81 protein-coding genes and 2 tRNA genes (2 of these 83 running past the window's edge) are annotated in these 115,343 nt (G+C 32.0%); 33 read left to right on the forward strand and 50 right to left on the reverse strand.

The annotated features are described in order from the left end of the window. Both OXU93_RS05425 and OXU93_RS05430 read left to right on the forward strand, forming a co-directional pair. A protein-coding gene (locus OXU93_RS05425) for a metallophosphoesterase family protein (protein ID WP_267384813.1) crosses the window boundary here: on the forward strand, positions 1–841 show its 3' portion. The gene continues 254 nt to the left of window position 1, outside the view; 841 of the gene's 1,095 nt are visible here — the last part of the coding sequence; its start codon lies off the left edge, out of view; its stop codon occupies positions 839–841. 666 nt (positions 842–1,507) lie between these two features. Beyond that, entirely contained in the window at positions 1,508–1,924 is a 417-nt protein-coding gene (locus OXU93_RS05430; RefSeq protein ID WP_416378793.1) for a J domain-containing protein, read from the forward strand. Between the two features lie 281 nt (positions 1,925–2,205). Here the strand turns inward: OXU93_RS05430 and OXU93_RS05435 are convergent, their stop codons facing one another. After that, the gene (locus tag OXU93_RS05435; RefSeq protein ID WP_267383074.1) at positions 2,206–2,340 is read right to left on the reverse strand and encodes a hypothetical protein; all 135 of its coding nucleotides are present in this window, start codon (positions 2,338–2,340) and stop codon (positions 2,206–2,208) included. Between the two features lie 167 nt (positions 2,341–2,507). After that, positions 2,508–2,891, reverse strand: coding sequence for an AbrB family transcriptional regulator (locus OXU93_RS05440; protein WP_267383076.1), 384 nt, complete (start codon positions 2,889–2,891; stop codon positions 2,508–2,510). Between the two features lie 314 nt (positions 2,892–3,205). On the opposite strand from OXU93_RS05440, the gene OXU93_RS05445 reads away from it, so the two are divergent. Beyond that, a complete protein-coding gene (locus OXU93_RS05445) occupies positions 3,206–3,649 on the forward strand; it encodes an Rrf2 family transcriptional regulator (protein WP_267383079.1) in 444 nt (147 codons plus the stop codon). Positions 3,650–3,881: 232 nt separating this feature from the next. Beyond that, positions 3,882–4,913, forward strand: a complete 1,032-nt coding sequence (gene cbiB / locus OXU93_RS05450; RefSeq protein ID WP_267383082.1) for an adenosylcobinamide-phosphate synthase CbiB — start codon at positions 3,882–3,884, stop codon at positions 4,911–4,913. 24 nt (positions 4,914–4,937) lie between these two features. Here cbiB and cobD read toward each other — a convergent pair whose 3' ends face one another. Both cobD and OXU93_RS05460 read right to left on the reverse strand, forming a co-directional pair. Next, the gene (cobD, locus tag OXU93_RS05455; protein WP_267383084.1) at positions 4,938–6,008 is read right to left on the reverse strand and encodes a threonine-phosphate decarboxylase CobD; all 1,071 of its coding nucleotides are present in this window, start codon (positions 6,006–6,008) and stop codon (positions 4,938–4,940) included. Positions 6,009–6,025: 17 nt separating this feature from the next. Then, positions 6,026–6,307 (reverse strand): HU family DNA-binding protein, encoded by a 282-nt coding sequence (locus tag OXU93_RS05460; RefSeq protein ID WP_267383087.1) that lies wholly within the window; start codon positions 6,305–6,307, stop codon positions 6,026–6,028. Positions 6,308–6,891: 584 nt separating this feature from the next. On the opposite strand from OXU93_RS05460, the gene cobO reads away from it, so the two are divergent. Beyond that, positions 6,892–7,509 carry a cob(I)yrinic acid a,c-diamide adenosyltransferase gene (cobO, locus tag OXU93_RS05465; RefSeq protein WP_267383090.1) on the forward strand — a complete coding sequence of 206 codons (618 nt, stop codon included), beginning with the start codon at positions 6,892–6,894 and terminating at the stop codon, positions 7,507–7,509. Here the strand turns inward: cobO and OXU93_RS05470 are convergent, their stop codons facing one another. Further along, entirely contained in the window at positions 7,510–8,043 is a 534-nt protein-coding gene (locus OXU93_RS05470) for a hypothetical protein (protein ID WP_267383092.1), read from the reverse strand. 90 nt (positions 8,044–8,133) lie between these two features. Here OXU93_RS05470 and OXU93_RS05475 point away from each other — a divergent pair, with 90 nt between their 5' ends. Next, positions 8,134–8,265 (forward strand): hypothetical protein, encoded by a 132-nt coding sequence (locus OXU93_RS05475; protein ID WP_267383094.1) that lies wholly within the window; start codon positions 8,134–8,136, stop codon positions 8,263–8,265. Positions 8,266–8,458: 193 nt separating this feature from the next. On the opposite strand, the gene OXU93_RS05480 is transcribed toward OXU93_RS05475, so the two are convergent. Next, complete coding sequence (locus tag OXU93_RS05480) at positions 8,459–9,445, reverse strand: RNA polymerase sigma factor, RpoD/SigA family (RefSeq protein ID WP_267383097.1); 987 nt, start codon at positions 9,443–9,445, stop codon at positions 8,459–8,461. A 1,405-nt stretch (positions 9,446–10,850) separates the two neighbouring features. On the opposite strand from OXU93_RS05480, the gene OXU93_RS05485 reads away from it, so the two are divergent. Together OXU93_RS05485 and gltX are read left to right on the forward strand one after the other, a co-directional pair. Next, positions 10,851–11,447, forward strand: a complete 597-nt coding sequence (locus OXU93_RS05485; protein ID WP_267383099.1) for a YdcF family protein — start codon at positions 10,851–10,853, stop codon at positions 11,445–11,447. Positions 11,448–11,552: 105 nt separating this feature from the next. Beyond that, positions 11,553–13,004: a glutamate--tRNA ligase gene (gene gltX, locus OXU93_RS05490; protein ID WP_267383100.1), complete on the forward strand. Its 1,452-nt coding sequence runs from the start codon at positions 11,553–11,555 to the stop codon at positions 13,002–13,004. Positions 13,005–14,196: 1,192 nt separating this feature from the next. Here the strand turns inward: gltX and OXU93_RS05495 are convergent. The 6 genes from OXU93_RS05495 to OXU93_RS05520 all read right to left on the reverse strand — a co-directional run bounded on the left by OXU93_RS05495 (position 14,197) and on the right by OXU93_RS05520 (position 19,826). After that, positions 14,197–15,291: a glycosyltransferase family 4 protein gene (locus tag OXU93_RS05495; RefSeq protein ID WP_267383102.1), complete on the reverse strand. Its 1,095-nt coding sequence runs from the start codon at positions 15,289–15,291 to the stop codon at positions 14,197–14,199. A 12-nt stretch (positions 15,292–15,303) separates the two neighbouring features. Continuing rightward, complete coding sequence (locus OXU93_RS05500) at positions 15,304–16,461, reverse strand: glycosyltransferase family 4 protein (RefSeq protein ID WP_267383104.1); 1,158 nt, start codon at positions 16,459–16,461, stop codon at positions 15,304–15,306. Beyond that, a complete protein-coding gene (locus tag OXU93_RS05505) occupies positions 16,461–17,630 on the reverse strand; it encodes a glycosyltransferase family 1 protein (protein WP_267383106.1) in 1,170 nt (389 codons plus the stop codon). Before OXU93_RS05505 ends, OXU93_RS05500 begins: the two co-directional genes overlap by 1 nt. Positions 17,631–17,699: 69 nt before the next feature. Further along, positions 17,700–18,275, reverse strand: a complete 576-nt coding sequence (locus tag OXU93_RS05510) for a D-glycero-alpha-D-manno-heptose-1,7-bisphosphate 7-phosphatase (RefSeq protein WP_267383109.1) — start codon at positions 18,273–18,275, stop codon at positions 17,700–17,702. 8 nt (positions 18,276–18,283) lie between these two features. Beyond that, positions 18,284–18,877, reverse strand: coding sequence for a D-sedoheptulose 7-phosphate isomerase (gmhA, locus tag OXU93_RS05515; protein ID WP_267383111.1), 594 nt, complete (start codon positions 18,875–18,877; stop codon positions 18,284–18,286). Between the two features lie 22 nt (positions 18,878–18,899). Continuing rightward, positions 18,900–19,826: an NAD-dependent epimerase/dehydratase family protein gene (locus tag OXU93_RS05520; RefSeq protein WP_267383114.1), complete on the reverse strand. Its 927-nt coding sequence runs from the start codon at positions 19,824–19,826 to the stop codon at positions 18,900–18,902. Between the two features lie 724 nt (positions 19,827–20,550). Between OXU93_RS05520 and OXU93_RS05525 the strand changes: the two genes are divergently transcribed. Then, the gene (locus OXU93_RS05525; protein WP_267383117.1) at positions 20,551–21,444 is read left to right on the forward strand and encodes a S66 peptidase family protein; all 894 of its coding nucleotides are present in this window, start codon (positions 20,551–20,553) and stop codon (positions 21,442–21,444) included. Positions 21,445–22,111: 667 nt separating this feature from the next. Here OXU93_RS05525 and OXU93_RS05530 read toward each other — a convergent pair. The 3 genes from OXU93_RS05530 to smpB form a co-directional block, all read right to left on the reverse strand. Then, the gene (locus tag OXU93_RS05530) at positions 22,112–23,077 is read right to left on the reverse strand and encodes a glycosyltransferase family 2 protein (RefSeq protein ID WP_267383119.1); all 966 of its coding nucleotides are present in this window, start codon (positions 23,075–23,077) and stop codon (positions 22,112–22,114) included. A 280-nt stretch (positions 23,078–23,357) separates the two neighbouring features. Then, entirely contained in the window at positions 23,358–24,560 is a 1,203-nt protein-coding gene (locus tag OXU93_RS05535; RefSeq protein ID WP_267383122.1) for an argininosuccinate synthase, read from the reverse strand. A gap of 524 nt (positions 24,561–25,084) precedes the next feature. After that, positions 25,085–25,552: an SsrA-binding protein SmpB gene (gene smpB, locus OXU93_RS05540; protein WP_267383125.1), complete on the reverse strand. Its 468-nt coding sequence runs from the start codon at positions 25,550–25,552 to the stop codon at positions 25,085–25,087. Positions 25,553–26,605: 1,053 nt separating this feature from the next. Here smpB and OXU93_RS05545 point away from each other — a divergent pair. After that, entirely contained in the window at positions 26,606–27,802 is a 1,197-nt protein-coding gene (locus OXU93_RS05545; RefSeq protein WP_267383127.1) for a DNA double-strand break repair nuclease NurA, read from the forward strand. 305 nt (positions 27,803–28,107) lie between these two features. Here OXU93_RS05545 and OXU93_RS05550 read toward each other — a convergent pair whose 3' ends face one another. The 3 genes from OXU93_RS05550 to OXU93_RS05560 form a co-directional block, all read right to left on the reverse strand. Continuing rightward, complete coding sequence (locus tag OXU93_RS05550) at positions 28,108–28,671, reverse strand: TIGR04376 family protein (RefSeq protein WP_267383129.1); 564 nt, start codon at positions 28,669–28,671, stop codon at positions 28,108–28,110. Between the two features lie 957 nt (positions 28,672–29,628). After that, entirely contained in the window at positions 29,629–30,276 is a 648-nt protein-coding gene (locus OXU93_RS05555; protein ID WP_267383131.1) for a M23 family metallopeptidase, read from the reverse strand. 962 nt (positions 30,277–31,238) lie between these two features. Beyond that, entirely contained in the window at positions 31,239–31,721 is a 483-nt protein-coding gene (locus OXU93_RS05560) for a low molecular weight protein-tyrosine-phosphatase (RefSeq protein WP_267383133.1), read from the reverse strand. 149 nt (positions 31,722–31,870) lie between these two features. Between OXU93_RS05560 and OXU93_RS05565 the strand changes: the two genes are divergently transcribed. Both OXU93_RS05565 and OXU93_RS05570 read left to right on the forward strand, forming a co-directional pair. Then, entirely contained in the window at positions 31,871–33,280 is a 1,410-nt protein-coding gene (locus OXU93_RS05565) for an SGNH/GDSL hydrolase family protein (RefSeq protein WP_267383136.1), read from the forward strand. A gap of 1,165 nt (positions 33,281–34,445) precedes the next feature. Next, entirely contained in the window at positions 34,446–34,757 is a 312-nt protein-coding gene (locus tag OXU93_RS05570) for a DUF3067 family protein (protein WP_267383139.1), read from the forward strand. A gap of 210 nt (positions 34,758–34,967) precedes the next feature. Here the strand turns inward: OXU93_RS05570 and tatC are convergent, their stop codons facing one another. Next, positions 34,968–35,732: a twin-arginine translocase subunit TatC gene (tatC, locus tag OXU93_RS05575; RefSeq protein ID WP_267383141.1), complete on the reverse strand. Its 765-nt coding sequence runs from the start codon at positions 35,730–35,732 to the stop codon at positions 34,968–34,970. A gap of 489 nt (positions 35,733–36,221) precedes the next feature. Further along, positions 36,222–37,553, reverse strand: coding sequence for a phthiocerol/phthiodiolone dimycocerosyl transferase family protein (locus OXU93_RS05580; RefSeq protein WP_267383144.1), 1,332 nt, complete (start codon positions 37,551–37,553; stop codon positions 36,222–36,224). Between the two features lie 79 nt (positions 37,554–37,632). Here OXU93_RS05580 and ispD point away from each other — a divergent pair, with 79 nt between their 5' ends. Beyond that, positions 37,633–38,322, forward strand: coding sequence for a 2-C-methyl-D-erythritol 4-phosphate cytidylyltransferase (gene ispD / locus OXU93_RS05585; RefSeq protein ID WP_267383146.1), 690 nt, complete (start codon positions 37,633–37,635; stop codon positions 38,320–38,322). Positions 38,323–39,757: 1,435 nt separating this feature from the next. On the opposite strand, the gene OXU93_RS05590 is transcribed toward ispD, so the two are convergent. From OXU93_RS05590 to OXU93_RS05605, 4 genes are all read right to left on the reverse strand, one after another. Beyond that, the gene (locus tag OXU93_RS05590) at positions 39,758–41,029 is read right to left on the reverse strand and encodes a hypothetical protein (RefSeq protein WP_267383149.1); all 1,272 of its coding nucleotides are present in this window, start codon (positions 41,027–41,029) and stop codon (positions 39,758–39,760) included. Positions 41,030–42,062: 1,033 nt separating this feature from the next. Then, positions 42,063–43,415 (reverse strand): OB-fold nucleic acid binding domain-containing protein, encoded by a 1,353-nt coding sequence (locus tag OXU93_RS05595; RefSeq protein ID WP_267383150.1) that lies wholly within the window; start codon positions 43,413–43,415, stop codon positions 42,063–42,065. A gap of 1,071 nt (positions 43,416–44,486) precedes the next feature. Beyond that, positions 44,487–44,825 carry a hypothetical protein gene (locus OXU93_RS05600; protein ID WP_267383152.1) on the reverse strand — a complete coding sequence of 113 codons (339 nt, stop codon included), beginning with the start codon at positions 44,823–44,825 and terminating at the stop codon, positions 44,487–44,489. 1,857 nt (positions 44,826–46,682) lie between these two features. Then, positions 46,683–48,005: an ABC transporter substrate-binding protein gene (locus tag OXU93_RS05605; RefSeq protein ID WP_267383153.1), complete on the reverse strand. Its 1,323-nt coding sequence runs from the start codon at positions 48,003–48,005 to the stop codon at positions 46,683–46,685. 1,440 nt (positions 48,006–49,445) lie between these two features. On the opposite strand from OXU93_RS05605, the gene OXU93_RS05610 reads away from it, so the two are divergent. Further along, positions 49,446–50,012: a hypothetical protein gene (locus OXU93_RS05610; RefSeq protein ID WP_416378762.1), complete on the forward strand. Its 567-nt coding sequence runs from the start codon at positions 49,446–49,448 to the stop codon at positions 50,010–50,012. A gap of 606 nt (positions 50,013–50,618) precedes the next feature. On the opposite strand, the gene OXU93_RS05615 is transcribed toward OXU93_RS05610, so the two are convergent. From OXU93_RS05615 to OXU93_RS05640, 6 genes are all read right to left on the reverse strand, one after another. After that, positions 50,619–51,959, reverse strand: a complete 1,341-nt coding sequence (locus OXU93_RS05615; protein WP_267383156.1) for a GTP-binding protein — start codon at positions 51,957–51,959, stop codon at positions 50,619–50,621. Between the two features lie 1,178 nt (positions 51,960–53,137). Next, a complete protein-coding gene (locus tag OXU93_RS05620; protein WP_267383157.1) occupies positions 53,138–54,031 on the reverse strand; it encodes a DALR anticodon-binding domain-containing protein in 894 nt (297 codons plus the stop codon). Between the two features lie 1,481 nt (positions 54,032–55,512). Continuing rightward, complete coding sequence (gene lpxB / locus OXU93_RS05625) at positions 55,513–56,673, reverse strand: lipid-A-disaccharide synthase (protein ID WP_267383158.1); 1,161 nt, start codon at positions 56,671–56,673, stop codon at positions 55,513–55,515. A 48-nt stretch (positions 56,674–56,721) separates the two neighbouring features. Further along, a complete protein-coding gene (gene lpxA, locus OXU93_RS05630; protein WP_267383159.1) occupies positions 56,722–57,552 on the reverse strand; it encodes an acyl-ACP--UDP-N-acetylglucosamine O-acyltransferase in 831 nt (276 codons plus the stop codon). Positions 57,553–59,050: 1,498 nt separating this feature from the next. Continuing rightward, complete coding sequence (locus OXU93_RS05635; RefSeq protein ID WP_267383161.1) at positions 59,051–59,773, reverse strand: ABC transporter ATP-binding protein; 723 nt, start codon at positions 59,771–59,773, stop codon at positions 59,051–59,053. A gap of 110 nt (positions 59,774–59,883) precedes the next feature. Beyond that, on the reverse strand, positions 59,884–60,111 hold the full coding sequence (locus OXU93_RS05640; RefSeq protein WP_267383162.1) for an indolepyruvate ferredoxin oxidoreductase subunit alpha: 228 nt from the start codon (positions 60,109–60,111) through the stop codon (positions 59,884–59,886). Between the two features lie 1,239 nt (positions 60,112–61,350). Between OXU93_RS05640 and dapB the strand changes: the two genes are divergently transcribed. Beyond that, positions 61,351–62,178, forward strand: a complete 828-nt coding sequence (gene dapB, locus OXU93_RS05645) for a 4-hydroxy-tetrahydrodipicolinate reductase (protein WP_267383163.1) — start codon at positions 61,351–61,353, stop codon at positions 62,176–62,178. Between the two features lie 142 nt (positions 62,179–62,320). Here the strand turns inward: dapB and OXU93_RS05650 are convergent, their stop codons facing one another. Further along, positions 62,321–62,608, reverse strand: a complete 288-nt coding sequence (locus OXU93_RS05650) for a DUF2288 domain-containing protein (protein WP_267383164.1) — start codon at positions 62,606–62,608, stop codon at positions 62,321–62,323. A 71-nt stretch (positions 62,609–62,679) separates the two neighbouring features. On the opposite strand from OXU93_RS05650, the gene queC reads away from it, so the two are divergent. Continuing rightward, on the forward strand, positions 62,680–63,363 hold the full coding sequence (queC, locus tag OXU93_RS05655; protein WP_267383165.1) for a 7-cyano-7-deazaguanine synthase QueC: 684 nt from the start codon (positions 62,680–62,682) through the stop codon (positions 63,361–63,363). Positions 63,364–63,992: 629 nt separating this feature from the next. On the opposite strand, the gene OXU93_RS05660 is transcribed toward queC, so the two are convergent. The 6 genes from OXU93_RS05660 to OXU93_RS05685 all read right to left on the reverse strand — a co-directional run bounded on the left by OXU93_RS05660 (position 63,993) and on the right by OXU93_RS05685 (position 71,703). After that, positions 63,993–64,430, reverse strand: a complete 438-nt coding sequence (locus tag OXU93_RS05660; protein WP_267383166.1) for a tetratricopeptide repeat protein — start codon at positions 64,428–64,430, stop codon at positions 63,993–63,995. 175 nt (positions 64,431–64,605) lie between these two features. Next, the gene (locus OXU93_RS05665; protein ID WP_267383167.1) at positions 64,606–65,103 is read right to left on the reverse strand and encodes a hypothetical protein; all 498 of its coding nucleotides are present in this window, start codon (positions 65,101–65,103) and stop codon (positions 64,606–64,608) included. A gap of 47 nt (positions 65,104–65,150) precedes the next feature. Then, a complete protein-coding gene (gene lipA / locus OXU93_RS05670) occupies positions 65,151–66,080 on the reverse strand; it encodes a lipoyl synthase (protein ID WP_267383169.1) in 930 nt (309 codons plus the stop codon). Positions 66,081–66,374: 294 nt separating this feature from the next. Further along, on the reverse strand, positions 66,375–67,568 hold the full coding sequence (locus tag OXU93_RS05675) for a hybrid sensor histidine kinase/response regulator (protein WP_267383170.1): 1,194 nt from the start codon (positions 67,566–67,568) through the stop codon (positions 66,375–66,377). A 6-nt stretch (positions 67,569–67,574) separates the two neighbouring features. Continuing rightward, positions 67,575–70,796 carry a PAS domain S-box protein gene (locus OXU93_RS05680; RefSeq protein ID WP_267383172.1) on the reverse strand — a complete coding sequence of 1,074 codons (3,222 nt, stop codon included), beginning with the start codon at positions 70,794–70,796 and terminating at the stop codon, positions 67,575–67,577. Positions 70,797–71,094: 298 nt separating this feature from the next. Beyond that, entirely contained in the window at positions 71,095–71,703 is a 609-nt protein-coding gene (locus OXU93_RS05685) for a GNAT family N-acetyltransferase (protein ID WP_267383173.1), read from the reverse strand. A 1,457-nt stretch (positions 71,704–73,160) separates the two neighbouring features. Between OXU93_RS05685 and OXU93_RS05690 the strand changes: the two genes are divergently transcribed. Further along, the gene (locus OXU93_RS05690; RefSeq protein ID WP_267383175.1) at positions 73,161–74,288 is read left to right on the forward strand and encodes a THUMP domain-containing class I SAM-dependent RNA methyltransferase; all 1,128 of its coding nucleotides are present in this window, start codon (positions 73,161–73,163) and stop codon (positions 74,286–74,288) included. Positions 74,289–74,459: 171 nt separating this feature from the next. Here the strand turns inward: OXU93_RS05690 and OXU93_RS05695 are convergent, their stop codons facing one another. Beyond that, positions 74,460–75,494 (reverse strand): ribonucleotide-diphosphate reductase subunit beta, encoded by a 1,035-nt coding sequence (locus OXU93_RS05695; protein ID WP_416378794.1) that lies wholly within the window; start codon positions 75,492–75,494, stop codon positions 74,460–74,462. A 518-nt stretch (positions 75,495–76,012) separates the two neighbouring features. Then, the gene (locus tag OXU93_RS05700; RefSeq protein ID WP_267383177.1) at positions 76,013–78,325 is read right to left on the reverse strand and encodes a ribonucleoside-diphosphate reductase subunit alpha; all 2,313 of its coding nucleotides are present in this window, start codon (positions 78,323–78,325) and stop codon (positions 76,013–76,015) included. A 1,641-nt stretch (positions 78,326–79,966) separates the two neighbouring features. Here OXU93_RS05700 and OXU93_RS05705 point away from each other — a divergent pair. The 6 genes from OXU93_RS05705 (at position 79,967) to OXU93_RS05730 (ending at position 84,509) form a co-directional block, all read left to right on the forward strand. Beyond that, entirely contained in the window at positions 79,967–80,917 is a 951-nt protein-coding gene (locus tag OXU93_RS05705; protein ID WP_267384816.1) for a PRC-barrel domain-containing protein, read from the forward strand. Positions 80,918–81,084: 167 nt separating this feature from the next. Further along, entirely contained in the window at positions 81,085–82,155 is a 1,071-nt protein-coding gene (locus tag OXU93_RS05710; protein ID WP_267383179.1) for a Gfo/Idh/MocA family protein, read from the forward strand. A gap of 673 nt (positions 82,156–82,828) precedes the next feature. Then, positions 82,829–82,966: a hypothetical protein gene (locus OXU93_RS05715; protein WP_267383180.1), complete on the forward strand. Its 138-nt coding sequence runs from the start codon at positions 82,829–82,831 to the stop codon at positions 82,964–82,966. Positions 82,967–83,117: 151 nt separating this feature from the next. Continuing rightward, positions 83,118–84,212 carry a hemolysin family protein gene (locus tag OXU93_RS05720; protein ID WP_267384818.1) on the forward strand — a complete coding sequence of 365 codons (1,095 nt, stop codon included), beginning with the start codon at positions 83,118–83,120 and terminating at the stop codon, positions 84,210–84,212. A 68-nt stretch (positions 84,213–84,280) separates the two neighbouring features. After that, positions 84,281–84,365: transfer RNA gene (locus tag OXU93_RS05725), tRNA-Tyr, on the forward strand. Positions 84,366–84,437: 72 nt separating this feature from the next. Continuing rightward, positions 84,438–84,509, forward strand: a tRNA-Thr gene (locus tag OXU93_RS05730). Positions 84,510–85,581: 1,072 nt separating this feature from the next. On the opposite strand, the gene OXU93_RS05735 is transcribed toward OXU93_RS05730, so the two are convergent. Then, positions 85,582–85,806: a DUF6737 family protein gene (locus tag OXU93_RS05735; RefSeq protein ID WP_267383181.1), complete on the reverse strand. Its 225-nt coding sequence runs from the start codon at positions 85,804–85,806 to the stop codon at positions 85,582–85,584. Between the two features lie 561 nt (positions 85,807–86,367). Here OXU93_RS05735 and OXU93_RS05740 point away from each other — a divergent pair. Continuing rightward, positions 86,368–86,880: a hypothetical protein gene (locus OXU93_RS05740; RefSeq protein ID WP_267383183.1), complete on the forward strand. Its 513-nt coding sequence runs from the start codon at positions 86,368–86,370 to the stop codon at positions 86,878–86,880. Positions 86,881–87,038: 158 nt separating this feature from the next. Here OXU93_RS05740 and hpnJ read toward each other — a convergent pair whose 3' ends face one another. After that, positions 87,039–88,478, reverse strand: coding sequence for a hopanoid biosynthesis associated radical SAM protein HpnJ (hpnJ, locus tag OXU93_RS05745; protein WP_267383184.1), 1,440 nt, complete (start codon positions 88,476–88,478; stop codon positions 87,039–87,041). A 1,484-nt stretch (positions 88,479–89,962) separates the two neighbouring features. On the opposite strand from hpnJ, the gene OXU93_RS05750 reads away from it, so the two are divergent. Further along, positions 89,963–90,658: an aldehyde oxygenase (deformylating) gene (locus OXU93_RS05750; protein WP_267383185.1), complete on the forward strand. Its 696-nt coding sequence runs from the start codon at positions 89,963–89,965 to the stop codon at positions 90,656–90,658. Between the two features lie 1,434 nt (positions 90,659–92,092). Here OXU93_RS05750 and uvrA read toward each other — a convergent pair. From uvrA to rpsN, 3 genes are all read right to left on the reverse strand, one after another. After that, complete coding sequence (gene uvrA / locus OXU93_RS05755; RefSeq protein ID WP_267383186.1) at positions 92,093–94,954, reverse strand: excinuclease ABC subunit UvrA; 2,862 nt, start codon at positions 94,952–94,954, stop codon at positions 92,093–92,095. 1,101 nt (positions 94,955–96,055) lie between these two features. After that, entirely contained in the window at positions 96,056–96,646 is a 591-nt protein-coding gene (gene aat / locus OXU93_RS05760) for a leucyl/phenylalanyl-tRNA--protein transferase (protein WP_267383187.1), read from the reverse strand. Between the two features lie 360 nt (positions 96,647–97,006). Beyond that, entirely contained in the window at positions 97,007–97,309 is a 303-nt protein-coding gene (gene rpsN / locus OXU93_RS05765; RefSeq protein WP_267383189.1) for a 30S ribosomal protein S14, read from the reverse strand. A 633-nt stretch (positions 97,310–97,942) separates the two neighbouring features. Between rpsN and OXU93_RS05770 the strand changes: the two genes are divergently transcribed. Together OXU93_RS05770 and dxr are read left to right on the forward strand one after the other, a co-directional pair. Continuing rightward, positions 97,943–99,448, forward strand: a complete 1,506-nt coding sequence (locus OXU93_RS05770; protein WP_267383191.1) for an LCP family protein — start codon at positions 97,943–97,945, stop codon at positions 99,446–99,448. A gap of 585 nt (positions 99,449–100,033) precedes the next feature. Next, entirely contained in the window at positions 100,034–101,224 is a 1,191-nt protein-coding gene (dxr, locus tag OXU93_RS05775) for a 1-deoxy-D-xylulose-5-phosphate reductoisomerase (protein ID WP_267383193.1), read from the forward strand. Positions 101,225–101,655: 431 nt separating this feature from the next. Here the strand turns inward: dxr and mutT are convergent, their stop codons facing one another. The 3 genes from mutT to OXU93_RS05790 form a co-directional block, all read right to left on the reverse strand. Next, the gene (gene mutT, locus OXU93_RS05780; protein ID WP_267383195.1) at positions 101,656–102,069 is read right to left on the reverse strand and encodes an 8-oxo-dGTP diphosphatase MutT; all 414 of its coding nucleotides are present in this window, start codon (positions 102,067–102,069) and stop codon (positions 101,656–101,658) included. 644 nt (positions 102,070–102,713) lie between these two features. Next, a complete protein-coding gene (locus tag OXU93_RS05785) occupies positions 102,714–103,052 on the reverse strand; it encodes a DUF760 domain-containing protein (RefSeq protein WP_267383196.1) in 339 nt (112 codons plus the stop codon). Positions 103,053–103,219: 167 nt separating this feature from the next. Then, positions 103,220–104,176 (reverse strand): RNA polymerase sigma factor, RpoD/SigA family, encoded by a 957-nt coding sequence (locus OXU93_RS05790; RefSeq protein ID WP_267383197.1) that lies wholly within the window; start codon positions 104,174–104,176, stop codon positions 103,220–103,222. Positions 104,177–104,720: 544 nt separating this feature from the next. On the opposite strand from OXU93_RS05790, the gene trpD reads away from it, so the two are divergent. The 3 genes from trpD (at position 104,721) to asnS (ending at position 108,295) form a co-directional block, all read left to right on the forward strand. Beyond that, complete coding sequence (gene trpD, locus OXU93_RS05795) at positions 104,721–105,770, forward strand: anthranilate phosphoribosyltransferase (RefSeq protein WP_267383198.1); 1,050 nt, start codon at positions 104,721–104,723, stop codon at positions 105,768–105,770. Between the two features lie 514 nt (positions 105,771–106,284). After that, on the forward strand, positions 106,285–106,767 hold the full coding sequence (gene ispF / locus OXU93_RS05800; protein ID WP_267383199.1) for a 2-C-methyl-D-erythritol 2,4-cyclodiphosphate synthase: 483 nt from the start codon (positions 106,285–106,287) through the stop codon (positions 106,765–106,767). Between the two features lie 136 nt (positions 106,768–106,903). Next, complete coding sequence (gene asnS, locus OXU93_RS05805; RefSeq protein WP_267383201.1) at positions 106,904–108,295, forward strand: asparagine--tRNA ligase; 1,392 nt, start codon at positions 106,904–106,906, stop codon at positions 108,293–108,295. Positions 108,296–108,332: 37 nt separating this feature from the next. On the opposite strand, the gene OXU93_RS05810 is transcribed toward asnS, so the two are convergent. The 3 genes from OXU93_RS05810 to glyS all read right to left on the reverse strand — a co-directional run bounded on the left by OXU93_RS05810 (position 108,333) and on the right by glyS (position 112,157). Then, positions 108,333–108,548: a hypothetical protein gene (locus tag OXU93_RS05810; protein ID WP_267383202.1), complete on the reverse strand. Its 216-nt coding sequence runs from the start codon at positions 108,546–108,548 to the stop codon at positions 108,333–108,335. Positions 108,549–108,648: 100 nt separating this feature from the next. After that, positions 108,649–109,065: a peptide-methionine (R)-S-oxide reductase MsrB gene (gene msrB, locus OXU93_RS05815; protein WP_267383203.1), complete on the reverse strand. Its 417-nt coding sequence runs from the start codon at positions 109,063–109,065 to the stop codon at positions 108,649–108,651. A gap of 947 nt (positions 109,066–110,012) precedes the next feature. Beyond that, the gene (gene glyS / locus OXU93_RS05820) at positions 110,013–112,157 is read right to left on the reverse strand and encodes a glycine--tRNA ligase subunit beta (protein ID WP_267384819.1); all 2,145 of its coding nucleotides are present in this window, start codon (positions 112,155–112,157) and stop codon (positions 110,013–110,015) included. Positions 112,158–113,631: 1,474 nt separating this feature from the next. Between glyS and OXU93_RS05825 the strand changes: the two genes are divergently transcribed. The 3 genes in view from OXU93_RS05825 to OXU93_RS05835 are tightly spaced (at most 54 nt apart) and all read left to right on the forward strand, a layout consistent with a single transcriptional unit that may run on beyond the window. Further along, positions 113,632–114,423, forward strand: coding sequence for an HAD family hydrolase (locus OXU93_RS05825; RefSeq protein WP_267383204.1), 792 nt, complete (start codon positions 113,632–113,634; stop codon positions 114,421–114,423). A gap of 53 nt (positions 114,424–114,476) precedes the next feature. Beyond that, positions 114,477–115,169, forward strand: a complete 693-nt coding sequence (locus OXU93_RS05830; RefSeq protein WP_267383206.1) for a RibD family protein — start codon at positions 114,477–114,479, stop codon at positions 115,167–115,169. Between the two features lie 54 nt (positions 115,170–115,223). After that, positions 115,224–115,343, forward strand: the 5' end (the start) of a protein-coding gene (locus OXU93_RS05835; RefSeq protein WP_267383208.1) for a GNAT family N-acetyltransferase. The gene runs 1,053 nt beyond the window's last position; the window shows 120 of its 1,173 coding nt (coding positions 1–120); it begins with the start codon at positions 115,224–115,226; its stop codon lies beyond the right edge, outside the window.

A 115,343-nucleotide genomic window follows, 5' to 3' on the forward strand; every position in this document is an offset into this window, starting at 1 on the left:
TTATGAATCAGAGGTTAAACAAGCAATCACTCTTATTCCAGGATGGGAACCTGACTTAGTATTGTGTGGAGGGGATATGATTGCTGGACAAAAAAAATCTCTTACAAAAACCCAAATTCAAGCTATGTGGTCAGCTTTTGATATTAATATTAGTAACCCTTTACGTCATGTTAATATTCCATTTGGATTTACCATAGGTAACCATGATGGATCAGGAATAGTTTATCAAGGACAATATACTTTTGCATCTGAAAGAAAATTAGCCTCAGACTATTGGAATAAGCAAACTAATAATCCAAAATTAAACTTTATTGATCAGGTTAACTTTCCTTTCTATTATAGTTTTATTCAAAAAAATATTTTCTATCTAGTTTTAGATGCCTCTACCCATATTATCTCCTCTAAACAATTAACTTGGATTAAAAACAGTTTAGCAAGTGATACAGCACAGAAAGCCAGATTAAGAATAGTTATTGGACATCTACCCCTTTACCCTATAGCCGTAGGACGAAATAACTTAGGAGATTTTTTAAGTAATGGGGAAACATTACAATTAGTGTTAGAAAACTATAAAGTTCATACTTATATTAGTGGACATCATCATGCCTATTATCCAGGAAAAAAAGGCCGATTAGAATTACTTTATAGTGGCACTTTAGGGGCAGGTCCAAGGAAGTTACTAAACGACAATATTTCTCCTAGTAAAACTTTAACAGTGGTTGATATTGATCTACATTCTCAAACTACTGCTTATACAACCTACAGTATGAAGACTATGAAAGTGATTGATATTAAAACTTTACCTAAATTTATTGGCAAGGTACGACGTAAAGATATTTAACTTGATTAAAATTTTTAACAGAAAATGAACAATAGACCTTTGCTATACAAAGTATATTGCCAGACTAATTTATTAAATGTCTACTATTATAAGTTTTTAACCCAGAACGAGGTGACAAATAAAAACCATTTTGTAAGATATTGTTAACAATTTAACTTGTAATCTTTTCTTCATCACTAAAAATGTTCTATTTGTATTTGTCAAATAAAGTAGCTTTGACAATTATTTATAATAATAAAACTTTATTTATTTACGACAAAAGTAATATTTAAAAATATATAATCAATATTGATAGTTAAAATATCTAACTTGACCATGTTAGGAACATAACAATAGCACGTCACTCACAACTTTAACTTTCGTTCAAAATAAAGAATTAGAATTGTAGGTATTTACTATCTGAAATTTTAGATTAAGCATAATCTTCTTGATTCAAGAAGATTATCTTTGATATTTACCAAACTGTAGTCATGACGAAAATAGAACGGGTTTTGATATATTATTTTACCAAAAATTTTCTATTAGCATTTATAAACGCTATAGGGATTGAGAAACTTCATCTTTAAGTTTAGTTAAAATAAAATTACGAAAAATATTCTAAAGAATCTTGTGACTCAGCGTCGAACTAAAGCACAATCAGCCCAGAGTAAAGTTTCTATACGAATAATGTTTACTCATAGCTACTATGCTATTCTGGGGCTTTATCCATCAGCTTCTGCTATTGAAATTCGGAAGGCTTATCGCAAGCTGAGTAAACGCTACCATCCGGATACTACAGACTTATCTCCAGAAGTAGCCACACAGCAATTCCAACAGCTAAATGAAGCCTATGGAACTCTAAGCAATCCTAATAAGCGATTACTCTATGACATTAAAATTGGTTATTCTCATCATAATACAATTGAAATTCCTAAAAATCCCCCTCAGCAAAAGGGTTCCAGAACTTCTCAGTGGACGAAATCAGTTGATTCCAATTCAAGTAATCGCCCTTTGTCAGCCGGAGAAATTTTTGTTTTGTTTATGTTTGGATTAACCTTTGTAGGATGTGTGATACTAATTCTCGCCATGAGTCTCTTTAGATGAAATAAAATCTCTCCCTCCACTACAGTTTTCCTTAACGACCTACTTTTTAAGTAAAGGATAATACGATTGTCCGACCGCTGATAGATTGATTTATGAACTTGTGGAGTTTCCAACTGGGTGAATTCATTATGATATTGTCTTTTTTTGGAACCTTACTTTATAATCATCTTCTTACTGAAAATTTGATAATAGCCTATGAACAACAGAACATCCGACCTGAAACACTAAAATTAGTCTAAACTGTTGAATAAATAATAGTTTACTACCTTAAAGAGTAAAAATTATAAACTAGAAGCCCACACTAGCTGTTGAATACCCTTTAAAATTTGCCAATAGCTTAGATTTCCTATTTGTTCAGATTCTTCGAATACCCTCGATGGTGATCTTTTTTTCTGAAACGAGACGAAGTGACTCATTTGCTAATAAAATAGAAATAAGAGGCCTGCTGTCCTCCGGGACCTGCAAGCCGTGGTTCAATGTTGTTACCTTGATTGAAGCAGTAAGCGTTGTTTAGTTTAGCCTCTAAACGACGCTATTTTTTATTTGGTTAAGTCTAGAAAAACTGAATAGATTAACCATAAATTTATTCCTCGTAATCACCAAGTTCACCCAATTGTCTGAGATGAATGTGCTTCCGCCCTAGAGTAATTTCAAATTCATCTCCTGGTTGTAACCCCATTTTCTTGGTATAAGCTGAACCAATTAAAAGGTTTCCATTAGATTGCACACTAATTCTATAACTAGCTGAACGGCCGCCTCTTCCCTGCCCTTCCGAAGAGCTATCTAACTCAATTCCTTCTGCGTCAATTAAGGCGTTGAGAAACTTCATCATGTTGACTCGTTCTATCCCATTTTTAGTTTGGGTATAATAGCCACAAGCTCTAGCTTTTTCTTCTTTACCTAGGTTACCTAGCTCTTTAACTTTTTCGACTAATGCTGTACCGGTCAGGGGTGTATCTTGACTCATCAACTTAAACAGTAACTAAATGAATAATATGGTCGACAGATTAGAAATCTAAGATGACATCGAGCGACTTAAAAAGCACTACGATTGCTAACTATCTCCCCTCTATTTTACACATAACAAGTAAACTTTATCCACCATCTGACCAAATAAATAATAATCTATTGTTTTCGATCTTTAAACAAGAATCATTTGCAGAATTTACAAATATTTAGGTCTCAGGGTTTTTGTTGAGAAGAACGTGTTATAAAGTCAACAACACATTTTTTATACAGTGTCTTATAGTCTACTCAAAACTAAAGAGACAAACTGAGCAAATGAAATTAACAACTCGCAGTCATTATAGCGTTAAAGCCTTACTGGATCTTAGCTTACAGCCTAACTATGGTCCAACTTCAGTAAAATCGATAGCAAAACGACAAGATTTACCTGCTCCTTACTTAGAAAAATTGCTGATTGAAATGCGTCATTCTGGGTTAGTTAAGTCAGTACGTGGTTCTCAGGGAGGTTATCAATTAGCCTGTCAGCCTAATCAAATTTCCTTAGGACAAATTCTAGACGCAGTTGAAGAAAAAATACAACCTTTATCAGGTTATCAGCCTGATCTTACTCAAGGCTCAGATTGGGTTACATTTAGTTTATGGAAACGGCTTCATGAGAAACTTAAAGAAGCGCTTTACAAGATTACTCTTGCTGATCTTTATTATGATGCTCGCAGTTGGCAGGCCTCTCAAGGAGAAGCTACAAGTTTCGTTGTATAAGAGATTAATGTTTAGTACCTAAGAATCAATTAGATTATATTTGAACTTGCTGTAACTTTTGTTAGCTAAGCCTTGACATCGTCATAAAATAATATTTAACATTCAATTTAATATTATTAAAGCTTTAACAAAAAAAAATACCAACTAACTAAAAATTAAAAAAAAATATGTACAATTGAAAATATTAATAACTTAGTACAATAAATAACTTGAACTAAAAAATAATCAGAAAATGAAGACAAATATAGAAGCAATTATTTTAGGAATAGCTGCTGTAATTGATTATAGAATAGGTGATCCCAGAGAATGGTGGCATCCTGTACAAGGGATGGGGTGGATTATATCAAGGTTAAGTAAATTTACAATCATCACTTGTCAAAGAAAATGGCAACGTCGCTGGTGTGGAATTATCCTAGGATTAGGAGTAATTCTTGGTAGTGGAACTGCTGGTTGGATAATCGTTTATTTAGCTAAAAATATTCATTCCCTATTAGGAATTGTAGTCCAAAGTATTCTCTTAGCAAGTTGTTTTGCCGCTCGAAGTTTATCGTTTGCAGCCAAAGCAGTTCTTTCGTCTTTAGTCAAAGGAAATATCGTAATTGCGCGGAGTCAACTTAGTCAATATGTGGGAAGGGATACGGATAATCTCTCGGAAGAAGAAATCTTACGCGCTGTCCTAGAAACGGTCTCAGAAAATGCTATTGACGGAGTAACAAGCCCTTTATTTTATGCAATTGTTGGGGCATTTTTTCCAGAGATTGGAGTAGTCCCCTTGGCCTTGGGTTATAAAGCGGTAAGTACTCTTGATTCAATGATTGGTTATCAAGAAGACCCCTTTAAAGATTTAGGTTGGTTTAGTGCAAAATTAGAAGATTATTTAACTTGGCTTCCCTGCCGTTTGACTGTATTAACCTTAGCCTTAATATCAGGAAAACCTCTAACTGTTCTATCAATTTGTTGCCGAGATGCCTCCCATGATCCTAGCCCCAATTCTGGTTGGAGTGAATGTATTTACGCAGCCATTTTAGGAGTTCAACTAGGAGGGACAAATACTTACCAAAGTCAATTAAAGTACAAGCCATTGTTGGGAGATTGCTTGCACCCAATTACCCCAACGATTATCTATCAAGCTTTACAATTAACTCGGATTTGTTTTCTATTGTGGTTGGTATTGGGTATGGTCGGTCTATTTTGTCTAGCAAAATATTATCTTAACTCTGCTGCAAGCCCCCATTTCCACATTGTTAGTTTTCTGCTTACTTAAATTTACTTAACTACCCCCGCCGTACTATATTTGATTTGATTCAAATTTAGCCAAAGCTTTTAATAATTGTTGGTTTTCAGCCTCGCTTCTTACCGCTACTCGAAAATAACCGTTGCCTAGTTCAGGAAAATTCAGACAATCACGGATTAAAATATGATGTTTTTCTAACAATTCTTGTTGTAGCTGAGAACTAGGAATTTGAGTTTTCACTAATAAAAAATTAGCAGCACTGGGAAACGGTTTTAATCCCTTAAGAGCTGATAGTCCTCTCAATAAGCTTTTTCTGCTAGCAACTAACCAAGACCAAGTTTTTTGTTGAAACTCATGATCATTGAGTACTGCTTCTCCTACAGCTACTGCCAAGCTGTTAACCGACCAAGGATCTCGCCATAATTGCCATTGCTGAAGACGACTAGGATGAGCGATGGCATATCCTAGTCGAAGCCCAGGAATACTATAAAATTTAGTAAGTGATCGTATAATCACTAAATTGGGATAGTCGCCCACCATCGGAATTAAACTTTGTTGCTTATGGGGAGTTAAAAAGTCCATAAAAGCTTCATCAACTACCACTAAAGCGAATTTTTCAAGCAAGGATAGTAAAATATCCCTATGAAATAACTTTCCAGTGGGATTATGAGGATTGTTAATGATGACTCCACTTGATTGGGGATCAACAAAGGGAAAGTCCAAAAGACAAGTTTTACTTTCCCAAGAGAATGGGTAACATTTTATTTTGGCACCAAATCCTTGTAGAGCTCGCCAATAGTCCTGAAAACAAGGAACTATTAAATAAGTAAACTTTAGATTAGCTAATTCCCGACCCGCCCAAGTTAATAGTTCGGCTGCTCCATTACCAGGAAAAATCCAATCAGGTGATATGTTATGCATTTTTCCTAGGGCTAATCGCAATTGAAGATAATGGGGATCAGGATAATGAGCAATAGCGGTTACTCCCTGCTGAAAGGCAGTTATCGCAGTGTTGGGGGGTCCTAAAGGATTAATACTTGCAGAAAAATCTATAATAGAAGTAACTGGGCAACCTGCTTGGTTAGCTGCCCAGATTAAATTTCCTCCATGAATAGGCCGTTTCATCCCAATGGAATAATAGTTTATGACTTGGGTGCCACTTTTTCCTTAAATAGTTTACCAGCAGAAAATGCCGGAACTCTTGTCGCTGGAATTAACATTTTTTCATTTGTTTTTGGATTACGTCCCTCACGAGCTTTACGATCACGCGCCTCAAACGAACCAAAACCAACAAGGGTGACTTTGTCGTCTCCGGAGACTGCTTCCATAATGGTATCAATGGTAGCTGAAATAACTGCCTCGGCCTGTTTTTTGGTGACATCGGCTCTATCTGCTACTGCGTCAATTAATTCGCCTTTATTCATACGGAAATCTCCCTTTGTTCTTAATTTGATGGTTTTTAGGATTAACTCCTCCACTGACATCTTGCCATGGAAAATTTTCTAAGTGGCCAATTTAGAGAAATGTTGGTTTGGAGAAATTTCCCAAATCCTCATAGGCTAGATGTTTTACTGCATTATTCTAAGCCCTATTTGCCTTCTTTGGGATCGCTCAAACCTTTAATTTATGTAGATTTTGTCGACTTTTTTGTAAATTTGTTCCCTAAACTCACCTGTTGTATATTGAAGTATTCGAAGAAACACTGGCGATAATGGAATGATAGTTTGAATAGTTAAAACATAAATGAATATGAATTATAAAAACTAAAACTAACTGAGTACAGTGATGCATGTATAGAAAACAAAAAAGGAATAAATAACTTGTTTGTTCAACCTTTTGTCCCTTAGAACAAATATTCTCTTAGAGAATATAATGGTGACAGATTAATCAGGGGGCAAAAGTATACAGAAAAATTTAACAACCAAAGCCATAATATAGTTAAATGATTGTAGCGTGAGCACTGACGATAGAAGTGTCAAAAGCTCAGATTTCAGTTATAATCATTTCCATGGTTAATAAAACGTCTCTTTCTCCAAAACAATATCAGCAGAAGATGCAGCAGCGTAAGGAGGTACAAACACGACGTTTAGCTCAAGCGTCCAAAGAAAAAGGACTTATTATTGTTAACACTGGTGATGGGAAAGGTAAGACCACAGCTGCTTTAGGAATGGTTATAAGAGCTCTTGGTCACGGTTTTCGAGTGGCGATTGTTCAATTTATCAAAGGGTCCTGGGAACCTGCAGAAAAAGTTGCATTGAGTCGTTGGGGAGAGCAATTAGAATTTTATGCTATGGGAGAAGGATTTACATGGGAAACCCAAGATAAGGAACGAGATATCGAAAATGTTCAAGTTGCTTGGGAAAAAGGGCTGTCTTTTATTCGTAATAAAAACTATCAGTTAGTATTACTTGATGAAATTAATTTTGCTCTTAAACTAGGTTATCTGGATGTCGATACAGTCTTAGAAGGACTGTCTAAAAAATCGATTACTACTCATGTGATATTAACGGGACGAGGTGCGCTTCCTCCTTTAATAGAAAAAGCTGACTTAGTGACAGAAATGAGTTTAATTAAGCACCCTTTTAGAGAACAAGGAGTTAGGGCTCAACCAGGAATTGAATTTTAGCTAACCTGAAGGTAAACAAGCATTGAGAATGCGTTGGTCATTGTTACTGAGACTACCAAGACGATAGTATCCCTCCAAAGTAACTTCTGAAGCCTGTTGATCATGGTTAGCTACCGGAGAGACAACCCGTAAACTTATGGAGTAATCATACTCTATACCATCATATGGGTCGACAATGGAAAGATTAATTTGACGACTGTCAAAACTACCTGAAAAACAATTAAACTCTGACCTAGGCATATAGAATGCTCCTATAACTTCCCCTTTTTGGACTTTAAAAACTAAATATTCTTGTCCCATAATTTCTGGTTCAGGAGATCTCCCATATAAATAGACCCCGTTAGCTAAGCTATTAGTTCGCTTAAAGGAAACCTCTTCAGATAAATTTTCTCTACTATGAGATAAACTTTCTTCTGTTGCCTGTGCAAACTTAGCACTAATCGTCCCTGAACTAATAAGTAGACTCAAAAGTATTGTTGTTGGTAACAATTGAAGATGTGTAAGTGAAAATAAGAGTGTTGGAACAAAAGACATTGGATTTCCCTAAACATATGAACTGATATCAATTGCAAAAAATATGCTTGTTTAAGCCAACAAGGAAGTTCTAATTGGGGACGACCATTTATGCCATTAGACAGTAATGTTGAACTATTCGTCTCTAAACATGCCCAACCGAAACTATTTCTCCCTAAAAGAATAAAATCGATAGAAACACTACATCTGCTAGGTTCAACTTTTCTTAGAGCAATTACCTAACCCTTCTGCAAAATACTGCCGAGAGCGGACGCTAATTAACTAAAAAAGGTTTCTCCATGGTTGTCTTCATTGTGCAGTAGTTTTCTAGAACGGAGAAACTTTTTTCGTAAGTTTTAATAAATGATTAACAAGTAGACAAGATTTTGACTAACTAAGCCAATGTTTGTAGAATAGCTGACGACCAAATATTGATTTAACTAGCAGCTAAATAGTCCTTTACATTTACTTTACGTCTACGTAAGTGAGCTAAGGCTTGATGCTCCAACTGGCGAACTCTCTCACGGCTAATATTGAGCTCTTTACCAATTTTGGCTAGGGATAATTCTTTTCCATCTTCTAACCCGAAGCGCAAGGTAAGGATAGCCTGTTGCTGTGGAGTTAATTCCTTCATTAATTTGTTTAAATCTTGGCGTAATAATTCTTGAGTAATATAGTTGTCAGGAGAAACACTCTGATCTTCTAACAGTTCTAAAAGTTCTGTGTCTTGATTATCTCCGACTTTGATATCTAGAGAAATAGGCTTACGCGCTAAATTTAAATACTCCCGCACTTGAGACGCTTCAAAATCCAAGACTTCACTAATTTCAGTTGAAGTAGCACTGCGACCTAACTTTTGAGATAGTTCTCGTTGTATTCTCTTAATTTTGTTGAGCTTTTCAGTAATATGAATTGGTAATCGAATAGTACGTGCTTGTTGGGCGATTGCTCGAGTAATTGCTTGACGAATCCACCAATAAGCGTAAGTAGAAAACTTATAGCCTTTAGTTGGATCAAATTTCTCTACTCCTCGCTCTAATCCTAAACTTCCTTCTTGAATAAGATCGAGGAATTCCATATTACGCTTCTGATATTTTTTAGCAATAGCAACTACTAGACGCAAGTTAGCCTCAATCATTTTACGCTTTACACTCTTTCCTTTCTCAATAGCTTTTTCAAGATTTGCTTGGCTAAGGTTGACAGCTTTCGCCCATTCTTTAAGACTTGGTTCTTGTCCTAAGTCTTGAGTAAGTTGCTCTTTTATTTCCAATAAATGCATCATTCTTTGTACTTGTTTCCCATATATAATCTCTTGCTCATAGGTTAACAGCGGTACTCGCCCAATTTCATGCAGATAAGTACGCACCATATCTACTGAGTAAGTGGACTGTTTTGTTGTTGAGTTGACATTAGCAGTGGGCATTGGTACGTTATGACTCCTTTAAACCTGCTTCAAAATCCTTCACTATACTTAGTATCTTCCCAGAAATCTAGTAAATACACACAAATGCACTGGGAGACAAAACAAAAGCGTAGTCGGTATGACTTTTGCTTTATTCTATATTAGCTTATTTATCTAAATAATGGCAATTATCAAAGGAGTTATCGTTAATTTATACAAGCAGATTAACGATAACTCCTTTCAGCGTGAAGATGACGTAACAACAAATTATGATAAAAGATTAAAGTTTAGATGTATTTTAGAATATTAGGATAACTATATTTCTTCGTAAACCATTTTACTAAACGATTGATTAATATGACTGACAAAAAATAAAGCTTAGCCATGAGTTTATACAACTTAAAATAAATACATCAATTCTAATAGTTATTTTTCAAGAACTATCTCAAAGGCATTATTAATAAATAATAGTAATTCTTAAATCTTAGAAAGAATTACAATAAAAGTTAACAAAAATATCTCTCAGATTGAGTGTAATAAAAACTGAAGTGTTTGAAACCGTTATGTTTACTTGGTCAACTAAATTATTCATATCCATTTACTAATAGGCGAGGCTACCTTAAAAATAAAAATTGTAGTCTCAATTGTTTAGAGATTATCATATCAAAGCAGAATAACTATCAAATTTATCTTGGATAGACTTGTACATTAAGAATAATAGAAGTATTTTTCAAACTTGTCGAACTCATAATGCTCAATCAAATGATATGATTTACAAGGGGTTAATCCCTTGGGGCTGTGGCTCAGCAGGATAGAGCAAGCGCCTCCTGAGGTTCGGGCATCATGGATGGAAACACCATGGATGAATGTGGTCAAATTCAAGGAAGCCTAAGTCTTCTTAATGATAAGGTAATCTTGAGCCAAGCTCTACGTCCCTGGTAGAGAAGGTGCAGAGACTGGTTGTAGATCGCCAAAGGGAAATAAAAACAGTAAGGCGAATCATATCTACAACATAACGGCCACCACCTAAGGGCATCAAGTCTAAGGCGAAGGAATAGTCCAGAGAGTGGGGAAACTCACACCAATCTGAAGCGCTAGGTCGCCGGTTCGAATCCGGCCAGTCCCGTCAGTCCGTAAGCAGGTCTTTATCAAGAAATAACTAGAGGGAGCATAATATTAATCCTCAGTGTCATCTATAACCGGATGCTCGCTCTAGTCACTTCTTCGTTTAGGTCAGGATAGTTTATAGTTGACCTCGCTGTGATTAATTTTGAATGTCTAATGACTTTCAAATAATGTTCCTCACAAGAGATGGAGTTAAAGTGTATACTGATCTACTTCCCATTACCTAACATTAAAAAACTTTATATCTCAGCAGTATGCTTTACGGCTATCCAATTAACTCGATAGTTCCATTGTTGTATTCATGTTGTTAAAAATCAATAAAAAAAAACATTGTGTAACAGTTCTTTTATCAATGATTCATCCGAGGTATAAATTATGGACTCTAATTTTGTTTATGGGCATTAGTCTGTGGGCGGGGTATAAAGAATTACAGAGTTATATAGTACAACCTGAAGCAATTTTTGTTTTGGGAGGACATGAAGAACGCGAACACTTTGCCGCTCAATTGGCTACTCAACACCGCGATCTCCCAATTTGGGTGTCTTCTGGAAGTCCTCAAAGCTATGCCAAAAAGATTTTCAGAGAAGCAGGTATTTCGAGTACTCGCCTTTATCTAGACTATCGAGCAAGGGATACAGTAACTAACTTTACAACTCTAGTAGATACCTTAAAAATACAGGGCATTAATAGTGTTTATTTGGTAACTTCCGCTAATCACATGAACCGTGCTCGCATCATTGGGGAAATTATTTTTGGTACTCGGGGAATTATACTTAAACCTATAGCCGTTGAGTGTGATCGTCCTCCAGAACCCTTCAAAAAAATTCTCAGAGATGTAGCCAGATCACTGCTGTGGTTGGGAACAGGAAAGACAGGGGAAACTTTAATTGTTCCTTAAATTAAACTCTTAGGTGGCATCTGGTTAAGGTCCGTTATTCAATACAATAGAATTGAAACCCTACTTTAAGTTTAAAGTAGCAAACACAGACCTAGGAGAAATGTCGTGACCCCCAGAGTTCGTATTGCACCAAGTCCTACTGGAAATCTACACATTGGAACTGCGAGAACAGCTGTTTTTAATTGGTTATTTGCCCGTCATCATTCGGGACAATTTATTTTACGCATCGAAGATACAGATCTTGAACGATCACGAACAGAATACACTGAAAATATTAAATCAGGGCTCACTTGGCTAGGGTTAGATTGGGATGAAGGTCCATTTTTGCAAACCCAACGTATTGAGCTCTATCGTCAAGGAATTCAAACCTTACTTGATAAGGGACTTGCTTATCGTTGCTACTGTACCCCTGAAGAATTAGAACAGATGAGGGAGAAACAAAAAGCAAAAAATCAAGCTCCCCGCTATGATAACCGTCATCGTTATCTTACTGAAGTAGAATGTCAAAAGTTTGAATCTGAAGGCAGGAAACCTGTTATTCGCTTCATCATTGATGATGATCGTGAAATCGTATGGAATGACTTAATTCGAAATCGAGTAGTCTGGAAAGGGAGTGATCTCGGTGGAGATATGGCAATTGCTCGCATTTCTCAAATTGAAGAAGGGGCTTTCGGACAACCTCTATATAATTTAGCGGTAGTAGTTGATGACCTAGATATGAAAATTACTCATGTCATTCGGGGTGAGGATCATATCGCTAATACAGCAAAACAGATTCTACTTTACGAAGCCTTGGGAGAGAAAGTTCCATACTTTGCTCATACCCCTCTTATTTTAAATCAGGATGGACGAAAACTATCTAAACGAGATGGAGCATCATCTATTGATGACTTCCGTAAAATGGGCTTTTTACCTGGTGCTCTTGCTAATTATATGACGCTTTTAGGCTGGACTGCTTGCGACTCCACGAAGGAAATTTTTAGCCTAGGTGAGGCAGCAAAAGAATTTAGTTTAGAAAGAGTAAATAAAGCGGGGGCAAAATTTGATTGGGATAAACTAGATTGGATTAATAGTCAATATCTCCATAAAGTTCCGGCCCCAGAATTAGTTGAGCTAGTTCTCCCTTATTGGCAGGAAGCGGGATATGAAGTTAATTTGGAAAGTGATCGCACTTGGCTAGAACAGTTAGCCTCTCTAATAAGTCCTAGTTTAATTAGATTAACTGATGCTATTAAAGAAAGTCGTTCATTGTTTGGAGCAAAACTTATCTATAGTACAGAAGCTATAGAGCAATTGCGAAAAGAGGGAGTCAAAGACATCATACAAGCTGTAATGAATAATCTAGTCAATTATTCTCAGTTAACTGAAGACAGTGCTAAAGATATTATTAAAAAAGTTACCAAAGATTTTAAGGTAAAAAAAGGTTTGACCATGCGTTCTCTCAGAGCAGGTTTAATGGGTGAATTACACGGTCCTGATTTAATTCAATCTTGGCTTTTATTACACAAAAAAGGGTGGGATGTAACTCGTTTACAAGATATTTTAAGTAAAATTTAGAATAAACAAATACCTGATTTGGAGTAAATATTTATTAATAATACTGTTTCAGTTTAGAAAGTTAATGTCTAATTTTTTATTGATATTATCATTTTTTGATTTAATAACAAATAGACTAATGTGAGAGGATTTTAAAACTATCTTAATCCTCTATATACATTTCTTTTTCAGAAAATGATTCTTAGACTAGAAAACTATTAGTTCTTTTTTAAACTTGTTTAAATATTTTCAATAAAAAAATAAGGTTAATCATTGATTATATTTCTTATTTAATTAGTATATTTTTTGTAAGCAGTGTAGTCTTTCCGAAAACTATTAAGTAGTTAAATAATAACATTCTTAAATATTATCTATATACAAATATATATTGTTCTCTTGTAAAAGAGATATCTTTAAGAGGATTAATAGTAAAATACTGTAAATTATTTTTTAATTAGAGGTTTTAAATTTCCTTAAAAGTAATCAATAATAAAAGTTTCTTCTTGTTTTTAATAAACTAAAAGATTTAACTAAAAAATTATCATTGTCTCTTTAAGTTATTAAATATAATTCTTGCAAAGAATAAATATAATTCATGGTATTATTTTCTGTAGATTTAAGTTATTTCTTAGTAAGTGACCACAAAAAATATCATTATAAGTTTATTATACGATTTAACTAGTTAGATATTAAGTTAATTACAAGTTTAATAATTAAAGCAATTATTAAACTTGTAATTAACAGTTTAAAATATTAGTTTAAAGCCATATCTATATTAGATAGTAGTAAACATTTCTTGGTAAAAATCAATAAAATAAAAGTAAAACAAGGATTAAATCAACTTAAATATATAAAATATTGTACGGATAATTATAATATTATTTACTATAATAATTTATTTTAACTTTTTATTGCTAAACTTAAAATAAATAGAATATATACAGTTAGTATAGACTTATTGAGTTAGCATTATCAATATAGTTAATAGAGGAGTAGATGAATAGTAAAATTTGTAGCTTAACTGTATAATTATACAGTTATCAGTTGCTGTAATACTGATTTATAAATTAGTAAAATTACATTTAAATAAATTAAATAAAAACGAACAGTATACTGAATTATTGAAAGTATCTTATTTTTTAGTTTCTAAACTTAATATCAGCCTTGTAATTAAATTACAATAAATCTATCCTTTAATTAATTAGCTTAGTATCTAAAGAAATCTCTTCAAAATCTCTAAAGTAGAATGACCAGTTTTTTGCCAACTGAATTGACTAGACTGTTTTAAACTCAAAGTTTTTAACTTTGAGCGTAATTTATTATCGTTGATAATTTGTTCCATTGCATCCGTAATTTCTGATATTTGATAAGGATCAATTAATAACCCAGCATCTCCTGTAATTTCAGGCAAAGAAGATAAGTTAGAAGTAATAACAGGTGTTCCACATCCCATCGCTTCTAAAACTGGAAAACCAAACCCTTCCCATAAAGAAGGAAATACCAATGCTAATGCCTGATTTAATAGTATAGGCAATTGATCATAAGAAACGTAATTAAGAAATTTAATCTGATTTATTACTCCCCATTCTGTTGCTTGTTGTTTCAATTTTGGAGTGTAACGTTGATCTATTTGCCCCGCTAGCCAAAGTTCATAATTTTGATAATTCTTAATTCCTGCAAATGCTTTAATTAAACGAGATAAATTTTTATGGAGATCATGACGACCTAAATACAGAAAATAAGGTAGTTTAGTGCGGCACTCTATTTTTTTTGTTAACTTTATTGGACGAAAATGATTTGAATTATAAGCAAGAAGAATAGGAGTTATCTTATTAGCAGAAATCCCAAAAAAATTAATTATATCTGTCGCTGTTGCTTGAGAATTACAAAGAATGTGTTTGGCTTGTTTTAGCACCTGTGGAATATATGTCTTAAAATAAGGTGTTAAAGGAGAATTTTTTTTAGGAAAACGTAAGGGAATTAAATCATGCACCATTACGATAGATCGACAATTAGTATATAATGGGGCTTCTGGCACTGGTGAAAATAATAATGAGCCCTCTAACTTTTGATAAATTTTAGGTAACTTAAACTGTGTCCATAATAATCTACGAAAATGACCAGCAGTTCCTTGTTCTGGAGTTAAGTTGTTCGGAACTAAATAGTAATTAAAGTTGCAATCATTGTTAGATCTTAATAAGATAGGATTAAGTTTTTTCAAATAAGGAAAAATACTATCAGCATAAATAGAAATACCTGTCGGTTTAGACATCAACATAGAAAGATTAATAAGTAATTCTTTTGTCATTTAAACAAACCATTAATCAATAAATTTATAAGCTTTAAAAGTTTCTTGTGCTGTTTTCTCCCAAGAAAATAGGTTTGCTCTTTCTTTTCCTTTTTCAATCAATTCTTTTCTTAACTGAGAATTACCAATTATTTTTAAAATAGACTCCGCTAACTCTAAGAAATCGTTAGGATTGATCAACAATGCTGCATCTCCCGCGATTTCAGGAAGAGATGAAGTGTTAGAGGTAATTACAGGAGAACCTAACGTCATTGCTTCTAGAATAGGTAAGCCAAATCCTTCATAAAAAGAAGGATAAATAAAAGCATCAGTTTTAGTATAAAATAAAGCCAGTAGTTCATCAGATAAATAATTTAAATGATAAATATTTTTTTTGTATTTGGATTTATTTATCGCCTTAAAACTAGATTCATACTTCCATCCTTTTTGTCCAATTAAAATCAAGTTATGAGGGATTTTATGTTGTTCTTTTAAATGGTCAAATGCTTTGATTAAAGTAATCACATTTTTCCGTGGTTCAATAGTACTTACAAAAAGAAGATAGGGAACAGAAAAATCATAATTTATAGAATCTTTAAGTAGCTCAATTTTATCAAGCATGACTTTATTAGAAGAGTAACGACTTGCTTGATGGGTTATCTTAATTCTATCGGGATTAATTTTGAAATGTTCAATGATATCCTGTTTAGTATTTTCAGAAAAAGTTATAATTAAATCCGTCCATGATAAACAGCGTTTAATTCTTTCTAAATATCCTTGAACAATGGTAGTAGAATATTGAGGATACTTAAGAAAAGTAAGATCATGAATAGTCATAATTTTCTTACTTTTACAATGAGGATAAACGTAATGATCCGTTCCATGAAGAATATTTGGTTTATTTAGATATCCTTCTAAATATGATAGGATAGGATTAGGATATTTTGCTAAAAAATTAGCAATAGTAACGGGAATAGGTAAAACAGAAACCTGAGGATAGTAAGTCAAAAAATGTGGTACAGAAAAATTCCTTAGCAGCCAATTTTTAATAGAGGGATGAAAATAAACTGTTAACTCAAAGTGTTCGGACTCTTGTAACTTAGCTAATGCTGCTATTGTATTTAAAGTATAGAATCCTATTCCGCTAAGTCTTCCCCTCAGTGGTGTTCCGTCAAGACAAACTTTAAACATTATTTCTGGTTGATTATTTTCTGCATAGCTTCAGCATAACCGTTCAAACAATGATAATTGAGGTAGCTGTTTTGCATGACTTTTATTTTATTCTTTATATTTCCATATTTAATTATTCTAAATATGGAAATAAACACTTGTTCAGAAATTTCCCAATTAATGATTAATTCGCCTAAATCGTACTTAAGTAATTCGTGAGCCATCCAAGTCCTATCAGTTACCAAAGGTATTTTACCAGCGATAATTGACTCAGTGAAAATCCCTGATGTTCTTTCTTCATAAGCCTGGCAATCATATGGTAGTAAAATAATATCACTAACACTCAGCCAGTAATTATATTCTTCTCTTGTCAATTTATTTTGAATTAATTTAAGTCTAATACCTCCTTTAGATACTACTAAATTAGATTTTTGGGCTGCAACTAGACAAATTTTATCATTGTTATTCAAGTTAATATCAACTAATTTTTTGATAATATTCCACCCTTTTTCCTTTCGAGGAAGTCCTGGCCACCAACATAAAATTTCAGAGGATTTACTTTTTATTTTACAATTATCTACTTTAATATCAGTATGAGGAATAGGCATTACTGTAACAGGTTCTTGAAAATAATTAGATAAAGACTTACCTAATAAATCACTATCTGTTAATAACTTTAAGTTTCCTGTTGGTAGACTTTTTTTAATTAAAAAATTAAGAAATTTATAAATATATCTGGTTTTATCTTTATGAGTATTCCTACGATATAGTAACCAAACTGATAAATTCTTTGTAGGAACTAGCCATAAGGCAATCGTTAAGGCAAGTAATTGTAAATGGATAAACCTTTCGAGAAAAATGATGGATGATTCTGTTTGATAAATAACGCTATTTCGTAAATATTTAGCTGTTGTTGTTCCTAGAGAAAAAACTCCAATTAACTTAAAAATTTTTCTAAAAAAATTATCTCCTCTTTCAAGATCAAAGTTACTCAAACAGTCATCCCATTCTGTAAATAAATAATCAACTTTTGACTGAGAAGGAATAGCGGCTAAATGTCTCCAACCTAACTTAGAAACTGCTTTACCAACTGCCTGATGGTAGGGAATAATGTGTCCTTCCCCGTCCATCAAGTTAGGAATTAGTGAAACCAATATAGGTGTTGAAGACTTTTTTTGATTTTCAATCATTAATGAATCTTGTCTAATTAAGTTGACCGTTCATATTTTTTTGTTTACTTGTCAACAGAACTTATAATTCTATCCTAAACCTATTAGTTTAACTGTCTCCAATAGTTCTTTAAAAACTTTAACTTCTATCGGATATTTTTCTAGTTTTGCCATGGTCTCTCGTCCTCGTCCTGTTAAAATCAAAATGGGCTTGCAGTCAGCTCTAATAGCAGCTTCTAAATCACTAAATGCATCACCAATAAAGAAAGATTGAGACAGCATTATATGATGTTTTTTAGAGGCATTAATTAACATTTCAGGGGAAGGTTTACGGCAAAAACATTTGTCATCGGGATGATGCGGACAAATAAAAATATCAGAGAATGATACTCCAAAATGGCTATATTGTTGTCGGATATAATAGTGAACTTTCTCAACATCCTGTAGGCTATAATATCCCCTACCAACTCCGGACTGGTTAGTGATTATTATCAGTAAATAACCTGCATCTTGCCATTGTTTTAAAGCTTCCCCTGCACCATCGGGAAGCTTAACTTGTTCAGGTTGACTCAAATAGGGGACGTAGTCAACAATCACCCCATCTCGATCCAGAAACAGGGCTTTATTGAAACGTGTATGAGAAGTATTGGTTGGATAGTCCACCATTCCAGATATTAAACCGCAATTTGTCCTTCTAAGCCAACATTAGCGAATAATTGTGCTTCCACTTGTTCACAAATCCGATGATAGGTCATTAAGTGAATTTCTTGAATATAGGGGGTGTGGTGTTGTTTTACAAAAAGGGGATAATCTGACATTTCCTTAAGCATGCCGCCATTATTTCCTGCCATTCCGATAGTAATTAATCCCATGTCTTTAGCCATCTCAAAAGCACGCATTACATTAGCAGATTTTCCAGAAGTAGAAAGCCCCCAAAGAATATCTCCTGGTTGCCCGAAAGCTTCCACCTGGCGAGCAAAGATTGTTTCATATTCGTAGTCATTGGCCCAAGCGGTCAAAGTTGCAGGATTAGTTCCTAGGGCAATTGCTGGCAAACCCTTACGATGAATTTGGAACCGACCCACAAATTCAGCCGCAATGTGTTGAGCATCAGCGGCAGAGCCACCGTTACCACAAATAAGTAATTTATGCCCATTTTGGAACCGTCTAGCAATTAAACTGATTGTTTGTTCAACTGAACGACAATATTTGGGGTTAAACGCTTCTTCTAGACTCTTTAGCCTGTGTTGAATCCAATAATAGTTCACCGTTACTCCTCACTTAACTCACTTACCTAGCTGGAACAAGTTTTTCTTGTTCGAGCCAGAACCACTCTATAGTTTTAGCTAACCCTAATTCTAATGGAGTTAACTTGAAATTGGGTAAAGATTCCTTAAGTTTGTCAACAACTAAACACTTAGACCTAGCTCCTACATAGCAAGATGTATCAAATCTGATTTGACTGAAGTTGTAGTCAACTTCTTCACAGATTAGCTTGGCAAAATGTCGGATAGTGTACTCCTCCCCTGCACCAATGTTAATTGAATTATTATCAATGGTAGCAGCCAGTTGGGTGGCAATCTTAGCAAAATCTTCAACAAAGACCAACTCCCGTGATTGATTTCCATCTCCCCATAAGACCACAGGTTCGCCATAAAGTTTCCCCCGAATTATCTTACGGATGAGATCGAAAATAAAGTGCATCTGTCGACCATCGGTATGATACCCGGACCCATAAAGGGTAGAAGGAATTAGATAAAGGTATTTTAGACCATATTGTTTATTTAAAGCTAATAAACCTGCATAGAGCATTCGTTTAGTCATTGCATAAGTAAATAAACTGTTTATAGGTATCCCTGTAAGGTAATATTTCTCCAACAAGGGTAGATTTGGGTCATATGCACAACTTGTCCCCATACAAATTAATTTCGCCTGGGCTTGGTATTTCTGCCACCATGTTAGAACATTAGTGTTTATTTGCTGGTTAATAATCCATTGTTCTCCCGGATGAGATAAACAAAAATCACCTGCTTGAGTCCAGGCAGCTAAATGGTAAATCTGATCATAGTTGCAATCGTTAAAATTAAGCAAAGACTCAGGTTGAGTGAGATCACAGTTGTTCGAGTTGAGACGGACTATTTCATCTCCTTGTGCTTGAAGTTGAGAACAAAGATTAGTTCCGAGAAACCCCGTTGCACCAGTAAGTAAAATTTTCATTATTAAGGACTCGTTTTATTAGTATTTTTTGATTGCCATAAAAGGAGAGTAGCGTAGAGACACTATAACGATGACATAGAGTTTTGTAAAGAGTGCCAAAGGATGAAGAGTATAAAGTCTTGGATTTTTATTTAACGTCAAAACTTAAACACGGAAAAATGATGAGTCACAGTATTATTGATGAATACAATTTAATTTAAAAAACAAACATGGTTACTTGATATAAAAATATTTATAAATATTTAAAATACTGCAATCAAGCTCAACAATATTAAAGTCAAATGCTGTAGAAACAAAAATATTAAAGCACATCAATAATAGTGGCTAAAATCAGCCTGTATAACTAATAAAACAACAAATGATAAGATAGTAATTCTTGTTTGTCTGTACAAATATTGAAACCAATCAATAAAAGATGTAAGATTTTTACTGATTTATTTTTTATTTTTTATAAATACTTAAAAATATTGTCATATAAACAAAATAAATAAAGTATTTTTAAATATTTTTGTTTCTTATTGAAAATTTTTAAAAATAATTCGATTTGATCGAATCAACATGTACTATTGTCTAGGATAAGCTTAATTGACTTCAAGTTATACAAATCTATTTATCTCATTTTTTGAAAACTCATTATCGATCCAATTGGATTAAGTTTTTAAGATTACCATTAAGCTATCAAACAAATAGATAATTATCAATTATTCTTTATTAGTTATTACTCATGAAACTACCTTCTTTCTTAAAATCAGGAGATTCAGTACAAGTTATCGCTCCCAGTGGTCGGTTAAAAGAATTATCTACATTTAAAAAAGGATTAGAAATCTGGCGAGCACGAGGCTATCAAGTTCACTTGGCAAGTCACTGGAACGCCCATACAGGATATTTAGCCGGAACCGACATTCAACGACGACAAGCATTATTAGAGGCTTGGGAAAACCCTTACTGTAAAGCCATTATTTGCGCTAGGGGAGGCTATGGAAGTACCAGATTGTTAGAAGACTGGCAATGGAACTCTGTTTTGGCTTCACCACCAAAATGGATAATCGGTTTTTCTGATATCACAGGATTATTGTGGAGTTTAGCCAAAGAAGGGATTGCTAGTCTTCATGCTCCTGTTTTAACCACCTTAGGATCAGAACCTTATTGGTCAGTTCAACGATTATTTAATTACCTTGAAAGAGGACTACTATCTCCTCTCAAAGGTTTAGGATGGGGAGGTGGAAAAACCATAGGAACCCTACTCCCGGCAAATTTATCCGTCGCTACCCACTTACTAGGAACTTCCTTGCAGCCCTCCCTAAACGGGGTGATATTAGCGCTGGAAGACGTGGGAGAAGCTCCATATCGTGTGGACCGTTATGTAACTCAATGGCGATTAATGAAAGCATTTAAAGGAATTAAAGGGATTGCTCTAGGGCGGTTTAGTCAATGTGAATTATCACCATCAGATTCGAGCTGGACGGTGGAGGAAGTATTACGTGATCGTCTTGGGGATCTCAATATTCCTATAGTGTCAAATCTTCCTTTTGGCCATGATGGAGAAAATGCCGCCTTACCCGTAGGGACTCAAGCCAGTTTGGACGGAGATCTCGGTATTCTTAGTTTCATTAATTAAAATTGATCTGAGAGAATAATATAATTGACGATAAATTGAGATCTAAAATTTCTTAGAGAAACAATTTTTCTCTGTGTTTATTGTACCAATAGAAAGGAATAATGCTTGAATTACTCTTAAATTAATTAACATCCTAATTGTTTATTAGCTTGATTGATGGGATAATAATCAGACTGTTGAGATAAAAAATGCTAATGTACATTCCTTTTTGCTATAACAACCTTCTAGAGTGATTTTAGATTTTTAAATAAATTAATCTTAAGTTTTATTAACACTTTAAAATTTTATTTTTCATATTTATCTCCTATGAATATAAATTGTTAAACTATAGTATTTTATTAGTTGTTGACAATAGGTAAAAATTAGAAAATTTGTGGTAATTGCTTATATTGTAATTTATAAGTTTAAAGAATAACCAACTTGAGTCAAACTAGCTGATACTAGTAGCTTAGAAGATGGATAGTCAGACTGTTACCGTTAGTTAAGCGGGAGAATTAATGAAATAGAAGTTTGATTTTTGTCAGATACTTTTGTAAAACACTGTACATACTTATTTATATGAGCATAATGGAGACATTTGTGGATTATCTTTTAGATTTAATAAAATTAATCTCTTAAGTTCTTCTAATATACATTTTGTGTGGGATTTACTTATAGCGTATTAACTTTATGACTTAGTCACTTCGTTATCATTAATAGTTAGACCATAACAATCTCGCACAAGATAGAGAGGACGTTCCTTGACTTCTTCGTAAACTCGGCCTAGATATTCCCCAATTACCCCTAGGCTGATTAATTGTATGCCGCCCAAAAACAAAACGGTTACCATTAAAGATGGATAGCCAGGAACGTCGATTCCTGAAGCTAATGTCCAGATAATTAAAAATAATCCATAAAAAAAAGCAAACAAAGATAGTACTACCCCGATATAACTCCAAACCTTTAACGGAACCATACTAAAAGAGGTAATTCCATCAATAGCAAAATTCCAGAGTTTCCAATAATTCCATTTAGTTTGTCCTTGATAACGAGGAAGACGATCATAGAAAATCGCCGTTTCCTTGTATCCTACCCAGGCAAATAGCCCTTTCATAAAACGGGTTCGTTCTGGAATTTTTTTAAAGGCTATGACCACCCGTCGATCTAAGAGTCGAAAATCTCCCGTGTTTCTAGGAATGGGCACACGACTCATCTTACTGATGACCCGGTAAAACATGTCAGCTGTAAAGCGTTTAAACCAACTTTCTCCCTGGCGTGAACGCCGTTTAGCATAAACAACATCATAGCCTTCGCGCCACTTGGAAATTAATTCTCCAATTAATTCTGGGGGATCTTGTAAATCTCCATCGATGGGAATAACAGCTTTTCCCTGAGCATAATCTAAACCAGCGGTCAATGCGATTTCTTTTCCAAAATTTCGAGATAATCCAATCACTTTAATTTCGGGATAATGTTGATGATAATCAACTAAGTTCGTAAGGGTATTATCTCGACTTCCATCGTCAACACAGATAATTTCATAGGTCATATTTAATTGGTCTAAGATTAAAAATAGTCGCTTAAAAAGCTGGTCTATATTTGGTGCTTCGTTATATAAAGGAACGACAATCGATATTTCCGGTGAATCTATCATATAGAATAGCTATAATAAAATAACAATAAATAAAAGTTAAAAATCTTATTTTACAATTATCACAAAATTCCAAAAACTCGATTTATATAAACATCAAGTTTCTGGAATTTTATGATACAGTCGGAACAAAAGTTGTTGTGGCAGTTATTAGCTATCAATGTATCATAACTTAGTTTGAAAGAACTAGATTATTCAACATAAGACCATGATAAGAGCCTGATATCATCATTCCCTACTAACGAAAATAAATTCTACGACAATTATGATTTTCTAAACGCAACTATCTTTTATTCTTTTGCGCCCAAACTCTGGTAGGAAGTCCCCAGATATAAATAAACCCTTCAGCCGCCTTATGATCAAAGTTATCATCTGCTCCATAGGTAGATAAGTTGGGACTGTAAATAGAATTATCTGAACAGCGACCTACAATGACAGCATTCCCCTTAAATAATTTAATCCGGACTGTTCCCGTAACACGGTCTTGGGTTTGGGAGATAAAAGCATCGAGAGCCTCTTTTAATGGACTGTACCATAATCCTTCGTAAATTAGTTTACTGTAAGTATCTCCCACTCCCTGTTTATATTGAGTTACGTCAGCAGTAAGAGTCAAACTTTCTAAGTCGCGGTGAGCATCAATTAACATTAATAATGCAGGAACTTCATAGATTTCCCTCGATTTAATACCTACAACGCGGTTTTCAATCATATCTAGACGTCCAATCCCATGATTACCTGCTATTTTATTTAACTGACTAATCAGAGTTACAGAATCAAGGTTTTGACAATTAAGACTAACCGGAACTCCTTTTTCAAACCCAATCTCTATATACTCAGGTTTGTCAGGAGTATTGGCAATTGCTTTAGTCATTAAATAGATTTCTTCAGGAGGTTCAAACATTGGATCTTCTAACGGACCTGCTTCAATACTACGTCCAAGAATATTACGATCAATACTGAAGGGAGAAGATTTTTTTACGGAAAATTCAATACCAAATTTCTCCCCATAGGCAATAGCTTCCTCCCTACTCATATTCCACTCCCGTGCTGGAGCGAGAATTTTTAAGTCAGGATTAAGAGCGAGAATCCCTAAGTCAAAGCGGACCTGATCATTTCCTTTAGCAGTACAACCGTGAGCAACTGCATCCGCTCCATATTTTTCTGCCACTTCTACTAAGAGCTTAGAAATTAAAGGGCGAGCTAATGCGGTGGACAGAGGATAACGGTTTTCGTAAAGAGCATTTGCTTGAATAGCCCGAAATCCATAGTTTGTTATAAATGTTTCTTGAGCGTCAACTATTAAAGATTCTAAAGCCCCACATTCTAGAGCTTTAGCTTGAATAGGACCTAATTCGTCTTCTTGCCCCAAATCAACAGATAAGGTGATTATATCTTTTATCCCCCATTCTTGCTTAAGATAGGGAATACAAACGGATGTATCAACTCCTCCAGAATAAGCGAGAACAACTCTATCAGCACAACCCATAAAAATTTATCTCTAACAAATAACTATTGAGGTTATTTTACTGGAGTCAAGAGTTTTTAGTTATGAGTCCTTATCAAGAATACATAACAATTAATAAATTTGGGAATTGCGTAATTGATAGATAAACATAATTATAGTTTCTGTAAAGATATGAAATGATGACTACAAATAGAGAACAAAATAATTACACAAACTATAAAATATGTTTTTATGGACAACACCTTTTATATTACTAGCAGTTGGGTTTACTTAAACAAAAATTCACTATTTATATTTCAAATATAAATAGTGAATTTTCTATACTTATGCCGGATTAAATGGTAGCTGCTAACTTCTAAAGTTTTTGATCTAAAATATATATTCATACATTAAATAATATCAATATATAAATTCTTTACCGTAAGAAAATAAATATACAATTTTAAGAAATCAATTAGAATTAGCTTTGAGTTTTACAACAAAAAGTTGAGGTATATATGGGTAAAAGATCCTAAATCAACATACCTCTATTCTTCTATTAATATTTAATGTTGTTTCATTGCTCGTGACATCTCTCTCTCATCCTGACGGCGTTTAATAGTTTCCCGTTTGTCATGAAGTTTTTTCCCTCGTCCTAAACCCAAACTGACTTTAACTAAACTTCCTTTGAGATATATTTTCAGAGGGATTAAAGTAAGACCTTTTTGTTCAATTTTGCCAATCAACTGATTAATTTCTTTTCGGTGCAACAATAATTTTCTACTCCGGCGGGGATCATGATTAAAGTATTGACTACTAGCCTGATAAGGAGAGATATTAACATTAAGCAACCAGACTTCTCCATTTTTAATTAATGCATAGCCATCACTTAGGTTAACTTTACCAGCCCGAATAGACTTAACCTCTGTTCCATTCAATACAATACCTGCTTCGTAAGTTTCTAAAATTTCATAAAGAAAACGAGCTTTACGATTGTTACTAATGATTTTGATTGGTTGTTTTTGATTACCCATAGGCCTTCAAGTATAATATGATTTTTCTTTAAAGTTATAGCTGTAAGTCATCCAGACAAAAGATGTTCAAGTGGGAGTTAATAACTTTTATAGCTCTTATTATAAGAGTATAATATAATGCTAAGATTTAATGTTGTTCAATGTGAGATTTTTAGTGTTTTAAAAACTTTGTAAAATAAGTGTCAAAGAGTCATTACTTTTATCTTGTATAAGGTAAAGATAGTCCATAACTGTATAATTATTATTTTTTGTAAAGATTGTGACTTCTCAACTGTTATATAATTTATCTAAATAAGGTTTAAATAACTATTATTAATATTGCTGTTTAAAATATATAAAAACATAAGTACCTTTATAAAAATAAATGTTGTCTACTAACAATATTTTAATATTGTACTAAAAACAATAATATAATTATGTACATCAATATATAACACTTAAAAATTAGACAAATGTTTTTTTATTTGCATCCTAAATAAAATATTGGCATTTATTATCTTTAATCAGAATAATTAAAGATAAATAGAATTGAATAACAGCTATGTTAATATAGCAAAAATATAGAATTTATTATCTATTTTTTAGAGTTAGTATCCTGTCTTGATTGATTATATATTAAATCAAATATTGATCTATTTTTAAATAAATCAACTTAATCTAATTATTTTAGTAATGAGTTCATTGTGACTTATTTTAGAAAAACTATTTATACTATAAAACTCAAATATTGTGACTATATAAATTATAGATAGAATACTATCCACAATATAACGTTTTTAAAAAACTATCCATTAATCTTTAAGGTTGTATGATGTAAATAATATTTTAGATAAAATAGCATATTTTATTGAGAGTCATATTGCTGGTATTATTAAACAACATAGTTTTGTGATTCTAACAAATCACAAAAAATAAATAAATCTTATTGTCATGAAATATTAATTAAAATTATGTTACCCAAACTTAATATAAATATATCTATAATTTTTTGATTTGTTTAAAACGAAATATTAATCAATTTATTTGATTTTCATTTAAACTTTAACTATTGAGATGCTTGATATTATCAAACTCACAAAAAAAATACCTGAAATCAATCAACATTTTCAAGAAGAATTAAATGCTAATTGTGAACGATTGCAAAAAGCACAAAAAATCCTACCAAGAATATATGATCTAGAAGTAGAATTAATTAAAAAATATGAGAAATGGCATAATTACCTGACTTTTTCACCAGCTATTCCTATAGAACCTCTAAATACACGAATTAATTTGATTTCACCTCCCCATAAACATAGTGTTTTTGCCACTGATGGTTCTCAAATTGCTCCTTCTCACCATGAAATAGCGTATTGTTATTTAATCAATGTGGGGCGGGTAATGCTTCATTATGGACAAAACTTATATCCTTTACTTGACAGTTTACCTGAAGTTTACTATCGTCCAGAAGATCTTTATATTTCCAAACAATGGGGAATTAGGACAGAAGAATGGATAGGTTATCGCCGTAGCGTTTTAGAAATAGAAACTCTTTCTGATATGGCTTGTAGTTGGGTAAATCCCCCAGGTGCACATTATGAAGCAAATTTGGCAATGGTTGATGGCTCATTGATTTACTGGTTTTTAGACGGATTACCCAAAGAAGTACGGAAGAACATCTTACCACCAATCCTAACAGCCTGGGCCAAATTACAAAAATCACAGATCCCTATAATGGGTTATTTAAGTGCATCTCGTAGTGTGGAAAGTATAACCTTTTTACGGTTATACTCTTGTCCTTTCAGTACTCCAAATTGTCTTGCTAATTGTGGAGGCTCAGAAGAAAAAAATTTACCTTGTAAAATAATAGAACCTTTGCGAGATATAACCCTTTGGGGACAGTTTTTAGAACCTGGCCAGCGAGGTCCCTTATGGCGCAGTTCTCAACGAATTTTAAAGTTATATGAGAAAGCACAACAGATTTATTTTTGTTACATTAATTTTGGATCAGAAATCGCTAGAGTGGAAATTCCCGCGTGGGTTGTAGAAGATAAACCCTTATTAGAACAAGCTTTAGGTATTTTGTTGGGCCAAGTTAGTAAAGGGTATGGTTACCCTATTGCTTTATCTGAGTCCCATAATCAAGCTGTTATTAGAGGAGGTGATCGCGTCAGATTCTTTGCTCTACTGGAACAACAAATGATCCGTACTGGGTTGCAAAACGTTGGTACGTCTTATAAAGAAACTAGAAAACGAAATGGTATTGCTTAATTAATGATTTTTGAAAGTTTTAGTTTTTATCTTTATAAAAACGTTGAAGATAAGTTACCTTTCTCTATCTTTTAGAAAAAAGTGATTTTGACCACCCTAGATTAGGAATCATATATTCAGTAACTAATAACTTATGATTTTTATAAAAAATTCTATGGTATAAAAAAACATATCTCGATGAAAACTAAGTATTTGAAGTCTAAAAAGACCTATGAAATAAGATTATCAGTTTTTTACTTTTAACATATAAAAACTATTTTGAATAATCCGTAATTATTTATTATTTAAATAGTTATTATCTAAGTCTAAAGCTCTTTTTTTAGTCTATTTAACTCATCATCAAGTTCCCACTTTTGAAATTCAGCTTCTAGAGGATCAATTGCCTTATTGTAAGAATAGTAATTAATTCCTTTATTCCAACCAATATTATTGTAATTTTCTTTAGCGTAAATTGTCTTAGCTTGTGTAATTTGGTTTTGAACTACTTGTTTACGTTTTTCAATTTGACTAAGTAATTCTTTAGTTTGAAGAATTTGTTGTTTTGTCCCCTGCATTTGTCCCCAAAGTTGATTTCCTTGACGTAATAAAGCCGCCTCTCTTTGTTGTGCTGGTTCTGCTAAATCTAAGCGTCCAACTGCTTTAGCTTTAGCAATTCTTTGATGCCACCGCTGAATATCTTTAGCCAAGGTCAAAATATCATTTTCTAAGCGTTTTTCTTGTCCTTCTAATTCAATAACCAATTTAAGCGTTTTTTTTTCCTGTTCTCGTAATTGTTCTAGAAGAGCTTGTAACTCTAAATGAGGATTGTTTTCGAGGAATTCTTCAAGTTGTGTTTCGAGAAATTGACTAAAATTTTTAAAAATTTTCATATGACTATTAGCTAATTTAGGATTTATATTCTACTCCAAAATAACGTGTTTGCACTTTATCTTGAAGTATTACTTTCAGATTTTATACTCTTATCAATGCTCAACCACTTATCTTAATAGATTATCCAAGAAAAAAATGTTAACTAATTAATTTTTTAACAAAGACAACAGTTCATATCTCATATATATAGTGAGATATAAATCTAAGTAAGATAAGTCAGTGATTAATTTAAATAAAAAAAGAGGTAATCATCAAATCATATCGCTTCTGAGTAAAATTTCTGTGTTAGATAGACTAACATACAAACCAGTTCAATAACTTTCAATAAACTGGTGCAGCACTTGACTAGAAAAATTACGAATAAGTAATTCATTATTAGATTTAACTAGAGTTTAAAAATTATATTTTGTGTCAACAACTTTTAGTCACTGCTCTAGATACATAAGACACTAAGTCTCAGCTAGGAGTAAAAGAAGATTTTAAATTTTTTATTTTTGACAATTATAAAATAAGTAACTGTAACTAAACCGAATACAGCACTACTGGTGTAAGACCAATTGTATCTGTCCCAACAAGAATTTAATCCAAATGTTCTAGTATAGAATAAGCAAACAGTCTTAATTAGATACACCAATTGTCTTTACATACTTACTAAACTAAGCCAGTTTTTTATTAAGTGATAAAATATAAATGAACAATACCATATTAGGAACTATTGAGGAAAGAAAGAAAATTTTAATCAAAAAACACTAATTCATAAGCTCTAACAATTATCTATGATTTTAAAAAACTTAAATCAAATTATAAAAAATTCGCAAATTTTAAAGAAGCTAAAAATAATAACAAAAAATGATAAAAAGGACTCATCTATGTCCCAATTTTTATTTAGGACTACCGATTCATTTTCAAACGATAATTAATCAATTCTATCCCTGCGCAATTATTTATTTACAGTTCTAATCCTCAGCTCGCCATTCTCTATTGCCCATCCTAGGTAATATAGTATCGTTGGGAACTTCTGAGCGTGAAGAACGAGTTCGAGTATTTCTACGAACATTAGTAACTCCATCAGGTTCAGGCAAAAAAGCAATAGGATCAACTGCTGTTCTTCCTTGAGGGTGAATCTCGAAATGTAAATGGGGCCCAGTACTGTTGCCGGTGCTTCCCATCTCAGCAATTTGTTGTCCTTGTTCAACTTGTTGCCCACGGCGAACTAAAAGCCGACGATTATGTCCATAAAAACTTACACTACCATCAGGATGGCGTAATTTTACCAGAATTCCATAGCCTTGAGAGTTCCATCCTGCTGAAATAACTACTCCAGTGGCTGCCGCAAAAATAGGGGTACCCATTGGTCCTGCAATATCAATTCCTTCATGCATATTGCCGTAGCGTATTCCAAAACCGGAAGTCATTCTCCCTTGAGTTGGCCAAATATAACCTGTAGATATTTGAGGGGTTTTTAATTTATATCGATTAGAGGTATTGGGAGAAAACTTTATCCTGCCGTTTGACTCCCCCGATGCTTCAACTATATTATTACAAAACACGGATAGGAGTAAACTAACACTTGTTAAGGCTAATCCAGAAGATAATCTTTTCATCTGTTCTAAAGGCAATTAAAGTATATGAGTAAGCAGATTTTGTTAAAAACTTTAAAATGTTGTGGAATTACTTTACTTGATATATGTCAGAACGTAAAGGCCGTAATAATAGCTATCCTGTTTTATAAAAAATACATGATTTTTTATAAAAGCATTCGTATTCAATTTCTGTTATAACCTAGAAAGTTAAATTCTTTTTGCCATTGATGGAGTGCACTTGAAAAGATTAACTTTACCTCTAAAGAGAGTATTTAATTTTTTCCTCTTCACTTATTCATAAGTGAAGAGGAAAAAATAATTTGTCTGAAGAAACTCGACAATTAACGCTTTGGAATATTCTCCTTTAACAGTACAAAAAATTTTTTAAAACTAAAATATTATCAAGTAAATTTTTGTAACTAATGACACTCAAGGTTAGTCTTGAGTTAGACTATATCTAGGTCTTAACATAAATAGCTTTTAATTGAAGGCATTAATCCAAACTTATAAACTGAAATAAATATTCTTTCGATAGTTAAAGCTGAGTTCTATCTCGATCAATAGGATAGTGATTACTAATAGTCATTATTATTGATTATGATATTATTTACATTAATAATTGATACCTATGGCTAATGAGGAAACAATCTTGCCTCATTGACCATAGTATGTCTGGCATTAGAGCCAAGTTGAGTCTACATTGATATCTTGTGCAATATAATCATCCCCAAACTCAGTCTACTCTTCTACTCCATATTAATTCTATGGCTACTTTAAGCTTGCCTATCTTTTGATTTTTTAAAAATCATATTACAAATATAAATATTAGTCCGCTTTCCGACCTACCAAGTCATTTTTTAGCTAATTAACCTAGTTTCTAGAAACTAGGTTAAGACATCATTTGTAAATTAATCCCATATTTAAACCAGGGACATGGAAACTGATCTAAAATTAGGCTGGGTAAAACTTATTTGTAATAATCATTACGAATATAGATAATTTTGACAAATTTTCTCTAATAATCCCTCACAAGCATCCAACAACAAGTCAATGACCTTATCAAACTCTGCCTGACCTCCATAATAAGGATCGAGAACTTGTCTTTCTGGATGTCGTGTTACAAACTCACATATCAAATGTACTTTATCTTTATATTTTTCTTGAGAATCAAGCGCTAAAATATTTTGATAATTTTCTTCATCCATTGCTAAAATCAGGTCAAATTGTTTAAAGTCAAACTGCTCGAATTGTCTGGCCCTGCCTCTAAACTCAATTCCCCGGCTCAGTGCAGCAGATTTCATTCTACGATCTGGGGCAGCACCGATGTGGTAACTTGATGTTCCTGCTGAATCACAAACAATTTGTTCTTCTAAATTTGCCTCTTGAATTAAGTGGTTCATAATATTTTCCGCTGCCGGAGAACGACAAATATTACCAAGACAGACAAACAGTAATTTGTATACCATGAAGTTTATTAAAATATCTTAGAGCGATTATTGTAACTGAATTTTATACTGTAATACATTCTAGATGATATTCTGTATTCCGACTCTAAAACAATGCTAAGGTTCAACAATCAAACTTGTAACTCTGTTTATTAAAGGTAAATCTTGAAATGTTAAATTTACTAAAGAAAACTCGCTCTTATAGTTCTTATTACAACAATTTCTACAATAAAAAACCTAATCGGGTTTCTAAAATTTCCTTCTTTTGGCTGCTCTTTGCTTGTCCTGTCTTAATTATCCTTTCGGAGTTTTTAGCTCAAGCTTACTTAGGAGTGACAGGTAAAGATAACAATATAGATGGTGAGTCTTCTTTAGTGAAAGCTTACCAGCTTAATTTCTTGACTGCTAATAAACAGCCAATAGAAGGATTAACTAACGGAGGAGGCTTAGTAGTTAAACGCAGTTCCACCTTAGGCTATGAACTAATAAGTCCTCAAAAAAGTAAATTTTGGCAAATAAATGAACAAGGAGTACGTGATAGTAAATCTCTGCCTTTAGCAAAACCAAAAAGTGAAATTCGTATTTTTATCTTAGGCGGGTCTACCGCTTTTGGACAGTTAAATCCTAATAATCAAACTACCATTAGCTATCATCTTGAAGCTCGTCTTCAACAACGAGTTAAACAACAAAAAAATTCTCCTGATCAATATCGTCCTGATATTTTCCCTTTCTTTATACCCACTAGACGACAATTAATAAAATTACCCCCCAAGATTCGTGAGGGTAATTATCGGGTTATTAATGCCGCAGTTCCAGGATATACTTCAGGAAATCAACTAGCTAAATTAGCCTTGAAAATCCTACCTTATCAACCGGATTTGATTGTGGTCTTAGACGGATATGAAGACTTGATGTTACAAAGTAATTATCCCGAGACTGATATTCCTCATATTGACGAATTTTTAGCTGATGCAAAAGGTTATTTTCGTGATTATTTGGATTTTTCTATTGATAAATGGTTAAAAAGTACAGCATTAGTGAAAACCTTTAAGTCTTTTACCCCTCAATCTTCTGTTTCTCCAGACCAAACCAGTTTAGTTATTAATAATAATGGTAAATCTCTTAAGTCCTATTTGCCTAGCGATATCAAAGAATTGAAACGTCGGGTTGACCGTTATAAAGAAAATCATCAGCAGTTAATTAAGTTATCTGCACAATGGGGAATTCCCGTTGTGTTAGCTATTCAACCGGAAATTACTTCTCGTAGTATTGATAAACTTTCAGTTAGAGAAAAGGCTATCCGTAATCATTTGGGAAAGGATTATCTTGATAACTTTCCACAAGCTTATAATGAATTAGCAAAAACAAGTCAGTACTTAGCTAAAGTGTTCCCAAAAAATGTAAAATTTATTAGTTTTTATCAAAATAACTCTTCTTTTCATACTCCAATGTTCTCTGATACTATCCACCTAACAGAGCAATCTAATAAAACCATAGCAGAAAAGCTTTATCATGTAATTACTGCTTGGGAAAAAATACAGATTATTCCTCAATATTTTTATCTCAAAACGAATAATTAACTAGAACAATTTATGAGTTATATAGAAATAACGATTTTTTAAGTAGTTACTGCTATACTATAATTTAACCCTATTCTCACTCTTAATATACAAGGCGTGGTCTAATTAGCTAGAGTTAAATGGCAATCCATGAACAGCCGCAACATTAAGTATCTATAATTGTATTATTTGTGATATTTATTTGCATTACGTTAGTTTTCATTTTATATAACTTATTATTTTTCTGGATCACCATTATTTTTTTACAGATATTATAATTTTCTGTTGTAGATTGTTTAGCAATGAAAGGAATCATTTTCTGCAAAGTTTTTCGATAAACTTCGTTTTGATTTGATTCTATATCTTCCCTGTTTTATCACATGACAACGGTAATATCCTTATCAGCTCCTAGTTTTTGCTAAAAATAAGCTTATCCTGACTCGTGTATATGAATAGTAATAGCTTTTTGATATAATCTTTAAAATTAAGAAAATTTACTAAGTTTTAATTGACCAATCGTAATATAGACGTACTTATATTATAGAAAATTGATAGATTATTTTGACATAGTTAAATTACAGAATAAATATTAGTTGAGTTGGACGAAACATTTAACTGACTAGGTCAATATTTTTCGTCTATAGTAAGAAAATTTATTTTTACTATTTTATACTGATTATCTCAATTAATAATCATACTAAATATAATATTCAAAGTTATTTTTATTTATAATTTCTTTGAAAGTATTTACTGTTTAAAATTACAATGTTCTTGAATTTACTTAGTAAAGGTTAAATTTTTGCCAGTATCTTTCCTGGAAAAATAGCTATCTTTTTTTATGAGCTCAGCTAAATTTATTTTTAAAATTTTTAGATCAACTAATTCTTTAGCTACGATAAACTCTCCTAATTCAATTAATTTATTTATACTTTACCCCGAGTTATATTTCTTTAATGCACATAAGTATCATAAACAGTTCAAATAACATTATTAATATAGTATACTAGAACTAATTATATGTTTTTTTACTAAAAAAGCATAAGACTATCGACTAATCAGCTTAGTTATTACCGTCGTAGTTTTGAACTATAAATGAAATCTTAATAATTTTCGAGCTTTCACGATTAAGACTGTAAATTTAACTTACAATAAAAAAGATGGTTAAGTTTGTCAACAATAGGAAATAATGACTGGACAAGAATTACATACACTTTTATTTAGTAAATGGGGCAAATCTTATGATGTTCAGATAAAGAAAATCAAGGGTAAGTTTTTTTTTCAAGTGATGTGGAAATACCTTGAACAAACTTCTTTTCCCATGTCTCAAACTTGGTATTTCAACCATTTAGATACCGTAGCAAATTATTTAACAGCTTGGGGAAGCACAGATCAGATTATTACTTATTTAGAACAAACTCATAATCGCCCCCGTATGGGGAAAGCAATCAGTATTGCGCTGGATTTAGGAGAAAAAACTTCTGAGTGGATTTTAGATTAATAAAATATAAAAAATAAATCAATAAATTTATTCTTTATATTTACTCTTGACTTACAAAACAAAAACTATAAATAGTTTTGTATTTTATAGTAAAAATTAATTTTTTATAAATTAGATTCGATATCAGGATTAATAGATATTTTTAAAGAAAGAATCAATTCTATTTGATAGGTTTTATTACTCATATCTTATTGCATAAACTGTGAACTATTAATTTCCTGTTAATTTTAATATTCCGATTCCAGCAAAATATAGTCCTAATACGGCGGTAGCTAATAAAGATTGGGTTAATGGATCAGTAGAAGGAGTTAAGACAGCACCTAAAATAACAGAACCTAGAACAATTACACGCCATCTTTTAAGCATTGCTTTTGAAGAAATAATTCCTAAGAAACCTAATGTTAGTTGAATAATAGGAATTTGAAAAGCAAGTCCAGTGCTAAACATTAATAGTAAAATAAACTCAAAATATCGATCAATTGACCAGGACTGTGCAACGATACCAGCTCCATAACTGATAAAAAACTGTAAAGCAGCAGGAATTAATGCCCAATAAGCAAAGGACAATCCCAGTAAAAATAAAATACTTGATCCCAAAACAACAGGACCTAACAAACGACGCTCTCGACGAGTTAGACCAGGTAAAATAAATTGAAGAATTTGGTAGAGAATGAAAGGACTCGATATCAAGAATCCACTATACCCGGCAACTTTGATCGACACAAAGAAGAATTCTCCTGGAGCTAATTGTAAGAATTCAACGTCTTGAGCAGGAAACTGTAACCATTTTACTAAGGGTTTCACAAAGATAAAACAGCCAATTATTCCAATAAAAACTGCGATTAATCCATAAAAAATACGTTTACGCAATTCTTCAAGATGATCGAACAATGACATTTCTATATCATTGGGTATTTCATTTAAATAAGTCTGCTGATCGGTTGATGATGAAGTTTTAATGTCTGTCGTAGCCATAATCTAGATATAATCATAATTACTGCTTTACTATTCTAGTCCGTCATGACTTGAGTACAAATTTTTATCTAAAAAAATATTTTTCAACAACCCTTTATAAAATAAATCAAATTATATTTGAGAATAAAGAAGAATATTATAATTATTTATTAACGGGTTGTTTTCATATTTTGCTTTGATTAAGCTGAAAGCATAGATTTATGACCCAAAGTTTCACGCTCTTGGTAAACAATAATATCAACAATAGTTAATATTCACTATAAAAATAAATTACTATAAATAAGTTATACGATTATTCCTTAAGTAGATTTTAACTTACTTGTGATACATATTTATATATGGTAGAACCAGTTGTATGACTGCTAAAGCGTAAATAGAGTACATCTTACTAGATGTCTTAATTTTATGAAAGTTGTTAGTGGTTTGGCTATTTAGATAACTACTGGCTGCATCGTGTTGAAAAAAAGTTATCAATATGTTCTAAGGAAGTTAAGTCTCGGTTTTCATACTAGTACAAACTTTAGTTAAAAAAGAAATTACATCATCAGCTAGCAATTCTAAAGTATCTTGAGTAACAGAAGGCTGGGAAACAGTAAAATTAAGAATCATTTTGTCGTTAAAGGTTGCAACAGCAACTGTAAATATTTTATTAAAAACAACATTAGAGGGGATAAAACTTATTTCTTCTAAGATTAACTTTCCTTTAATTTTAGGTACATTAATTTTGCCAATATTGGTAACTGAAATTGTCGCAAAAAATGATTCAGAATTAACTAAAAAATAATCTACTATTTTTCGAATTATTAATAGAGGTTTAAACATATCTTTTTGCTTTAATCCCTTATTAATTTGTCGAGTGACATCTCTTGCCAATTCCCAAAATAATGTTTCTGATTTTATAGTATGAAAAGATGTTAAAAATGAGACAAACATTCCCATATTTTCTAGGGGAACTTTTGGCTCAATTCTTCGCCGCAAATCTATATAGGAAGCACAGGAAATATTGATTTTTCTAGATTGATTTTTCCTGATTTTATTGGCAACTGCAATCAACATTGCTGAACATAATGCTCCATGGACAGTCGTATTCTCTAGATGACATAGGTTAATTAGTGTTTTTGTTACTTCTGGCTCTAAATATCGCTGGGTTATTCCACAATTACGTAACTCAATTACTACATTCTCTTCAGACTTCAATGATTCTATCTGATAAAAAAACATTTTAAATCCAAGTATTCCTAAAAAATAAACACTATTAATTATATTTATTTTGTTCTTAATCCATTTAAAAAATGAATTATCTAAGGATAAGAGAGAAGATTTTAGAGACAAATTAGAGTTTAATTCCAAATTTTGCCCCGAAGCAATCATTTGACAATAATTAAATATTTCTTCCTGGAGTCTCACAGATGAGAGTCCATCCGATATGGCATGATGTATGGTCGTAATTATATATTTAATATCAGGTTCTTCTCTGTGTAAAACTAATAGACATCTTAATAAATATTTATTGCTTTCTAAGGGAGTATTTAACTCTTTCAATATGAATTTTTTAAAAGAAATATTCTGATCAAAATAAACAGTACTTAGAGGAATTTCATAAGTATTTTCAACAGTAAAATATAGATTTTTTAAAGTACCTATAATTTGATAATCTAAACAGGGATAATTAGATTGAACTATCTTTAAAGCTTTTCTTAGTATTTCTTCATTAAGATCTCCCTTAATGCGACTTATAGTGACTATATTTAATGAGCCCCCGCAGCGATTTAAGATCTCCATAATTTGTTCGGCAGGAACTAACTTTTTTATTTTAGACATAATAATAAATCGCTCATAGTGATCAAAGCGTATCTAAAATAATATACTAGTCTGAAACATATCATTAAACTATAAAAGAATGCACTTATTAATTACAGCAGCAGGACTAGGAAAGCGGATGGGAAGTGCTAGAAACAAACTACTTCTTAGTCTCTTGGGAAAACCTTTATTAACTTGGACACTTTTGGCTGCAGAATCATCTGAAAAAATTTGCTGGATCGGCATTATTGGAAAGCCTTATGACTTTCCTAGTTTTCAGGAAATTATTACCAATCTTTCTGTGACCAAACCAGTAGAATTAATCCAAGGAGGCAAAACTCGCCAGCAATCAGTATACAATGGACTACAAGCTTTGTCCATAGAAGCACAAAAGATCTTGATTCATGATGGAGCACGATGCTTAGCTACTCCAAAATTGTTTGACCGTTGTGCTGATGAATTATTGACTTGTCATGGGTTAATAACAGCTGTCCCCGTCAAAGACACCATTAAAGTAGTTGACAAACATAAGTTTATTAAAAATACCCCAAATAGATCTCAACTATGGGCAGCTCAGACTCCCCAAGGATTTGATGTTAAACTCCTAAAAAAATGTCATGAAAAAGGACGTATTTGCAATTGGGAAGTTACTGATGATTCAGCTTTATTTGAAAAATGTCAATTACCTGTAAAAATTATGGAGGGGGAGGAAACAAACTTGAAAGTCACAACTCCAACTGACCTAAAAATTGCTGAGTATATTCTTAAAAATAATCTTGGTATATCTTAATTTATTAGTCCACTATAAATGTTTATAATCTCATTTCATATATGAAACAATAAAATTATTTAGTCTAGTGTTAGACATAGATTATAGTGTTAATTTAACCAGTTAATACTGTAATCTATGTATATATAAAATATACTCAATGTCCCTTCTGTAGAGAAAGTATCAAAGTAACGTTATATACAGAAAATATTATTGAAGTTTCTTGTTAAGAGAGGCAAAGATTATAAGCTCATCTGATATGGGAAAGAAATAGCTAACAATTATCTAAAATTTTCAAAAAATAGAAAAGTCAAATTGACTCCCGATTGCATTAGCAACCCAGAGTTAGTTATCGTCCATACCATCAATCTATTCATTGTTCAGTCGTATTTACTCCCTCAGTTTACCCCACAGAAAATGTCAATCACCAGTTTAGTGTATTAATCCCTGCATTATTGATTGGATTGTATCCTCATAAGTCTAATTAGAATCAACTTATGCCACCAAAGTCTGAGAATACTCGACTTATTAGCACAAAGTGTAATCAAAAATGGAATATTTAGTCATTAACAACTTTCTATTTAATTACATTCTATACTGTTTGAAGTAGCTAAACTGGCTTATCAGAATAGCTAGTACAGTTTAACGAACAGTCTTTTAGGCTTCTTGAGGTTAAGATTGTGGCTTCAAGAAAATTACAGTTTTTGTATCTCAATGTGTCTCTGCGATAACTCTTGATTCTCAAGGTTATAAATTTCTGCATCAATAGCAGGAATTTTATGACGTCACATTTTCCTGAGAGATAACTGTCGTTATCTATGCGGTTATTGTTTGTCGAAACTTTAAATTGAAGAAGATAATAATTCTTCCATTCTGAAGATATTTATCTTAATATTTATCTCTCAATCTTAATATAAGGTAGTTGCATAAAAATAAGGTTTCTACTGAAATTTATTATTAACTCATAATCAGCAACTCTTACATCCAGTTCAAAATAATTATCATAAAAATGATAATCAGGCGGTATTAGAAGTAACTAGTAAAGTTTTATTAACATAAATTGCCGTCTAGCTTAAAATAAATAATTACCATTATTACTTATGATACTTAGCAAATCTACTATTAATCCTGGCTGAAAACGTAATGTAATTTTTCTAGCCTAATAAGTGTTAAAATACCAATTTTTTCTATATATTATCTATAAGTCTGTCTGAAAAATTAAACTAACAGACTATCCTAGTCTGAGTTTAATCACTTGACACTGATTGCAACTATAGAACTTATATTAATTTTGAAATTAAAAGTAGCTATAAGCTGACTATAAATAATATAAAACTAACACAAAAATACAAAATATAAGATAAATATCTGTGGATTACATAATTAATAACTAACAATATCAGTAGTGTAGTTTTATTATGTATAAACTTATTTTACCATTTTTATAAACTTTCTTTTAATGTTCAGCATCTTGTTCGACAATATCCTTTTCAGTAGAATAGCTAATATCGGATTCGACAATTAATTTTTCTGTTGCAAACTTACGAGCGTATGTAATTTTTTGTTTTAATGTTTTACTTAGTTGTAATAAATTTTGTGCTCTTTTTTGTCGGAGCATATTACGGTATTCAATTTTCTCATTACGCCACTGAATCCAAAAATAGCGAATTAGAGGGATTCCTAAAAATCCTATTGCATAAATTAATAATATCCAATAAATAGAACTAGTAAATTTAACTAATCCCGTCATTTTATTAATAAATTCATAATTTTTAATCAAAGATCCTAAAATAAGAACAAGAATAAAATTAAATCCACCTAGCCCGATTGCCAACATAATTTGCTTACTACTAGCTTGACTAAAGTAGTAATATTTTTCTTTCAAATAGCTAGTCATTAAATACTTTTGATGTAAAATAGTTGTTACTTGTAATTCAGGAAAATAATATATTATTTCCCCTTGAGGAGACACCTCAGGATAACCATTAAATCTAGTTAATATAGGCAAAATATAATCTTCACTATCTTCGTTATATTGAGTAATGTTATCGATATAAGGAAAAATTTGTTGAGCAATTATTGCTCCTTTATTATTACGAATTACTGCTCCAATTTCTCGCCAACGACATTCTTCTAAGTCATGATTAGGATTACCATCTCCAAAAATAAATGAAAACACGGACTCTAGGAAGTTAAGCTCACTTGTCTGTTGATTTATTGCGCGACTTGTATCTAATTTATCTTGATTAATATCGTGGTTTAAATTGGGTCTAAAAACCCAAAATAAGTTTAAAAAATTTGGAAAATAAATGAAATTACTTCTATTATATGAACCTCTACTGTCCTGATAGTCTCTATTTTGTTTACTACTAAAACTAATAATAATAATAGTAATGGCAATCATCGTCAAAATAATAGAAATGATCAAAATTATTCCAAAAGAAATACGGATTAAATAAAAAATAATATTCCATATACTATCACTAGTTTCTTTGAAGCGAAGTTTCCAATATTTATTACGGAGAATAATCTTAAAATTTTTTGGAAAAAGATAGATGACTTCACCAGACTCGGTTACCTGCAAATGTCCTCCGCTATCAGAAGCTAAAGTGAGCAATCCCTGTTGTACTAAATTCAGTTTAAGCCCTGTTGCGGTAACGACATCTCCAACAGTCACACGATGTTCTAATTGTTCTACAGACATCATGATTTCAGTTATAGGAATCATATTAAATTGCCTTTTTTATGATCTTTATTTTATCTTTAGTATATGATAAGATAAAGATTATAACACTCACCACTTTTCTTTAACTTTAAAGAAATGTTTATAATATATTTTTGATAAAAATCACATAATATCCATTTATCTATAATTTTGTTAATTGATGATAATGTCAGATATTAAATATGAAGATATATATGAAAGTTTGAGTTTAGTTTTATCTAAATAAATTAAAATTTTCGTAAGATTATAGTTTTAATATATCTAACCTTAGTAGATACTACTTATGAGTAGAGAGACTAAGTGAAAAACAAAAACTATTATTCTGAAACTATCGTGTTAAACAAGGTAAATAGATTTATTTAATTAATCAGGACTTTAATATATATTTGATTACTATAATTTATTTATTTTACATAATAGTTATTTATTTAGGTACTTAAAGTTGATTTTGTTTATTCTTAAGAATTATGCTCTTAACAAGATAATCTTTTGCTTGTTCCTATTTCTTTTTTATTTTTTATTTTTTACAAAAATATTTGTTACTTTATTTTGTTGTTATTTGTATAAACTTTTTCGCCCTAAAAAACACTATTATTTTTGTTAGCCAAGTAAATCTTTAAAAATTATTTTTATTATTTTGATTCTAATTATTTTACTTGAATTATAAATATTTTGATTATTGTTATTATTTAAATTAAATATTTATAATTTTGTTCTTGTTCTGGATAAAATTATATATAAAAGTTAATTTTAGTAGTTCTCATTTGTATAATACTTGCTCTCAACCGAGAGAAATAATTCATTAGATTTATCTAAATATTTACTTCAAGTTAGTATTATACTATATTTAACTAAAATTAATAAAATATAAAAATTAATAAACAACTAATATATATTACTATAAATAGAAAAACCAGTCTCTTCTAATTAAATTAATCTATTGTATAGATAATTTTTATTTATATATTCTAATTGTTTATGAGTTTTAGATACATAATATATACTGATTCAGTATCACTAAGAATATAAGTCTAATTCACTCAATTACGGATATCAAAGGGGTAGTATAAACGATAAGTTCAGCATCCTCAAGAGAAGAGATTACTTTACATTCATTTTGTACCCAATAGTTTCGACCAAAGCGAACAAATTTTTGTTGGTTGCCAATGCCGATTATAGCAATAACAGGAATTTTAGCTTTTAGTGTATCCTTATGATTTTCCTGTAAAATTCTTTTTAAATTCTGTTGAAAATTTTGATTAACTGCCTGTTTAATAGTTAATTTAACTATTAAAATTTTTACGTTGTCTACAATTTCTCCATCTTCAATGATAAGTTGAACCTTATCATCTCGACGATCAACTTTACCCCAAATAATCAGCTGATTATCTTCAACTAATAGTTCTTTAATACGTTTGTAAACTTCAGAAAAAACTACCCCTTCTGATTGTCCTGAAACATCTTCTAATGTTAGAAATGCCATTTCTTTTCCAGTTTTTGTTACTATTTTTTTTACCTCATTAACGATAACAACAGCACTGATTTTAGATTTAGATTTTTTATTTTCTAGCTCACTTAAATTGATCGGAGATAAAATCTTAGCTGCTTCTTTCACTGACTTTAACGGATGTTCAGAAATATAAAAACCTAAATATTCTTTTTCTAGCTTAAGTCGTTGGGGTTGCGGGAAATCAGCTACAGGGGAAGAGCTTGGTTCCTGATTAAATTCAGACTGATTATTATTATTATTTTGAATACCATTTCCTAGCATATCAAAAATATTTAATTGACCAGTTTCTTTCTCCTTAGCTCGTTTTTGTGCCCAAGAAATAACTAAATCAATATCATTTATCAGTTGATTTCGGTTTGCTTTAACTTTATCAAATGCTCCACAGTAGATTAAAGTTTCTAAGGATCGCCTATTGACTACTCGTAAGTCAACACGACAACAAAAATCAGCTAAAGATTTAAAAGATCCTTCTTTATTCCTAGCTTTTAATATATTATCAATAGTTCCTTCTCCCAAGTTTTTTACTGCTGACAGACCAAATAAGATGTTATCTCCAATGGGAACAAAATCTTTTTGAGAACGGTTAACATCAGGAGAAATAATATGAATTCCCATCTTTTGGCAATTCTCTCGGTACTTTTCTATCTTATCTTGATTGTCGCTACTAGCTGTCAATAAGGCAGTCATGTATTCGACCGGATAATTTGCTTTTAAATAAGCAGTTTGATACGTAATATAAGCATAAGCAGTTGAGTGAGATTTATTAAAACAGTTAGATGCGACCGTGCCGTTAGCGAGCAGAAAATTATGATCTTGAGCAACTCCAATATCATAAACTGGTCTTTTTCCTAAAGACTTACAACTAATGATTTTAGCCATGTTATTTCAACTAATAATATTCCTGATGAATACCATAACTTCTCCAAATAAATATGCCTGTCAATAGTCTTTGGAATAAATCACGATTAACAGTGAGACTGAGTAAACTCAATAAATTTGCTTTCCCAATTTAGATAGGATAACTTAGAGAAAGATGCAAGTCAAATAACACTTTAAAAAAAAATCTAAGTTGATTAGACTGTAGTCTTCTGTTAATACTCAATTCAATTTAATTATCAATTTATTCTGTTATTTTTTAGAAGACTTGATTGTAAAAATAAATTACAACGCCATGAATCTGTTTACTTATTATCTGAATAACTCTTAATAAAATGTTAATAAATAGTTTTTTGCTATAAGTTTTTTAAATTTTTGTTACTTGTTATTCAAGTTTTATAGATATATTTTATTTGTAAACCGAAACTAAAAACAATTTCTTTATTTATTTTAGTTTTCTTTTTTTATTAAAGCTACAGGCTATTTCATAGAAATAGATACACAAATTTATTCTCATTTAAAATAAATTATTTCATCTAAAATAAATTATTTCATCTAAAATAAATTATTTCATCTAAAATAAATTATTTCATCAAGTCTTAGTTTTCTATTTGCTAAAGTTTCCTACAAAAAATATACATTATTTATAATATAAATTATATTGTTCTATTTATTTTAGAGGATAACTATAGTTTTAATGCTCTAATACATCTAAAAATATATTTTAAATGTATTAAAAATAATCTATAATTGTCATCAATAATATACAATAATTATTCAGTCAATAAAAGAATTTAATAGATTAACATCACATATATTATGATACTTATCATACTGTAATGCTGGTTAAATAAGTTAAGCTCTCTAAGATTTTTACCAATATAGTTAGTATACACATACCCATAAATTACTGTTCTATATAGCAAACAAGTAAAATAAGGTCTTTTACTTTAACTATATTTATAGGTACTAAAATACTTATCTTCATTCAAAAAAGTTGATTAATATTTGACACTCATGGAGAGGACTTAACAGTCTTTAATACTAGTATTAAAAGGTAGTCCTCTGTCAATATCAATCTTCATCGAGTGCCGGAAAAGCTTCCTCAATCTTCCACAAATTGTCTTTGTTTTCAATAACCCAACTGCGAGTTTCTGGAGTTAATTGTTCCCAAACAACATCGACAGCAATATGGGGAGATGCATACTGGTATTTTTGTCCAAATTTCTTTAAATTGTCAGCAACATTTTCAGAGATACCAAAATATGACCAGTCGACTTCGAGTTTCATTCCAGAGACCCCACCTGTTGGATCAAAAATTAATTGTGCCGTTCTAACTAAATCAGCAAAGTGTCTAGCTTTTAGTCCTGTAATTTCCTGAATTTTTTTTGCTCGGCTATTAGTTTGTTCCATAGTATTTTATTCCTATACAGTTATATATCTATTTAACCCTACTAAGGGGCAAAAATCAACCCCTCTTACTCAATAATTTTTAACTATAATTTTTTTGAATTGATTAAAAAAATTGTCATTGAAATTAAATCTATAGTTTCTATAATCTCGTAATATAGGAAGCCTTATTAAATTAAGTTGGGTAATTTATTATAATTTCTTTATCATAAACGTTGCTATCTTAATTTCATCCTCGGATTAAAATACTTACTATTCCTGTCGACCAAACTAAAATATGACACACAATAAAATATAATTTTAACAATAGATATTTTATGATAATAATCAACACTTAATCCATCTTTACTTAATTCCAAGTTCTGGAGTAATATTACCAGCATTAGCATCAAATTTACTAGCGTTAGCAATATACATAGATATTAATAGCTTTAAAGTTACTTATTTATAAATAAAAATTAATTAATTAAGCAAGTAAATCAAATCATGTGTCATTGTACTAACAATCTCAAAGAAGTTTTTAATTCACTAATAATTAAAAATTATTTTCTGTAGAATACGACATAAATTAGATATGATTAAAATTATATAGTCACTATTTAAATTAATTGCCAGATATATTTAAAGCATTTATACTATTCTGCCAAGAACAATACATAGTATTTATAATTTTTACATGTAGCCTAAAATGCTACAAAAAAAAATTACTGTTAAACAGAATAATAAAAGTAGAGCTAAAAGTTAAAATATTTGTATTTTCTATGTTTATATTGCTTTACTCTTTTCATCTATAATATTAGTTTTAGCCAATACTGTGACTGCTATTCAATAGCCTAGAAATTAATATTATTAAGTAATCAGTTTTTTAATCTAACTTGTTAGGTATCTTTTTTTTTAATATATTTGCTTTTTTTGTTAACTTAGTTTATTAAAAAATAACTACCATACTAACTAGTATTAAATAGACCAATTTAACTGTTAATAATGAGTTAATAATCAATAATATATTGTGTAATCATATAACTTATGGCAGTACTAAATATAAATATTTTAAGCATTTTATAATTATCTTGATATCTCCATTGAAATAAATAATTTTTAAATTAATACTATTCTTATGGACTGCATTGTATACAAAAATTTTAAAAAATAAATGTCCTATTTCTTCTTTTTTAAAAATTATATTTTTAAGTAATCAATTATGCTAGCTAACTGCCTCATTTATAGTTACTTATTTAGATAAAATAGTTTTTTATAAAATTATGCAAAACTAATTAAATGAATTTATTCATATTCTTCCAAAGATAAATTACCAGGACTAAGATTTAGATGTAGGGCCGGAAGATACAGTCTAGAAAGGCTTACAAATATTTTAATAATTTTAATTACAACAAATTGAACTTTCTGTTCTAAAGATATTGAGCTTATTATAAAATTTTTTTTAAAGAGAGCTCTGATATATAGTCTTGTACTAAGTCTATAATAAATAACATGACCATTTTTTCTAGAAATTTAAGAATAGTTTTGATAATAAGGAATACAAGATATGAATCATCCTTGTATTCCCTGTTACTCCCTCTTAGTTATTACATTGATCTAACTGCATGTAATAACTAAAAGTTAAAAGCCTAAATCTTACTCTTTTATAAGATTAAAAATGGCAACACGGAAAGTTAAACAAACAGAATATTTCAGCCCTAATAAATTTGACTAACTTGTCGAAATATTTTTGATTGGCAGTTTTAAATCATCAGCTAATTAAGTTTAATGTACAACAGTAATTTGTCTCAACTGGATTTGTAGTTAGTAAAGAAAACAACTCTCTATGAAATTACTTACGAAAGAAAGTTAAGGTAAGATCTATTCTTCTTTTAAGGAAAAGTGCTTATCTTGTGTTGAAACCAGATCATTCCAAGTGTCTGCTGCATCTTGGACTGCTTGTTTAACAGTCTTTTCTTTAAGCATAGCAGCCTGTAAATTCTCATAGATAATCTGTTGCAGCTTATTAATATTTTGAATTGACGGAATTAACACTTCAGCATCTTTAAGCTGTGTCACACTAACTTGACGAGCTTGAGCAACTAGAGTGGCAGGCTCAGACTGTTGTTTCAACTCTTCTATATACAATTTGATCCCCTCTACTGTCGAGGGAAGAACATTCGCTTGTTTAGCAAACTTCAGTTGATTTTCCGTATTTGTAACAAAAAGAGCAAACTTTACCCCATCATCTGTTTTTTTAGCATCACGAGGAATAATTAAATTCATCACCGCTACATTTTTTTTACCTGTTTTTCCGGTAATTTGGGGAGCAGCTGTTGAAATTTTTGCAATAGTAGGAGCATTATTTTCGATACTGATTATCGATTCAGCCCCAGAGGAAAGTAAGGCTGTTTGTCCTGACTGATATAAATCAATTGCATGGCGATGCCCTTGGGTTAAAACTTCAGGAGGCAATAAATCATTTTGATACATATCAACCCAATAGTTAAACGCAGCAATACCTTCAGGCGTATTAAAAGCAGCTTTTTTCTGTTTGTCTACTAACTGAACTCCCATTTGTACTAAAGATTCTAAAACCTCTCCAGAATCTCCAGGAACAAAACTAATAAACATAGCATATTTGCCCGTTTTATTATGGAATATTGTTGCAAATTCGGCTAATTCGGTAAAGTTTTTTGGAGGCGTTGTACTATTAATTTGAGAGAGTAATTTTTCGTTATAAAGGGTAATACGGGTAGTTAAGTACCAAGGAATGCCAAAACTAATACCATCAAGCGTACTTGCTTGCCAAATTTTTGGTAAATATTGCTGTTGAATCTCCGAAGGAATATAGGGCTTCAAATTCAACCAAGCATTACGACTGGCTAATTGAGAAGCAAAATTAGGGTTGAGATTAACTACATCAGGAGGGTTTTTGGCCGATACTGTTGTTAAAATTTTACTTTCCATCGCTTCCCAAGGTATATCTATCCAACGGACACTTACCTCTGGATTTTTTTCTTCAAAGAAAGTGATAATATCCTTGAAATAAGGAGTAAATTTAGGTTGAAGCTGCATCGTCCAAAATTCTAATTTTTGATCAGATTCTGTCGGAATTTCAGGGGTACAACTAACAAGCCAACTTAGTACCAACCCTAATAAACACAAAAGTACAAATGATCTACGTTTTACAAATCTATGCATTATTTGCCAAGATGAAATAAAATAAATATTCTTAAGTTTAAGATTAATGGATAGATCTTTAATGTCAATTTACGATTTTTTTTTAAAAAACTGGGCTACTTAGAAAACCTAAGTTAAACTAAATTACATGACCAGGAAGTCTGCTTTAAGTATTTACCGACTAATTCTACAGAAATTTAGATATGATAGTCAGGTGTAGCAACTCTGGGAAAAAAATTTATGCTATTTGGTTTACATCCTTATTTAAAAGACTTTCAGGACTTTAATTTAGTAAATATCTCTAAATAGTTTGATTTGTTCCAATTGTTCAAAAACAAGTATACTTATTAATTGGATAGCATAAGAGCTACTAAAAACGTTTTTGAAGCGAACAAAATCTCCAATTATGTTTTATGAGAGCTTTTCAATAAATTTTATATATTCCTCCTTCTAGATTATTTTTTTTATACTTATTGAAGAGCACTATGATCCTTATTTCATTTATTATCTTAATGTATATTTAAAAATAAATAACTTTAATAACAGTCAAAAACTAAGTCATTATTATAATCTTATTTTTTATTTATTTTTATTAAAATTATTATATTTTATTCTATAAAGCTATTAATCTTTATGAAGAAGATACAAGAAGTTACTCTAGCCTTGACTTCTAATTTTATCATCAAAAAGACTGTTGACAATAAAAATTTAAATTTCATTTGAGTAGTATCAGTTATTAAAATGTAACACTTAAGATTTTAATATAATTAATGCTCACAAAATATTTGCTATTTTATTAAAATTAAAAATCACTAACTCAATGAATAAGTTAATATAAATAAATTAGAATCGATTAACTTCACTGATGCAAGTTTTTATTTATATTAACTTTAAATCAGTATAATAACATTATTGTATAGATAATTAATTTGCACTAGAAATTTATTAAGATTAAAATTTTGGACTCATCACCCTAATATAGTTAGATAAATAGTTAAAGCAGGATTGTTTTATGACTCTCTTTTCTGTGCTAACAAACTTTAATCATAATTTCTACTAGTTTAGATATCAAAATCAAAAAATAGCAATTTTTCAAAAAATGTAACATGACTTAATTCAATTTTTCAAAAATCTATACAGTTTGCAAAGCCTAAATTAAAATATTGATGAGAATCTTAGAGAGATTCTCATCAATCATATCAAGCAATCTCAACAGTTTTTTTATTTTATTTTGGTTAAGAAATGAGTTTGATAATATTTTAAGATAAATACTCTATATACTATTTAATAGTTGTATCACTAGTAGTGTAAAGTCATTTTATATTAAAAACTTAACAGCATATCTCAAATAAGAAGATAAAATAAACTATCTATTCTAGATTTCCTTGATTTTATTTAGTATCTATGTCTAAGATCCGAAGTGATTTATGAGTTTTATCGATAAGTATGGTTTAAACTTCAATGATAATGTTACTTGCACGTCTACAGTCTTTAATTACTATTACTTTGGTTCCCGTGAGTTTATTGATTCCAAACATCTCTTCTCTACCCGTCATTGCAGGAAGTACAGATTGGAATCAATTCGATGTCTGTATTACAGAAATTGCCCACTATGGAGTCAAAAAAGATAAAGCTGCATTTGCTTGTTCCGATGCACTGATTCCTAAAGAGTTGTCCCAATGTGTTGCTATGATTTATAAAGCTACTCCTATCGAAGGAGATGATGCTCTTAATGCTTGTTATCAGGTGAGGAGACCTATTGACTTAGGTCATTGTGTGGCTGATATTTATCATGCAATTCCTAAACTTTCTTTGAAAGCCACTGAAAACGGGCTAACTACTGAGGAAAAATCTTCCCTGTTAACTCTTTTAACTTCCTGTAGAGCCAGTTTACGTCCAGGACATTATTCAGAATGCGTTATTGCAGTCAACCGAAATCTTCCTAATATGACTCCAGTTAAAGCATTAAACAAATGTCTTGCAGCTGAAGATTTTCCTCGTGCTTTATTTCCTGTTTACGAGCCATAGAAAAAATAATCTATTGATATTCCTCCGTCCTTAACTACTATCGTGATTGAGCGGGGGATTCTAATATAATCTCATCAGCAATAAGACAAAACTATATATAGTTTATACTAACATTAAATACCTACATATTTAGTTCAAGAATTATGTTGATAATAGCATTATTTGTTGATACTCATTGAGTAATCATTAGTGGTCTAGTGTTTCAATTATAAAGAAGTAGAAAATAACAACTTATGTAAGTTTATATATTAAGAGATAGAAACAACATAATTTACTCAAAAACACAATCTGACTAACTATACGAACTCAAGATATTTCTACATAAAAACTTAAAGATATATCTAAGTAAATTAACCATTTGTAACTAATTCAAAACAACTAATTTTATAAACTTTAAAATGTAGCTGTATTTTAATCAAAATATTGATATTTACTAAAATATTTATTCTGACTTTTTTATTGGTAGTTAAGCAGAAAGATAGACAGTAATAACTTTGTTTATTTTACTAAAAAATATATACAATCATAAATAATGATTGTATTATTAATACTAATTTTTGTATTATTGAACTTACTATGATGAGAAAAATATCTAATTCTAGACTTCTACAGTTTTTTTTGTAAACGATAAATGAGAGTACGAGAATCAACATCATTAATAATATTCTGGATAATAGTACTTGGACCTACTGGACTCCAACTACAGCCTTTCTCTAAATATTCTTGAGCTGCTTTACCGACAATGTAAGCATAATATCCAGCAATTAGCCCCTGCATCGTAGCTGTACTGCCGTAAGTCATTAATGCAGCTGGACTTTCAAAAAAACTTACCGCAGCAAATATACTTTTTCCAATCCCTAAAATAAGTAATGTGCTTAATTCCCCCAATAATAATCCTCCCGAACTAATAAGAATCTTTTCCCAGAGTTTTCCTGCTTCATAACTGGTAATAGGTAATCCATACAATCGAGCTAACGCTCGAATTAAAGCCAAGTCAGTTATCATTCCTCCAATGATATCTAAAAAGGCAATAGGATTAATCGCAACAGCTATAGCTTTAGATTTAGTAAAATTCCAAATAATAGTCTCTGCTTCTTTATGGCGAATTTTCAAAGTTTTTTTTGCAATATTTTCCTCTGCTTCTTTTGCTTGCATTAGAACATTTAAAGATAATAATGAACGTCCTTCTTGATTTAAAACAGTCAATATTTTTTTGCGTAACTCTTCTATCTGAGGAGATGGCTTTTCCCATTCTTCTGTCACTTTACCATCGGGATATTTAATCTTTACAAGAATAGGCTGTGGTTCAGCTGCTACCATAACAATTTCTTCTGGAGAAAAAATAGGATTCTGATTGTCTGTTTTTGTTGCTCGTAATTGTTGATAAATTTCTTGATAATCCTGGTCAGGATAAAGGTCAATTTTATTGAACACTAAAATTAAAGGTTTTTGACTATGTTGCAGTTTCTCTAACGCTTCATATTCGGTACGGGTAATATCTCCCGCTACTACAAATAGAATTAAGTCAGCTTGGTAGGCTACTTCTTTAGCAATATTTGCCCTAGTTTCGCCTTCAATTTCGTTTAGTCCAGGAGTATCAATAAATTCCACTTGAACCTTACCTCCAGGTGGTACCCAACGAACAGATTTTGGCCACTGAGTCACACCATGTAAGGGCCCTGTGTCAAGGAGTTTTTGCCCAATTAAAGCATTAATAACAGCGGACTTACCGCGACTGACTAAACCAAAAGCTGCGATTCTAATAATATTTTGTTCAAGCTTCTCTAAAGCCCCTTTGAGTGCTTGTAAATCTTTACGGACAGCAGCTTGTAGTTCAGGATCAGAGGGATGATTCCAATGGCGACGAAAACCATCATACCAAGACAACGCCTGCTGAAGGCTAGCATAAGCTTGTTGAATATGAATTTCCTGTTGAGAAGAAAGCATACAATTTATACTACCTACTGATGGTAAAAATTTAGTTAAGTCATAACAAACATTAATAATTTTTAAAAATTAATGACTCTAGGCTAGAAATTAGATATATCTAGTTTCTAGCCTAGAGCAAGCAACAACTCGGTATTATGATAACTCAAAACTATTTAACAATAACTGAATAATATTAATAAACCAAAGGTCATAAAGGAATAAATAAGTTGGATAAGGTCATATCATATTTAATAAATACATACTTATATACTGCGTATTATTACTTTATAAACAGACAATACGATCCATAAATAAATAGTTAGTTTGCACTTTTAAGTCTTAAACAAGATAAAACTATTTATAGAAAAAAATTGGCTATTAACTAGTATTTATAATACTATCTTTTATAAATGAAAATTACATAGTATTTATATTAGTATCCAGCAATAATATTAAGTATATAGCTACATATTAGGTTTAATTTTTAATATTCTTTAGACAGAATATAATATACGTTTACAGTTTCTTTATTTTATCAATCACCTTGTATTTTACAATTAATTAATTTGAGTTATTTTGAACACATATCTCTTAGATAAATATTGTTTATGTTTACTAGGCAAAATTAAATATTATCGCCATATCTTATGGAAAATCAAAATTGACTAACAATGAATTGATTCGACTTTGTTTCTTCCTCACTTAATTCAAAAATACTATAATAACTAAGTAATAAATTTTAAAATTTAACTATTTTTTAATAAAAGGCTATCAACTGAAGTTGTATTTACTCATATAAATTATTGTTTATACCGACTTCAAATATAAAGAGTAAACTACTAAATATTCTATACTGATTTATGCAATAACTTTCTATCTTCCACTATATAAACATTAATAATCATTGATTATTAATGTTTATAGATAACTATACACCTTTATTCAAACACTAAGGTTCTATAAATTAAGTTTCAAACGAATGTCCTAACCTCAAAATAAAGAAGCTAAAATTTTAATACTATCTATTATCTTTCCAGTTACTATTGCTTTTCTGGACATCAGAAAGAGAGCCAACGACTTTCCGTGTTTCGTCTTGGCTCTCTTTTTGGTTCGCTCCTCACACTAGTAGTAGTATATATAACTCATGTAAATTTGTCACTATACTTAAGGAAAATTTTCAATTTGTGCATTACATATCACAATCGGGATCTCGGAAAATTTCCCAAATTACTGTACCATAGCCATTTTAATACACGTTGACTTATAGAAATTAAGCCTAATCGAGCTTGCGACAATTTGGGATTATTTTGAGCTAAATCCCCAAAAATTCGACAATGACGTTCAAAATTTAAGATGGATTTACTTAAGTTGGTTCCAAGTTTATACCAACTTTGTGAAGAATTACTAACTGACTTATCTACTGTGATAAGTAATTGATTAATAAGAGCTAGAGCAGCTCGATCAGTAAGCCGTAATTGATCAGTATTCTTTAGCAATGGAATGGGGTCGGGAGTTTTCCAAGGCAATGTTAAGTGGCCTAATTTTTTTTGTTGAGGAATAAATACCCCCTCCGTCTCTCCTAAACGTAATAAAGAACAACACCGTGCATAAGTATATTCTATGAAAAATAGATTGTCAGTTTTTCCAAAAATTTTAGGTGAGTTAGATTGGAAAAGTATTTTTTCTCCCAACGATTGTAACCAACAAGCAAGAGTGTGCTCTCTCACCTCAAAATCTAGCCACCCTGGGAGAATAAGTTTCATTGTCAATGTTAATTGAGAACATTCTTGGTCGTCAGGATTAGATTGAGTCTTCAAAAAATAAAATATTTGTTGTGCAATTTCAATGGGAGATAGAGACAGCTGATTTGATAGTTGCATAGCCACCGTATAACGATAAGTAATAGAAGTAGGGTAATATAAGCGAGAAATGGTTGTAGTTGTCGGATATGAAGTGGATAAAAAACCTTTAAAAAGTCGTGAATTTGTTAATAAATATAATAGTTGTTCTTGTAATTGTTGTTGAATAGATAAATTTTTTAAAAAAAAATTAAAGGCAGTATGATTATACTGAATAATATTATTTCCCATAATAAATACCTGAATATATAAAAAAATATTTTCGGTGTCTTTGGAATTAGTTAATAGGAAGTCGGTTGCTCGACATATATTTTAAATATAATCTTGTAATTTAGAAGTAATTAAGGATGACGAATGTATTTTAATGTCGCTACTAAAAATTATAGCTTAGTAGCTTATGGACTAATTTTTATTCATAAATTGTAATCACTGAGCTTTCTGTATATTGGCAAGTCTTATTTGTTGAAAACTTTTTAAAATTACTGCTATTATTTACTTTGCTATTTAGTATTTTTATACTACTAAAGTTTATTACTATACAATCATTTGGTTATGATTTTTCGTATATAAAGGAGGAAGCTTATTAATAAATATTTGCTTATTAGCTTTAACTGCGATTGCATTTATATCTATTTAATAAGAGATAAATTATATTAATTGCTCAAGCTAATTTGCCATCATCATTGTGTATTTATTGGACATAAAGGTAAATGCTTAATTAAGATACTTACGATGCTATATTTTTGAATTCACTAATATAATTTATTTTTTACTACTATCTTTTAGTAGAGTTAAATTTAATAATAATGTCATATAAAGATTCCTGATCTTTTACTAAGATAAGCTTAATTCTTATTAATATTTGCATAAACTTGTTCTCCTAAAAGCTATTTGCTTTAACAAAAAAATAATTATTTTTTTATTAAAGTACTGTTATCTAACGAATGGTTTTGTAAAAATCGTTTACTATATATCAGTATAATTAACTATCAATAAATTTAATAACTAACGTAATATTCTTATAATTTAATTATCTCAGTGTGTATATACAATCTAATAAGATAGACTTTCATTGTGTCAATAAAAATTTATAGTATATCTATGTCAAGTTTAAAAGTATAAAGTCTTTTTTTGTCAGGTTAATAAAGTAAACCAAGTGATATATGGTAAAAATATTTGATATAGAATAATTCAATTATCGACAATTCAATTTTATCGTTAATTTCTTTTTTATATAAAGAGTATAGTATAATCAAATTATTATTTGATATATTGGTTAAATACACTAGGATAGTTTATCCCTTTTAGTTCTATTAAACTCTTTAATTGAGAATAGCAAAATAATTCAAGTAAAAATAATTAATTAAAATTCAGATAAAGATAAAACTTATTTTAGACATTGATTACGATGAAAATAAAATATTTTTTATCAAAATGAATCAATTAAAAGTTTTCTTGTATTTTTGATTTAATAAAACTAAAGATATAACTTTAAATATTATTAATAGATAAGAATAGCAAATTTAGAAGAATACTGAACTTTTGTTGTTTATGCATAAATTACTATTGTTATCGATCTTGTTATTTTTTTTATGTAAAAATATTACACAAAAACAACCAAGAAATCTTTTCTGTCCAATTCAAAAATTTTAAAAAAAATAGCATTTTTTTAGATTTTCGTGTGCTTGCAATCCTCATAAGGTTCTGGGCTATTATCTTTTATATCTTAAAATTTCTGTTGCCACGCGATTGCAGACTCCTGATTCTCCTAACATGGTACTCATTTGAGCATAATCTGCTAAAGTTCTTTGACGACGTTCGGCATTAAAGAGCAACTCTAAAGACTCTTGGACAATACGCTCTGTAGTGGCTTCTTCTTGCAATAACTCGGGAACAATTTCCTTCATCATTACTAAATTTGGAGGAGACATAAAGGGAATAGAAAATTTTAAAATATTGCGAGCAATCCACATTGTTAAAGGATTGACTAAGCATAAGACTAATTGAGGGATTTTAAGTAAAGCTAATTCTAAATTAACAGTCCCCGATTTAGCAATAGCAAAATCTGCTGCCGCCATTACTTCTAAAGATCTTTTTCCTTCAAGTAAAGTGATCGGAAGTTGATAGGAACTTACTGTTGTTTGAATAGTCTCTTGATATTCACTTAGAGAAATAGGCAGTAAAAAATGAATATTAGAGACTTTCTTCTGAAGTTTTTGAGCTGCCTTGCACATTAGAGGAAGATGATACTTTAATTCTTGATAACGAGAAGCAGGAAATAAAGCAACTATCGTTTGGTCTAAATTAATATTTAATTTAATACGGGCTTCCTCACGGCTAGGGGCTTTAGTTATGCGATCTAGTAGTGGATGTCCAACCCATTTGACGTTAACACCTTTTTCAGCAAAAAATCGAGCTTCCTCAGGAAAAATTGCCAGTAGAAGATCAGTAATCTTAGCAAACTGTTGAATAGTTTTACTATTAGGGGACCAGACCCAAGACTGAGGGGCGATGTAATATATGATTGGAACTCCAGGAAGATGTTTTCGAGCATATTGACCAAAAGCAGAATTAGGTCCCATATAATCGACAAGAATAAGAATATCGGGGGGATTTTTTCTTAAATATTGTTTAACTCGACGTTGCATTAACCAAGTAGGAATAATGAACGGAAGAGACTCAACAATACCAATAGATCCAATGGCGGCGGTATTCCCTAACAATTTTGCTCCAGCTTGCGCCATCAGATCGCCGCCCAAGGCTAGAATTTCTAAAGGAATACTTTGACTTCGAGCCTGTTGATAAAGAGCTTCAACCAACATTGAACCCTGTAAGTCTCCAGATACTTCCCCTGTACTGATAAAAATTCGCATAAATTCCCTAAAAAATATAAATAGAACCCATGTTCGTGATATTTGTTTTTAAGCCTTTGCTGGAATAGGTCCACGTCGTTTTTTTCCTGTAGTGGAGTCCATTAAAAAATGGCATAGATACTTAACATATTCGTTGTCGGAAACTTCTGACAATTGCTCTAGAGCTTCTTTAAACGTAAAATCTGAACGATAAAGAAAACGAAAGGCTTCTTTTAGAAGTCCCATATCCTGAGTAGTGAGTCCAGCTCTTTTAAGTCCGACCAAATTAAGTGATCGTACTCGTGATGGATTCCCTTCAATCATCATGAATGGAGGAGCATCCCGATCAATACGACTCATTCCCCCTAGCATGGCATTACGTCCAATACGAACAAATTGATGAACTCCTAATACTCCGCCAATAACTGCCCGTGATTCGATATAAACATGGCCTGCTAAAGCGACAGCATTGGCAATAATGACATTGTCTTCAATTACACAATTGTGTGCAACATGCACATAAGCCATCAATAAGTTATGATTGCCAATTCGAGTCACCTCATCGGCGTGGGTTGCTCGATTAATAGTGACAAATTCTCTAATGGTATTGTGGTTACCAATTTTCGCCCAACTGGCAGTTCCTTTATATTTTAAGTCTTGGGGATCTGAACCAATAACAGCACTGGGAAAAATACGATTACCGATTCCAATTTCTATTGGTCCTTCGATAATGGCATGAGCCCCAACAACAGTTTGAGCGTCGATTTTAACGTTTTCTCCAATCACCGCATAAGGGCCTACTTCTACGGTGGGGTGGAGTTCTGCTTTCGGATGAATAATGGCAGTAGGGTGGATTGGGGTACTCAAAGAGGTATCTCCCTTAGTTTGATAGGTCAGCATTAAATTTTTGTTCTAGCTTACAGGGTATTTAAGTAAAAAAGACATAAAGCCGCATTCGTTTTATTTTACGTAAATATAATTCTTGTGGCTAAAGGAGTCAAACTTTAAGAGATTTGACTGACTTTTAACAAGGAAGGTATCTCTGTACGTAATTAAGTCACATAATACAAAATACCATTACTATTTATTTTTTTCTGGCAATTTTAAATTTAGTGACTTGTAGTAATAGTGGTAAGTAAATTAGCTAATTAACTATTTATAGGATATTAAACCAACTTTTTTATTAATTAAAACTTCTATTATTTTAGATTTTTTGAGTGCGTAACTAGTCTTATCTTTTCAAGACAATCAAAATCAGGACAATCAAAATCAGGACAATCAAAATCAGGACAATAATTAAGATAAAAATACAACTTATGTTCTTATGATTTTCATTATTTCTCTAAGTTTTATAAGTTAACAAAAATTTTATAGTTAGTTTATGCTTTAGATTTTTTAATAAAAGCTAGGTTTTAAAGTTAAGTATCTTAGATTTATATTAAGTTATTTGGTTCAAAAATTTAGCCTCGTTTTTGTGGATTTTCAAATTATAGAACATTCTTTTTTGTAGTTAACCAATATTTTATATAAAACTAAATATAATAACAAGGCTAACAATAAATAGGTATTTTTTATTGTAAAGTAATATTTTTATTCTGTTCTACAAATTACTTAAAAACATTAGGTTATTCTATTTTGATTAAAAGAACATTTTTGTAAATTGTAATAAAATAACAAGGTACTTTTGGTACTCAGGAAATTATCGGTAATATTACTATTTGGTTGGTAAAATTCTTACGTATTATTCAATTTATTGATGAGTTTTCTTGTTAGTTAATATACCCTTATTTAAAAAATATATAAAATATGGCTTTATCATCTTATCTTATAGTGTTTAAATAAAAATTACTATTACAAATACAGTAGTTGAGTCTATCTAAAATAAGTTATGGTATTTATTGATAAACTGTATTATAAAAAATTTGTACGTTGTTAAAACATATTTTTTTATCCCTCAATGTCTTTATTAGAAAAACATTATGTGCATCAAACAGCATTTACTTGACTTACATAATCTACAATTAGAGTTTTATATATCTATAATCAGACAAAGAAAATAATTTTTATAGTATATATATATATATACTATTTTTTAATGAATATGCCTATTAAGTAATAGAATATATATCATTGTTACTTGGTCCTACTTAATACAGAAAATTACATAAATTTATATCTTTTGTTTAAAAGGTTTTCATGGCTCTAATATATATCAGCTCTAAGTTACTTAGATATATTACATCTAATATACATGACTATTAATTTTACTAATAAATCCCATTTAGATGTTGTTTAAACTTTTAATAGTATATTAACTATAGAACTTTATTACAAAATTTAGACTATGTTGGGTTTTAGCACATTTATACCATCCTAAGTTCGATATAGCTAGATACTATCACTGTCGATAAGCAGCACCTAAATATAGCCTACCAATTTTAGGATCATTTAAAAGAGATTCTCCTGATCCTTCAAAACGGTCACGTCCATTTTCTAAAACGTAGCCTCGATCAGCAATCAACAGAGCTTTTTTAGCATTTTGTTCTACTAAAACAATAGCTTTCCCCATTCGATTAATAGCTTTGATTTGTTCAAAAATATTGTTAACTAATATAGGGGATAAAGCAGCCGAAGGTTCATCTAATAGTAGTAAATCAGGATCAAGCATTAACGCCCGTCCCATCGCTAATATTTGGCGTTCTCCCCCAGATAGTTTTCCAGCTCGTTGACGATGACGTTCTCCTAAACGAGGAAACATAGTGTAAATTCGATCCTTATCCTCTTTTAAAGAACCTTTTTTAGTAAATGCTCCCATTTCTAAGTTTTCATCGATAGTTAAGGCAGCAAAAACATTAGATATCTGAGGAACGTAGCACATTCCACGACGAACAATTTTATCTGATGATACTCGAGCAATATTTTTTCCCTTAAAGATGATTTTACCATGGTTAGGTGTTAATAAACCAAAAATAGTTTTGGCTAACGTGGATTTCCCCGCTCCATTAGGACCAATTACAGCTACTAATTCTCCTGGAGTAACACGAAAGTTAATCCCTTGCAATACATTAAAGTCTTCAACGTATCCTGCATAAACACTTTCTACTTCTAATATATTTTTCATAAATTTTAAAATCATCAATAGTTAAGATAAAAAACGATTAGGCTAAAAAATAGTTTACACTTTTTCAGGCTTTTCTCCATGAGTCTTTAATAACCCCTAATTCATTTTATTTAGGATGATGTTTTCTGCAATTCAGGACGTTCTTCTGGAATAATTGCACCTTCAACTGGACAGACTGTTATACAGATTCCACAGTCAATACAGGTTTGAAAGTCTATCCAATACCAATCAGTTCCATGGATATTTTTGCCAAGCCCTTTATGGATACAAGCGACAGGACAAACATCGATACAATCAGCAATCCCTTTACAGGTTTCAGTAGTGATGGTATGTGGCAATGTATTTCCTCCAAATCTTAATATTTAGATTTTATAACTTTTTTATCCTTACAGGCTTTCTTCTCTAGTTTAAATGAAATTTTCTCACCGTTATAGAGATAAAGAGACTAAATATATTCTTACCTCTTGAATTACTTGTCTAATTGAAGATAATCTTATCAAGATTTTATGAACTTGTTTTCTGTAAAAATTTTCTTATCCCTGAGCAAATCGATAGCAAATTTGCTAAATATTGTCACTTACGATATGAATTAATAGTAGTAATTGCTCCCGAGTTTTCTGACTATTATAAAGACACTGACTATGAGTGTAGAGAGTCTGTTGTACAAGATTTGAAATTCCTGGTGTGTTTTAATATTTTAAACTTCCATGATCTATCTAGAATGTCTACAATGCCTAATTATAGCAACCAATCTGATGTATCGTGATAGATATAACCTTCATTGTAAATATTTTTACGGTCCTTTGAGTAGCTTCTAACTAAAGATAGATAATAACTCTTTTTTAATGTAAAGACCAGTCTAGCTTTTAATAGTTTTTTTATTTATAGTCAATAATCAATAAATTTTTAATCTTAAATATTTTTTAAAAGTCTTGATATATAGTGTTATTTTAGCTTTTATTTGTTTTCTATCCCGTCTAGTTTTCGATAAAAATATTATATCTGTATGACAATTTATATTTTGAATAGTACTTGAATACAATATAATACTAACTAGTATTTTAAATTATTTTAACTGCGTCTATCTAGTTTAAAATATTAGTAATAGACGCTGATATATTTTTATGTAATTATATTTTTTATACCAGGCTAAAGTTGGTAGTTACTATTTTTATCAGTTACTATATAAACACTAAACTTATTTAAATCCAATTTAGATGTTCAGTATTTTGTTGTATTGTTTGTATAATAATTATATCTTTTAATAAAACTATTAATGCCAATTAAATAACCTAATATACAATTTAATTCTACTTGCAGTCTGCTGTGTTTTTTGTTAATCCTAAAGTTAGGTTATTTAATTTTAAATATTTTTTGCAACCTAATTACCCAATAAATATTTAAGTTACTCATAAAACTAACATATTTACTAATCTGTAGTTATATTTTATGGTAGCAAACTGATATTAATCATCTGCCATGCTCTTATTAGGAAGACTTGACGAGAAGAGTGTCAGATAAGTTAAAATACGACAAAATATGCGATTTACAGACTCAATTATTCAGGATAATTATCAATGACAACTGAATCTTTAATTCCAGTAGTTGTGAATGGAGCAGCAGGCAAAATGGGACGTGAAGTCATTAAGGCTGTCTCCCAAGCTCAAGATATGATGTTAATCGGAGCAGTAGACCATAGCCTTGAGTATCATGGACAAGATGTTGGGGAAGTGGCTGGTTGTGGAGCGTTAGAAGTACCGATTGTCAATGATTTACAAAGTGTTTTAGTATTAGCTACCCAAAACAAGATACAAGGGGTTATGGTAGATTTCACCCACCCGGATGGGGTATATGAAAATGTGCGAAGTGCTATAGCCTATGGGATACGTCCAGTAGTAGGAACAACAGGATTAAGTGAAGATCAAATTGAAGAATTAGGAAAATTTGCTGAAAAAGCTAGTACTGGATGTTTGATTATCCCTAATTTTTCTGTTGGAATGGTGTTATTACAACAAGCAGCGGCTCAAGCGGCTCAACACTTTGAACATGTAGAAATTATTGAACTTCACCATAATCAAAAAGCAGATGCGCCTAGTGGAACTGCTCTTAAAACGGCTCAAATGTTATCAGAGTTGGGTAAGATGTATAATCCACCTTCTGTAAAAGAAACAGAAACTATTCAAGGAGCAAGAGGTGGATTAGTAAATAATAATACAAGAATTCATAGTGTACGTTTGCCTGGATTAATCGCCCACCAAGAGGTTATTTTTGGAGCAAAGGGAGAACTTTATACTCTGCGCCATGATACTAGTGATCGATCCTGCTATATGAAAGGAGTTTTATTAGCTATCCGTAAAATCATTCAACTACAATCTCTCATTTATGGACTAGAAAAGATTCTTTAATCTTGAATTGACAAACTATGAGTTAAACTTGAATGTATTTTTATCGATACTTGGTGAGTCTTCTATCTAAGAAGACTCACCAAGTATCGATAGAATTCATATGGATCCTATGAGATTTCACATCGTTAAATTTATTTTCATTTTATATTACTTGGATTAATACAAAGGGTTGGACGATCAACGTATTAAATGAAATAGAAGAATCGGTATTCCAAGTTGTTAATTGTGCAGTAGAAGGTTTATGGATCAAGGTTTTATCAATCCAATGTTGTACAGAATTAATATCATCTTGAGCAATAGCAACCCCAACTTCTATTATGTCCAGATGTTTAGTTACAAAAATGATGGCATCTCTCTGAGCATGGGATATTAAATATTGCCATTCAACAGTTGTTACATCTTCTCTAAAGCGAGTTTCAAGGTTTTTCATTTATTTATTTTGTAGAAAAAAGTAGAATATAGATTATTATTGATAAAAAGTGTACAAGATAGGAAAAATTGATGGATCAATCTCAAGCTGTTGTCCTGCTATCTGGAGGTTTGGATTCGGCTACTTCAGCCGCTATAGCTATTTTCGAAGGTTACAATTTAATCGCCCTTTCCTTACGCTATGGACAACGTAACGAAAAAGAATTAGGAGCAGCCAAGAAGATTTCTCAGTATTTAGGTATCATTGAACACTACATTATTGATGTTAACATTGCCCAATGGGGAGGATCATCCCTAACAGATAAGTCTTTGACTCTTCCTCAAAAGGGAATTGAAAATGATATTATTCCCTCCACCTACGTTCCGGGAAGAAATACCATTTTTATCGCTCTTGCCCTTTCTCTAGCAGAAACTAAAGGAGCTAAAGCAATTTTTACCGGAATTAATGCTGTTGACTATTTAGGATATCCTGATTGTCGTCCAGACTATCTTGAAGCCTATCAAAAGTTAGCTAATTTGTCTTCAAAGGCAGGAATTGAAGGCAAAGCCCCTCAATTAATTGCTCCTTTACTTAACAAGTCTAAGGTAGATATTGTGCATCGCGCAATTTCTTTAGGAGTTCCTATTGAGGATACTTGGTCTTGTTATTTGGGAGAAGAAACACCTTGTGGTCTTTGTGATTCTTGTCGTGTACGTGATTCTGCTTTAATTAATGCAGGATATCCTGAATTGGCGACTTCTAAAGGGAAGAGATGATTAACAAGTTCTAAAAGTTGGAACTATAAAAGTTTTTTCTTGGTTTCATCTACGTTAACTTAATATTGAGATTCGATAAGTCTATAAAAATAGATATCCTCATAAATTATAGAAATAATATAAAAAATTAATAGAATGTATATATAATAAAAACTTATTTCTTAAATTAAGATTGACTCAAATAAATCATTCCCGTCCTTGGGGTATAAATTAGCACATTAGATATAAATTACAGATCACAAACTCAAGTATTTAAACTCTGGCAAAAATAAATATTTTTTAGATATTATTGTTAGATATTATTGTCAGATATTTAAATGCCAACAAATTCAACTAACATAAGAGGATAATTTATATGTGGCGTAAAATATGATTTCAAGAATGATTATCCGACATTAATTAAATATAAATAATATACAAAATCAATGTCCTCTTGATTAATGTATTTGTGCTGTCTATGGTAAAGTTATCGAACCATGAATTCAAACAAGATAAAGATTAATCTATATGATTTGGGACTATTTTGATAATTTTAATTATTAGTTTATAAAAACAACTTTCTTTTAAAAGAAGAGGACTTTGGTGTACCTTGACTTATTAACTTTTCTAGTTTCAAATTATGAGTTTTGTCAATTACTATCCTCGTCTTCTATTAAAAGTTGTTCTGAGTCATTCTTCGGTAATCCTAGAGAGGATGGATTTTTTTGGATTTCTAACTCTTGTTTCATGGTTTTCAAGATGGTTGCGAGTTTTTCTTCCTCTGGGAATAGTTGAACTAATTTCTCCATTGGTACAATAGCTCCTTCTAAGTCTTTAAGTTGCAGTTTTGCTTCTATTAATCCCTGTAAAGCAGTAGGATTTTTCGGTTCACGTTTTAATACTTCTTCATAACCATCTGCGATCGCTTGTAGTTTTTCTTTCTGAGCAATATTAGTGCTAGAGGTCGCTAATGGGTACGGAGGTTGATCTATTGAACGCAACAAGGGAAGTACCATAACGCCTAGTAAAGCCAAACCTGAGATTATAATAACAATTCTTTGAAAGGGCTTTTGACGGTTATCAGACATAATCCTAAAATACTAAATTAGAAATTATTGGTTTAGTTAGTGAAACAAAATTTATATGACACAGTATACAGTAATGTTAGAGTAGAAATTATTGGTTTAGTTAGTGAAATAAAATTTATATAGCTTAGTGTCCGGTGTCATATATATAGTTTATTTATCTCCCCAAAAATATTTCCTAAGTGTATCCATGAAAAACAGCTAACCCGAACCCAAAACTCCCAAGACAAATTATCATCAAAATCAATAAAACTTTCCATTGTGGATACCCTTGATCTTGTAATTCTAGCTTTCCTAGAGTAGCTGCACACAATAATAAAAGTAGCCTAATAAAATACTCTAGCCAACAAACCATCAAAACAACGGCAAAAGTCCACCATAGTACTGAAACCATAGCGCGATTATCGGACTTAAACCCACTTCCAAAAACAATAGTAATCAACGCAACTGGTGCAGCGACTAGACTAGTAGTAATTATTAGTACAAGAACCCCAGCCAAGACATGTAATATCAAAAACACTGTGTCACTCTCAAAAAGCCACCCCCAAGTTTTTCCTTGTTGAATTAAGGAATGAGTTAAGGATGAAACAGAAAGACCCACATTCCAACCAAACAGACAATAGGTGGAAAAAACAACACTCAACGACAGGAAAGGAGATTTAGTTGACCACGACATCTTAGAAATTTAAGCGAAAATCACTCGATTATATTAAAAATACATTTTTAAGCTTTGACAAGAGAATTCAAACAGTCTTGCCCTGCATAGTAAGAACTTCGAACTAAAGGGCCTGAACGAACATTATAAAAGCCTAGAGATCGCCCAATTTCCCCTAACTTTTTAAATTCTTCAGGAGTCCAGTATTTACGCACAGGTAGATGATTTAAGGACGGACGCATATACTGTCCTAAGGTAAGATTGTCGCATCCCACTTTTCTTAAATCCTTGAAAGTTTCGATGATCTCCGTTTCTGTTTCTCCATGTCCCAACATTAATCCAGATTTGGTTATAACGGACTTATCGAGTTCTTTGACCCACTTTAGAACACTCAGGGAACGCTCGTATTTAGCCCCTCTTCTAACAATATTCTGCAAGCGCCGAACAGTTTCAATATTGTGATTATAACAAACAGGTTGGGCAGCTACAACAGTAGCAATTCGCTGTCTCTGCATGATTTCTCCTTCTCTCCCCCCCCAAAAGTCAGGAGTTAATACTTCAATCTCAGTATGGGGGTTGCTCTGACGAATAGTCTCCATCACCTTAACAAACCAATTAGCACCCCCGTCAGATAAGTCATCCCGTGCTACAGAGGTTAAAACAACATAAAGTAATCCTAACAACTTTACTGACTCTGCTACTTTCTGCGGTTCTAAGACATCTAATGCCGTAGGTGAATGGCCTTTATCTACTTGACAAAAACTACACGAACGAGTGCAAGTTGGACCCATTAAGAGGAAAGTCGCTGTTTTTCGAGCATAACATTCTCCTCTGTTTGGGCAACGACCTTCTTCACATATTGTCTGTATATTTCGTTGTTTGATAATACGCTGAACAGCAGAAATCTCACTAGCTCTACCAACAGAGCGTCTAAGCCAAAGAGGGAGAGGTATCAAGTTTGTTTGGGAGTGCTTAGTAGCTGATATTCTTTTTTTCATGGTTAATCTAGTATAAAAAGTTATACTTTTCTAGTAATCTAAAACTATAAAGTCTATTCTTAAACTCAACTCTTTTAAGTTAACCATGTTCAATTAACAAAGACAAAGAGTTACTTGAGCTGTGGGAAGAATAGTTAAAGTCAGTATGTAATTAGCAATACTTAAAGGAGCATAATGATAAAAGATGTTGCAGGAAGGAACTATAGAAAGACAATTCTAAACTAGAAATTAAAAATATATAAGCTTAGTTTTTACCAATTATTTGATTAGACAAAAATGATAAGTGAAGTTAACTTAATTAGTATCTTTTTTAATGTCAAAAACTGGCAAAGTAAACCAAAATTTAGCTCCAGCATCTGGGTTAGTAATTACCCCGATCTCTCCCCCATGAGCTTCAATAATTTGACGACAAAGGTAGAGTCCTAAACCTAACCCCAATGTTTTTTTTGCTCCATCTCCTCGATGATATCTTTCGAATAAGTTCTCTGCTTGTTCTGAATTCATTCCTACTCCATTATCAGCTAAGGTACAAATAACCATTCTTGTATCTTGAGAAGATTTTTTGATATTTTTCTTAGTATACAAAGCTAATTTTTGGGGGGTTAAGACTTCAGCAGTTATAGTTAATTTTAAGCCAGGAGGATTATGTTTAAGAGCATTAGCTAACAAATTCTCAAACACCCGCCATAGACGATCACTATCTGCCTTAACTACCGGTAATTCAGAAGAGACTAGGACATCTAATATACCTTTATGTTCTTTTAATATAGGTTGCCATTCTGCAGACAATTTCTGACTTAATGAGAATAAATTTAAGGGGGTGCAGTTAAGGTGAACTCCTCCCATTTCAAATTGTTGGGTTTCTACTAAAGAGTTAATCAAATTAAGTTGGCGGTCACAACTAGCAACTATCTGTTCTAAGACTACATTAGATATCTCTATAGTTTGTTTATTTTCTTTTTTTCCTTTTTTAAGTAAATTTTTCAAAACCATGGCCATTCCTAACACAGGGTTACGTAAATCATGAGACACTGCATGAAGGTAAACTCGTAGAGTTTGTTCCGTTTTTTTTCGTTCTTTTATTTCTTGTTGTAGTTGTTTTTTTTGTCGTTGTATAGTCAATTGGTTTTCTACTCTGGCAATAACCTCCTCTTCTTGAAATGGTTTACAAATATAGTCCACCCCTCCTACTTCAAAAGCTTTTACTTTGTCTAAAATATCATCAAGTGCACTAATAAATATAACAGGAATCTCTTTTGTTTTTTGGTTATCTTTTAGGGTTCGGCAAACTTCATAGCCATTAATTCCTGTCATATTGATATCTAACAGGATGACATCAGGGGGAACTTGGGATATAGTTTTCAGGGCCATTTTGCCATCAAGAGCTTTACGGACCTTATAGCCTTGTTCTGATAACATGGCTGAGAGTAAACGCAGGTTATCAAGAGTGTCATCAACGACAAGAAGATTGCCTTTTTCTAAGATCATAATCTGCTAATCATCTAAATTACAATTAACTATTACCTTATTTGTTAATTCAATAATCTGATTAAAAAGAAAGTCATTAGCCCAATTTTTTAGGGTAACAGCTAAAAGCTCATTTGCTGGAGTAATTTGAGTAATTAAATCTAGTATGGCATCATCGCTACATTCTATGGCAGCTTGGTGAACTTGAGTGATCCACTCACGAGACATCACAGATAATACTTGCAATAGATCGTCGGAGGTATTTTCTTGAACTTCAATATCTGTTTCTTCTGTTCGATTATCTTCCCTTCTCATAGACTCGTAAACATAGCAAATACCGAGGTGATCAGCAATTTTATCCCACAAAACTTCTTCTCGAAATGGTTTTCGCATAAAGTCATCACATCCAGCTGATAGAATAACATTACGTTCCTCTTCAAAGGCACTAGCAGTCAAGGCAATAATTACGGTGGCTTGCCCTTTAGTGGTAGCTTTGATTCGTTGAGTAGCCTCATAGCCATCGATAACAGGCATTCTCATGTCCATTAACACTAGATGGGGCTCCCACCTTTCCCAAAGATTAATTGCTTCTTTTCCATTGCTAGCCTGACGGACTTCAAACCCCATTGACGAGAGTAATTTGACTAATAAAATACGACTTTCTAGGCGATCATCTACCGCTAGAATACGATATCGGGGTTGCCCAGGAGCTAATCCAATAACCTTGCGAATTGGTTTTTTCGTTTTAATGGCATTTGCAGATGCTATCCGTCCCTTAATAGTAAAAGTAAATAAACTACCTTTACCTAGCACGCTATTTACCTGAATATCACCACCCATTAACTGCACGAACTTTTGACTAATGGGTAATCCTAATCCAGTTCCCTCTTGGGCGTTACGTCCGGTTTCTGTTTGTCCAAAAGCGGCAAATAGTTGGTCTATCTCTTCGGTAGCAATCCCTAGTCCAGTATCCTCTACCTCAAAGGTAATCATAACTTTTTCTGATTCCCTATTCCCCTTCACCCGTAAGGTGACACCCCCTTCATCAGTGAATTTAATGGCATTACCTAATAAATTGATTAAAACTTGCCGCAATTTCCCTTCATCAGTAGTTAGGTATTGGGGAACTTCTGGAGTATACTCAAAAATTAGTTGTAATCCTTTAGCTTCAGCTTTTAACTTCAGCATAGCTTCTATGTTGGAAAGCAAGCGGTATAAATCAAAACTATTTTGGCTTAAACTTGTACGACCTGCTTCAATTTTAGACATTTCTAGGATGTCATTAAGTAATGTTAGTAAATGCTCGCCACTGCGTGAGATAATGGACAAATTTTGTTGCTGTTCTTCATTCAAAGTGTGGTCACGTTGCATTACTTGAGTAAACCCTAAAATAGCATTGAGGGGAGTTCGTAATTCATGACTCATACTGGCCAAAAATTCGCTTTTAGCACGGTTGGCAGCATCTGCAGCTTCTTTAGCTTTTTTTAAGGCTATTTCGGCCTGTTTACGTTGGGTTATATCTCGCACTATGGCAGTAAATACTTTTCGTCCCTTAAGTTTAATTTTAGAAATGGAAACTTCGGCTAAAAATTCGCTCCCGTCTTGACGACGACCGAAAACAGGACGACGACCCCCCATCTGTCGAGCAATTTCAGACGCAATACTAAAGTCTTTAATATGTCGTTGATGATTTTCATTAAACCTTTGAGGAATTAAAATATCAAATGGGCATCCTAACACTTCTGATGCCTGGTAACCAAAGATTTTTTCAGCAGCGTGATTAAATAAGGTGATACATTGATTTTCATCGATAGAAATAATCGCCTCATTTGCATTATCCAAAATGCCAGCAAATCTAGCTTTAGACTCGGTGCGTTCCTCTTCTGCTTGAGATCGTGCTTGGGCAATAGCGAGAAATTCTCCTACTAATTTTAATATATTTACGTCTTCTTGAGTCCAATGTTTGTCAATGTTTCCGTCAAGCCCCAGATACCCCAACGTTTGTCCAGTAGCCACCATAGGAACTACCACTAAAGTAGGGCTAAGACTATTTTTAAATATCTCTCTTTCGTTTATCGCTTGCCTAGGTAGATCTTCCAAGGAATTTACACGAATAGGATGGCCTTTCAGGAGTTGTTCCGAAAACCAGGGAAGATCTTGTAAAGGAATATTTGGGGACTGTTTTTTAGTGGAGGAAGTATTTGGTTTACACCATTCATAGGTCATATTCCAAAGGCATTGTTGAGGGGAATAACGTATAATGTAGCCACGATCACCATTGGTAAATTCTCCTAGAGATGCTAGAGTAAACCCGACGGCAGTATTGAAATCTTGATCAATTAATTGTCGAGCAATACTACTGAGCAAACTATCACGTTGAGCTTGCTTTTTTAAGGTTTCTTCTCGTCGTTGGCGATCAGTAATATCTCTACTAATCCCAATCGACCCCATTAAATTACCATCAGGACAACAAAAGGGGGTTTTTAATGTGTCGAGAAGAAGACGACTCCCGTCAGGATAAGTGATCCATTCTTCATTACGATAGGCTTGTTTTTTGTGAATCATAATACGATCTTGTTCCCGAAAAAATAGGGCTTCCTCGGGACTAAAAAGATCGAAGTCAGTTTTCCCAATAATATCCTTTCTGTCGCGTCCAACAAAAGTTTCGAAGGCATTATTACAAACTTTATAAAAGCCTTGAGGATCTTTACAAAATACAAAGTCAGGAATGCAATTAATTAGCGAACTTAATAGAATTTGCTCCTGTTTGCGATCACTAATATCACTGTGGGTTCCTACCATCCTAATTGGATTTCCTTGTTGATCCCAAAGAGCTTGTCCTCGTGACAAAATCCACTTATAAGTTTTGTCTTTACATTTGAGTCTAAATTCAACAGTATAATGGTTAGTTTTTCTTTCTAGATGAGCATATACCGCGTCCATTACCCCCTTTCTGTCTTGGGGATGCAGCAACATTTTCCAGGTGTCAAAATGATGGGATAAATCTTCGTCTTGATACCCTAACATTTCTTTCCAACGATGAGAAAAGAAAAGCTCATCAGTTTTAAGATTCCAATCCCAAATTCCCTCATTTGTCCCCTGTAGTACTAACTGCCATCGTTGTTCACTCTCACGTAATTCTTGTTGGATTTTCAAGGTAGCTATTTGTGCTGCTTGTAATGTCGCAATCTCCCTTTGCAGACTTTGGATGATTTGGATAGAGTTTGGTTTTTTTTTTTGAACTGACATATATCTAAAAAAAGTTAACTATTTTATGTAAAATTTAGACAACAAAATCATCTTGGATAGGAACGAGCCAATCAATTATTTGATTTTATTTTATATCAAAAGTTTTTTGAACTAGCTCTAAATATTAATAATTACTCCTTGACTATCTTATTTAGCTGCTTTGTGACCCTATTTAGGATAGTTAGAATAAAAAAAATTAATTAAAAATATACTTAATACCTTGTTAATAAACAATAGTACTATAAACTTTACCTGTTTTGGTCAAACTCAATAGTCTTGAATTCTATTCTTTAGAACATCATGGATACTTTAATATTTTTTGTAAAAATAACCGTCGAGGCGTTTTAAACAACCAACCCTTCCAAGTAGATTCAGTTTTTTGGAGTTTATAACCATAATTAAGGTAAAGTTGTTTTGCTGGATAATTATTTTCTAATACGTGTAAACCAAGGGAGTTATATCCCCATTCTAAAGCAACTTGCTCACATTTCTGGAGTAAATATTTAGCTACTCCCTGTCTCCGATAGGAATGACTAACTGCTAAATTACTAATGTACAAAGATTGAGAGTGTAACCTGGAACCCAGAGTAATTTCTACTGTACCGATAACTAATTCTTGGAAATCGTTAGATGTCCCATTAGAAATCATAGCCACTAGACAACAATAATATGGAGAATGTGCTCGAAAACGAATACGTAAATCTTCATTGATTTCTAGCCTAAACAAGGGGTATAGCCAAGAAGACCATTGCTGGGGAGGATGAAAACTTCTGATTAGAACCTCAGTCAGGTCCTTAATATCACTTATTTGAGCTATTCTCACCATTACGGGAAGTCTTCCCAAGTTAATCTGTCCCAGCTCTTGAGAAGAGTAAGGAAAAATGTTATAAAATTGACATAAATTCACAAAACCTCCGCTTTTAAGACAAAAAATAATATTTTAGTTCTTATATTCTTATTGTTTTTGGAAATAGTCTTATTTTATATTAAACTATCTTATTGTGATTAATTAGCCTCCTGGCATCTTAACGTTTACCTCGATAGGTGGATATAAATATATTAAAATCTAGTATTCTTTATACTAGATTTTAATATATTTTATAGTCTAGTTTTATTATGTGTCCTTAAAAAAATAGTCATATAAAATATATTTTTGCTACTTTATTATCAAAATAGAAACCTAATTATTTTTCTTGTCTTTTGGGTTTAGTTTTACTTTATATTTTACGCAAATTAAAATATTTACAACTAGTTTCTTGTGTCTTTTAAGCAGAAAACAAGAATATTATACAAACTTTTACTACTATATAGTATACGATAGTAATAAGAATTTTTCTTTTAGCATCATATCTTTTATTGTTGTTGGTTTTTATTTTTTCACATAAAAACGTATCGACATATAATACTTTATATTTCATTCCTTTTGAGATATTTTAATCAGATTTTCGTTTTTTAAAAATGTATATTCAAAGTGTTTTTATGCAAAGTAAAGGCCGAGATTTATTTTTAGATTTTATATTTAAATATTTATTATTTTATTGCCAAATTTTCAGTTTACAATTTAACTTGTAAGAAATTAAATATTATGATAATGTAGGTTATGCTTGTATATAAATTTATATTCTGTACTCTATTACTGGATTTTACTATTTAGAGTTAGCACATAAAGATATTTTATAAAAAAAATAAATATATACTCTCTTATGTGTAACACTTAAATAGTCATCGTTTACTATAAAATATAAACAATTTTAACAATCACAAATATTTTTTAAGGACATAAAAAATATTTGTGATTGTTACTTAAATATTAAATTCAACAAAGATATTTTTTATTTAAAAATAAAACTCTAGTGCAATACTATATATAATTATTTATAACAAGCAATTTATTTCTAAACTAGTTTTAGTAACTTCTAAAACAGTCACAAGTATATTCTTAAAATAAGATTTTAGTCTAGTGTATTTAAATAGGTACATAGAGATCAAAAATATTGTTATCTATAACTCTACAATTAATTTTAACTAATGTATAGCGAATTATATTATTTAGAGTATATTTAAGTATTATTAACAGAATAAGATAATTTATGATAATGCATAAATATATAATCAAAATCATTTAATTTAAATAGATTTAATTATTTTATTACGCTATTTTATTTGCATAAATTATACAAGATTTTAATACTTTAATGGTTGTTTATCTGTTTAATAATTGCTGTTTTGATTAAGAAAAATAAACACATTTTATTCATAAACTTATAAGTTATATTTTTAATTTTTTGTTAAAAGTATAACTTGATTAGTGCATAATAGTAGGATATATAATATATATCAATTATTTTTACTAGCTAATACGTGATGAGCGAGACTTATTTTGCTACTGTTGCGAGAGGATTAGAAGAAATCGCGGCTAAAGAATTAGGATTATTAGGAGCAACAGAAGTTAAACCTACTTTTACAGGGGTTTATTTTCAAGGGAATCAAGAATTATTTTATCGAGTTAATTTATGGTCGAGAATTATTTTTCGAATTTTAGTGCCTATCCAAAAAATTGAAAGCCATAACGAAATTCAACTATATAAGAACGTTTATAAGATAGATTGGTCTAGGTATTTACAAACCCATCAAACATTTCTTGTTAATTGTACTGGAAGTAATCAAAATTTAAATCACACCCACTTTACAGCATTAAAAATTAAAAATGCTATTGTTAACCAACAAACAGAAAGGTTTAATACTCGTTCTAATATTAATGTTAAAAGTCCTGATATTATTATCAACGCTCACATTAATAATAATCATTGTATTCTAAGTTTAGATAGTTCGGGTAGAAGTTTACATCGGAGAGGATACCGATCAGCTATGGGAATAGCACCTTTAAAAGAAACCCTGGCAGCCGCCTTATTAGATATAGCCGATTGGGATGGGAGTATTCCTTTTTTAGATCCCATGTGTGGTTCAGGAGTTTTACCTGTTGAAGCTGCCTTAAAAGGACTAAATATTGCCCCAGGTTTATATCAAAACAAATTTAGTTTTCAGAATTGGCTTGACTTTGATTCAACTACTTATTCTAAAATAGTTGAAGAGGCTAAAAACGAACAACTAAGTCAGTTGAAAGCTCCTATTTTTGGAAGCGATCAAGATATAGATGTCCTTAAGCAAGCGTTTACCAATATAGCTGCTTGTGGTCTCGATAAAGACATTAAATTAAATCAAATTCGGTTAGAAGAGATTGAACCCCCAGCTGATAAGGGTATTATCATTTGTAATCCTCCTTATGGTAAGCGCATCGGCAACTCCCGACAATTGACAGCGTTGTATAAATCATTGGGCAATGTTTTAAAGCAACGTTTTAAGGGCTGGAATGCTTATATTCTAACAGCAAATAAAGAATTAAGTAAACAAATAGGATTAAGAACTTCCCGTCGTATTCCTATCTACAATGGTTCCCTTCCCTGCACATTACTTAAGTATGAATTATATTGATTTGATTAATAAACAGTTTTAATAATTTAATAGAGAAGTTGCTCTAAAACTTTAACTTTAATTATAGTAATTTTTAAAAGGTAAGATTAGAATACTTTCTTAATTTATATTCCTATTGGAATAAGGATTTGGAATGTTCTGAACAACTCCTCAGTTACTCAGAACAGATAATTATATTTCATCCCATCCAGTTACCCCTGAGGACATTACATAACTAGTGACTGTTGATTCAAAAAAGTTCGCCTTAGTATGTGCTTCTTTTTTAGTATCAGAAAAACGCTCTAAATGAGTATAGGGACTTTTGTTATATTTAGTTTCTGGATAGAGGGGTTCCAATCCAATCGAACGCAACCGAATATTGGCCAGGTATTTAGTATATTGTTCAGTGCTAGACTCAGTAATTCCTAAGATATTATTCCCAATAATATGATTAGTCCAACGACATTCATGTTCTACAGCTCTAGCAAACATATCATAAATTTGATCTACAGAGTGAGTAAATATTTTTCTTGCTTCTGGAATTAGCTTCTGATATAGACGAACATGACTTAATTCATCTCGGTTAATCATTTTAAAAATGTCGGCTGATCCAGACATTAACATTCTTGATGCTAGATTATAAAAGTAAATAAACCCATTGTAAAAATATAATCCTTCTAATAAAAAGTCTCCCATTAGCGCCACAAAGTAATTCTCTGAAGTTGGATTATCAATATATTTTTGATACAAACTTGCAATAAACTCGCAACGTTTTTTCAAAATTTTGTCAGTGCGCCAAAACTCATAAACATGATTGCGTCTTTCCGGGGGAATAATAGTTTCAATAATATACTGATAACTTTGATTATGCATTCCTTCTTGAGAAATCTGTTCTGCCATACATAGACTAACTTCTGGTGCTGTTACACTACTTTTTAGATGTGGAATATTACAAGTTTGTATTGAATCCAAAAAAGTAAGATAAGCTAAAATTCCTTCATAAGCATAACGTTCATCATTAGTTAAATTGGCGTAGTCTACTACATCTTGTGTGATATCTATCCGTTGAGGAATCCAAAAGTTTTCTCTCATCTGCTGATATAAATTTACCGTCCAAGGGAATCTAACATCATTAAGTTGCATTAAATTTGTTGTGTTACCAAACCAGATAGAACGATTTTCTATGGCATCATCCCCATTTGGATTAAAAATAGGGTTAATAGGCATTTGTTTCGGTATTTTAGTCTTATTTACTACCATAGTATGATTGAGTTTATATACAATTATAGATACAATTAAGTCTCTATTATTTTAACATTACATACAAATCAGTCAATTAATTTTTTGATTTGAAATATATTCTATACATTGTATTCTTTTTTTTGTTTAATTATATTAATTAAACAAAAAAATATGCTGACTTTATTGTAATAATATAAATCTTTTAAATGAATTACTAAAACACTTAAATACTATAAATTTTAGTATTATGATTTATAAATACTTTTGATACATTTTAATGAGTGTTACTTTTCTTATTTTTATTGAAAAAAATTACTATAAATTACATCTTTCCAACAAGATATATAAAGCATTATAAAAAAATAAAAAAACAAATACACTTTTTAATAACTTTATATATTATTTATAATATATAAAGTTATTAAAAATAAAAAACATTTTTTATTCACCCTTAACTACCTTTTAGTTTTTCACACTATTTAGTATCTATTAGACTAAATCAGTTAATTTGCACAGGCAGAACAACTATTATTAGATTCTTTAAAATCATCTTTTTGAACGGTTCTAATGTAATAAACAGCCTTACAACCTTCTTGCCAAGCTAATACTAAAGTATCAAAAATATCTTTGGCATTAATAGAGCGTTCTGGTTCATGGGGGAAATAGATACCTTTATTCAAATTAAATAACAATTCCATAGAAATACCTGTATCAATCCACTGCTGTATTTGTCCTACAGCTTTTACCACTTTTTGTTGATCCAAAGTTTTGTTTTCAGGATAAAACCAAAAAGCTTCCTCAATAAAAGGTGGAGCAATAGGAACAGTCCCTTTCGCCCATTTATCATAAAAAAAGCGACTATAAACTGGAAGAATACTAGCTGTGCATCCTTGAACTAAGGAAGAGGAGGTGTTAGGGGCGATTGCGGTAATATGAGAGTTACGAATGCCGTAAGCTTGAATGTCTTCTGATAACTTTTTCCAGCGTTCTTTATGAGTAGCATTTTCTAAAAACCATTCTACTGGTTTTGCCCCGATTAACTTACCTTGATGCCATTCACTTCCCACAAAAGCCTGATAGGGCTGCCTTTCTTTGGCTAACTCCATAGAAGCGTAAGTACACCAATAACTAAATTCTTCAAATAACTGATTAATTTCTGTCAATTTTTCATAGGATAAATGTCTTTTGGCTAGCCAATCTGCTAAGCCCATACATCCTATTCCAATCGTACGATATTTATCATTATGAGCTTTAGCATCATCAAAAGGACTATTCGTAATATCAATAGTGTTATCTAAAATTCTAACAGCAACATTACAAATATACTTTAAATCATCAGTGTCAAGATTTGCTAAATTTAGGGAAACAAGATTACAAGAATGTGCCTCTCTACCAGAAGAAACATTGCTAAAAGATTCGGTGCATAAATTTACTCCAGGAATATATCCCTGATGTTTATTAGGATTAGCACGGTTCATAGTATCTTTGAAAGCCAAATAGGGCATTCCCGTTTCTACCTGTGACCGCATAATTGTTTTGAATAAGTCACGGGCTTGAACACGCTTATAAAGAGTGATTTCCTTGCCTAATGTTTGCTCAATCACTCGATAGGCTTCCTCAAACTTTTCTCCCCATAAGTTAGCCAATTCTATACCTAATTTACTACGAACTTCATAGGGATCTACTAACGTCCATTCGTGTTTATTTACAACCCGACGCATAAACTCATCAGTTAAAATTAGCTGAGGGAAGACATCATAAGCTTTACGTCTTTGATCTCCATTTTCTGTCTGCATTTCCAAAAATTCGGGAACGTCTAAATGCCAAATATCTACCCCAACAGTCACAGCCCCCGCCCGTCTACCTCCTTGGTTGACAGCGATCGCAGTATCATTAAGTAATTTTATCCAGGGAATAATTCCCCCAGAAGCGTTGGCTTTTCCCATAACCCAACTCCCAGTAGCCCGAATTCGGCTGACATTGACGCCAACTCCCCCTCCATTTTTAGAAATTCTAGCAGCGTTAGTTATTTCTTTAAAAATACTCTCTAAATCATCATCAATAGATACAATAAAACAACTCGTCAACGAACCGCCAGGAATTCTAAGATTAGCTAAAATTGGGGTAGCTAGAGAAATTGTGCGAGTGGCAATTGCCTCATAAAACCGTCGGGCCCAAACTAGTCTGTTTTCGGGAGCTTCTATCGTCGCTAACAAGAGCGAACAAGTTAGTAAAGCTTCTTGAGGAAGTTCATCAAACAATAGATAACGTCCTGTCAAAAGTACTGCTCCGGCATAATCATAGTCTGTATCCCAATCAGGATTAATCCAACTGCCCGCCTCTTTTAATTCCTCATTGGAATACGTAAGTATTCTTGGATCATAAGCTTTAGATTCAACTTTCGTTTTGACAGTTTTATGGTAGTCACCATATTGATAGCCTCGACTGACTAGGGTATCTTTCCATAAGCTCCAGATATGAAGTCTTCCTGCTACATAACGCCAGTCTGGTTCATCTGGTCCACACATTTCTAAAGCGCAGTTGATCAGATTATCCTGAATTTCTCTAGTAGTAATACCGTGGCGTAAACGAGTTTTTAATCCGGCTTCCAAGGCGATGGAATTAACGTTATAACCTTGGCAAGCCCAATCTACAACTTCCCGAATTTTTCCAATATTCAGAGGAGTCCAAGAATTATCTCGGCGAATAACTTGAATTTTACTAGTTCCCGAATTAATCTGGTTTTCTGGAGCAGAAGAAGGTTGATAGTTAGTTACTTGAGAAGAATTAAAGGAAGTTAAGACAGTTGGCTGCATCGTTAGTTTAAACTTTTTAAAAACAAACGTAAACTGAATCAATGAAACTGACAGCTTTGTACTATTTTTTGTACTTGATTTCAGTCTAATAATTGAAGCTACATTCTTGGTTATACCACATATATGGTGTAAGTGCTAGGGGCTTTACTCTATATATGGACATATAATGCAACAATACATCATTTAGATTAATGGTTTACAATTGACTGTCTAAACTTAGTTACACAAATAAATCCGTTACAATTTATATATTTAGCTGTGATGACCTCAACTAATTTCACCTATTTAGTTGAATTGACAAAATACCAAAATAAGTTTTTTTAGTAAATTTTGCTTAATAAACCAAGTATTCAGTGATTATATTGAGTAAATGAACATAAGTAATATCAAATCCGTCACTTAAATTCTAACATCCTAATGAAATATGACTGGCAAATCCAGTCATATCAGGAATTAGTAGTCTTTCGTCATAAATAAGACAAATAATGACTATTTTAACGACTCTTATTCTTATAGTTGATGATATGCGTAATATACAAAAAAATTTAAAGTTGACAAAAATAATTAATTTCTTTATTTTACGTTATTTAACTTTATTATCTACAACAATAGACAGTTAATGAATGTAGAGTAGATTGTTCGTATAACTACAATAAATTTATAAATGAAAGTCCTTATTTTTGTAAACAAAATTGCGATATAAATAATCAACAATAATTCCTATTGTAATCACTTTAATAATTTATGTATGATAAAAATGTATATAATTTAGTCATTTGTTTAATCCATAATTTTACTTAATAAAACACACTATATTTTACACTCAACTTAAACTTAGTAGAACATGATAAAAAATCAGGTATATTCTAAACATATCATTGGTAACAATAATACATAACATAAATAAGGTTTATTTTGCAGTTTCAGTATTAATATAACAGAAAAAATAAGCCCAAAACTAAATATTATACTGAGCTTTAATGACTGCTATTGATTTATTTCTGTTTTTTACTTACTAAGATATTTATGTTTAAAACAATTACTATTCTTATGAAGTACAATCAATTTATCTTAGCTTAAATTAGTATTTAATTATTAAAAAATTTTATTGTAAATGGCAATATATTGAAGATCTAGTTATTAAGATACTTAATTGCTTGTTTGGAGAATGTAGCAAGTATTACTTTTAATGAAAAGACATGAGAAATTTTTAGTATAAATATTTACTCTAAAAACCTTTAAGTTCTCCCTCGTTTAATCTGATAATATATATATTATTTATAGTGAATTTATATTGTCGTCAGAGCTAAACAAAAAATATTAAAAGTACATTTAAACTTATTACTAAAAATTATTTTTCAATATCTATGTTGCTAAAAAACGGGTTAGAATAGTAAGAAGATACTTAAATTATATTCAACATCTTTATAGTTAATCCTTCTGAACAAGTCTAAGCATAAATAGTTTCAGAATTTGACTAGGTACTTTTAGGTTAAAACTTTAGACTAATGTTACACCATAGGTGTTAGACCATGAGCTATTATCTATTAATTGAGGGTTAATCCTTAACCCTCAAACCAAATAAAACTTTATTATATTCTGGTTATCCTCCGGGAGCCAAAATTCCAACTTATGGACACAATGACTAGCGATAAAATCCGATTACGTAACGAATTTATTAATACACAAGTCATCACTCGCAATACAGGTAAAAAGTTAGGTGTTGTCAAGGAAGTCTTAGTAGATATAGACCGACGAGAAGTAGTTTCCCTAGGATTACGAGACAATATGCTCTCATTGTCGGGAATACCCCGATATATGTATCTTTCGAGTAGTCATCAAATTGGGGATGTAGTCCTAGTTGAAGATGAAGACGTAGTTACAACCGTCGATATCGATACTTATTCTTCTGTTGTTAACTGTGAAGTAATAACTGAGACAGGAGAGTCGTTAGGGCGAGTCCGAGACTTTGAGTTTAATATTGAGACGGGAAAAGTATCCTCCATTATCATAGCTTCTCTGGGCTTGCCCCAAATTCCTGATCGGTTAATTAGTACTTACGAACTATCTATTGAACAAGTGATCAGTAGTGGTCCTAATCGCTTAATTGTTTTTGAAGGAGCAGAAGAGCAGTTAGTTCAAATAACGGTGGGGGTTTTAGAACGGTTAGGTATTGGCCGTCCTCCCTGGGAAAAAGAAGAAGAAGATATTTACTATCCTCCAACCACACGACCTGATAACCAGCTTGGGACAGGCATACCTGTGCGTACTCATACTCCTTTCCAAGAACGACAGTCAGTGATAGAAGAACAGTGGGATGAGGATACTTGGGAGCAGCCCATTGCTGCCTCCCCCCCAAAAAAACAAACTGAATCTATCCGTTACGAAGAACTAGAAGAGGATAACTGGGGAGAAGTCAAAGTAAAACGTAAGACTCATTACGAACCACCTCGGCAAGAAAGAGAGTATAAGTACGACGAAGTTCGAGGGGATGTTTGGGATGATGATGTTGAACTCGAATCTTATAATCCTCCTCGAGTTGACATTCCTCAAAAACAGAAACAACCTGAATACTATGAAGAAGAGGCTTAAGAAAAGTCGGAAGTAAGTAGAGGATCGCCAAACTTAATCTATCACTGTTGAAATTCTTTACATTTTGACAAACTGTGCTAGTATCTTTGGTGATCGACTAAAGAATTAAAATTTTTTATTCTGAAATCTATTTTAAGTTAAAACTTGGTGTAGGAGTGTCCAGGAGAATGTCAGACGCACAATTGACCCGAAAAAAACCACGAAATCCCTTTGATCCCATTCGCATTGGTGTGATTGGGGTAGGCAACATGGGTCAACACCATACTCGTGTTTTCAGTTTGCTCAAAGATGTAGAATTTGTTGGTGTCTCCGATGTCAACGTTGAACGAGGTTTAGATACTGCTAGTAAGTATCGAGTTCGTTTTTTTGAGAATTATCATGACTTACTGCCCCATGTTGATGCTGTCTGTATTGCTGTGCCTACACGCTTGCATCACTCAGTGGGGATGGATTGTCTCAAAGCTGGAGTTCATACTCTTATTGAAAAACCTATTGCAGCAAGTATTGCTGAAGCTGAATCGTTAGTCAACGCAGCAGCTGGCTCTAATGGGATTCTGCAAGTGGGACATATAGAACGATTCAATCCCGCCTTCCAAGAGTTAAGTAAAGTTCTCAAGACCGAGGAATTGCTAGCCTTAGAGGCTCATCGTATGAGTCCTTATTCTCAACGAGCAAACGATGTTTCTGTAGTTTTGGATCTAATGATTCACGACATTGATTTACTGCTTGAGTTAGTAGGCGATCGTGTGGTCAAGTTGAACGCTAGTGGCAGCCGTGCTGCAGATTCGGGATATTTAGATTATGTAACTGCTACCTTAGGATTTGCTAATGGTATTGTTGCTACCTTAACTGCTAGTAAAGTAACTCACCGCAAGATTCGCCGTCTAGCAGCACATTGTGAAAACAGCCTAACAGAGGCAGATTTTTTAAACAATGAAATTCTGATCCATCGTCAAACCACTGCCAATTATACTAGTGATTACGGTCAGGTTCTCTATCGTCAAGATGGACTAATTGAAAAAGTCTATACTAGCAACATCGAGCCTCTTCATGCCGAGCTAGAACACTTTGTTCACTGCGTTAGAGGCGGTGATCAACCCTCAGTAGGAGGAGAACAAGCTCTCAAGGCGTTGCGCCTAGCCAGTTTAATCGAACAAATTGCCCTTGACGGACAAGTGTGGCAACAGTCTGACCAAGTCTACCAAGAGTTAAGCCATTTGGGGATTAGTGTTTCTTAAATTAGCATCGAGCTACTCAGTAGGGGCAAAAATGGTCAACCCCTACGTCGATTTTAACCTTTATATTAGTTCTCCTCTAGTACTCTTTCCTTAAGATTCCCTACGGGAAACGCAGTTATTAAATTAAACTGTCGGTTGAATCTTAATACAATTCGAAACAAATACACGACAAGTATGCTGTTGGCTTACAGCATACATAAATGATCGCCCCAAAAGTAAATTGACAATGTAAAAAGTAAAAAGATATGCTACCATGAAAACGATAAGAATATAACTGGCTTAAGCCGGATTACCTTATGCATGAGCTATGGGTGCTGCACTAGTCTAAATCATAAGCGTTTCGAAAGCACTATGGCAGAGTGTTGACCGTGAGGATTAATTTTTCGAGAATGGTCCAGTGACCAAGTCAGACACACCCGATTGGAAATATATAAATACAAAGAAAGAATATTAACTAAAATTAATGTAACAGAGGTTGAGTACAGAACAATAATACTAGTTTATTAATTCGCAAATTTATCATGGTTTTGCTAAATTAACACATCCTGTTATCCAACCGTTTTGGGGATATCTTTGTCACAATTTCTTAGCCTATTCTAGTTAAATCTTCGCTAACCTATTATCTAGAGTTATTTTTCTAACCTGTTCATTTTTAAGCTAGGAGCCAAGCTCAATGTCAGATCTTAATCGCGGCATTATGAAATTCGACGGAGCCGATAAGCCCGTTCTCATTGCTATTTCTGCTTTCTTGATTTTTGGAACAATTATAGGATTGATTCTGTGGGCGTTTAAAGTAGCCTATGTTGCTTGAATTAATCTAAATTAATGATTGGGTTGTCCATCATTTTTTGAATTGGTCCAAACGACTTTTAAGGTTCTTAGAGTATATAAACTGTCTCTGAACCTTTAAGTCACTATTCTTATCAACTATTTTGTCACCTATTGACTCTGACCTTTTTGCTATAGCTGAACCTGCTCCTTTGTTAGGGAAGGTTTCCCTAGATTTGATAGCAGTTTTTCTTATGCTGCTTTTATCTGCGTTTTTTTCAGGTTCAGAAACAGCCATAACTGCCTTTGATAATTTTAAACTGAAGGGATTGATTGAGCATCAAGGAGATCCTTCAGGAATTTACCGTTTAGTACTTGAAAAGCGACGGCGTTTTATTACGAGTCTGTTGATTGGGAATAATCTAGTTAACAATTTTTCGGCTATTCTCACCAGTAATTTATTTGCTATTTGGCTAGGCAACGCAGGGTTAGGAGCCGCAACAGCAGTTGTCACGATTTTTATTTTAATTTTTGGCGAAATAACTCCAAAATCATTAGCAATTATTAATGATCGTGCTTTTTTTCGTCTTGCTGTCCGTCCCATTTTCTGGCTATCCCAATTTCTAAGTGTGATCGGAATGGTTCAAGTTTTTGAAGCAATCACTCAAAAAACAATCTTTCTATTTCAAGGAAAATCTGATAAAACAGCACAATATGGGGAATCATTAACTGATTTACAGTTAATGATTGAGATTTTAGGTGGGAAAGGACACTTAGATTTGTATAGACACCAGTTACTCCATAAAGCGTTAATGCTTGATCAGTTAATGGCTAAAGATGTTGTTAAACCTCGTATTGACATGGTTACAATTTCTCATGAAGCTAGTTTACAATCATTACTCAATTTATCTTTGGAAACTGGCTTTTCTCGTATCCCAGTGCAAGGAGAATCCAAAGATCAGATTGTAGGAATTGTGCATCTTAAACAAGCTCTTCAAACCTTGCAATCAGTATCTAAGGACATGCGTTCTCAAGTTTGTGTCACCGATACGATGGATTCTCCCGTCTATATCCCTGAAACTAAGCGGGTGACTAACCTACTTAAGGAAATGCTTCAGCAACGAATTCATATTGCTATTGTAGTAGATGAATATGGTGGAACTGTAGGGTTAGTAACTTTAGAAGATATTTTAGAAGAATTAGTTGGAGAAATTTACGATGAGAGTGACTTCCCTCATAGTCAGGGGGTTTTATGTCAGAACGAACGCCCGCCAATCCACAGTCCTTAAATAAATTGTCTGATAAAAAATTGCATATCCAAAACATCTGTGTTAGTATAGATAGTCGTGGCACAAATGGGTCGATGCCCGAGTGGTTAATGGGGGCGGACTGTAAATCCGCTGGCTATGCCTACGCTGGTTCAAATCCAGCTCGGCCCACCACAATACTTTTCAAGATTCTCTGTTCTGAATAGAGCAAAGAGTAAAAATCTTTGGGTAGTTTGTCCCAATATTGCCTTTGTAGCTCAGTGGTAGAGCACACCCTTGGTAAGGGTGAGGTCACGAGTTCAATCCTCGTCAAAGGCTCTCGGATTGTTTTAGATTATGGAGTCTGGAAAACCTTGGACTTGGTAAGTTTGAAAATTTTTACGAGAAGTTCCGGGGTGATTGTTTCTTAAATATCAACAAGATAGTAATGTAGACATAAAATTTTAAAGCAAAGGATAATGATAAAAATACGACAATGTTCTCGTTATTTTATTTATTGATAGACTTAAAAACTTTTTAAGCCCACCTAACTAGCAAAGGTGAATTGTCTATGATTATTTCTGCTAGTTGGTCTGGTCCATCGAGGATTGAGATATAAAGTATTGTCTGTTCACCATAATTAATCTTAAAATTTCATAAGTAAAAAAACCATGTACATTAATTAACTTCTACAATGTCTAATCTTCTGTAATTAGCTGTAGAAATAAAAACTTTTTTGATGATATAAATAAATTTATTTATATCATCAAAATCTTAAATAAAAAAATCAAATAAAGTTTAATCCGTATAAAAATGTATTGTTTTTACTATTTAGTTTAAATTTGTAATTAGTATACAGCAATACAAAATCTAAAAGATTAGTAAATGAAACACTATTAATTGATTACAAAGATATTTAAAAAAATAATGACAATTAAAATATTGTGTAATTAATTTTAAGTTAGGATAAATTCTAATTATTCTATATTTACATTCAAACAAGCTCTAAAAAGTTTACATTATTATCAACGACAAAATCATCTTAATGAGAAATAATTTATCGGGTATATAATAACTAACTATAGTACCAAAATTCACCAATTAATGTAATATCGTATCCAATTTAATTTGGCATTTTTATAGATTAGTAATTATTGTAGTTAACAAACCGTATTGATAATAATCTAAATTAGATATATGTACAGTTAAAATTATAAAAAAATACTTTTTTATAATGCCAATAAATTTATAATCATCACAAAATAATAGTTCTTTAAATCTATATAGAAAAAGTTTTATATTTAAAAGACTTGTAACAGTATAAAAATATATTACTGTTTTTGATAGTTATGGGATTAAGATAAATATTATCCACTATGTTCAAGCGTTAAGATTGAGCGACAATAAAAATCTATTGTTCTTGATTGAGTCCTTGTTGTTTAAATAAATTAGGAATAAACACTAAGAAGTAAAACCACCATATAAGGACAAAAGATGAGGTTACGGCTATCAGCCAAATTTTATGAAATAAAAGCCAATTTCCAAGAATTACTCCTGTTCCTGTTAAAAGGATTGTCCAGGGTTGACACCACCAAGGTTTGTATTTCCAAATATCGATTGTAGGAGGAACTGACATAAACTAAATCTATACACAACTTTTGTCTAGATTTAATTTTAAGTCATAATGTCAAGTAATATAATTAAACTTAATCTTTCTTTATGTGATTACCATATGATCATATCATTTTGTTATCTTTGATTACTTTATCTATCATAGATACCATCATTTTATTTACCTAATGATAACAGTAAGACGATAACATCCAAAGTTAACTGGCATAAATTTGCAGCGATTATGGAATCTAATAGGTAAACGACAATAAATATTAAGATAATAGCTACTACTAGTCGAAAAAATAATTAGTCTTAATTAAGATATATAAAATAACCACAAATTAACCTTAAAGAAACATTAGCTTTTTTAAAACTAATGAAGGGAACGTCGCTTTAGGACTGAGCACAGCAAACTAAACATGAATTCTTTCATATAGTATAAAGAGGCAACATACTTCATATTATATTAAGATTTTTTAGCAACATTAGACGATAATTTAACTCTATCTAACATAGACAGTTCTCAAATAATTGTTGTATATTGACAACTATTTGAAGTAGCTATTTTTAATAGTTGAATTTAATGTTATCAAATAAACCAATTATTAGTTATCAACAAGCAACTAAATTTTTCATTGAGATTTATATTCAACCACCGACCAAGTTTATTATTGATAACTACTCAATATTATTACCAGATTGTAAATTTTATCCTCAAACAATAGCTATTATTTTATTGGAGGCAAGAATGTCTCTAGAAAAAAACAACAAACAAGTTCAACAAGAAAAACAGCGATTGAAGAAAGAATTCTTAAAATTAGGAAATAAAATTCAATCGATTGCTAAAAAAGAAAAATGGTTAGTTGAGATTATAGACCCTCAGAATGGAAAACCAATTAATTCTACTTCAAGTCAGATAAATTTTGATATTGTCTCTATTGTGCATGAGTTACTAGGCTTCACATTTAACAATACTAATAGTGGCTGTAAACTTTTAAATCATCCACTCAAAGCCACAGCAATTTACCCCAATATTATATTGTCTAATATTGATCATAAACAGATGGACTTTCTCATAAAAAAGACTCTAATTTAACTCAAATAAAATATTTATTTATCTCCTATTTTTTGTCAATATTTGTGTTATTAATTATAACAACTAATTTTTATATAGTTAAAATAAGGACATGCTTTCAGTAAGCACGTCCTTTGCAATCAATTGATCGTCATTTTAATTAAAAACATTAAAATAAATTAAGAGGCATTAACTAAAGTTCGGTTACGACGTTCATTCAAATAAGCCATGAATTCTCGTCCTTCTCGTAAACGACGTACCAACATTTGGGGATCAACTAACATTTCTTTAACGATGGGAATAATTGCTCCAGGACGAAAATAAAAGCGACGATACATCTGTTCAACTGCATCTTCGATTTCTGCTGCCGATAAATTGGGATATTGTAATGTAGACATTTGAATACCAGAAGTTGCTACCAAATCTCGATTAGTAAACCAATCATTGTCTAAAGCTTGTTGATATAACTCTGTTCCAGGGTAGGGCGAAGCAATAGATACTTGAATAGTGTGTGGACTAACCTCACAAGCAAAACGAATGGTATCTTCAATAGTTTCCTTGCTTTCATTTGGTAAACCGATAATAAATGCCCCATGAACCTTAATTCCAAGTTTATTACAGTTAGCCATAAACTTGCGGGCTACTTCAAGTTTAATCCCTTTTTTAACTCCATCGAGAACTTTTTGGTTTCCTGATTCAAAGCCTACCAAAAGAAGTCTTAAGCCATTGTCTCGAAGAGTTTTTAAAGTATCATAGTCTAAGTTTGCACGGGCATTACAACTCCAAGTTAATTTTAGTTTTTTGAGATGTTCACTAATAGCAATAACACGTTTTTTATCAATAGTAAAAGTATCATCATCAAAGAAATATTCTCGAATAGAATTTCCCCAAAGTGATTTTGCTAACGCCATTTCCTGTCCTACTGCCTCAGGACTTTTAGCACGATACTGATGTCCTCCGATAGTTTGAGGCCACAGACAAAATGTACATTTTGCAGGACAACCGCGACCTGTGTACAAAGAAATATAGGGGTTAAGTAAATAACCAATGAAATAGTTTTTAATATCAAGATTATTTGCATAAACAGGGAAAACACTCGGCATTGAGTCCCAATCGTGGATTAATTCCCGTTCTTCCGTGTGTTTGATATTTCCCTGTTGATCACGGTAACTAAGTCCCTTAATCTGATCGTAAGGCCTTCCTTCAGCTAATTCCTGACAAGAGTAATCAAATTCATTGCGACAAACAAAATCGAGAATAGGATTTTCTTTAAGAGTTCTGGTCGGTAAAACTGCTGCGTGTGCTCCCAATAAACCAATTTGAGTTTCAGGATTTTGAGCTTTAATAGCCTGAGCGCATTTTACATCATTAGAAAGAGTGGGGGTGCTGGTATACATAATAACCAGTTCATAGTCTTTAGAAATTTTGAGAACATCCTCCACTGTTTGATAATGAGCAGGAGCATCCACCAGTTTACTCCCAGAAACTAACGCTGCTGGTTGTGCTAACCAAGTAGGATACCAAAAAGAGGTAATTTCACGTTTTGCTTGATATCTTGCTCCTGCACCTCCATCAAAACCATCAAAGGAAGGGGGACTCAGAAAGAGTGTCTTTTTCATGCTGTCTCCTCACACTATTACCGATTAACTATCAATATAACCTAACAACTTTAGTCAAGATTAACGACAAAAGGTTTCTTAAACCGAAGACATATTTCCCTTGGGACACCAAGATCAGTGGTTAAAGACAAATAAACAACATTATAGTCAATGTACATTACAGCTTTTCAGAAAAATAATAAACAGAGCTAAAAGTGCCTCCAAGGAGTTAGTAATAAAAACTATGATTAATTGATGTTGTTTTCTCTCTTAAGAGTGTTTATAAAGTTAGAGATTAAGAAATATATTCAAAGTAAAAAAATTGAAGATTGTCTTGAAAAATAAAAGATAGAATCAGTCTAGTTTGTATTGTTAGTATTGATACAAAAAGTAAAAAGATATTATATTTTTAATGGATCTTTCAGTAGTATGTATGTTAATTAATCTATTCAGATTGATTGACAATTAGAATAAAAATTTTGTTAAATAAGTCCTCCATTTCTTTGACACTTAGTTTGAATTATTAGGTAATTAAATTGATTAACAATTCTAATGTTATAGAGGCTATCATTTATTATATCTTTAGTTTAGTTCCTCATTTATTTATAACGTATAAGATGTATTTTGGGCAAAAAATATATGGACTTCTAAAATATATATATTTTGTATTGATATAACTAAATTTTTTGTTGTATTTGTATTTTGATATTATATTGAATTTATTTTACTTTGTTATATAATAAAATTCTTTTAGAGCATGTATGTACATAAGTTATTTTATGATAAAAAGTTATTTTAGATTAAGAGAATTGCCTTGGATTTTAATTCTTTTAGAACATAGGTTAAAAAAGTATATTTTTTTAGAGAAATTAACTTTAATTCTGATACTTACAAATGTTTATACATATTATGAACAAATATATTATAGATTTTTATAGAAGTAAATTTTATTTTTTATTTTGTTTAAAAATTAAAGTGATCGCTGTATATCACAAGCTTGTATTTTTTCAATATACAACTATTCTATTTATTTTACATTATATCAATTCAAGTTTTTTACTTATTGAATAGTACAATAATCTTTTTATGCTTTATAAAGTGTCAAAGTATGTTTTTTATGTTTTTTATAGCAGATACTTTGCATGCAATATTTTTAATATATATATCTAAATTAAAATAGAATTGATATATATTTTATATTCCTATTTAAGAGTTAGCTGTTTAAATCAAGAGTTAATCCCCACAGGTTATAGTTTTATAACTATGTCAGCTAAATTTTTATGCCAAATAGTACTTATTAGGTAATTTGTCTTTAAAATATTTATTCTGTTCTCTACTTTAATGAAAAATGGCTAAGTTAGAGTCAATCGTCAAAAGTCTTAATTTTCATAAGGTATTATGGAGAATAGTAAAGTTAGACTTAACCACCAAGAGTCTTAATTTTCATAAAGACACCACTTTAACCCGTAAATTTAGTTGATAATCCACAGGAGATAAATCATCTTATGCAAGAGCTTGCCACACGCTCAGAGATTGAGTTCAACAGCGAAATCTACAAGGATGCCTACAGCCGCATTAATGCCATCGTTATTAAGGGCGAGGAAGAAGCATATCAAAATTATATAGATATGGCTCAAATGCTACCTGATTATAAAGATGAGTTAATCCGTCTTTCTAAGATGGAGCACCGTCATAAGAAAGGTTTCCAGTCTTGTGGTAAGAATTTGAACGTTATTCCTGACATGGAGTACGCTCACGAATTTTTTGCCCAACTTAACAGAAACTTTCAAGAAGCCAAAGCTCAAGGAAAAATTGTTACTTGTTTGTTAATTCAATCCTTGATTATCGAAGCTTTTGCTATTGCTGCTTATAATATCTACATTCCTGTTGCCGACACCTTTGCCCGAAAAATTACTGAGGGAGTAGTTAAAGATGAATATGCTCATCTAAATTTTGGTGAGGTCTGGCTTCAAGAAAATTTTGAAACATCAAAAGCAGAATTATATGAAGCTAACAAAGATAATTTGCCTATCGTTTGGACAATGCTTAACCAAGTTCAAGACGATGCAAAAATTTTGGGAATGGAAAAGGAAGCTTTAGTTGAAGACTTCATGATTAGTTATGGAGAAGCTTTAAGCAATATTGGCTTTAGTACCCGTGATATTATGCAAATGTCTTCTTATGGTTTAAGAGCAGCGTAGAACAATTTGTTTGATTACGTATCTTAAAAAGATTCCTAATCAAATCATTGGGTTCAAATTATCGCCCTTCTAGGGCGAATTTCTTTGGTTATCTTTGTAACTATCGATAGTAATAAGAGTCCTACGCCAGTTATCAATCAAACTCTATAAACCTAACACTGTCAGTATATCAATCCCTTAAAAAGGGACTGTTTACACAAATTGTTTTTTGAACTTTCATTAAGTCAGTTTATTTTACTAAACGTATGAGTAATCTTCTTAGTTCCGTCCAGAGAACCCACAGCTTCTGAATCCATCAAGGTTGAACTATGCTACTATTAATCCTTGAGCTATTCAAATATCGAGGCTTACAAATATAAATCGTTTTATTTATTAGCCATATACATGACTAAACTATACTTGTGGCATATTCAGACTTTTAAAGATTTTGATTGATGAAGTCAAACCCCAGCAATAACCAAATTTGTCGAAATCCATGACAGCATTATATTTTAGCAAATGACTGATCCTGAAAAAGCTGTCACTGTAATACTTATAAGGTAGTTAATAAAATTATGTCAGTAACCTTAAATTAGCCTGTAACCAAACTGTATGAGAACACGCACCTAGGCTTGTAATTTACGACAAATTCTCTGACGTTTGTTCTATGGCGTAAGCACAACTATTCCTCTTATCAGAAGACTTTTCTACAAAGCATAATTTAACACTTAGAAAGAACAATAGTTCGAGGAAAAGTAATTGCTTATCTATGCGCTAGTCAGACCATAGTTAACGTTAATCTACTCGATCACTGTGAGTGTCAATCTAGGAAACAATTCTGTATAAATATATGCAACATTTAGCTGATTTTTGAGTAATTTTAAATTCAGTTATAAGTTTTTATATAAAAATATTGATATATTAATGTATTTTTAACTTAAATCAAAGACAGCTTAATAAAGGATAATTACAGTCTGAGTAAGGCTGATTGATGTAGAGTCATTTATAATTTGTTCTATATCGTGTATTTCTACTTATTGTTCATAAAACACTTACATATTGAAATTATTGCTAATTAATTTTTGTTTAGTTACATTAAGACTAACGACAAAATTTTTTATATTTACTAAAATAATACATAGTACTATCTATTGATGAGCTTAAAAGACTTGCATAAAAGAGTTTGTTGTGAATATTTTTTTCTTAAAGACAATTATAGTAGATACAATATTATTAATTTATAACGACTCGTATAATTTACCTGTAAAAAGATAAAATAAATACTTTTTACGGTAAGTCAATTTATGCCAGTGTCTTGACATCTTTGTTTATAAAACATTTATATTTCAAATGCTAGCTTGTTATTAACATAACCGATAAATAAAATTTTATAGGGATTCAGCAAATATTTACTACCCTAAATTTAGTAGAGTCTTATTATTTAACTTAAGTCATTTATCCCGGGTAGTTTTTTAAAGTTTGTTTCAAGTATTTCCCTGTATAAGAATTAGGATTACTAGCAACTTGCTCTGGAGTCCCTACAGCAATTATTTTTCCCCCTTTATTCCCCCCTTCTGGACCTAAGTCAATAACCCAATCCGCACAACGTATAACATCTAAATTATGCTCAATTACTAACATGGAATGTCCTTTATCTACTAAACGTTGCAACACATTTAATAGATGGTGCACATCGTAAAATGACAATCCTGTCGTGGGTTCGTCAATCAAATAGATAGTTTTTCCAGTCGCCCTTTTAGATAATTCTGAGGCTAATTTAATCCGTTGGGCTTCTCCTCCAGATAGAGTTGGTGCAGACTGTCCTAGTTTAATATAACCTAACCCAACGTCTACTAAAGTTTGTAACCTTTTCTTGACTTTAGGAATATTTTGGAACACATCTAAAGCTTCTTCGATTGTCATGTTTAAAACATCAGCAATGGAATAATCTTTGTACTTAACTTGTAGGGTCTCTCGGTTGTACCTTGAGCCCTTGCAAACCTCGCATTTTACATAAACGTCAGGGAGAAAATTCATTTCAATAATATTTACCCCCTGGCCGCTACATGTTTCACATCTTCCCCCTTTTACATTAAAAGAGAACTGACCTTGTTTATACCCTCTGGCTTTCGCTTCAATAGTTTCGGAAAAAAGCGCTCTAATACTATCAAAAATTCCAGTATAAGTAGCAGGATTAGATCGGGGAGTTCTGCCAATGGGAGACTGATCAATAACAATTACTTTATCTATGGATTCTAACCCCTTTATTTTGCCTAATTTTTTAGGAAAAGGAACATAGTGATTTAAATGATGTTGTAGAGCCGGATATAACAATTCGTTGACCAACGTAGATTTTCCTGATCCTGAAACTCCTGTAATACAAACTAATTTACCTAAAGGAATGTCAATATCAATATTTTTTAGATTATTTTCCTGACAACTAATTAACTTTAAGTGAGCTCCATTTCCAGGGCGACGTCTAGCCGGAGTTTTTATGACTTTTCTTCCGGATATATAATCCGCTGTTAAAGATTCATCGGCTTGGATTAATGTTTCTAAAGTACCCTGACATACAACATATCCGCCATTAATTCCTGCAAGAGGTCCAATATCGACTATATGGTCTGCACTGCGAATTGTATCTTCATCATGTTCAACGACTATCAAAGTATTACCCAAATCTCGTAACTTTTTGAGAGTTTTTAATAAACGTCCATTATCCCGCTGGTGTAAGCCAATACTAGGTTCATCCAGTACATATAATACTCCTGTCAATCCTGAGCCGATTTGGGTGGCTAAACGGATACGTTGTGCTTCCCCTCCTGATAAAGTTTTAGTTCCCCGATCTAAGGTGAGATAATCTAAGCCAACATCAAGAAGAAATTGCAAGCGATTTTTGATTTCTTTTAAGGCTAATTGTCCAATTAACTGTTGTCTTTGAGTTAATTTTAAATTATTAATTTTTTCTAAACATTGATCAATAGAAACGCTGGTTAATTCATTGATTGTATATTGACCCAACCTAACAGATAAAGATTCAGGTTTCAATCGTCTCCCTTTACAAACTTCACAGGTTCTATCAATTAGATATTTTTCTAATTTTTGCTTAACAATATCTGAATTAGATTCTTTATAATTTCGTTCTAAAATTGTAAGGATACCACTAAAAGTACGATAATAATCCTGACTTTTATTAGTCCGATGATTTTTCTCAATAAGAATAGGTTCCTTAGTACCATGGAGTAAAATTTCCTGCTGATATTTAGTTAATTTATTCCAAGGAGTTTGAATATCAAAACCGTAAGCTTGACCTATACTATACAAAAAAGAAAGATAGTAAGAATTATTTTTGTCTGACCACGGAGCGATAGCAGAATATAAAGGAAGAGAAGGGTCAGGAATTACTAAATCAGGAGAAAATTGACGTAAACTTCCTAAACCATGACAGTTTGGACAGGCGCCGTAGGGAGAATTAAAAGAAAATAAACGAGGAGATAATTCTTCGATAACGGCTCCATGTTCAGGACAAGCAAAATTTTCCGAGAACATAATTTCTGAAATATTTTTGTTATCCTGATTATCATCGTTATCTGAATCTAGAATATCAACAATCGCTAGTCCGTTTGATTGATGCAAACAAGTACTTAAAGAATCTGTTAAACGCTCTTCAATTCCTTCCTTTTTTATTAAACGATCTATAATAATTTCAATATTATGATAGTTATTTTTATTTAATTTAAAAGTATCAGAGAGTTCTCGAACTTCCCCATCAATTCTGACTCGAACAAATCCTTGAGAAGCTAAATTGGACAATAACTTTTGATGAGTTCCTTTTTTTCTTCTTATTACAGGGGATAAAAGTTGAAATTTGGTACGATCTTTAAGTGCCATGACACTATCACACATTTGATCAACAGTTTGTGGCGTGATACTACGATCACAGACTGGACAATGGGGTTCTCCAGCTCTCCCAAATAATAACCGTAGATAATCATAAATTTCTGTGACTGTCCCTACCGTAGATCGGGGGTTATGAGAAGTTGACTTTTGATCAATAGAAATAGCCGGACTCAACCCCTCAATTGCATCTACATCTGGTTTATCTAATTGTCCTAAAAACTGTCTCGCATAGGCACTCAAGGATTCCACATAACGCCTCTGCCCCTCTGCAAAGATGGTATCAAAAGCCAAAGATGATTTACCAGAACCTGAAACCCCTGTAAAGACAATAAGATGCTCGCGAGGAAGATCTAGGTCAATGTTTTTTAAGTTATGCTGTCTTGCACCACGAATGCGGATATTATTAGAATCAGACATGTAGTAACCCACTAACAATCCTTAATAATAATAGCGTCTATCTCAGTTAGTTGTTCTGTGCTTATTAGAAAACATAAATTAGAATGGCTTAAATATCTTGGGGTTAGGGCGTCCGTTATATGTAGAGATATTATGTTTCATAGAAACTAATTTCTAGATATCCTTTTTTTTAAAAACCGAATTAGTTGCTTTTTTAAAAATATTTTATATGTCCATTATCTTTTAAGAAGATAGCATTAAGTAACTATCTTGAGTCATATTATATGTTACTTGTTTAATTGAATCATATTCATCAGCGTAAAAATTTTCATGCTCTTGTCAGTTTTGATTTAAAACTAGTCTTAGTTTATGTTAAACTTTTATAAAAGTAAGCTTATTTTTATGCTCTATAGCTAATTTTTATTCTTTTATATATTGTATAGTAAACTAACTAATTTTTAGTACATAGAATTTAGTATATTCACAATTACAGTCTCGAAACATTATTTTTTGTAGATGGTGATATTATGTAGTTAACATATTTTACTATTTCCAGAAAAATCAATAGATTTCTGTTTCTTTTGTAGGACTAAAATAAGTGATCAAATAATATTGAATAGCATGATTTATTTTAAATTTGATACAAAAGTAAAAAGTAAGTAAATAAATAAATCCTGAAAAAGATTTTTTGTAGTAATAAAAAAGAGTATTACTCCATTTCTCCATCTAGCTAAATATATATATTATGACAAAATAGAGTAGGCTTAATCATTTAATTCAGTAATTAATAGATAAAATCAGTGTATTAATTACCAATAAAATTTAGTAAAAATAGCAAAGAGGGGCTAGTGATTAGTTTTAAAAATTTTTCTATAAAAAAATGATTATCCTAAATAGAGATTTCATTGACGATTTAAATTAACATATTCGCTATAGAAAATATTAATAGATATATAACTTGTACTAAAAGTTTTAATAGTCACATCCACCATAATCTTTTTACCTATTAATTGGTAAATAAATAGCTAACAATTAACATTAACTCTATTCATTTAGAAAAAATTAATAGATTAAACAGGTTTACTATTAGCAGATGAGTAATTATATTTTGGAATTAAGTGATTATCTAGTATTCCCAAAAACACAGTTCTTTGCTAAAGCTTGTCGCAACAAAATTTTATACTTTATATCACTAACTTTATAAGCCCCAAACCTTTCGAGATGAGGATTTTGTAATTGAGCGTCAAACAACACAAAATCTCTTTTTTTAAGATATTCTACTAACTTGACCATTGCTACTTTAGAAGCATCGGAAACTTTGTAGAACATCGATTCTCCAATAAATGCTCCCCGAACAGCAATTCCTAAAATTCCTCCAGCTAACTCATTTCCTTGCCAGGTTTCAAAACTATAAGCCCATCCCTGTTTATAGAGATTGTAGTAAATATTAATAAGTTGGGGTGAAATCCAAGTTGTTTCTCGCTCAGCACACCCTCGACAAACTCCTAAAAAATCACGATTAATCTCTACTGAAAACCGCCTTTGATTCAAAATACGTTGTAAGGATTTCGGATAATGAAAATTTTCATCAAGAGGAATCAAGGCTCGTTGACAACTCGAATACCAACCTAGAACACCCGTCTCATTGGCCATTATAAAATAACCTTGAGCATATCTTTGTATAATACAGTCCGTATCTTCAGTAAACTCCATGGCGGCTTTTTGCTATCGATAAACTTTTATGGACGCCGAACTTATTTCTTTAACTGACCAGCCTAGCTGCGACATAGTCTAACAAGTTAATAGAAGCAGTTTTTATTGTTATTTATTCTACTTAATTTGTGGTCACTATTTTAATAAATCGTTGCTATCGACACTATTGACTAATAATAATGTGTAGAAAATCGATGAAATGCTCGACCTATAATCAAACATTTCAAAATACCAAAATTATTAATTAAGAGTTTTAGAAGACATTTTGTTAAAAGAATTACAAAAATAGATAAGCAATGACCAATCATCAACTTACTCAATAACTGGTCATTTACTTTCATCGATTGTCCACTGATATCATTACCAACTAGACTTAACAACACCAGGCAATAAACCTTCATGAGCCCATTCCCGTAGGACATTACGAGACAAACCGAAATCTCTATAGTAAGCCCTCGGACGACCTGTTACCATACAACGGTTTCGACGGCGACTAGGCGCACTGTTACGGGGTAGACGTTGAAGTTTGCGATGAAGATCCATCTTTTCTTCGTAAGTTTCAGCGACACGGAATTCTTCCTTGAGAGTTTCCCGTTTTTCAGCATATTTTCCCGCCAGACGAGCGCGCTTTTTCTCTCGCTCAATCATCGATTTTTTAGCCATAGATTTTTTTGTTTAGGATTATTGATAAAAGTATCATCTCCTATAGTATCGTATTATTCTGGAGATAGAATATATTTTTTCATATAAGGTAATAATTATTTTGAGAAATATTCATGTACTGACGTTAAAGTAGCAATATATCTCCATATAAAGATTAGATTTGTAAATGAATTGAGAGCATCCATGGAATCTGGATGAAATTATACGGATATTAGAAATAGGTGAGTTAGAAGAAACTCAACGAGGTTATTCAATCAGTGCAAACAAAACAAATCTCATAACATCTGTAGGATATAGAAAAATTGGTGTTCACTATTACTAAATATCTCAATAATAGTGAACACCAATTTTTTGTAAATGTCACCATAATAAAATTATGGATTTTGGTAAATTGGTTAAGATGAACTCAAATAATTAATTTGGTGTTCGAACAGTATATTAATAGTTAAAGATTATGTTGTATTAATTGCTGAAGACATTAAAAATCGAGGAAAAACATACAGTACCAAAATACTATCAATTGTTCAAAAAGAAGGAACTTTTAACTAGAAATTAACATCCATGATACTGACGATAGACAATTGTTTTACAAGCTTAATGTCATCAAAGGGTGTTTATGGTGATGAGGTAAACATGGCCAATAGTTTTGAAAGAATACCTACAGAAACTAGTCTTCAACAAACACCAGTTACTCGAAAGTTTTCTAGATCTGGTAAATATTTCTATAAGAGAAGAAATACCTCTACAATCAAGATTCCTCGCAAAAATATTCCTTCAAAAGGACTTATTCCTTTTTACCGTGGACTGTTATGGGGAATTACATTTAGTTGTGCGGCTGTACTGTCCGCTACCGTTGGGGCAACCATTACCCTCTTCAGTCCTCTATCAAGACAGTTAATCCCTTTTGTTGAGCAGATACAACTTCCTTGGGAAGAAAAAAACCTAAAAGCTGACACTTTATCTGCAGCAACACCTCGACCCCAAAAAAAGCAAGAAGGAACAATTTTACAATATCGATTGTCTCGTCCTGTTAATGTTTTAGTGTTAGGGATTGATCGAGTTCCTGATGCTCCACCAGGAAGTTTGGATATTTTTGGAGGGCGTAGTGACACAATCTTAGTATTACGCTTTGATCCCAGTGATCACTCAGTAAAAATATTATCCATTCCTCGGGATAGTCGAGTTAATATCCCGGGGATAGGATATACCAAAATTAATGATGCCAACATTTATAGCGGTCCAGCCTTGACTGCTAAGGTTTTAAGTAAAACATTAAACAATGTCTCTATCGACCGCTATGTTCGAGTCACCACTGATGTTTTTGTCAAATTAGTTAACTTAGTAGGGGGGGTAGACATCTTTGTTTCTCATCCCATGAAATATGAAGACAAAACTCAGAATTTGAAAATTGACCTTGAAGTAGGACAGCAAATCCTTAGTGGAGAACAGGCAGAACATTTTGCTCGTTTTCGCAAAGATAGTTATGGAGATATTGGACGGGTACAACGACAGCAAATTTTGCTAAAGTCCTTGTTAAAACGGTTATACAATCCCTCTGTTTTGCCTCATATTCCCAAAGTTATTAATCTCCTAGAACAAAGTATTGATACTAATCTAACTTGGGAAGAGATGTTAACATTAGCTAATTTTGGACGGCAAGTAAAACGGGAAAACGTTCAAATGGTGATGTTACCTGGACGGTTTAGTCAAAATAACGAATTTGACTCTCGCAGTTATTGGGTTCTTTCCTCGAGGGGGATCGATAAAATTATGCAAGAATACTTCGATATTACCTCTGAATGGAAGCCCACGTCATATCGTTCCTCAAATCAAATCAGAATTGCTGTACAAAATGCAGCCGGTGATCCAGAATCAGGAAAACGGATGATGGAATATTTGGCAAGTCATGACTTTCACAACGTCTATATTATTAAAGATTCACCTCGACTTCTGGGTAAAACAGAAATTGTCGTACAGAAAGGAGATTTAAGAGCTGCCAAATACTTGCAAACTCTTCTGGGGCTAGGTAGAGTAGAGGCATCTTCTACGGGGGATTTAGACTCCCAAATTACCTTACGAATCGGTCTTGATACCAAGGACTTATTGTCAGAAGATAAATTTATTAAAATCAGCGAGTAGTTCAATTCAATTAAGAGTATATGATGAAATTAATTACAGGTTTACTGTGGACTAAATATTAGAGTAGGTTAGGATATTGTAATTAATTAGTTCATAAATTCCGTTGGATATCTGTCTGTCCATAAATCTAGAAGTATCATCAAACCATGAGCTCTCCAAAATCATAAAAGATTTAGAAAAGGTGTATTTGCGTGCATATACGACAAGTTTTTTTGAAATGTCAAATTTATATCTATGGGACTTTGATTTAAGGACTAATTAATGTGCAAAGTAAATTTATGAGGATTAAATCTGACGAGTTTACTTCTAGTCCGCGTAAACTCCTATTTCGCTGATTTAACTAAGGCTATCGTGGTTGATACTATCACCACCCCTATCTGCTTCATCGACAAGGATCAGTTTCACAAATCTAACGATTAGTAGCTATTAAGTTTTCCTAACATAGGAGATGACTGATAGGGTGAGTTTTGTTTCTGGAGTAAGTGCACGACATAGTTTAGACTGTCGTTAATACACAACCTTAGGTAAAACTTATCACTTTTAGGTAGTGACTTATCCCGATATCTTTGTTTATCCTTAAACATCGTGAAGAAAATTTCTATCCTTGGTTCTACTGGCTCGATCGGTACACAAACTCTAAATATTGTTAGTAAATATTCTGAACAATTTCAAGTTGTGGGATTAGCTGCTAACAATAATGGTCAACTGTTAGCTCAACAAATTAAGAAATTCAGACCGGAAATTGTCGCTATTTGTAATGAAAGTCAATTAGAGATCCTTAAAGAAGCTGTTGCTTCTCTCAACTATTCCCCTATCCTCCTTACTGGAGAGGTTGGAGTTGCGGAAGTTGCCCGTTACGGAGATTCAGAAAGTGTCGTAACTGGAATTGTAGGCTGTGCAGGGTTATTACCCACAATAGCAGCCATTGAAGCCGGGAAAGATATAGCTTTAGCTAACAAAGAGACGTTAATTGCCGGAGGACCAGTAGTCCTTCCTCTGGTAGAAAAACATGGAGTGAAATTACTTCCTGCTGACTCAGAACATTCTGCTATTTTCCAGTGTTTACAAGGGGTTCCTGGGAAAGGACTACGCCGCATTATTCTAACGGCTTCTGGGGGGGCTTTTCTAGACTGGCCAGTAGAACAATTACACTCTGTCACCGTTGATGATGCAATTAAACATCCAAATTGGTCGATGGGACGCAAAATTACAGTAGACTCAGCTACCTTAATGAATAAAGGATTAGAAGTCATTGAAGCTCATTATTTATTTGGGTTAGATTACGAAAAAATAGACATTGTGATCCACCCTCAAAGTGTTATACATTCCTTGGTTGAGTTACAAGACACCTCAGTGTTAGCTCAATTGGGATGGCCTAATATGTGTCTTCCTCTGTTGTATAGTTTGTCCTGGCCTGAACGGATTTATACTGACTGGGAACAACTTGATTTAGTTAAAGTTAGTAGTTTAACCTTCTGGGAACCAGATCATACAAAATATCCCTGCATGCAGTTAGCCTATGCAGCAGGAAAGGTAGGGGGGGTAATGCCAGCAGTATTGAATGCAGCCAACGAGCAGGCAGTGGCTTTCTTTTTAGAAGAAAAAATAACCTTCCTTGATATTCCTAAATTAATTGAAATTGTTTGTGAGCGCTTCACGAACCAAAATATTTTAACTCCGACTTTAGAAGATATTTTAGAAACTGATCGCTGGGCTAGACAAGAAGTAGTTCGAGCTTTTCAAGAAATATCTAAAGGCAATAAAATTATGTTATAGAAATAATTTTTATAACATTAAGTATCACAGAAAAAGTGAAGATTATGTAGAAGGCAACAAATAATACCAATATTGCTTATTATCGATTTGACTATCATTTACTCAAAACTATTACAAGTAATAAACTTTGAATCTAAGTATCCTATCTTAATAAACAAATTGCTTGTAAAAACTGACATGTATAGTCCATAAAAGCCATTTTTGAATAATTAGTTAATTTTACTTGCGGTTATTTTGGTACGATTAGATACTATCAATATGATTTATTCAAATACGTAGCACATAAGGTTTACTGTTAATTATTGATTAACAGTAAACCTTATGTGCTATATCAGATCATAAGTTTAAAATTAAATTTATGGTTAAAAATTATATTTTTTTTATCAAAGTACTAGAATTGAACGTAGTATTTGTCGTCATCAGTTTTTTGTTCACTGTTTGTTTTGCAACACTTTAATAATTTTATCATTAGCTTTGAGAAAAGGAAAATTATTAATTGTATCTAAAGTTACCCAACGAATTTCTTCACACCCAATAGGTTTAGGTTTCCCTCTTAAATGACGACAGTGGTGAACAATTAAAGTAACTTTATAATGAGCATAAGTATAATCCAAAGTAATAAGATGTTCGCCGACTTCTATTTCAATGTCGATTTCTTCTAAAATTTCTCGTCTGATACAATCTTCAACAGTTTCATTGGGTTCAAATTTTCCTCCTGGAAATTCCCATAAACTGCCGTGTATATTTTTTTTTGGGCGACGATCAATTAAAATGTGCCCAGATTCATCATAGATGACCGCAACGCCTATTGTTTCGTGAGGCAAAGGACTAGATTTCTCAAACATGGGGAGTTAATTTTTAATTCTTTGATCACAAGCTCGGCAATATAATCGTCAGGAACATGGTGAATATTTTTTGTCAGTTGTCTAGTACATTACTTGAATAGTCGCAACAAAAAACGTGTCACTTTTACACAAAAATCCCATAAAGTAGTTACTATTTCTATACTTGCTGGAAGTTTTTATTAAGCATAGAAATAGGTCAACCAGAAGACTAAACTTAGACTGACTCCAGCAACTTGTTTAGTTTTTAGTAATTCAATACTATCTTAAAATTTTATTAAAAACTCTAAAATATTCTTGTAATTACAACTATTTAATACAGTTTGCTGATGCTTGTAATTTATCGTTCATAGTAGGAAAGAATACTTGCATTCTCTCTGGTCTGTAAAATTGTAGTCTTTAAAAACCAGACAAGATAGAACTGCCAAAGATTTTGTCAATGCAAGTCTTGACACTCATATTGACACCAAAACAATAAAGGCTACCCTAGATCAAAAGAGAGTTAACCTGTACTCATTAACAATAAATTCTTTTAGTAAGAATAACAAAGATTTAATCAATTAAATTGTTTTCATAAGAGTCTTCTCAAAATCTATTGCGGAGGAATAACTAAGGGACACTCAAGCAACTTTGTCATATACAAGTTCTTATAGTTTCGTTGTTTCACTTATAGATCTCAAAGATTCTTCAAAACCCATCCGTTGTTCTACATTCCGTAGAAAATAACCACTCATCATTGCAGAAGCTAATAAGCGGCCCAAATCTTCCCGACTGGTATTCACTGTAATATCAAAGTGCTCAGATGGCAAATTCCCTAACAGACCCATGATATTATGTTCCATAAATTGGAACACTTCAGAAGAGTTCGGTTTTGACAATTGAGCAATAATTTCTGGGCTTAGAGATTGAATATATTTCCATAAGCTTTCCCCATTTTCACTTTCGTCGTTAAAGAAACGTTGAGAATATTTAAAGTTATTAGTCACTACTTATCTCCTATAAACTATATCTAAAACTAGGGCTATTAATCATAATCTAAAGTATGAGATCAATAACCTTCGTATTTCACTGTAACAAGTTTAATCATTATGTCGAGGTCAGTAAAACCGAACTACTGTTACGTATTCTCCAACCTCTTAACCTTAGAATTCACTTAGCTAGCTAGGTATTCCCTAATATTAGCCTTAAGTTTTCGGAGTTTTGCTAGTGCTTCTCGTTCAATCTGTCTAACTCGTTCACGACTAATATTAAGAATAGTACCAATCTTAGCTAAGGTTAGAGGCTTGCCATCAGCAAGTCCAAACCTTAAAGCTAATACTTCCTTTTGTTGAGGGGTGAGATCTTCCATTAGTTTGTCGAGATCCAATTGCAAAGAGGAATAGGTGGCATAGTCTTCAGGAGACGGTCCAGTATCCTCTAATAAATCTCCTAATTCTGTGTCTTGGTTATCTCCTACTCGCAAATCTAAAGAGAGAGGTTGACGAGCCCGTTCCAGGTATTCCCGAACTTGTTTGGGAGTTAACTCTAATTCTTCAGCTAGCTCTTGAACAGTTGCAGCACGGCCTTTTTCCTGAGCAAGTTGCCGTTGTGCTTTCTTAATTTTATTGAGTTTTTCAGTAATATGAATTGGTAAACGAATGGTACGGCTCTTTTCAGCGATTGCACGGGTAATAGCTTGACGAATCCACCAATAAGCATAGGTTGAAAAACGATACCCTTTAGTGGGGTCAAATTTTTCTACCCCACGTTGCATTCCAATAGTTCCTTCCTGAATCAGGTCTAAGAGATCCAAATTGCGCTTAAGATATTTTTTCGCTACTGATACGACCAGGCGAAGATTAGCTTCAACCATTTTGCGCTTAGCCGCCTCTCCAGCAGCAATAACTGAGCGAAGTTCTTTCTGAGTAATTCTAGCAGCTTTTGCCCATTGAGCAATAGTGGGTTCTTGTCCTAGTTCTTCAATTAAAGATTCCTGAATACTTTCGAGGTTAACCAATCGCTGTACCCGTTTGGCATAAAGGATTTCTTCCTCATGAGTCAGTAAAGGAACACGACCAATTTCTCTTAGGTAAGCACGAACAGGATCTGGAGAAGTTGTAGAAATTTTCATGATATGTAGTCCAGTAGCAGTTTCAGGGTAATTGAAAGGTCATACAAAATATTTGCTGATTTTATACGAGTAACTGAGGAAATCTTATTGAAGTAGATTATTGGGCTTCTGTTTTATTCATGGCCTTCGCCATTGCTTTTAGAGTTAGAACTGACTACCATTTGGGGTGATGTCTTGACAGGTTAGGCGGTTATGGGTTGAGAATCAATACTTACACTTTTTGTTCCTCGATAAGGTTACATCGCTTTATTGACTTTTGTAAAGCTCATGGCGTGTTTAGTCGATCTGGCCTCTTTATAAGAAAATATAATTATTGGGATAGATTACCTAAATTAGCAAAAAACAAATGCAACCTATGAAACAAAATGTTAAGAACTATTAAAGTAGGAGCATTCATGACTAAAAATACTGATATTGGACTATGGTCCAATGTCAGTATTCTGGATATTTTGCCTTCTCCTCTTTTTAATGGCTGTAACGACAGAGTAAATAGAGAAAAGTGAAATATATTATGGTAGTCTAGACTCCTATTAAAACAAAAAAAGTGACTCAAGATTTTTCTAACCTCTGGATTGAACTTCTGCAACAACTTCTAGATAAAAAGTCTTTATCTAAACCTCAGGCTTCCAAACTGATGCAAGGATGGATATCAGAAACTATCCCTCCTATAGTTTCCGGAGCAATTTTGGCAGCAATTCAATCTAAAGGAGTTTCTGGAAGCGAGTTGGCAGGAATGGCGCAAGTGTTACAGTCCCAATCGTTATACCGAACAAGTATCAATCACGGTGAGCCAGTGATTGATACTTGTGGAACTGGAGGTGACGGAGCTTCCACTTTTAATATTTCCACTGCAGTAGCATTTGTAGCCGCAACAGCTGGAGTAAAAGTAGCTAAACACGGTAACCGTTCAGCATCGAGCAAGGTAGGTTCTGCTGATGTTTTAGAGTATTTGGGAATTAAACTTTCCACTCCTTTAGAGAAAGTGGAAGAGGCTTTGAGTGAGGTAGGAATTACATTTTTATTTGCTCCAGGATGGCATCCTGCAATGAAACATGTCGCGTCTTTCCGTAAAGCCCTGAAAGTTCGTACTATTTTTAATTTATTAGGTCCATTAGTTAATCCATTACGTCCCACAGGGCAGATTATTGGGGTCTATTCCTCTGAATTTATTAGACCAATGGCAGAGGCATTAAATCAACTAGGAACATCTAAAGCAATCATTGTACACGGACGAGACAAACTCGATGAAGCAGGATTACAAGATCCTACTGATTTAGTTTTATTAAACAAGAAAACCTTTAAAGATAGTTATATAATTCCCTCAAAGTTAGGGTTGAATTCTGCTCCTTTATCAGCATTAAAAGGAGGAAATATAGAAAAAAACGCTACTATTATCAAAGATATCTTACAAGGTAAAGGGACTATTGCTCAAGAAGAAGTGGTAGCGTTGAATGCTTCTTTAGCTTTACAAGTGGGTGAAATTACTCCTTGGGAATCGCATACTCAAGGAATTGCAAAGGCAAAAGATATTTTAAAAAGTGGAGCTGCTTGGGAAAAATTAGAGGCTTTAGCTAAATTTTTGGGACAATTTTAATTGTCTTAGTTATAGAAGACTATATTAGTAATAATAGTAAAAACACATTTTAAATAATTAAAATATGTTTTATGTTTTTAATGTTTGTTGAAATAAATTATATATACGTCAATGCTAACAATAATAAATATGTTTAAAGGAGAGTATTAGCTATTATAGATACATATTAGCTATATAGTATTTTTATATATATGGAGTAGTAGTATTAAGTAATCAGTACTTACCTGAGAGATGTTAACTTTATAAAAATAATTTTTCAAAAAATAAACTTATAAACATATAAGATGTTTTATTTAAAATTCAATGCTTGTTTAATTAACGTACACTTTATAATGTAAATAAATTACAATATAAAAGTTAAGTAATTGCAATAGTTAAAAGTTTATATAAATCTAAAATAAATTTCTGTATAAACAAAAAACTTAATTATAACTAACACCACTAGACTAAATTTTACTTTTCTCTGATAGTTAGTTTAGACTTGAGTATCAATATCTACAAAAAGGCCATTAAGATGAATATTCGTATTGGTAATGGATATGATATCCACCGTTTAGTTAAAAATCGTCCCTTTATTTTAGGGGGAGTTGAGATTCCCCATACTGTCGGCTTATTGGGTCACAGTGATGCTGATGCATTGACTCATTCTATAATGGACGCTATGTTGGGAGCGTTAAGTCTAGGAGATATTGGTCATTACTTTCCTCCTTCTGACCCTCGATGGAAAGGAGCAAATAGTATTATATTACTTAAACAAGTTAATAAATTGGTGCAATCACGAGGCTGGCAAATTGGTAATATTGATTCAGTTATCGTTGCTGAACGTCCAAAAATGCAACCTTATCTCTTAGATATGAGAGAAAAATTAGCTGAAACTTTAAATGTTCAATTTGATAAAATTGGGATTAAAGCAACAACAAATGAAAAATTAGGACCGACTGGGCGAGAAGAAGGTATTTTAGTTTATACAGTTGCTTTATTAGTAGAAGAGGATTAATATAAATGTTTAATTTTACCCGTAGTATGCCTATCAAGTGTTTTGTCTTGTCTAGCGGGGAGATTAACTTTTTCAAAGTGTAATATAATGTTAGACTTAAGGAGATTTGAGCCTGAAAAGACCCTAAGACGTCAATATGCCCACCAAACGCATTAGAGATATTTTAAAGAACGGTCAGCCCAATGATACGGTTAAGGTTCAAGGTTGGGTACGAACCAAACGAGAATTGAAAGAATTTGCCTTTGTAGAAGTCAATGATGGTTCCTCCATGGTTAGTATTCAAGTGATTCTTGATACTACCCTAGCTAATTATGAAAATATTCTTAGATGCTTGAATACTGGTGCTTCTGTAGAAGTAATAGGGCTCTTAGTTCCGTCTCCAGGAAAAGGGCAACGTATCGAGGTTAAAGCGTCGTCCATACTGGTTTGTGGAGAGTCCGATCCTGAAACCTATCCCCTTCAGAAAAAACGTCATTCTTTTGAATTTTTACGTACTATTGGACATCTGCGAGCACGCACTAATACTATAAGCGCTATTATACGAGTTCGTAACGCCTGTTCAATTGCAATTCACCGTTTTTTCCAAGAGAGAGACTTCATATGGGTTCATACTCCTATTATTACCTCCAATGATTGTGAAGGAGCGGGGGAATTATTTACTGTTACTAATTTGGACTTAAATAAAGTTCCCAAAAATGAAGATAAAATTGTTGATTACAGTCAAGATTTTTTTGGAAAGCGAGCATATCTAACTGTTAGTGGACAGTTAGAAGCAGAAGTGATGGCCATGGCATTTAAGAATGTGTATACTTTTGGACCAACATTTCGAGCAGAAAATTCTAATACTTCTCGTCATTTAGCTGAATTTTGGATGGTAGAGCCTGAAATAGCTTTTTGTGATCTTGAGGGTAATCAAGACCTAGCTGAAGCATTGCTCAAATATGTTTTTAAATCTGTCTTAGAGACTTGTCCAGAAGATATAGAGTTTTTTAACAAACGTATTGATAAAACAGTTTTAGAAACGGCTGATAATATCATAGATAATGATTTCGAACGGATCACTTATACTGAAGCGATTAAATTCTTGGAAAAGGCAAAACAACAATTTAAATATTCCATTGAATGGGGAATGAATTTACAATCAGAACATGAACGATATTTAGCTGAGAAATTGGTTGCTAAGCCATTGATAGTAACTGATTATCCTAAGAAAATTAAGGCATTTTATATGCGGTTGAATAATGATGGTAGAACTGTGGCAGCAATGGATGTTTTAGTTCCAAAAATTGGTGAAATTATTGGGGGGGCCCAACGAGAAGAAAGATTACATATGTTGCAAAAAAGAACCTGTGAGTTAGGTCTTCTAGAGGAAGAAATTTGGTGGTATTTAGATCTGCACCGTTATGGGACAGTTCCCCATTCCGGATTTGGATTGGGATTGGAAAGACTAGTACAATTTATAACAGGAATGGGAAATATTCGGGATGTTATTCCCTTCCCTAGAACCCCTTTAAGTGCCGAATTTTAATTATCAATAGATAATATAACGATTTACCATTAGCTATTTACCTACCAAGAAGTTCCTGAATTATTTTTGGAAAACTAAGAATTTGATCCCATAATTGTTGAGGAGAAATTCCTAAAGTAATTTGTAAAGCCATAACAATAGCGACAATCATAAAGGCAGTTGTAACACTGGCTTTTATGACTTTAGTTGTCCAGTTGAAAACTAACCAAGTAATCAACAAGGAGGCTATTAGGACAATTAAATTAATTGGCATTACTTTTAGATTTTAAAATATTAAAGTAACTAAGTATCAGTGAGATTAGCTATGCTTACTTTACATTCGAATAAATAATTATTCGAATGTAAAGTAGAATTTAACTATTTTCTTTAGGAAAAAATTTTAACGATACTCCATTGATACAGTAACGTTGTCCGGTTGGGGGCGGCCCGTCATTAAACACATGGCCTAAATGACCGCCACAGTGACGACAATGGACTTCCGTACGAGTCATGAATAAAGACCGATCAGCAAAAGTGGAGATCGCCCCTGTAATAGAATCAAAAAAACTAGGCCAACCTGTACCACTGTCGTATTTAGTATCTGAGGTAAATAAAGGATTTCCACAACCCCCACAGACATAAATCCCCACCCCATATTGTTTATTGAGGGGGCTAGTTCCAGCTATTTCAGTTTTATGTTTGCGTAAAACATCAAATTGTTCTGGCTTTAATATTCTCTGCCATTCTCGCTCAGTTTTAACAATTTTAAAATTATCTTGTGAAATTTCCATTAGTTTATAAGTTCAATAATTCAGTGTAGTTAATTAATTATGATCTATGTGGTGTTATTCTGTTTAAGACAGAAACTTATCACTGTGCTGACAATCTAAACAGTTAAAATTGTCTGATTTTTAAAGTTACTAGAGTTACTTCCATTTTACGGCAATCTAATTTCTTGTAGTCAAGAATCAATCGTTCCCTTTTCATAATATTGAGACAATTCAAATTGATACGACTCCAGCATGGAGACTCTTCTATCCAAAGTTATAACATTAATATTTAATGTAACGTCATTTTACTAAATTTGCGATTAGAAGAATTTTCTTACCTCATAGTATAATCGGTATCTTATTTAAACTACTTACAAGCTTATGTAAAATATCAACTCATTTTAGCTTACTACTCCCCTCTTTAATAATTTTGTTATAAAAATTGTAAAGCTTAAATATTTTTAAATAGAATATGATTCCTCAACATATTCTATTAATAATTAGAATTTATTAGGATAATCATTAATTAGTACGACACCAATTATGTTACTAACAGTATTCTGCTGACAAATAGCAGAATACTGTTAGTAACATAATTGAAAACTATTGTTAATATTTTATCCTTCCTGTTAGAAGCTAAGTAGATTTTCTTAAGTAAAAGATACTATATTTATACTATAAATATAGTATAAAAAACATATAAATAGACAATACTATTTTTAAATAGTAAATGATAAATTCAAAAATTTTTATAGATATTTTATAAGTTCTACTATTCACAAGCCCTGATTATAATTAGTATTTTTTGTTGATCAGTAGTCTTTTCAAGTACTTATGAAAAATAATAATTATTGTTATATGATAGGCTTAATAAAACTTATCATATAACAATAATTATTCTCGTAAAGAAAGTTATTTACAATCTTATTCTAAACTGTCCATATGTCATATAAATATTAGAAGTAAAATCAATTAACTCCTTCCCTAACAATAGCTCCAAAGTCTGATAAAACTCGCCCGTGGTTTCTGAGTACTCCTAATAAATTCAAACGATTTTGTCTGATTTTAAGATCTTTATCCATAACTAAAACACTATCGTTTCCATCAAAAAAGTTACTTACTGTCGGAGTTATTTTAACTAAACCTTCCACCAACAATTGATAGTTACGTTTAGATTTTGCCGACAAAGTTTTAGGAAGTAAATCTACTAATTCTTGATAGAATAATTTCTCTGAATTATGCTTAAATAGTTTAGGAACAACGACTTTCCTCGGATCAAGTTCAAGAAATCCTAAGTTTCCCTTAGATGCAAGATTAGTTGAACGATTAACCGTTTTGTAGATAGCATTTAACTGACCACTATTACGTATTTTTTGTAAAAATAGTGCGCGATCATAAACATCTAATAAATTATGTAAGGCGCGTTCATGAAATATAGGATCATCTTCTCCTAAGGTTGCATTAACTAAATCATAATCAATCTTTAATTCATCTTGCAGTATAGTTTGAAGGCGTTGAATAAAGAAACATTTTAATCTTACTATGGGAGATTCTTTTTGATTATGAATTGCTACAAAATTTTGACTTTCTTGTTCTAATATTTTTGCTAAATCAATGTCTAATTGCGCTTTCCAAATAATACTAATAATTCCATTAGCTGCTCTTCTTAAAGCAAAAGGATCGGATGAACCAGTAGGTATCAGACCCAATCCAAAAATACTTACCAAGGTGTCTAGGCGATCAGCAATTCCTACCACTTGACCCGTCAGGGACTGTGGCATGATGTCATCTGCTCCACGAGGCAAATAATGCTCAAAAATTCCTTGGGCCACTGTTTTCGATTCCCCACTAACCAGAGCATATTTTTGTCCCATAACCCCTTGTAGTTCAGGAAATTCGTAAACCATCTGGCTGACAAGATCTGCTTTACATAGCATAGCTGTAGTTTCAATTTCCTTACATTTTTGTTCGGTTAACTCCAGTTGTTGGGTAATTCGTTGAGATATTGTCACAATACGATCAACTTTATCTCTCATAGTCCCCAATTCTTCTTGAAAAGTGACAGTTTTGAGTTGAGGAAGGAAACTCGCGAATGGTTGGCTACAATCTACATTGTAAAAAAATTGAGCATCTGCTAAACGAGCCCGGATCACTCGTGCATTTCCCCTGGCAATAATCTCAGACTTTGTACGATCACCATTGGAAATGGTAATAAAGTTGGGTAGTAATGATCCTTGAGAATTTTTAACCGTAAAATAACGCTGATGAGTCGTCATTACTGTAGTAATGACTTCGATGGGAAGTTCAAGGAATTCTTTATCAAATTTTCCGGCAATTGCAGTAGGATATTCTACTAGGTTTGTTACTTCCATTAACAAATTAGAGGGAATATCCGAGGATCCTTTGAAGTTTTTGGCTATTGTACCCACCTCTTTTTCAATAATTTTACGACGGTTAACCTGATCCACTTCAACGAATACAGTGTGTAAGATTTCTCTATACTGGGACGCGTGGGGGATACTAACAGGATCAGGATGAAGGATACGATGACCGTAGGAAATACGATCACTTGTCAAACTAGTTTCTGCATTGATTAATTGCCAATGAAGTACTTGACTATCACACAGGCTCACTAACCAACGAATAGGACGGGGAAAACGTAAGTCTCCATTCCCCCACCGCATAAACCTTCTTCCTTCCAATTTTGTAATCCAGATGGGGATTAACTTCTGTAAAATTATTGATGTTGGTTGTCCTTTGAGTTTTTTCTCAATAAATACAAATTTTCCCTTCTCTGTAGAGCGAATTTCTAGATCAACAATATTTACCTTGTGTTTACGCGAGAATCCTTCTGCTGATTTAGTTGGAGTTCCATTTTGAAATGCTGCTTTTACTGATGGTCCCTTAATTGTTATGGTGCGATCATCTTGTTGATCGGGAAGTCCGGCAATTAAGACTGCTAGGCGACGGGGTGTCCCATACACAGTGATAGACTCAGAAGTGAGGAATTCTTTTTCTAGACTACGGGGGATGTATTGTTCCCATTGTACTATTGCACTATCAATAAAATCTGCAGGTAATTCTTCTGTTCCGACTTCTAATAAAAAGAACATATTCACTGACGATGGTAGAATCAAGACTAATGGATTATTATGCCATGCGAAGATAAAAGATAAAAAAGCTGATTTCATAAAGATTTCAGCAATACTACTTCATTTAACTTGGCTAATACTGATAAGTACTACTGTAAAAGTTACACCATTTAGTAGTACTTGTCAGTATTAATTATTGCTTTTAATGTTCATAATTTGTTTGGTTTTACTTAACTACTTGGTTAGTTTCAATTTTGATGATGAATTAATTGATAACAATGGTTATTTTACTCTGTAGAGAGTAAATCTAGATATTAAAATAAATGTAAACTAATACTTTTTAGTATGTTGAAAACAAGTAGACATTCTTAAATAAATATAAATCATTAGTTTTTATCGAAAAACTATCAAATTGTACTGAAGTATAACTTTTTTTAAAAAAAGTTAATGTAGTAATGAATACTTAACATTTAAACCCTATAAGTTATTATATATAACTTATAGGGTGATTATTTTTATAAATAAATTAGATAACTCTCCTTAGAGAATAGAATTATATTAATATCTCTATTTGTTAATTAAATATCAAATAGAGATATTAATATTTAGTTAAAACGTTTTTAGTTCAACAATCAACAAAATTAATTAATGATCTATGCTTACAATCAGTCTCAATAATTTCTTCTGTAAGTTTATTGATTTAAATATATAATATGATGATGTAGAGTATTTTAATACTATTCTACATCAGAAGACTACCTATTTGCGGTACATTATCATAATTTTAGATATTTATATATTGAATTTTAGTAAAAAAGAACAAGTTCTCTGATAGGTAAGTTGGTCTTTTTTTCTGTTGTTACTTTTGTAATTTATTTTTGTCTAAACTGTATAAATTTTATTTTTATAGATTGTCAACTATTTTAGTCTATTAGTTTTTTTGTTATTATTTTTTAGGATTATTTATAATTTTTGATAAATTGAATTAACTAGTTGAAGTTAAAGTCTAAAATAATAGTATTTATTTCTTTTTAGAAAATTAAAATTATTTTAAGTCAATTAAAATAGTCCAAAACAAACAATATAAGTACTTAAGCTTTAAAAAAAGTATTAATGAAATTATGTTAACATAAACTTAGATCTACGTATATAGGATAAATTTTATATATCATAGATACAATCTATTCTCAATTGAGAATAATATTTACTTTTACAAATATAAATATTTATTGAAAATAATTTAATTATTAATGCAATTAATGTTGCTAGCTCCTTCTATTTTAGTGGCTGTATTTAATGATTGTAAAAATATAAATTGCTCTCAGAACTAGTAAGTTAATTAATATGTTTTAGGTTCATAAAGCTATTTTTATTTATCTGATTTTTACAACAAAAATTGTGTTGTAGTAATAATATACTACATGTTTTTTATTGACTTGAATAAAGTATGTCATGATAAAAAGAGAATAGTAACTACAAAAGTTGATAAACGCTAATGGTTATTTCTACTGCTCCCCAAATTTTAGCTCTGGATTTTGATGGTGTTATTTGTAATGGGTTATTGGAATATTTCCAGACTGCTAAATCTACCTATATCCAGGTTTGGACTGAGCACGCTTCAGATTTTCTTGATAATTTTGCTGATAGTTTTTATCGATTGCGTCCTGTAATTAAAACTGGATGGGAAATGCCTATTCTATTAAGAGCATTAGTTCTAGGTTTAGAGGAAGATAAGATACAATATGATTGGTCTAATCTTTGTAAAAGAATTCTTGAACTAGATAACTTAAATAAACAAAACATTATAATTAAACTTGATGAGGTGAGAGATGATTATATTTATTCTGATTTAGAAGGCTGGTTAAAATTGCATCGATTCTATCCTGGAGTAATAAAAACAATTAGTAAAATAATTAAATCTTCTACTCTCTTGTATATTATCACCACAAAGGAAGGACGGTTTGTTCAACAGTTATTAGAAAAACAAGGAGTAGAATTACCTAAAAACAGTATTTTGGGGAAAGAAATAAAACAACCTAAATATGAAACTTTAAGACAATTGATTCAATATCATAACCAAATTCCCAATCAATTGTGGTTTGTAGAGGATCTACTGAAAACATTATATCAAGTTCAACAACAACCTGATTTAAAAGAAGTCAAGCTGTTTTTAGCTAACTGGGGATTTAATACACCTGAAAATCATAATTTAGCCCAAAATAGCTATGGTATTAATTTACTCTCTTTAGGACAATTCAACGACAACTATTCATCTTGGCTAAGTTAATTTAAATTATTTAACCACTTGTTGTATCTTTTTGTAACTTTATAAAAATAAAAATGTCACAAAAACGACCACAGACAACAGTTATTTTGTCCATGACAGCTGATGGCAAGATTGCAGATTTCCGACGTAGTCCTTCACGATTTGGCTCTCAAATGGATAAAGCTCATTTAGAGGAGCAAATCTCTCTAATGGATGGAGTTCTCTTCGGGGCAAAAACATTAAGAGCGTATGGAACAACTTTATCAATTACAAACCCTCTCTTATTAGAGACCAGAAAACAAAAAGATAAACCGCTACAACCTGTACAGATTGTAGTTTCTGGTTCTGGAAATATAGATCCTAATATGCGCTTTTTTTCTCAATTAATTCCTCGTTGGCTAATAACGACAATAGATGGAGCTAATACTTGGAATACAAAATGTCATCAGGGATTTGAAAAATTAGTTATTTCTAATGTGAATCAGGGAAGACAAATAAATTGGCATAATATATTTGAACAATTATATGAACTAAAATTAAGTAAGCTAGCTATTTTAGGGGGAGGGGATCTAATTGCTTCCCTTTTAGAAGCCAATTTAATTGATAATTTATGGCTCACTATTTGTCCCTTTCTGCTTGGTGGGACGACATCCCCTACACCAGTTGAGGGAATAGGTTTTCTATCTCATCAAGCTAAACCCTTACAATTATTAACAGTTAAGTACATTAAACAAGAGATTTTTCTCCATTATCGGCTACATCCTTAAAAGATATTTATTGCTATATACAAGATAACTCTCCTCTTATTTACAATATTATTCATGGTTAAAGAAACTACATCCCCATACTCTATCGTTTGGAGCAAACAAATCGCTGAAATTCCTAAACATGTCTGGGATGAACTTGCCAAAACTTTAAAAACACCATTTTTAGAATGGGAA

Source organism: Cyanobacterium sp. uoEpiScrs1 (assembly GCF_947331815.1).
In the GTDB taxonomy this organism is placed as follows: Bacteria; Cyanobacteriota; Cyanobacteriia; order Cyanobacteriales; family Microcystaceae; genus Rippkaea.

Bases quoted from the DNA above. Each gene is read 5' to 3' on its own strand.
- OXU93_RS05430 (WP_416378793.1), top strand. From the start codon at position 1,508: ATGTTTACTCATAGCTACTATGCTATTCTGGGGCTTTATCCATCAGCT.
- OXU93_RS05435 (WP_267383074.1), bottom strand. From the start codon at position 2,340: ATGAGTCACTTCGTCTCGTTTCAGAAAAAAAGATCACCATCGAGGGTA.
- OXU93_RS05440 (WP_267383076.1), bottom strand. From the start codon at position 2,891: ATGAGTCAAGATACACCCCTGACCGGTACAGCATTAGTCGAAAAAGTT.
- OXU93_RS05445 (WP_267383079.1), top strand. From the start codon at position 3,206: ATGAAATTAACAACTCGCAGTCATTATAGCGTTAAAGCCTTACTGGAT.
- cbiB (WP_267383082.1), top strand. From the start codon at position 3,882: ATGAAGACAAATATAGAAGCAATTATTTTAGGAATAGCTGCTGTAATT.
- cobD (WP_267383084.1), bottom strand. From the start codon at position 6,008: ATGAAACGGCCTATTCATGGAGGAAATTTAATCTGGGCAGCTAACCAA.
- OXU93_RS05460 (WP_267383087.1), bottom strand. From the start codon at position 6,307: ATGAATAAAGGCGAATTAATTGACGCAGTAGCAGATAGAGCCGATGTC.
- cobO (WP_267383090.1), top strand. From the start codon at position 6,892: ATGGTTAATAAAACGTCTCTTTCTCCAAAACAATATCAGCAGAAGATG.
- OXU93_RS05470 (WP_267383092.1), bottom strand. From the start codon at position 8,043: ATGTCTTTTGTTCCAACACTCTTATTTTCACTTACACATCTTCAATTG.
- OXU93_RS05475 (WP_267383094.1), top strand. From the start codon at position 8,134: ATGCCATTAGACAGTAATGTTGAACTATTCGTCTCTAAACATGCCCAA.
- OXU93_RS05480 (WP_267383097.1), bottom strand. From the start codon at position 9,445: ATGCCCACTGCTAATGTCAACTCAACAACAAAACAGTCCACTTACTCA.
- OXU93_RS05485 (WP_267383099.1), top strand. From the start codon at position 10,851: ATGTTGTTAAAAATCAATAAAAAAAAACATTGTGTAACAGTTCTTTTA.
- OXU93_RS05495 (WP_267383102.1), bottom strand. From the start codon at position 15,291: ATGACAAAAGAATTACTTATTAATCTTTCTATGTTGATGTCTAAACCG.
- OXU93_RS05500 (WP_267383104.1), bottom strand. From the start codon at position 16,461: ATGTTTAAAGTTTGTCTTGACGGAACACCACTGAGGGGAAGACTTAGC.
- OXU93_RS05505 (WP_267383106.1), bottom strand. From the start codon at position 17,630: ATGATTGAAAATCAAAAAAAGTCTTCAACACCTATATTGGTTTCACTA.
- OXU93_RS05510 (WP_267383109.1), bottom strand. From the start codon at position 18,275: ATGGTGGACTATCCAACCAATACTTCTCATACACGTTTCAATAAAGCC.
- OXU93_RS05520 (WP_267383114.1), bottom strand. From the start codon at position 19,826: ATGAAAATTTTACTTACTGGTGCAACGGGGTTTCTCGGAACTAATCTT.
- OXU93_RS05525 (WP_267383117.1), top strand. From the start codon at position 20,551: ATGAAACTACCTTCTTTCTTAAAATCAGGAGATTCAGTACAAGTTATC.
- OXU93_RS05530 (WP_267383119.1), bottom strand. From the start codon at position 23,077: ATGATAGATTCACCGGAAATATCGATTGTCGTTCCTTTATATAACGAA.
- OXU93_RS05535 (WP_267383122.1), bottom strand. From the start codon at position 24,560: ATGGGTTGTGCTGATAGAGTTGTTCTCGCTTATTCTGGAGGAGTTGAT.
- smpB (WP_267383125.1), bottom strand. From the start codon at position 25,552: ATGGGTAATCAAAAACAACCAATCAAAATCATTAGTAACAATCGTAAA.
- OXU93_RS05545 (WP_267383127.1), top strand. From the start codon at position 26,606: ATGCTTGATATTATCAAACTCACAAAAAAAATACCTGAAATCAATCAA.
- OXU93_RS05550 (WP_267383129.1), bottom strand. From the start codon at position 28,671: ATGAAAATTTTTAAAAATTTTAGTCAATTTCTCGAAACACAACTTGAA.
- OXU93_RS05555 (WP_267383131.1), bottom strand. From the start codon at position 30,276: ATGAAAAGATTATCTTCTGGATTAGCCTTAACAAGTGTTAGTTTACTC.
- OXU93_RS05560 (WP_267383133.1), bottom strand. From the start codon at position 31,721: ATGGTATACAAATTACTGTTTGTCTGTCTTGGTAATATTTGTCGTTCT.
- OXU93_RS05565 (WP_267383136.1), top strand. From the start codon at position 31,871: ATGTTAAATTTACTAAAGAAAACTCGCTCTTATAGTTCTTATTACAAC.
- OXU93_RS05570 (WP_267383139.1), top strand. From the start codon at position 34,446: ATGACTGGACAAGAATTACATACACTTTTATTTAGTAAATGGGGCAAA.
- tatC (WP_267383141.1), bottom strand. From the start codon at position 35,732: ATGGCTACGACAGACATTAAAACTTCATCATCAACCGATCAGCAGACT.
- OXU93_RS05580 (WP_267383144.1), bottom strand. From the start codon at position 37,553: ATGTCTAAAATAAAAAAGTTAGTTCCTGCCGAACAAATTATGGAGATC.
- ispD (WP_267383146.1), top strand. From the start codon at position 37,633: ATGCACTTATTAATTACAGCAGCAGGACTAGGAAAGCGGATGGGAAGT.
- OXU93_RS05590 (WP_267383149.1), bottom strand. From the start codon at position 41,029: ATGATTCCTATAACTGAAATCATGATGTCTGTAGAACAATTAGAACAT.
- OXU93_RS05595 (WP_267383150.1), bottom strand. From the start codon at position 43,415: ATGGCTAAAATCATTAGTTGTAAGTCTTTAGGAAAAAGACCAGTTTAT.
- OXU93_RS05600 (WP_267383152.1), bottom strand. From the start codon at position 44,825: ATGGAACAAACTAATAGCCGAGCAAAAAAAATTCAGGAAATTACAGGA.
- OXU93_RS05605 (WP_267383153.1), bottom strand. From the start codon at position 48,005: ATGCATAGATTTGTAAAACGTAGATCATTTGTACTTTTGTGTTTATTA.
- OXU93_RS05610 (WP_416378762.1), top strand. From the start codon at position 49,446: ATGATAATGTTACTTGCACGTCTACAGTCTTTAATTACTATTACTTTG.
- OXU93_RS05615 (WP_267383156.1), bottom strand. From the start codon at position 51,959: ATGCTTTCTTCTCAACAGGAAATTCATATTCAACAAGCTTATGCTAGC.
- OXU93_RS05620 (WP_267383157.1), bottom strand. From the start codon at position 54,031: ATGGGAAATAATATTATTCAGTATAATCATACTGCCTTTAATTTTTTT.
- lpxB (WP_267383158.1), bottom strand. From the start codon at position 56,673: ATGCGAATTTTTATCAGTACAGGGGAAGTATCTGGAGACTTACAGGGT.
- lpxA (WP_267383159.1), bottom strand. From the start codon at position 57,552: ATGCTGACCTATCAAACTAAGGGAGATACCTCTTTGAGTACCCCAATC.
- OXU93_RS05635 (WP_267383161.1), bottom strand. From the start codon at position 59,773: ATGAAAAATATATTAGAAGTAGAAAGTGTTTATGCAGGATACGTTGAA.
- dapB (WP_267383163.1), top strand. From the start codon at position 61,351: ATGACAACTGAATCTTTAATTCCAGTAGTTGTGAATGGAGCAGCAGGC.
- OXU93_RS05650 (WP_267383164.1), bottom strand. From the start codon at position 62,608: ATGAAAAACCTTGAAACTCGCTTTAGAGAAGATGTAACAACTGTTGAA.
- queC (WP_267383165.1), top strand. From the start codon at position 62,680: ATGGATCAATCTCAAGCTGTTGTCCTGCTATCTGGAGGTTTGGATTCG.
- OXU93_RS05660 (WP_267383166.1), bottom strand. From the start codon at position 64,430: ATGTCTGATAACCGTCAAAAGCCCTTTCAAAGAATTGTTATTATAATC.
- OXU93_RS05665 (WP_267383167.1), bottom strand. From the start codon at position 65,103: ATGTCGTGGTCAACTAAATCTCCTTTCCTGTCGTTGAGTGTTGTTTTT.
- lipA (WP_267383169.1), bottom strand. From the start codon at position 66,080: ATGAAAAAAAGAATATCAGCTACTAAGCACTCCCAAACAAACTTGATA.
- OXU93_RS05675 (WP_267383170.1), bottom strand. From the start codon at position 67,568: ATGATCTTAGAAAAAGGCAATCTTCTTGTCGTTGATGACACTCTTGAT.
- OXU93_RS05680 (WP_267383172.1), bottom strand. From the start codon at position 70,796: ATGTCAGTTCAAAAAAAAAAACCAAACTCTATCCAAATCATCCAAAGT.
- OXU93_RS05690 (WP_267383175.1), top strand. From the start codon at position 73,161: ATGAGCGAGACTTATTTTGCTACTGTTGCGAGAGGATTAGAAGAAATC.
- OXU93_RS05695 (WP_416378794.1), bottom strand. From the start codon at position 75,494: ATGCCTATTAACCCTATTTTTAATCCAAATGGGGATGATGCCATAGAA.
- OXU93_RS05700 (WP_267383177.1), bottom strand. From the start codon at position 78,325: ATGCAGCCAACTGTCTTAACTTCCTTTAATTCTTCTCAAGTAACTAAC.
- OXU93_RS05705 (WP_267384816.1), top strand. From the start codon at position 79,967: ATGACTAGCGATAAAATCCGATTACGTAACGAATTTATTAATACACAA.
- OXU93_RS05710 (WP_267383179.1), top strand. From the start codon at position 81,085: ATGTCAGACGCACAATTGACCCGAAAAAAACCACGAAATCCCTTTGAT.
- OXU93_RS05715 (WP_267383180.1), top strand. From the start codon at position 82,829: ATGTCAGATCTTAATCGCGGCATTATGAAATTCGACGGAGCCGATAAG.
- OXU93_RS05735 (WP_267383181.1), bottom strand. From the start codon at position 85,806: ATGTCAGTTCCTCCTACAATCGATATTTGGAAATACAAACCTTGGTGG.
- OXU93_RS05740 (WP_267383183.1), top strand. From the start codon at position 86,368: ATGTTATCAAATAAACCAATTATTAGTTATCAACAAGCAACTAAATTT.
- hpnJ (WP_267383184.1), bottom strand. From the start codon at position 88,478: ATGAAAAAGACACTCTTTCTGAGTCCCCCTTCCTTTGATGGTTTTGAT.
- OXU93_RS05750 (WP_267383185.1), top strand. From the start codon at position 89,963: ATGCAAGAGCTTGCCACACGCTCAGAGATTGAGTTCAACAGCGAAATC.
- uvrA (WP_267383186.1), bottom strand. From the start codon at position 94,954: ATGTCTGATTCTAATAATATCCGCATTCGTGGTGCAAGACAGCATAAC.
- aat (WP_267383187.1), bottom strand. From the start codon at position 96,646: ATGGAGTTTACTGAAGATACGGACTGTATTATACAAAGATATGCTCAA.
- rpsN (WP_267383189.1), bottom strand. From the start codon at position 97,309: ATGGCTAAAAAATCGATGATTGAGCGAGAGAAAAAGCGCGCTCGTCTG.
- OXU93_RS05770 (WP_267383191.1), top strand. From the start codon at position 97,943: ATGGCCAATAGTTTTGAAAGAATACCTACAGAAACTAGTCTTCAACAA.
- mutT (WP_267383195.1), bottom strand. From the start codon at position 102,069: ATGTTTGAGAAATCTAGTCCTTTGCCTCACGAAACAATAGGCGTTGCG.
- OXU93_RS05790 (WP_267383197.1), bottom strand. From the start codon at position 104,176: ATGAAAATTTCTACAACTTCTCCAGATCCTGTTCGTGCTTACCTAAGA.
- ispF (WP_267383199.1), top strand. From the start codon at position 106,285: ATGAATATTCGTATTGGTAATGGATATGATATCCACCGTTTAGTTAAA.
- asnS (WP_267383201.1), top strand. From the start codon at position 106,904: ATGCCCACCAAACGCATTAGAGATATTTTAAAGAACGGTCAGCCCAAT.
- OXU93_RS05810 (WP_267383202.1), bottom strand. From the start codon at position 108,548: ATGCCAATTAATTTAATTGTCCTAATAGCCTCCTTGTTGATTACTTGG.
- msrB (WP_267383203.1), bottom strand. From the start codon at position 109,065: ATGGAAATTTCACAAGATAATTTTAAAATTGTTAAAACTGAGCGAGAA.
- glyS (WP_267384819.1), bottom strand. From the start codon at position 112,157: ATGTTCTTTTTATTAGAAGTCGGAACAGAAGAATTACCTGCAGATTTT.
- OXU93_RS05825 (WP_267383204.1), top strand. From the start codon at position 113,632: ATGGTTATTTCTACTGCTCCCCAAATTTTAGCTCTGGATTTTGATGGT.
- OXU93_RS05830 (WP_267383206.1), top strand. From the start codon at position 114,477: ATGTCACAAAAACGACCACAGACAACAGTTATTTTGTCCATGACAGCT.